This window comes from Jeotgalicoccus marinus DSM 19772 (genome assembly GCF_000425825.1).
Lineage (GTDB): Bacteria > Bacillota > Bacilli > Staphylococcales > Salinicoccaceae > Jeotgalicoccus > Jeotgalicoccus marinus.
The window spans coordinates 1-87128 of sequence record NZ_AUEE01000011.1 but is presented as its reverse complement, the minus strand read 5'-3'; the positions used below and the strand labels follow the sequence as shown (position 1 = coordinate 87128).

At 37.2% G+C, this 87128-nt stretch carries 83 protein-coding genes, 1 rRNA gene, 1 other RNA gene and 4 pseudogenes; 32 read left to right on the top strand and 57 right to left on the bottom strand.

What is annotated here, in order from left to right:
• The 8 genes from H624_RS0107650 to H624_RS0107620 form a co-directional block, all read right to left on the bottom strand.
• A 16S ribosomal RNA gene (locus H624_RS0107650) occupies positions 1-192 on the bottom strand; the annotation flags it as partial.
• A 361-nt stretch (positions 193-553) separates the two neighbouring features.
• Positions 554-1150: a recombination mediator RecR gene (recR, locus tag H624_RS0107645; protein ID WP_026867057.1), complete on the bottom strand. Its 597-nt coding sequence runs from the start codon at positions 1148-1150 to the stop codon at positions 554-556.
• Positions 1151-1474: a YbaB/EbfC family nucleoid-associated protein gene (locus H624_RS0107640; protein WP_026867056.1), complete on the bottom strand. Its 324-nt coding sequence runs from the start codon at positions 1472-1474 to the stop codon at positions 1151-1153.
• 67 nt (positions 1475-1541) lie between these two features.
• A complete protein-coding gene (dnaX, locus tag H624_RS0107635) occupies positions 1542-3176 on the bottom strand; it encodes a DNA polymerase III subunit gamma/tau (protein ID WP_026867055.1) in 1635 nt (544 codons plus the stop codon).
• A gap of 115 nt (positions 3177-3291) precedes the next feature.
• An RNA gene (gene ffs / locus H624_RS12385) (signal recognition particle sRNA large type) lies at positions 3292-3558 on the bottom strand.
• Between the two features lie 48 nt (positions 3559-3606).
• Positions 3607-4668: a carboxypeptidase-like regulatory domain-containing protein gene (locus tag H624_RS0107630; protein WP_026867054.1), complete on the bottom strand. Its 1062-nt coding sequence runs from the start codon at positions 4666-4668 to the stop codon at positions 3607-3609.
• The gene (locus tag H624_RS0107625) at positions 4658-5461 is read right to left on the bottom strand and encodes an ABC transporter ATP-binding protein (RefSeq protein WP_026867053.1); all 804 of its coding nucleotides are present in this window, start codon (positions 5459-5461) and stop codon (positions 4658-4660) included. The genes H624_RS0107630 and H624_RS0107625 overlap by 11 nt, the downstream gene beginning before the upstream one ends.
• A 142-nt stretch (positions 5462-5603) precedes the next feature.
• Positions 5604-6065, bottom strand: a complete 462-nt coding sequence (locus tag H624_RS0107620; RefSeq protein WP_026867052.1) for a YehR family lipoprotein — start codon at positions 6063-6065, stop codon at positions 5604-5606.
• A 117-nt stretch (positions 6066-6182) separates the two neighbouring features.
• Between H624_RS0107620 and H624_RS0107615 the strand changes: the two genes are divergently transcribed.
• The 3 genes from H624_RS0107615 (at position 6183) to H624_RS0107605 (ending at position 8591) form a co-directional block, all read left to right on the top strand.
• Positions 6183-6629, top strand: a complete 447-nt coding sequence (locus H624_RS0107615) for a DUF1801 domain-containing protein (RefSeq protein ID WP_026867051.1) — start codon at positions 6183-6185, stop codon at positions 6627-6629.
• 187 nt (positions 6630-6816) lie between these two features.
• Positions 6817-7221 carry a general stress protein gene (locus H624_RS0107610; RefSeq protein ID WP_026867050.1) on the top strand — a complete coding sequence of 135 codons (405 nt, stop codon included), beginning with the start codon at positions 6817-6819 and terminating at the stop codon, positions 7219-7221.
• Positions 7222-7304: 83 nt separating this feature from the next.
• Positions 7305-8591, top strand: a complete 1287-nt coding sequence (locus H624_RS0107605; protein ID WP_026867049.1) for a D-serine ammonia-lyase — start codon at positions 7305-7307, stop codon at positions 8589-8591.
• A gap of 215 nt (positions 8592-8806) precedes the next feature.
• On the opposite strand, the gene H624_RS0107600 is transcribed toward H624_RS0107605, so the two are convergent.
• From H624_RS0107600 to H624_RS11870, 8 genes are all read right to left on the bottom strand, one after another.
• Entirely contained in the window at positions 8807-10051 is a 1245-nt protein-coding gene (locus tag H624_RS0107600) for an MBL fold metallo-hydrolase (protein ID WP_026867048.1), read from the bottom strand.
• 17 nt (positions 10052-10068) lie between these two features.
• Positions 10069-11424: an ABC transporter substrate-binding protein gene (locus H624_RS0107595; protein WP_026867047.1), complete on the bottom strand. Its 1356-nt coding sequence runs from the start codon at positions 11422-11424 to the stop codon at positions 10069-10071.
• A gap of 6 nt (positions 11425-11430) precedes the next feature.
• Positions 11431-12252, bottom strand: coding sequence for a carbohydrate ABC transporter permease (locus H624_RS0107590; RefSeq protein ID WP_026867046.1), 822 nt, complete (start codon positions 12250-12252; stop codon positions 11431-11433).
• Positions 12253-12264: 12 nt separating this feature from the next.
• Entirely contained in the window at positions 12265-13158 is an 894-nt protein-coding gene (locus tag H624_RS0107585) for a carbohydrate ABC transporter permease (protein ID WP_026867045.1), read from the bottom strand.
• Positions 13148-14203 (bottom strand): ABC transporter ATP-binding protein, encoded by a 1056-nt coding sequence (locus H624_RS11875; protein WP_035856455.1) that lies wholly within the window; start codon positions 14201-14203, stop codon positions 13148-13150. Before H624_RS11875 ends, H624_RS0107585 begins: the two co-directional genes overlap by 11 nt.
• A 302-nt stretch (positions 14204-14505) precedes the next feature.
• Positions 14506-15297: a VLRF1 family aeRF1-type release factor gene (locus H624_RS0107575; RefSeq protein WP_026867044.1), complete on the bottom strand. Its 792-nt coding sequence runs from the start codon at positions 15295-15297 to the stop codon at positions 14506-14508.
• A gap of 96 nt (positions 15298-15393) precedes the next feature.
• Positions 15394-16575, bottom strand: coding sequence for an MFS transporter (locus H624_RS0107570; protein WP_035856450.1), 1182 nt, complete (start codon positions 16573-16575; stop codon positions 15394-15396).
• Between the two features lie 89 nt (positions 16576-16664).
• Positions 16665-18077 carry an FAD/NAD(P)-binding protein gene (locus H624_RS11870; RefSeq protein ID WP_051220533.1) on the bottom strand — a complete coding sequence of 471 codons (1413 nt, stop codon included), beginning with the start codon at positions 18075-18077 and terminating at the stop codon, positions 16665-16667.
• 92 nt (positions 18078-18169) lie between these two features.
• On the opposite strand from H624_RS11870, the gene H624_RS12245 reads away from it, so the two are divergent.
• Genes H624_RS12245 through H624_RS0107550 form a run of 3 tightly spaced genes read left to right on the top strand, consistent with a single transcriptional unit; the run spans position 18170 to position 20441 of the window.
• Positions 18170-18697 carry a pyridoxamine 5'-phosphate oxidase family protein gene (locus H624_RS12245; RefSeq protein WP_051220532.1) on the top strand — a complete coding sequence of 176 codons (528 nt, stop codon included), beginning with the start codon at positions 18170-18172 and terminating at the stop codon, positions 18695-18697.
• A 10-nt stretch (positions 18698-18707) separates the two neighbouring features.
• Positions 18708-19223: a GNAT family N-acetyltransferase gene (locus H624_RS0107555; protein ID WP_026867042.1), complete on the top strand. Its 516-nt coding sequence runs from the start codon at positions 18708-18710 to the stop codon at positions 19221-19223.
• A 21-nt stretch (positions 19224-19244) separates the two neighbouring features.
• On the top strand, positions 19245-20441 hold the full coding sequence (locus H624_RS0107550) for a CynX/NimT family MFS transporter (protein WP_035856440.1): 1197 nt from the start codon (positions 19245-19247) through the stop codon (positions 20439-20441).
• A 48-nt stretch (positions 20442-20489) separates the two neighbouring features.
• Here the strand turns inward: H624_RS0107550 and H624_RS0107545 are convergent, their stop codons facing one another.
• From H624_RS0107545 to H624_RS11855, 4 genes are all read right to left on the bottom strand, one after another.
• Positions 20490-21668 carry an Nramp family divalent metal transporter gene (locus tag H624_RS0107545; RefSeq protein WP_051220535.1) on the bottom strand — a complete coding sequence of 393 codons (1179 nt, stop codon included), beginning with the start codon at positions 21666-21668 and terminating at the stop codon, positions 20490-20492.
• 63 nt (positions 21669-21731) lie between these two features.
• Positions 21732-22673 (bottom strand): agmatinase family protein, encoded by a 942-nt coding sequence (locus tag H624_RS0107540; protein WP_026867039.1) that lies wholly within the window; start codon positions 22671-22673, stop codon positions 21732-21734.
• A 361-nt stretch (positions 22674-23034) separates the two neighbouring features.
• Positions 23035-25197 (bottom strand): DEAD/DEAH box helicase, encoded by a 2163-nt coding sequence (locus tag H624_RS11860; RefSeq protein ID WP_051220531.1) that lies wholly within the window; start codon positions 25195-25197, stop codon positions 23035-23037.
• 105 nt (positions 25198-25302) lie between these two features.
• Positions 25303-25800 (bottom strand): response regulator transcription factor, encoded by a 498-nt coding sequence (locus H624_RS11855; protein ID WP_245570580.1) that lies wholly within the window; start codon positions 25798-25800, stop codon positions 25303-25305.
• 193 nt (positions 25801-25993) lie between these two features.
• On the opposite strand from H624_RS11855, the gene H624_RS11850 reads away from it, so the two are divergent.
• Genes H624_RS11850 through H624_RS11840 form a run of 6 tightly spaced genes read left to right on the top strand, consistent with a single transcriptional unit; the run spans position 25994 to position 30883 of the window.
• Positions 25994-26617, top strand: coding sequence for a DUF2848 family protein (locus H624_RS11850; RefSeq protein ID WP_051220529.1), 624 nt, complete (start codon positions 25994-25996; stop codon positions 26615-26617).
• Between the two features lie 5 nt (positions 26618-26622).
• Positions 26623-27420, top strand: coding sequence for a carbon-nitrogen family hydrolase (locus tag H624_RS0107520; protein ID WP_026867038.1), 798 nt, complete (start codon positions 26623-26625; stop codon positions 27418-27420).
• Between the two features lie 23 nt (positions 27421-27443).
• Positions 27444-28430: a DctP family TRAP transporter solute-binding subunit gene (locus H624_RS0107515; protein ID WP_026867037.1), complete on the top strand. Its 987-nt coding sequence runs from the start codon at positions 27444-27446 to the stop codon at positions 28428-28430.
• Between the two features lie 15 nt (positions 28431-28445).
• Positions 28446-28919, top strand: coding sequence for a TRAP transporter small permease (locus H624_RS11845; RefSeq protein ID WP_051220528.1), 474 nt, complete (start codon positions 28446-28448; stop codon positions 28917-28919).
• Positions 28901-30187, top strand: a complete 1287-nt coding sequence (locus H624_RS0107505; RefSeq protein WP_026867036.1) for a TRAP transporter large permease — start codon at positions 28901-28903, stop codon at positions 30185-30187. The genes H624_RS11845 and H624_RS0107505 overlap by 19 nt, the downstream gene beginning before the upstream one ends.
• A gap of 24 nt (positions 30188-30211) precedes the next feature.
• Positions 30212-30883, top strand: a complete 672-nt coding sequence (locus tag H624_RS11840) for a GntR family transcriptional regulator (RefSeq protein ID WP_051220527.1) — start codon at positions 30212-30214, stop codon at positions 30881-30883.
• Positions 30884-30936: 53 nt separating this feature from the next.
• On the opposite strand, the gene H624_RS0107495 is transcribed toward H624_RS11840, so the two are convergent.
• The 13 genes and pseudogenes from H624_RS0107495 to H624_RS0107420 all read right to left on the bottom strand — a co-directional run bounded on the left by H624_RS0107495 (position 30937) and on the right by H624_RS0107420 (position 44304).
• Positions 30937-32253: a purine-cytosine permease family protein gene (locus H624_RS0107495; RefSeq protein WP_051220526.1), complete on the bottom strand. Its 1317-nt coding sequence runs from the start codon at positions 32251-32253 to the stop codon at positions 30937-30939.
• Between the two features lie 13 nt (positions 32254-32266).
• Positions 32267-32593 carry a cupin domain-containing protein gene (locus tag H624_RS12240; protein ID WP_051220525.1) on the bottom strand — a complete coding sequence of 109 codons (327 nt, stop codon included), beginning with the start codon at positions 32591-32593 and terminating at the stop codon, positions 32267-32269.
• A gap of 6 nt (positions 32594-32599) precedes the next feature.
• Positions 32600-34279, bottom strand: a complete 1680-nt coding sequence (locus H624_RS11830) for a hydantoinase B/oxoprolinase family protein (protein WP_035856420.1) — start codon at positions 34277-34279, stop codon at positions 32600-32602.
• Between the two features lies 1 nt (position 34280).
• On the bottom strand, positions 34281-36317 hold the full coding sequence (locus tag H624_RS0107480; RefSeq protein WP_026867034.1) for a hydantoinase/oxoprolinase family protein: 2037 nt from the start codon (positions 36315-36317) through the stop codon (positions 34281-34283).
• 18 nt (positions 36318-36335) lie between these two features.
• The gene (locus H624_RS0107475) at positions 36336-36875 is read right to left on the bottom strand and encodes a helix-turn-helix domain-containing protein (RefSeq protein WP_026867033.1); all 540 of its coding nucleotides are present in this window, start codon (positions 36873-36875) and stop codon (positions 36336-36338) included.
• A gap of 223 nt (positions 36876-37098) precedes the next feature.
• Positions 37099-38982 (bottom strand): annotated as a pseudogene (locus H624_RS11825) (endonuclease MutS2).
• 316 nt (positions 38983-39298) lie between these two features.
• A complete protein-coding gene (locus tag H624_RS0107450) occupies positions 39299-39625 on the bottom strand; it encodes a branched-chain amino acid transporter permease (RefSeq protein WP_026867028.1) in 327 nt (108 codons plus the stop codon).
• A gap of 138 nt (positions 39626-39763) precedes the next feature.
• Positions 39764-39883, bottom strand: a pseudogene (locus tag H624_RS12945) (branched-chain amino acid transporter AzlC); the annotation flags it as partial.
• Between the two features lie 16 nt (positions 39884-39899).
• The gene (locus tag H624_RS0107440; RefSeq protein ID WP_026867027.1) at positions 39900-40454 is read right to left on the bottom strand and encodes a helix-turn-helix domain-containing protein; all 555 of its coding nucleotides are present in this window, start codon (positions 40452-40454) and stop codon (positions 39900-39902) included.
• Between the two features lie 375 nt (positions 40455-40829).
• Positions 40830-41303 (bottom strand): nucleoside 2-deoxyribosyltransferase, encoded by a 474-nt coding sequence (locus tag H624_RS11820; protein ID WP_035856402.1) that lies wholly within the window; start codon positions 41301-41303, stop codon positions 40830-40832.
• A 51-nt stretch (positions 41304-41354) separates the two neighbouring features.
• Entirely contained in the window at positions 41355-42746 is a 1392-nt protein-coding gene (nhaC, locus tag H624_RS0107430) for a Na+/H+ antiporter NhaC (RefSeq protein WP_026867026.1), read from the bottom strand.
• Between the two features lie 26 nt (positions 42747-42772).
• The gene (locus tag H624_RS0107425) at positions 42773-43867 is read right to left on the bottom strand and encodes an NAD/NADP-dependent octopine/nopaline dehydrogenase family protein (RefSeq protein WP_026867025.1); all 1095 of its coding nucleotides are present in this window, start codon (positions 43865-43867) and stop codon (positions 42773-42775) included.
• A gap of 83 nt (positions 43868-43950) precedes the next feature.
• Positions 43951-44304, bottom strand: a complete 354-nt coding sequence (locus H624_RS0107420) for a DUF2200 domain-containing protein (RefSeq protein WP_026867024.1) — start codon at positions 44302-44304, stop codon at positions 43951-43953.
• A 70-nt stretch (positions 44305-44374) separates the two neighbouring features.
• Here H624_RS0107420 and H624_RS0107415 point away from each other — a divergent pair, with 70 nt between their 5' ends.
• From H624_RS0107415 to H624_RS0107400, 4 genes are all read left to right on the top strand, one after another.
• Positions 44375-45256 carry an SAP domain-containing protein gene (locus H624_RS0107415; protein WP_026867023.1) on the top strand — a complete coding sequence of 294 codons (882 nt, stop codon included), beginning with the start codon at positions 44375-44377 and terminating at the stop codon, positions 45254-45256.
• A 140-nt stretch (positions 45257-45396) separates the two neighbouring features.
• Entirely contained in the window at positions 45397-46575 is a 1179-nt protein-coding gene (locus H624_RS0107410; RefSeq protein ID WP_026867022.1) for a M20 family metallopeptidase, read from the top strand.
• A gap of 15 nt (positions 46576-46590) precedes the next feature.
• The gene (locus H624_RS0107405; protein ID WP_026867021.1) at positions 46591-47397 is read left to right on the top strand and encodes a DUF3100 domain-containing protein; all 807 of its coding nucleotides are present in this window, start codon (positions 46591-46593) and stop codon (positions 47395-47397) included.
• Between the two features lie 2 nt (positions 47398-47399).
• On the top strand, positions 47400-47855 hold the full coding sequence (locus H624_RS0107400) for a hypothetical protein (RefSeq protein WP_026867020.1): 456 nt from the start codon (positions 47400-47402) through the stop codon (positions 47853-47855).
• A 42-nt stretch (positions 47856-47897) separates the two neighbouring features.
• On the opposite strand, the gene H624_RS0107395 is transcribed toward H624_RS0107400, so the two are convergent.
• The 5 genes from H624_RS0107395 to H624_RS0107375 all read right to left on the bottom strand — a co-directional run bounded on the left by H624_RS0107395 (position 47898) and on the right by H624_RS0107375 (position 53191).
• A complete protein-coding gene (locus H624_RS0107395; protein ID WP_026867019.1) occupies positions 47898-48299 on the bottom strand; it encodes a hypothetical protein in 402 nt (133 codons plus the stop codon).
• 129 nt (positions 48300-48428) lie between these two features.
• Positions 48429-50081, bottom strand: a complete 1653-nt coding sequence (locus tag H624_RS0107390) for a BCCT family transporter (RefSeq protein ID WP_026867018.1) — start codon at positions 50079-50081, stop codon at positions 48429-48431.
• A gap of 325 nt (positions 50082-50406) precedes the next feature.
• Positions 50407-51288, bottom strand: a complete 882-nt coding sequence (locus H624_RS0107385) for an RluA family pseudouridine synthase (RefSeq protein WP_026867017.1) — start codon at positions 51286-51288, stop codon at positions 50407-50409.
• 23 nt (positions 51289-51311) lie between these two features.
• Positions 51312-51755, bottom strand: coding sequence for an SRPBCC family protein (locus H624_RS0107380; protein ID WP_026867016.1), 444 nt, complete (start codon positions 51753-51755; stop codon positions 51312-51314).
• Between the two features lie 32 nt (positions 51756-51787).
• Positions 51788-53191 (bottom strand): YfcC family protein, encoded by a 1404-nt coding sequence (locus H624_RS0107375; RefSeq protein WP_026867015.1) that lies wholly within the window; start codon positions 53189-53191, stop codon positions 51788-51790.
• A 356-nt stretch (positions 53192-53547) separates the two neighbouring features.
• Here H624_RS0107375 and codB point away from each other — a divergent pair, with 356 nt between their 5' ends.
• The 4 genes from codB (at position 53548) to H624_RS0107355 (ending at position 56969) form a co-directional block, all read left to right on the top strand.
• The gene (gene codB / locus H624_RS0107370) at positions 53548-54828 is read left to right on the top strand and encodes a cytosine permease (protein WP_026867014.1); all 1281 of its coding nucleotides are present in this window, start codon (positions 53548-53550) and stop codon (positions 54826-54828) included.
• Positions 54818-56080, top strand: a complete 1263-nt coding sequence (locus tag H624_RS0107365; RefSeq protein WP_026867013.1) for a cytosine deaminase — start codon at positions 54818-54820, stop codon at positions 56078-56080. Before codB ends, H624_RS0107365 begins: the two co-directional genes overlap by 11 nt.
• A 104-nt stretch (positions 56081-56184) precedes the next feature.
• Positions 56185-56331, top strand: coding sequence for a hypothetical protein (locus tag H624_RS12600; RefSeq protein ID WP_156889163.1), 147 nt, complete (start codon positions 56185-56187; stop codon positions 56329-56331).
• On the top strand, positions 56331-56969 hold the full coding sequence (locus H624_RS0107355; protein WP_026867012.1) for a DsbA family oxidoreductase: 639 nt from the start codon (positions 56331-56333) through the stop codon (positions 56967-56969). Before H624_RS12600 ends, H624_RS0107355 begins: the two co-directional genes overlap by 1 nt.
• A 26-nt stretch (positions 56970-56995) precedes the next feature.
• Here H624_RS0107355 and H624_RS0107350 read toward each other — a convergent pair whose 3' ends face one another.
• A complete protein-coding gene (locus H624_RS0107350) occupies positions 56996-58135 on the bottom strand; it encodes a glycerate kinase (RefSeq protein ID WP_026867011.1) in 1140 nt (379 codons plus the stop codon).
• A 115-nt stretch (positions 58136-58250) separates the two neighbouring features.
• Here H624_RS0107350 and H624_RS0107345 point away from each other — a divergent pair, with 115 nt between their 5' ends.
• Positions 58251-59243 carry an acrylyl-CoA reductase family protein gene (locus H624_RS0107345; protein WP_026867010.1) on the top strand — a complete coding sequence of 331 codons (993 nt, stop codon included), beginning with the start codon at positions 58251-58253 and terminating at the stop codon, positions 59241-59243.
• A gap of 148 nt (positions 59244-59391) precedes the next feature.
• Here H624_RS0107345 and H624_RS0107340 read toward each other — a convergent pair whose 3' ends face one another.
• Positions 59392-60990: a M20/M25/M40 family metallo-hydrolase gene (locus H624_RS0107340; RefSeq protein WP_035856385.1), complete on the bottom strand. Its 1599-nt coding sequence runs from the start codon at positions 60988-60990 to the stop codon at positions 59392-59394.
• Between the two features lie 197 nt (positions 60991-61187).
• Here H624_RS0107340 and H624_RS12760 point away from each other — a divergent pair, with 197 nt between their 5' ends.
• Entirely contained in the window at positions 61188-62120 is a 933-nt protein-coding gene (locus H624_RS12760; protein ID WP_051220524.1) for an Ltp family lipoprotein, read from the top strand.
• Between the two features lie 130 nt (positions 62121-62250).
• Here the strand turns inward: H624_RS12760 and H624_RS0107330 are convergent, their stop codons facing one another.
• Positions 62251-62748, bottom strand: a complete 498-nt coding sequence (locus H624_RS0107330) for an SRPBCC family protein (protein WP_026867008.1) — start codon at positions 62746-62748, stop codon at positions 62251-62253.
• A gap of 103 nt (positions 62749-62851) precedes the next feature.
• On the opposite strand from H624_RS0107330, the gene H624_RS0107325 reads away from it, so the two are divergent.
• On the top strand, positions 62852-63532 hold the full coding sequence (locus H624_RS0107325; protein WP_026867007.1) for a DUF554 domain-containing protein: 681 nt from the start codon (positions 62852-62854) through the stop codon (positions 63530-63532).
• Between the two features lie 253 nt (positions 63533-63785).
• On the opposite strand, the gene H624_RS0107320 is transcribed toward H624_RS0107325, so the two are convergent.
• The 5 genes from H624_RS0107320 to H624_RS0107300 form a co-directional block, all read right to left on the bottom strand.
• Entirely contained in the window at positions 63786-64175 is a 390-nt protein-coding gene (locus H624_RS0107320; protein WP_026867006.1) for a hypothetical protein, read from the bottom strand.
• Positions 64176-64243: 68 nt separating this feature from the next.
• Positions 64244-64747 (bottom strand): sugar O-acetyltransferase, encoded by a 504-nt coding sequence (locus H624_RS11810; RefSeq protein WP_156889162.1) that lies wholly within the window; start codon positions 64745-64747, stop codon positions 64244-64246.
• Between the two features lie 85 nt (positions 64748-64832).
• Positions 64833-65861 (bottom strand): M42 family metallopeptidase, encoded by a 1029-nt coding sequence (locus H624_RS0107310; RefSeq protein WP_026867005.1) that lies wholly within the window; start codon positions 65859-65861, stop codon positions 64833-64835.
• Positions 65862-65971: 110 nt separating this feature from the next.
• The gene (locus H624_RS0107305) at positions 65972-67726 is read right to left on the bottom strand and encodes a GMC family oxidoreductase (RefSeq protein ID WP_026867004.1); all 1755 of its coding nucleotides are present in this window, start codon (positions 67724-67726) and stop codon (positions 65972-65974) included.
• Positions 67726-68520, bottom strand: coding sequence for a gluconate 2-dehydrogenase subunit 3 family protein (locus H624_RS0107300; RefSeq protein WP_026867003.1), 795 nt, complete (start codon positions 68518-68520; stop codon positions 67726-67728). Before H624_RS0107300 ends, H624_RS0107305 begins: the two co-directional genes overlap by 1 nt.
• Before the next feature lie 288 nt (positions 68521-68808).
• Between H624_RS0107300 and H624_RS12230 the strand changes: the two genes are divergently transcribed.
• The 3 genes and pseudogenes from H624_RS12230 to H624_RS0107285 all read left to right on the top strand — a co-directional run bounded on the left by H624_RS12230 (position 68809) and on the right by H624_RS0107285 (position 72546).
• Positions 68809-69543 (top strand): hypothetical protein, encoded by a 735-nt coding sequence (locus H624_RS12230; protein WP_051220523.1) that lies wholly within the window; start codon positions 68809-68811, stop codon positions 69541-69543.
• A gap of 99 nt (positions 69544-69642) precedes the next feature.
• Positions 69643-70377 (top strand): annotated as a pseudogene (locus H624_RS11800) (class I SAM-dependent methyltransferase).
• A gap of 24 nt (positions 70378-70401) precedes the next feature.
• Complete coding sequence (locus H624_RS0107285; RefSeq protein ID WP_026867002.1) at positions 70402-72546, top strand: DNA topoisomerase III; 2145 nt, start codon at positions 70402-70404, stop codon at positions 72544-72546.
• A 131-nt stretch (positions 72547-72677) separates the two neighbouring features.
• Here the strand turns inward: H624_RS0107285 and H624_RS0107280 are convergent, their stop codons facing one another.
• The 3 genes from H624_RS0107280 to H624_RS0107270 all read right to left on the bottom strand — a co-directional run bounded on the left by H624_RS0107280 (position 72678) and on the right by H624_RS0107270 (position 74509).
• Positions 72678-72974 carry a HesB/YadR/YfhF family protein gene (locus H624_RS0107280; protein ID WP_026867001.1) on the bottom strand — a complete coding sequence of 99 codons (297 nt, stop codon included), beginning with the start codon at positions 72972-72974 and terminating at the stop codon, positions 72678-72680.
• An 81-nt stretch (positions 72975-73055) separates the two neighbouring features.
• Positions 73056-73742 carry a phosphoribosylaminoimidazolesuccinocarboxamide synthase gene (locus H624_RS0107275; protein WP_026867000.1) on the bottom strand — a complete coding sequence of 229 codons (687 nt, stop codon included), beginning with the start codon at positions 73740-73742 and terminating at the stop codon, positions 73056-73058.
• Between the two features lie 173 nt (positions 73743-73915).
• Positions 73916-74509 carry a TetR/AcrR family transcriptional regulator gene (locus H624_RS0107270; RefSeq protein ID WP_026866999.1) on the bottom strand — a complete coding sequence of 198 codons (594 nt, stop codon included), beginning with the start codon at positions 74507-74509 and terminating at the stop codon, positions 73916-73918.
• Positions 74510-74656: 147 nt separating this feature from the next.
• On the opposite strand from H624_RS0107270, the gene H624_RS0107265 reads away from it, so the two are divergent.
• The gene (locus H624_RS0107265; RefSeq protein WP_026866998.1) at positions 74657-75859 is read left to right on the top strand and encodes an ABC transporter permease; all 1203 of its coding nucleotides are present in this window, start codon (positions 74657-74659) and stop codon (positions 75857-75859) included.
• A gap of 27 nt (positions 75860-75886) precedes the next feature.
• Here H624_RS0107265 and H624_RS0107260 read toward each other — a convergent pair whose 3' ends face one another.
• Entirely contained in the window at positions 75887-76804 is a 918-nt protein-coding gene (locus H624_RS0107260) for a DMT family transporter (RefSeq protein WP_026866997.1), read from the bottom strand.
• 157 nt (positions 76805-76961) lie between these two features.
• Here H624_RS0107260 and H624_RS0107255 point away from each other — a divergent pair, with 157 nt between their 5' ends.
• Entirely contained in the window at positions 76962-77474 is a 513-nt protein-coding gene (locus H624_RS0107255; protein WP_051220522.1) for a CHAP domain-containing protein, read from the top strand.
• Positions 77475-77594: 120 nt separating this feature from the next.
• Positions 77595-78269, top strand: coding sequence for a hypothetical protein (locus tag H624_RS12225; protein WP_051220521.1), 675 nt, complete (start codon positions 77595-77597; stop codon positions 78267-78269).
• Positions 78270-78326: 57 nt separating this feature from the next.
• On the opposite strand, the gene H624_RS0107240 is transcribed toward H624_RS12225, so the two are convergent.
• The 5 genes from H624_RS0107240 to H624_RS0107220 all read right to left on the bottom strand — a co-directional run bounded on the left by H624_RS0107240 (position 78327) and on the right by H624_RS0107220 (position 83872).
• Positions 78327-79499: a hypothetical protein gene (locus H624_RS0107240; RefSeq protein WP_026866995.1), complete on the bottom strand. Its 1173-nt coding sequence runs from the start codon at positions 79497-79499 to the stop codon at positions 78327-78329.
• Between the two features lie 16 nt (positions 79500-79515).
• Complete coding sequence (locus H624_RS0107235; RefSeq protein ID WP_026866994.1) at positions 79516-79869, bottom strand: DoxX family protein; 354 nt, start codon at positions 79867-79869, stop codon at positions 79516-79518.
• 117 nt (positions 79870-79986) lie between these two features.
• Positions 79987-81057 carry an ABC transporter ATP-binding protein gene (locus H624_RS0107230; RefSeq protein WP_026866993.1) on the bottom strand — a complete coding sequence of 357 codons (1071 nt, stop codon included), beginning with the start codon at positions 81055-81057 and terminating at the stop codon, positions 79987-79989.
• Positions 81032-82783: an ABC transporter permease gene (locus H624_RS11790; RefSeq protein ID WP_035856381.1), complete on the bottom strand. Its 1752-nt coding sequence runs from the start codon at positions 82781-82783 to the stop codon at positions 81032-81034. The genes H624_RS0107230 and H624_RS11790 overlap by 26 nt, the downstream gene beginning before the upstream one ends.
• A 12-nt stretch (positions 82784-82795) precedes the next feature.
• On the bottom strand, positions 82796-83872 hold the full coding sequence (locus H624_RS0107220) for an ABC transporter substrate-binding protein (RefSeq protein ID WP_026866992.1): 1077 nt from the start codon (positions 83870-83872) through the stop codon (positions 82796-82798).
• A gap of 160 nt (positions 83873-84032) precedes the next feature.
• Here H624_RS0107220 and H624_RS0107215 point away from each other — a divergent pair, with 160 nt between their 5' ends.
• Both H624_RS0107215 and H624_RS0107210 read left to right on the top strand, forming a co-directional pair.
• Entirely contained in the window at positions 84033-84920 is an 888-nt protein-coding gene (locus H624_RS0107215; protein WP_026866991.1) for a LysR family transcriptional regulator, read from the top strand.
• Between the two features lie 43 nt (positions 84921-84963).
• Positions 84964-85851: an acetamidase/formamidase family protein gene (locus tag H624_RS0107210; protein WP_026866990.1), complete on the top strand. Its 888-nt coding sequence runs from the start codon at positions 84964-84966 to the stop codon at positions 85849-85851.
• A 64-nt stretch (positions 85852-85915) separates the two neighbouring features.
• Here H624_RS0107210 and H624_RS0107205 read toward each other — a convergent pair whose 3' ends face one another.
• Together H624_RS0107205 and H624_RS0107200 are read right to left on the bottom strand one after the other, a co-directional pair.
• Positions 85916-86368 carry a CNNM domain-containing protein gene (locus H624_RS0107205; protein ID WP_026866989.1) on the bottom strand — a complete coding sequence of 151 codons (453 nt, stop codon included), beginning with the start codon at positions 86366-86368 and terminating at the stop codon, positions 85916-85918.
• Between the two features lie 207 nt (positions 86369-86575).
• Complete coding sequence (locus tag H624_RS0107200; RefSeq protein WP_026866988.1) at positions 86576-86830, bottom strand: hypothetical protein; 255 nt, start codon at positions 86828-86830, stop codon at positions 86576-86578.
• A 15-nt stretch (positions 86831-86845) separates the two neighbouring features.
• On the opposite strand from H624_RS0107200, the pseudogene H624_RS0107195 reads away from it, so the two are divergent.
• Positions 86846-87128 (top strand): annotated as a pseudogene (locus tag H624_RS0107195) (IS6-like element IS257 family transposase); the annotation flags it as partial.

Below are 87128 nucleotides of genomic sequence, written 5' to 3'. Positions count from 1 at the left end.
TGTAATCCAACTTATCCGGTATTAGCTACCGTTTCCGGTAGTTATCCCAGTCTAAAGGGTAGGTTGCCCACGTGTTACTCACCCGTCCGCCGCTCGATTGTAAGGAGCAAGCTCCTTACGCTCGCGCTCGACTTGCATGTATTAGGCACGCCGCCAGCGTTCATCCTGAGCCAGGATCAAACTCTCCATGATTGGAAAGCTTTTACTAAGCTCACTCGATACTGCTGACAGTATCTACTTGCGTTTGTATTGTTCGCCTCAATCTGTGCTCCTATCTTAATAGAAGACTTTTTATTCGGAATTAAACGTTGACATATTGTCATTCAGTTTTCAATGTTCTCGTTTGTAAAGTTTGTGTAAATTTCTTGTTGACTGTTTTTAATTATAACACGTTGTCGACTCGAACGCAAGCATTAATTTTGTTAACTCTTATGTTGTGTTTTGTTGTGTTCGTGTTTGTCGCTCAACAAGATATAACTATACAGGACACTAAGAATTAATGCAACCCTTTATTTAAAAATTTATTTAAAAAATTATAAGGGCATGCACGCCCTTATAATTCAGTCCTATATTCTATTGCCTTAGATAGGGTGACTTCGTCCGCATATTCTAGATCGCCACCAATAGGTAAGCCATGTGCCAGGCGAGTTGTCTTGATACCAATCGGTTTGATGAGCCGAGTTAAATACATTGCAGTCGACTCCCCTTCAATATTCGGGTTAGTTGCTAGTATGAGTTCATTTACTTCTTCATCTTTTAATCTTTCTAATAATGATGGAATGTTAATATCCTCAGGTCCAATTCCGTCCATAGGGCTAATTGCACCATGGAGAACGTGGTACAGACCTTTATACTCACGCATTTTCTCCATAGCAATGACGTCCTTAGTATCCTGAACTACACAAATCGTCGAACGATCCCTATTCTTATCTTGGCAAATATAACACGGGTCTATATCTGTAATATGCCCACATACACTGCAAAAAGTTAACTCTCTTTTAACTTGCATGAGGCTTTTAGAAAAGTCTACTACGTCGTCTTCTTTCATATTAAGTACATAAAATGCCAGGCGCTGAGCTGTTTTCGGCCCAATACCTGGCAATTTCATGAAGCTGTCAATGAGCTTAGATATCGGTTCTGGGTAATGCATTTACATCATCCCTGGAATATTTAAGCCTTTTGTGTGCTTACCAAGACGTTCACTTGTTAGTTCATCAGCTTTGTTCATTGCTTCATTAGTTGCCGCGACAATGAGATCTTGTAACATATCGATATCATCTGGGTCTACAACATCTTCTTTGATTACAACGTCAATGACTTCTTTATGTCCAGAAACAACAACGGTCACCATACCGCCACCTGCAGTACCTTCAACTTGTTCTTCTTTCAGCTTCGCTTGTTCTTCTTCCATTTTCTTTTGCATTTTCTGCATCTGCTTCATCATGCCTTGCATGTTATTCATACCACCGCGCATGTTTTCATCCTCCGATACATTTTTATTTCTTCCATATTATATATGATTATGACTTTTTTACAAAGTATCAATCATTCACCTCAACGATATCTCCAAACATTTTCTTTGCGATATCTGAGGATTTCTCTTCAGTAGACTGTTTTTGCTGAATGTCACTTCTGTGTTGATCAATATAATTTTGTCTGACTTGCTTCCAACTCGAATCTGGGACCCCAACAACTTGTACTTTCTTACCTATAATTTCCAGTATTAACTTTTCAAGCTCTTCTTTTTTGCTGGCATTCTGATTGATAAGTTCACAGTGCACATCATTATCAAACTTGATTAAGACATGCGTATCGCTTGCAGCAACCGGTACAGAATCTTTGATTAGAGCTCGTAAAGATTGAAGACCTTTATCTTCAATGTATTTATAGACCCCTGGCCAACCATCTTTAAGTTTAACTAAATCCTCTTTATTCGCATTTTTCAATACACGTTCTATCTTCTCAATTGAGAACCCTTGCTTACTTCTTGCAACAGTTTTCTTCGGTTTTTCTTTCACTTCAATGCCTTGTTCTATCTTCTCTTGTAGAGCATTAATTTGAGCCTTAAGTTCTACAATCTCATTAGACGAAGCTTCATTGATGTTCGCAGAAGGATGTACTGATTCAAGTACACGAATCAGTTTAACAATGACAATTTCCAAGTGCACACTCGTATTTACTGAAAATCTCATGCTGACCATTGCATCATTTAACACATCAACCATCTTGTACAAAATTTCATTTTCTGTATGAACAAAGGCTGTACCCTCAGTAATCTTATTAGAGTGCTTCATCAATATAACATCTCTTATAAAGAATACAAGCTCATGGACTAGACGTGTCGGGTCCTTACCTTCATCTATAAATTGCTGATATTTATGAAATGCCGCTTCTGTGTTTTTATCCTCTATTGTTTTTAACCAGTCATTTAATTCATCTTGTTCAATACCGCCTGTAATCATTACCGCGTCTTCCATAGTCACTTCATCACTTGAAAAGGCAATGACCTGATCCATAATTGACAATGCGTCACGCATTCCGCCTTCTGCAATTCTCGCAATATAGCGTAGTGCATTTGGATCGTACTTAGTACCTTCTTGGTCCGCAACAAATTCAAGTCGCTCAGTTATTTCATTAAGATCAAGTGATTTAAAATCAAATCTCTGTGTTCTAGAAATAATCGTCGCGGGAATCTTATGGGGTTCTGTAGTTGCTAAGATAAATATAGCATGTGCTGGTGGTTCCTCTAGGGTTTTTAACAGCGCATTAAAAGCACCTGTCGTTAACATATGAACCTCATCTATAATGTAGACTTTGAACTTCGTTTCCGCTGGTGCATACTTCACCTTATCACGAATATTACGAATTTCATCTACACCATTATTACTTGCAGCATCAATTTCAATCACATCGTTCGCACTACCGTCAGTAATAGATTGGCAAATTTCACATTCATTACACGGTTCACCATCCTGTTCGTTCGGACAGTTTAAAGCTTTAGCAAAGACCTTAGCGATACTTGTCTTACCAGTACCTCTTGGTCCACTAAATAAATAGGCATGTGATTCCTTACCGCGTTGAATGGCATTTTGTAAGGTTTTAGTTACGTGACGCTGGCCAACAACATCACTAAATTTCTGAGGCCGAAAAGCTCTATATAACGCCTGATATTCCATCAAAAGGCACCTCATCTTTTCATTATTTCTAGCTGTAATTATAACATATGGTGTGCTTTAGACCCTTATATTTAGGCATAAAAAAAGACTTCATTCTTATGAAGTCAAAAAAGTACCGTGCACCGCTTTGTCGTGTCTGATGAACAAGCGTTACTCGTAAGTTCAACTCAATCACGGCAACCCTACGGCACATAGAATTGGCCACTTAATGCTGCTTCCTTCCGGACCTGACATGGTTCATGACGTTCTATTGCATAGGACCGCAATATCAACATTGAAGCTTACGAGGCAGTCCTCACACTCCAAACCCTCAAAAGCGGGATTCAGCCTTGCTAGAGCGGATTGCAAGTACAGGGCACCGCTACCTCCCCGCTTAGCACGGTAAGTTATATAATATCAAATTACTTTTCTTCATGCAAGAAATCTTTGCTTATCTAACAAAACGTCGGTAGACGATAACTCCAATTGTTGACAGTAGTAGTAAGACGCCGACTGAAATTAAAGTAATTTCTAACCCGGATATACTGTCCGAAATTGATTCTTCAGACTTTTCATCTGTTTCTGTTTCTTCTACAGGTGCTTCATCGGCTTCAGACGTTTCTTTTTCTTCTTCGCTGTCTTCTTCAACAGGTTCTTCACTTTCAATTTCTTGAACCTCAATAGAATAACCTAGCTTATCTCTATTGCCGACCTCAACATCAATAGGTTCTGTTGTGGTTTGGTAAGAATCGTTTTCTTTCATATTTAATGTATATGTACCTGGAGCCACATCTTCAAAAAGAAATTCTCCATTGGCATCAGATTGAGATTCAACAGAATCTTCTCCATCCGTTAATACGAGCGTAATACCTTCCACACTCGCTTCACTGACATCAATAACAGAGCCACTAACTGTATAACCTTCTCCCTCAAGCGCTTGAATCGAAATACCTTCTTCATTCTTAGGTTCTTCAGCTACCTCTTCTTCCACAACTGGTTCTGTCTCTTCCACTATAGGCTCTTCATATGTTTGAACAGGCTCTTGATATTCCGTTTCATTGGCTTGATCACTATAACCGTCATCTTGAGTCTCTCTTTGATTGCCTTCTACCCATACACCATTGGAATCATAATAACCTTCTGTATTATCGCCCTCTATCCACACACCGTTGGCATCGTAATAACCCTCTGAGTTATTACCATCATTCCAATTATTATCATTATAGTTGTTCGTGTTACTTTGACCACCTTCTACCCAGTTACCATTCGTATCATAATATCCTTCAGACGTCGAACCATCATTCCACGTTTCATTATTAGCATTCGGTTCTTGATAACTATCATTTGTCACACCATTTTGACCTTCATTATATGTATCTGTTTGATTATTATTTTGCCAAGGATCTTGATATTCGTTGTTATATTGATTATTATCTCCCTCAACTGCCTGAACATTTAAAGGACTAAATACAATTAAAAATGCGATAAAGATTAAGATGTATTTATTTTTCATCCTTAGCCTCCGTCTCTTTAATGATTAAACTCGGTCTGTCATTATCAAACCTAACAGCCACCGGTGTCTTATACGCTTCACTTAAATTATAATCTGTTAACACTTCTTTTTTTGGTCCTGCCTTTAACACTTCCCCATCTTTAATAAGTAAAACATGGGTAATCGGTTGAATTAATTCTTCTATATGATGCGTCACATAGAGTAAATGTCGGTCTTCATCACTTATTCTTTTTACAATGTTTAAGACATCTTCTCTCGCTCTCACATCAAGTCCACTACATGGTTCATCTAAGATCAACAGCTCAGGCCCTCCCATTAGCGCACGTCCAATCAATATCCTTCTTCTCTCACCTTGTGAGAAAGTATCATATGTACGGTCGCGCAAATGACTAAGATTCAACATATGGAGTATTGAATCCCCAAGATCGATTGTTTCAGGATCTAGATCTTCGTAAATACCAAATGAAGCAAATTTACCACTGATGATAATGTTAATTGCTGTCTCTCTATTCAATGTTTGATGAAATTTATCGAGACTGGAGCTGACATAACCAATCTTCTTTCGCATCTCAGGTAAGCTTGCCTTACCAAATTCAGTACCAATAACCGTAGCTTTGCCACTTGTAGGATAATTATAACCGAGCACAATATCTAAAATAGATGTCTTACCCGCACCATTTAAACCAAGAATTGCCCACTGTTCACCACTATTAACTGTCCAAGAAACATCTTTCAAAATTTCCTTTTTGCCGCGGCGCCACGTAATATTTTTTAATGAAATAATCTCTCCCACGGTTGTCACTCCTAAAACTTCACTTTTAACTCCATTATAACTGTAATACCACCAGTTCAACATAGCTAGAAGATAAAAAAGGATGAGAAGTCTCAAATTCAAGATTTCTCATCCAAAGCTTATATATTATCATTTTGTATTTCTATTCTTCTGAATCTTCACCGACTTCTGTATAACCTTGAGATTCTAACATTTCAGCAGACCTTTCCATGCTGACACCTTCTTCTGGATCACCTTCAAGATCAATACCTGTCACATTTTGTGCTTCATCATAATCTAGTTCTTCATAATTCACTGTTAACTGTTCTACAGCCTCGTCATCACCAAATTCAATACTGTAGTCAACACCTTGTAGACCTTCATATTCTTCAGAGACAGGTCCTAGAATTTCTTCCGCTTCTTCTTTAGTGATACCTAGTTCTTCATAGTTAACGATATTCTCAGCATCTTGACTGATTACTTCATCCCCATTGTAAGTATAGACTAAGGTACTGTCGATACCGCCTTCATTCATTTCAAATGTCCGCGTCTCTTCACTGCTTCCACAAGCCGTCAGTACAAGCATTACAGCAATAAATAAAAATAATGCCCAAGCCTTCTTCATATACATACCCCCATTTGTTTATATTCTATAAATTACCCTAATAACTTACAATAAACATTTTTTATGTACTGCCTTTATATATTTTTATAATAAAATTGGATAAAAGGAGGTTAAAGTATGACTTTTGATGAGTATGTAGCATCCATAGATGATAAATGGAAAGATGCATTTCTAAAGACATGGGAAACATTTGAAACACACTTACCACCAGGTTTTGAAGTTAATATTTCTCATGGCATGCCTGGCTTTGACGTGCCATTATCTACCTTCCCTGAAGGCTACCATGTTGACAACTCCCCCTTACCATTCATCGGTATAGCAGCTCAAAAAAGACACCTTGCTGTTTACCATATGGGGATGTACAGAGAGCCTGAAGTCCTTGATTGGTTTACTGAAGAATATCCAAAACACATGACAACAAAGTTAAATATGGGTAAAAGTTGTCTACGATTCTCTAACCCTAAAAAAATTCCTTATGAACTACTAGCAGAATTAGCAGAGAAATTTACTGTTGAGGAGTGGATAGAACTCTATAAGTCAAGACCCACAGGACCAGATGCATAAATTAAAACACCTCTATGCCAGAGTATGAACTCGAAGCCTATATTCAAGCAAATAAAAATTACTTTGAAGATCAGCTGTATAAAACTTTCAAACAAGAATATATCAGATAATTAAACGATTAATATTGTTTTAACTCATCTCTCCAGGGTAGATATCTAGTAAATGTTAATCCTCAGGAGGGATGAAAATGTCTAGAGTTGAAACTTTCGTCAACGAGAAAGATTTATTGAATCGAATTCACGAATTGAAAAATGAGTTGAACGTCGACAGAAGAAAATTAACAGTGTATTCAAATGATTCTTTTGAAAGCTTGGAATTAAATGAGGATGTGCAATCGAAGACGATTGATGGTAATGCTAGTGATAAATTAATCACTTATTTCTCTGCAGGTGAGCCTGAAGACAGACGTATCGAAAACATGAAATTAAACCACGAACAAGAAGAAGCTTACAGATTTGCTTTAGAACATCACCAATCCGTGTTGTTTATCGATAGTCCAGATTTTGAAGGTGCGCATAAGACTGAGTTAAAAGATATGGACTATGATGCTGGTACAGTTGTTATCGATATGAACAAGCTTGATGACAAATAGTAAGAAAGGTTCCCCAGCAAGGAACCTTTTTTATTTTGCCTAAATTTAATACACTAAATGAAAAGGGTTAAGGAGTTGATTTTGTGATTGCAGATAAATCTAAAAAAGAATGGATACGCGAATATCCTAAAATACAAGATTTGATCGATTATAAGGAGACCATCTGGTTAAATGACAATATTAAATCAATGGATACTGTGACAGATGATTTAGCACTTACAGAAGATGATATTCTAGATGCTGAGGCTCGTTTAAAACGTTTTGCACCCTATATTGCACACGTATTTCCAGAAACTACAGACCAAGCTGGCATTATTGACTCTACTTTAACAGAACTCACTCATATGCCTAAAGCCTTAGAGTCTTTGTTTAATCAAAAAGTTGATGGTCCACTATATTTAAAACAGGACAATCTCCTTCCTATTTCAGGTTCTGTAAAAGCGCGTGGTGGTATTTATGAAGTTTTATGGTTTGCTGAAAAAATCGCTTTGAATGCGGGATTAATCAGCACTGAAGATAATTATATAAAATTTGATAGTGATGACTTTAAAACATTATTTTCACACCACGAGCTAGTTTGTGGTTCGACTGGAAATCTTGGTTTAAGTATCGGAATAATAGGTGCTAAATTAGGATTTAAAGTAACAATCCACATGTCACTAGACGCACGTCAATGGAAGAAGGATCTTCTTAGAGAAAAAGGCGTAAACGTGGTTGAACATGAAGATGACTATTCCAAAGCAGTCTTACAAGGCAGACAGGATAGTTTAAATGATCCAAATAGCTATTTCATTGATGACGAAAACTCAAAGACCCTATTTTTAGGTTACGCTGTTGCAGCCATTCGTCTAAAAGCTCAACTTCAAGATCAAAATATTAAAGTCGATAAAAACCAGCCCTTGAATGTCTACCTCCCATGTGGTGTTGGTGGCGGCCCAGGCGGCATAGCATTTGGCTTAAAAACTGTTTTCAGAGATTCTGTAAATTGTTACTTTGTCGAACCCACACACTCACCTTGCATGTTACTCGGTATGATGACAGATTATCATGATCGATTATCAATCCAAGACTTCGGTTTGGATAATTTAACTGCTGCTGACGGCCTTGCAGTTGGACGACCATCAGGCTTTGTCGGTGACTTGTTAAAAAACCTTATTTCAGGAATCAGCACTGTGAGTGATACACATCTATTTGAAATGTTAACTGCAATCTACGATACTGAATCCATAAAACTAGAACCATCTGCATTAGCGGGTATCTACGGCGCGATTCAAATGGATAAGAGCGGCACACATATTGCCTGGAGTACAGGTGGAGATATGGTTCCCGATGATGTTTGGCAGGATTATTATGAAATGAGTAAGAATTAAGCGGGTTGTTTAATGTTGGATGGGCACAAGGATTTCTCATCACTGTTCTAGGTGGGTTGGATGGGCACGAAGATTTCTCATCACTGCTCTAGTTGAGTTGGACGGGGATGAGTATTCCATGTCACCACCCGAATATCCTTAACCTAGAATGCAAATACCAGCTCACCCCACAAAAAGGAACGGCAAAAATATGCCGCCTTCTTCCCTTCAGCTCATTATTCAGCTGCTTCATCGCTCAAAATTTCCTCTAATTTATATGCTTTAGCCGCTTTTGGTAAAAAGGTCCTGACACCATTTTCGTTCAAAGCTGCTGCTTGTGCCTGAGGTTCAAAAGTATGCCAAGGCACCGTCACATCGGGATCGATATCCTTTACAATATCGATAATGTCTTTTCTAGATGCATGACCTGAGACACTATAATCTACAAAATCAAAACCGACTTCTTCTAAGGTTTTCATCAATACTTCGTATCGTGGATCATAGTCACCCAGTGGTTCTCCGTTCATATGAACATAGACACCTGCTTCTAGTTCACTAATTTTATCGATATCATCAAAATGAGTCTGCACGACTTGATGATTGTAATCACTTAATTTTTTCCATGTACAAACTGCTTCTGTTGTATAGTGTCTTAATAAATCAGAAAATCGTTTATCCCAATATATTGGACGACCTATTCTATGTCCTAAACGATTCAATTCTACCAATCGTTCGACGTTTCTCGGATAGGGATTAATCACTATCGTTCGATTTTCATCGAGTAAGAGTTGTGTAAAGTCATCTATTAAATCTTTCTCACTTCTATAATCTTTATCATCCTCATCCGGAAAACTAAACGACGTACCTTCTATCATGAGTAGATCTACAGATTTAACATGACTAGTTAAATCCTTAATATTTCCCGGGTGATATCCATGTTTTCTAACATCACCACTGTGCAGAATTTTTTTACCATCTACTTCGATTAAGATACTGGATGTACCTACAATATCATGGTCATTAGGGACAAAAGTCACTGTGTAATGTCCGATTTTCACAGGTCTGTTATAGCCAACAGCATGTAGCTCTGCTTTTACTTCTACTTCGAGATCACTCGATAGTAAAGCATCGTATAAGGCTTTCGTTTCTTCTGACATATATACTGCCGTATTTTCTGGCAAGTATTTTAAGCCTGCATTATGGTCTAGATGAAGATGACTGATAAACACTGCTTGGTTTTCATATGGACGATTGGACACACCTGCTAAATCAGATTTAAAACCCTCAGTGTTAAATAGATGTGGAATTGCCGGTAACTTACCCGCTTCAATTAATGCTTCTGTCACAGATAAGTTACCTCCGTCTTCATACATTTCATTCGGCATGCCAAAATCCATAATTAGACGATCCTTACCATTGTCTAATGAAAATATATTGGAGCCTATGGACTGTAGTCCATTCCAAAATATAATACGTTCCATTTTTACGCTCCTAATACCTAATTGTTTTCTTCAATAATTGTCGTCACTTCTTCTTGTAATCCTTGCATTGTTTCTGTTACATCAGCACCATCAATTAGAATTGCATCTTGTGCTTCTAACATCGCATTACGGTACTCACCTGAACCTGCAAACATTGGTGATGCAATCGCATATTCTGTTTCCGCTGCTGCAGCTTCTGCATTCGGGTTTTCTTCTAAATAAGTCTGATATGACTCATGTTCAATTCCAGCTTCTGTAACTGGCACATACCCCGACGCAATTGCCCATTCTGCAGTGTTTTCAGGCTGTAGTAAGAAGTTCATAAATGCCGCTGCACCTTGTTGTTCTTCTTCAGATGCTGAGGCAAAGACTGTAAGATCGTTACCTGCTAATAATGTCAGTGGTTCTCCTTCGTTGTACACTGGTAATTCAGCAGTTGACCAGTTAATACCACTTTCCTCCGCACCAGGTTCAACATGTGATAATCCTGCAGATGAACCAAGGTAAACTGCGATGTCACCACGGCTAAATGGACCTGACATATATCCATCTTCCCCAGCAGTTCTTGCCCATCCTGCGTCAATTCCATCTACTATATACTGCATCGGTTCTGTCGCATTTTCTTCACCGATATCGACTGTTGAAAGGTCATCTGAAATCCAGTCAGCCCCATTTTGTCTCGCCATTGTTTCAAGTTCCATTTCAACACCTGCTTCAAGACCTAAAGCAAAACGCTCATCTCCAGCTTCTTGCATCTCTTCACCTAATGCTTGTACATCTTCAAATGTTGTTGGTAATTCTGCGTCATACTCTTCTAAAATATCTTCATTTACATACATGATTCTTACTGATTTAGAAAAAGGTAAAGCCATCGTTTGATCTTCATATGAAACACCTTCTAAAAATCCTGGAATAATGCTGTCATAAGTCTCTTGATCAAAATTTTCTCCTGACAATAAGTCATCTAATGGGATGATTAAATCATTTGATGACCAGTCAGGAATATTCGAAGCAGTCGCCTGTGAAATTGTCGGTAAATCATCAGATACCCCTGAAGCCATAATACTTTGGTTTAGAGTTTCATAGTCACCTTGATTTTGTTCAACCACTTCATACTCATCTTGTGATTCATTAAATTTGTTTGTTAGTTCCGTGATCGCTTCTTGGTGTGGACCATTCATTGCATGCCAAAAAGTAATTTGTGTCGTGTCACCTGAAGTTTCTTCTGCCGATTCTTCAGAAGTTTCACTACTTTCTGTTGATGTTTCATCTCCTGAAGCTTCTTCTGTCGTACCCTCTTCTCCTCCACCACAAGCTGCAAGTACAAAAATCATCATTGTTAACATTAATCCCATCAATAATTTCTTGTTCATGGTAAATTATCCTTTCGTTCCGGTATTTGCAATACCTTTAATAATATATTTTTGGAAAATCATGTAGAACACTATCATTGGTACAATCACAAATGTCGATGCTGCCATAAGTAGTTCAAAACGCGTACCAGCCTCTGTCGTGAAGGCTTGAAGTCCAACAGGTAAAGTTCTCATCTCAGTGTCATTCGTTACAAGTAACGGCCATAAGAAAGCATTCCATGAGCCAATTACTTTTAAAACAACCATCGTAATAATAGACGAACGACTTAAGGGCACAAGCACTTGCCATAGAAATCTAAAGTCCGAACAGCCATCTATCTTCGCTGCGTAATAGAGGTTATCTGATATCGACTCAAACCTCTGTTTAACGATAAACACTGATAGCACACTGGCTAACCACGGCACAATCAGTGCCATGTATGTATTTATCCAGTCTAAGTTGGCTAAGGTTACAAAGTTCGGAATGATCAATAATTCTCCAGGTACCATCATCGTCGCAAGCAGTAAGGCAAATAGTACATCTTTTCCGTAAAAATTTAATCGCGCAAAGGCAAAGGCTGCAAGAATTGCCGTTAAGACCTCTCCTAAAGTACTCAGTGCTGTAACAATCACACTATTGACGAGGTACCGTACAAAAGGTGCGACTTGAAAAGCTTCAACGTAATTACTAAACACCATCGATACTGGCCACCAGATGGGTGGCATTGCAGTTGCTTCTCCAGCTGTTTTTAACGATGTTGCAATCATCCAGTAAAAAGGAATTATCATTGTTAATGCACCGATGCCAAGTAATACATAGATGATTATTTTCTTTGAAACACTCGCCATGAAATTCCTCCTCTATCTGTAATGTACAAATCGCTTGTTCATCCAAAGTTGGATGAGTGTAATAACGAAAATAATTAGAAACAATACAATTCCTGATGCTGATGCAACACCGTAGTCAAATTCTGTATAGAATTTTTTGTATAAGTAATACACAACGGTAATTGTTGAGTTCGACGGTCCAGGTTGACCATTAAATAAGGCATATATTTCATCGAACACCTTAAAATTATTAATTATTGAAAGAATTGAAACTAAAAATATTGTTGGTCCAAGTAACGGCACAGTCACATTGGTAAATCTTTGCCATGCATTCGCTCCGTCAATTCTCGCAGCATCATAATAGGTTTTACTGATGTTGTTTAAGCCAACTAAGAACAACAAAATATTAAATCCTAAACTCTTCCATATCGCCATAATAATTGCCGCAGGCATAGCCCAATCCGGGTTTGTTAACCAGTTGATACTGTCAATTCCAAATATGCCCAACAAGTAGTTAATTAATCCGTAATTTGAATGGTAGAGCCATCGCCAAACGATGGAAATAGCTACTGTGCTCGTGACAAATGGGAGAAAGTAAATAGATTGAAATAATGGTTTTAAGAAATTGACATTATTTAACAATATTGATATCGCTAAGGAAATCACAATAGAAAGTGGTGTGACAAAGAGTACATAAACAAAAGTGTTCATCAAGGATTCAGCAAATTCTTGATCACTAAACAATGTTTCAAAACTCGTTAAACCATAACCGCTTGTCTCACCTGTAAAGATGTTGTAGTCGTTGTAAAATGCCATCGCAAAAGATTTTATTATCGGGTAAATGTTAAAGACACCAATGATGATAAACAAAGGTAATATGTACCAGAATGCTTGAAAAGTCGTTTTCCAAGTTTTTCTATTCTGCATCTTTAATCACCACTCGATTTCCATATCCATCAAAGAAATGCATAGCATCAAAGTTCGTTGTGAAAGAAACTTTATCACCTTCAGTGAAGTTGATATCAACATCTGTAATGTCGACAATTTGTTCATTATCTAGCTTCAATCGAACTGTACGTTCCTTACCTACGATTTCTATGCGGTCTACCACACCCGTTATAAGACCTGACTCACCATCAACTTGGGTAAATGATTCTGGTCGTATACCGATGAGCTTAACGTCTTTACTCTGTAATCTGTCTCGAAGACTTGAGTCAAAACCTGCTTTTAAATCATCAAAGTCAAAGGTACTAATCTCCGGACTTCCAAGAAACTGAGCGACAAAAATATTATCCGGTCGGTCATAGAGCGCTTGCGGTCCACTATGTTGTTGTATTAACCCTTCATTCAACACCATCACTTTGTCTGAAATACTTAAGGCTTCTTCTTGATCGTGAGTAACAAAAACCGTTGTCACACCCGTCTCCTTTTGAATTCTTCGTATTTCTTCACGCATACCCTTCCTCAATTTTGCATCGAGATTAGATAATGGTTCATCCATCAACAAAATTGACGGTTCCTTACTGAGGGCTCTCGCAATGGCGACGCGCTGTTGCTGTCCGCCTGACAATTGTCCAGGCTTCTTGTTCAAGTGCTCTGAAATTTGTACAAGTTCTGCTAGTTCTAAGGCTCTTTCCTTACGTTTCTTTTTGTTTACTCCAGCCATTTTTAAAGGAAACATAATATTATCGATAACGGATAGATGGGGGTATAAGGCATAATTTTGAAAGACCATACCCACTTTTCGTGCATTCGCATCTTTTTTCGTAACATCTGTATCACCGAAGAATATTTTTCCGTCCGTTGGCATGAGTAACCCTGATATAAGCATGAGAGTTGTGGACTTACCACACCCAGACGGACCTAGAATTGAAACCAAGGAATGATCTTGAATGTCAAAACTCATGTCGTCTAATATCGTCCTATCATTGCCATCATATTTCATTGATACATTTTCAAATCTTACTTTCATGTAAATCCTCCTTGATCCGTCTGTCTCTCTTACCAGGCGTCTTCAAGTTTAGCAATTCACCTTTAAATCCTTGTTAATTTATAGAAAAGTTATTGTTTCTTTTATCATTTTGAGCTAATCTAAAGTGCTACACTAATATAGATTTAGCTATAAGTAGTGAACAGAATGCCTCAAACATTAGCTTTCTCTGAATAAAGATTTACGATAAACAACCTTGAACCCCACACTTTGTGTTAAAAATTTGTAAAAATTCATAAAAAAAAGCACTTAACTAGGCTCACATAGTTAAGTGCTTTTAAATTTTAGACTAAGGTATCAAATACTTCTGCAACAATCTCATGATCTTGCTTAGATCCCAGATTTTTTGTAATTACACCAAGGACTTTTGTGCCATTTAAATGCGTTTCTACTTCTTGTACACTCTCTTGACTACCCACTAAGTAGACACCTTCAAGCTTACGCTTTTTGACATCCCTATCAATTTCTGCTGCGAGACTCTTATACCAGCGATGTTGGTTTTCTTCAAACCGTCGTTGGAACTCGTCTCTTCCACCGCCGCGTGTCTGTTGATGGACGACTTCATCATAATCCAACCAACTTTCACTTTCAACGTCCCATGAGAACTTTTTGGTATCTCTAATAATACCTAGTGATGTTTCGATAAAGGTCACATCAGCCTGTTGGACAGACACTATTGCCGTTTCTGGGAAGCGTTGTTCTAATTCTTCAATCTGCTGAGTTTCTGCAGTCTTACCCCAATGGAAAGATGTTGTTACTGGAACTTGTAAAACTCTTGCACGGTAGAGTTCACCATCTGACGAAGCAACGAGAATAAACCCTTTACGCATCTCTCTTTGATGCATGGTCACTTCCTTTTCTACCTTTTCTTGTAACTTCTTCAAAGCTTTTAACTCATCATCAGCGTTTCTGTCCTTCACTTCTTCTTTTAGGGTCTTAAAGCCATTTTTTAAATGAATTTTCCACTCACCATTATTACCGTTACCTGCGCTTGAGTCTGTATTCAAATGAATCGTAAGTATTCCTGTCTCGTCGCGTTTTTCTCTGATTTCTTCAATGATTTTGGCTAATGACATAGATGTATTCCTCCTCATATTAAAACAGATAATTCCAATACAGTACCCTGGTCACGTAAAAATAAACCAGGGTAGCATTTTTTATCTTTTTTAATTTTACTGAGAAATATATTTGTCCTTACGCCCATGTAAGAATAAGTATATCGGAATAATAGCTAAAACAAATATCGATAGAATAAAGTACAAGCCACTGTACCCAAAGGCTGCTACAATACTACCTAAAATAAATGGTCCAAAACCGAGACCGAAGTCTAAGGCAATAAAGTAAGTTGTATTGGCTAGACCCACACGTTCTGGTGGGGTCACCTTGATGGCGAGTGCTTGTGTGATGGACTGAGCATTCCCATATCCAAAACCAATAAATATTGCTGCCAGTAGGAATATTAATGTGTTTGATGCTGTTCCAATAATGAATAAACCGATGGCGAATGAGATTAGTGCTGGGTACATAATGATGTTGGCACCTTTACGGTCAAGTAGAGGTCCAGTAATCGGTCTAGATAAGAGGACCGTAATACCATATACCGTAAAGTATAAGCTACCAGCTTGAACTAAATTGATGCTATCTGCATAGGCTGTCACATAGGATAAAATCCCAGAACAAGCGAAAGCTAAGAAGAACATCACTATAGATATTGGTGCCGCTCGCTTCTCAAAGAAATCACCTAGACTTATGCCTTTACTCACAGGTTTCGACAACTTCATTTGCGGTGCACGAACTGTTAAACCAAGTCCGAGTGCAACGACTGCCATAATTGAAGAAAATACAAAAATACTAGTAAAGCCGTAAACATTGATAAGTGACACACCGATTAATGGACCCACTGCTGTTGCGAGAACGACCGACATACTAAAGTAGCCGATACCTTCACCATTTCGACTAGGTGGAATGACTTGGGCAATAATTGTACCTGTAGCTGTCATCGCAAAGCCCATAGCAATACCATGGAAAATACGTACACCAATCAATGGGTAAATACCCATCGGTATAAAGTAAGTTAACGCCGCTACTAAGACAAATATAGATGAAATGACAAGCATTCGCTTACTACCAACGCCAGCAATTGAACGCCCACCAAATAATCGACCGATCAGAGATCCAATAATAAACGAACTGGACACAAGTCCTGCTAATCCTATCGAAGCACCGTATTCATCAATTGCATACATTGTCATAGTTACCAACAATAGATATTGAGACATCATCAATGCAAAGTTAACGATCGAGGTATTGATGAAATCTTTGGTCCATAATTTTTCTTTAAATACTTCTGACAAAACAATTGCACTTCCTTAAAATTTAATTGACTCTACTATTCTCCGCCTAATTAATCTACTTGTCTACCACTTTGACCAAAACTTCCTTATTAATTACGTGTGAGAAAATGATTTACTAGATGGTAGGTCTCAGTTGCTAACATCGTCACCCCTTTATTTAAATAATCTGAACCGACAGTTAAGGCACCAATTGTATAAAAATTGTGCATCGTTCCATACCTCGGACTGATGACCCTATGGTATTTATCGATCAATAGTCCTCCAAATTCATCCGGTTCAACAAGCATCCTATTGTAGAGATTTTTAATCAGTAAGGTGTTATCTTTTCTAATATCAGACACCGGTCCTGTTGCATTGATGAGTACATCGAATGGTTCTTGGTTTTTATCTTCAAATCCAACTAAAAACTCATCATTAACTTCTACCGATTCCATATCATCTAAAAATTCGAGACGTCCTTTATCAATCCATTCAAGTATTTGTTTGGCACCCTGCGGTGGCATTGGCGAATGATTGCTTTGAATAAGTTCGTGATATTCTTCCATAAACCGAGTTTTGTCTTTTCTTGATAAATATTTATACAGTACTTTAAATGTATCTTCTAGACTAGAAATAAGATATTGTATCTTTCCGACTTCATCTGGATGTTCTAAATCAAACTTTAAATCAATCTCTGGCCGGTCAGTTTTTCTAGTTAATAATTCTTCTTGTATACCGTGCGCCCTAAGTTCTTTTCTAAATAAATCTACAATACGATCTAATGGGATTAGACCTTGATTTTTGTCGGACATCGCATGCTCAATAGAGAAGTATTCCCCACTGAGATCATAATAAGTGCCTCTAACAGAAGGTAATTCTCCACTTCTCGACAAAACAGTCACCTTAGAATGTCCATTTTTTAATAAATATCTAAAACAATCTATCGCAGACAAACCGCTTCCTATAATTCCAATTCGCCCTTTAACATTTTTCAAAACATCTTCAATTGGATACGGATTATATATGAAGTTCTTTTCACCTTTTAGCTCATAAGGATCACTATATGACATCTCACCATTTGTTAAGAAAATTGCATCATATTTCGAGACAGCACCATCTGTATAAACAGTATAAATATTTTCGTCATTCTCAAATGATATATCTTCAACAAAGCTTTCGACTGTATTTATATTTTGATGACGATGTACAAAATTCATCAGAGTAGAATGTATGTATTCTCCATATAAGCTTCTACTTGTGTAACTTTCAGCTTCATATTTATTACTTTCCAACCACTTAATATAGTCTCCTTGATCTGAAGTGAGTGACATCAGCTCCGCTGGGAGATTCACAATTAAGTTTTCATCATCATGCTGATAAGCATAACCACGTCCCATTGTCTTTTTACCATCATATAAATCAATTTCATAATTCTCGTTAAAACGTTCATCACTTACAAAAAATTTTACTAGAGACGTCCCAGCAACGCCTGTTCCAATAATAGCTATTCTTTTCTTAGCCACATCATCACTACCTTCTTAAGAAATGATTCTCTTTATCTAAAATATACCTATATATGATAAAATCCAACCATAATATAAATAGGAGTGTCACCATGAATATTAATGAAGTGCTTAGCCAATCACCAGTGATGTCTGGACCTTTCCCTAGTTTCGATGATCGTACTTTTAGTTCACCTTTATCTCATTTTCAAGAATGGTTTAAATGCGCTGTTGCAAAAGAAGTGCTGGAGCCAAGAAGTATGGTGCTGGCTACTTACGATCAAACTCACCTTGTAGATTCTAGAGTCCTGGTTATAAAAGCAATGGATGATGAAGGATTCTTTATTGAAAGTGGTAAGGGAAGAACAAAGGTCAAACAACTTGAAGAAAATAATCATGTAGCAATGAATTTTTACTGGCGAGAACAAGGTAGACAAATTCGCTTGCAAGGTAAAGCTGTAGAAGTAAGATCAGAAGATTTTAAACATGTCAGAGACTATCTCGATGCTAAGACACGAGACTTGGCAGTTTATAAAGTCATACCTGATAGAATGGAATTCTACCAAGCTCTCGAACAGGGCGGTTATGAGAGAATGCTGTATACTAAAGAGAATAATAAGTGGCTAACAAGCTGGCTATAGGAGTATTTATATGACAATACATATTAGAAAATGCAATTTAAATGATTTAGATCATCTTCTCGCGATTAGTTATCAAACATTCCATGAGACATTCATGGCACAAAATTCTGCAGAAAACATGAAGGCTTATTCTGATGAGGCATATACAAAGGAAAACTTTGCAGCTGAATTAAAAAATCCACATTCTCAATTTTTCTATATATTCTATGATGATGAATGCGCTGGTTTCTTGAAATTAAATATTTTAACAGCTCAGTCTGAACCGATGGGTGATGATGCACTCGAAGTCGAAAGAATATATATACTGAATAAATATCAGGGACTTGGGCTGGGTAAAGCATTGTTAAATTTAGCGCATGAAGAAGCTAAACGACTAGATAAGAAGTCGATTTGGTTAGGTGTTTGGGAATTTAACAATAAGGCAATTTCCTTTTATAAAAAGAAAGGTTTTAAAAAAGTGGGTTCACATTCATTTTTTATGGGTGATGATGAACAGACGGATTATATATTCCGAAAAGAATTATGATTGTAATGAGGTGGATAATCTTTGAACAATGAATTGGACCAAAATAATAACAAAAATTTATATATTTTCCTAATAATTGGGGTGATCTTGGTCGCAGCAAACTTGCGTGCACCACTGACATCTGCAGGTGCCTTAGTATCATTCATTAGGGATGACTTTGGCATCAGTAATGCTTTAGCAGGAAGCATTACAACCTTACCGCTTATTGCCTTCGCTTTACTATCTCCATTCGCACCAAAAATTGCGAGACGAATTGGCATGGAAACAACGATTGCACTATCTTTGGTCCTCCTGATTTTAGGAATGTTTATTCGTTCAGCAAGTGGTATTGGACTTCTGTTTACTGGTACATTAATGATTGGCTTAGCCATTGCGGTTGGTAATGTTTTAATGCCAGGTATCGTTAAGATGAATTTTCCGCATAAAATTGGCCTGATGACAGGCCTATATGCAATTGTAATGAATGTCTTTGGCGCCCTTGGATCTGGTTTGAGTATACCGATTGCGACCTCAGGAAATTTCAACTGGCGTAGTGCACTCTTAATCTGGGTGTCTTTATCAATCTTGGCACTGTTAGTTTGGCTCGTACAATTAAAAAATCGAAGCAAACCAAGGGGCAATATTAAAAACCAGCAGTTAGGGGGACTATTTAAGTCTCCACTCGCTTGGAAAATCACCATATTCATGGGTGCCCAGTCCTTAATTTTCTATACATTAATTACTTGGTTGCCAACGATTCTTACTGCCAATGGGTATGATATACATTTAGCCGGTTGGGGTGTATTCGCCTTCCAACTTGCCAGCATTCCTTTTACATTCATTATTCCTGTGGTTGCCGATAAGATGAAAGATCAAGTACTCATCGCTGCTCTGAGCGGGTTAATCATTCTAATCGGAATTGGAGGATTATTACTCGGTCACTCAGAACTATCGCTACTTTGGGTCATTTTACTCGGTGTCGGTAACGGTAGCGCATTTTCATTATCTATGATGTTCTACACACTAAGAACAAGAGATGGCTATCAAGCGGCTGAACTATCAGGTATGGCACAATCCTTGGGCTATTTATTAGCAGCCCTTGGACCCGTTTTAGTTGGTGGCTTACAAGATATTTCAGGATCTTGGTTCCTACCACTAAGTTTAATGCTCATTGTCTCACTCGTTATGGTACTTACCGGTATCGCTTCTGGTAAAAATAGAAATGTTACCGAGTCTTAAAAAAATGAAATACACGAACATCTCGTTATAAAGATGTTCGTGTATTTTTTATGCTAGAAATGAGATTACAGCATCAATTACACTGTAAATACCTAAAAACGATACAACAACGACAACTAGGAAGCCTATCACATTTAAAATAGGTCCATTCTTATATTGTCCCATCAATCCTTTTTTATTTATAATGACAAAAATTAGTATTGCAATTAACGGTAAGATGACACCATTTAAAGCCTGTGCTAATAGGATGACTTCTAACGGTTCAAAACCAATTGCAGATGTGACAACACCAATAAGTATTACTGTTCCAAACACGATTTTATACTTGGTGTTTTTCATGCCACCTTCCCACTTGAAGAAAGAACTGACTGTTGCGGCTGCCCCCATAGGAGAAGCCAGAGCAGATGAAAATCCTGCAGCAAACAAACCAACACTGATAAATATCGGTGCCCAAGTTTCACCTAACACTGGTACAAGTGGCCCTGCTAAGGCGATGACACTGTCAATTTCTTGACCAACAATTAATGCACCTGCAGAGATGAGGATAGCAGCAGATATAATCCCACCAATAGTAATAGAAATAATCGTATCCCAGCGTGCAAGCTTCAAGTCTTGCATACCGTTAAAACGTTCATGTACCGTCGTTGCATGAAGGAAGAAGTTGTAAGGCACAACTGTTGTTCCGATCAGAGCAATGACCATAATAATAGAGCCAGTAGGAATTGAAGGCATGAACATGCCTTGGAATACCTCTCCCCAATTGGGTTGAACCATGAACATCGTCGTAATAAAAGTACCACCCATGATGACCATCAGTCCTATAATAATTTTTTCAACTAGCTTATAACTACCCTGGATGCCAATCAGAAATATTATAATCCCAACAATCGGTGCGAGTATGTTAGTTGGAATGTTGAGCAAGTGACCTAAACCGAGTGATGTCCCTAGAAGATCACCACTCATGTACGCTGCACATCCGACTGCAACAGCAATCATAGAAATCCATACTGTTATAAACTTACCTATTTTATGATTGAACAAATCGTAAATCGCTTCACCTAATCCTCGACGCGTCACAAGTGCTAGTCTGATAATCATCTCTTGAAGGACGATCGTCGCAATAACAGAGAATACGACAGCCCATAAGAGACTATAACCGAAACCTGCACCCGCACGGGTCATGGCAGTCACAGTTCCAGGTCCAATAAATGAAGCAGTAATAATCATTCCTGGTCCGAGTGCCTTAACAATATCTAAAATCTTGCTAATAATCACCAACCCCTTTAAGGTTTATATCTTGCCTAAATACTTAACATGACCCGCTAAAACGTAAAGTACTGCATATGAGACAAAGTGAGCAGATTGTTGGTTTTGATCCATCATTGGATAGACTTCCACATAATCCATGCCGACTAAACCGAGTTTACCGAATTCATGAATTAAAGTGAGTAATTCGTAAGACGTTAAGCCATTACCATCAACTGGCCCACCAGGATTGTATGCGAAGTCCAGGACATCACTACAAATAGACAAGTAAACCACATCAACGTCTTTTGAAGCTTGCTCGTAAATCTCTTTAGCTAAAGTTCTTAGATCATTAGATTCTTTAATTTCATTAATGCCAATAGTTACAGCACCATTTTCCTTAGCATACTTCCCAGTCTCAGGCTTATTACGTGGCCCATGAATCCCCGTGTGAATAATCGATTCATTTCTCACACCTTCTGTTTCATATAACCTCATAAAAGGTGTGTTTCTTGCATATTTCTCACCTTCATAATCAGGCATGTTGTCATAATGTGCATCCAAGTGAATGATTCCAACAGTCTTCCCACTATCTGCCAGTGCTTTTAAAATTGGATACGTTACACCATGCTCACCACCAAAACCAACAAGAAACTTGCCCGTTTTCCATAGCTCAGCAGAAAAATCTTCAATGTTCTGATAAGATTGTTCATTATCATGCGCAACAAATGGCACATCACCCGCATCACCAAAAGTTAAATGTTCCTTCACATCAATATGATCTAACTCAGGTAAGTAACCACTATAACGCGCAGAAGACGAACGAATTTGTTTGGGACCGAGCTCCACACCAGTGTAGTCCCCCCACGTACTCTCTCCTTCGAATGGTGCACCATAAAAAATAACGTCTGTATCATATTCACCTTTTTGCACTAAATTCTCTGCCCCTAAAAAACATGGAATATTACCGTAAATATTATCTTTCACTTCAATAACCCCTTTATTTTTATAATAGTTAGATAATTCAATTTATATCATACTTCTATGTTTTTACAAGATAAATTTCTAGCTAATGGTGGAAGGTGGATTGTCTATTCGTTGCTGAATTATTCAGGACGAATAAACTTTTTAGCTTGTTTTTTCTATTGGAGTCTAGATTTTTGCCCTCTAATAGAATTTCTCGCCCGTTTTGTCTATTCGACATCCGATTTTTGCTCTTGAGTAGAAATCCTCTCCACATCACTACATTTATATGCGTAGTCGTTGTTCCATTAATCTGGCCATTTTACTAATACACAAAGCGCGATGATCAAACAAATTTGATTGTCGCGCTTCTTCATGTTTATACTTATCCTGCCTGTTTTTCTGCCAATCGTTTTTTCTCCATTTCCATGACTTGTTTGGTCATAGATGCTTCTGACTCTTCTTCTGATTTCAGCAATGCTTCAGCATTCATCTGTCTTTGTGCAATATCTGCAACTTCTGAGTCTCTGGCATACATATCAAATAACTTAGATTTTTCACCAAGTAATTCCAACATGCTAACGTCAATGCTATCTTCAGTCAACAGTCGATAAACGACAACACCCCGTGTTTGCCCCATTCTGTAAGCACGACCAATAGCCTGTTCTTCTGTAGAAGGCTTCCACTGTGGTTCACATAAAATAATAATATTGGCTGCTTGTATATTTAAACCTACCCCACCTGCGATAATCTGAGCGGTCATGACTGCACCAGCTTCTGCACTTGTAAATTCATCGATAATTTTTTGCCTCTCATCATTTGGAACATCACCGGTGATTGCAGGAAATTTTGCTTCTGTCACATGTTCTTGAACTGTCTCGATGACATCTCTAAAGAATGAGAAGACAAGAACCTTATGTCCATTTTCTTTTGCTGAATCACAAATATCAACGAGGGCATCAAGTTTAGGTGATGCTTCAGGTGTCCCACCTTTCCATGCTGCCCGTCTCATCGCCATCATCTGACCTTCAGACACTGCTTGATCGTATATCTCTTCTTCTTTTTCACCAAAGTTAGACCATTGTTCAATGATTTCAAGGTCTGGTAATTCTCCTAGTACATCTGCTCGATTTCTTCTTAGGTATACTGGGGAAATCTCTATTTTAAACTTCTGTGGATCTAAAAGATGAAGTTCTTTTGATATTTTATTAGCAATATCCGGCTGCAACACACCTAATAATTGTTTCATCTCAGCAAGTTTATTTTCTAAAGGTGTTCCGCTCATATAGAGAACATGGCTGGCGAGTTCTGATAAGGCATAGATACTTTTAGAACGTTTGGCCTCAGGATTCTTAACGAAGTGAGCCTCATCAACAACGAGCATATTCAACTCTTTAATGAGACTTTTATCGAAATTACGGGTATGTTCGAAGGTGGTAATCAAAATACCTTTCTTATCTAACCACTCTTGAAATACTTTTTCTCTACCATTGCCATGGTAAATAAAAGCATTGAGCTCAGTGAATTTTTCAGTCTCACGTTTCCAGTTGGCGACGACGCTAAGCGGGCAAACAACAATCGTATAAGGCTGATTATTCAAGTTTAGATGATTAATAACAGCTAGTGCTTGGACAGTTTTACCAAGGCCCATCTCATCACCGAGTAGAATCCGCTTATTATATAAAGCATACTTGACACCAAATTCCTGATAGTTCCTTAGTGTCAGATCTAGTCCATCAACATTTAGTTCCACATTATTGACTGCTTCAACTAATTCTGAAGGAATATCATCTGCCTGCTTTTGATTCGTATAGCCAGTAATATTTTCAATCGCTGTGTAATACTGAATACTATTGTCGATAAAATCTTGTTTTAACGTATCATCAGTCACTTCAAATTCCTTGATTGCAGAATAAGCTGATTTTATATCAGTAAATTTTTGTTCTACCCCTTTTTGATTTACCGCTTCAATTGCAGCATTAACTTCCTCCTTCTCCTGAGCATTTTGAAATAGTTTCATAAAGATATTTTTCTGTTTTTCTATCACAGAGAAGTCTTGTTTAAATTCTTGTTCAAATGCTTCAATCTGATTTTCTACTTTCTCAGCATCAACAACTAGTTTCCTTTTTAGGTAAATTGTACGAAGTAAGTCGAAATCTAATCGTTCAAGCTTATCTGGATCAATACGCCCTTTGGCACGAATATGCACCGACTGCTTTACCTTTTCAACCGCTTCTTTTAAAAGATATGCAGATTTCTCACCTACCCCTTTAATTTGGAGAAACTGCTCTGGGGTATAGTTTGAAATTACATATATATTCTTAAAGCCTGCATTTTCTAACTGACTAAGTGGCATCCCTTTTTCAAAATCTTTAATACTATCAATCGGCATCTTTTCTAATTGATGTTTGGCAGCACGTTCTTTTACATATTGCCAAAGCTCAATAATTTTTGGGTCATAGGCAGGCTCATTATAATTATGTAAATCTGTTTTTATATCTTCTAAGTCTTTTTGAATCTTTTTTATATCCTTCTTACTGCTAACCACAACTTCACCCTCTTTTATCAGATGTTTATACTATTACCCTAAAATTGATAAAAAATATATAAAAATAGAGATTCGAACCTTGTTATTCGAATCTCTACTGCTAAACTAATTAATTTTCTTAAATTTGTACCCCACGCCCCATACTGTTAGAATCCATTCTGGTTCAGCGGGATCACGCTCTATCTTTTCACGTAACTTTCTAACATGGACTGTCACTGTCGTATTGTCGCCTACAGCATCTAGTCCCCAAATTTTTTCAAACAATTCTTCCTTGGTAAACACCCGGTTAGGGTTTAGCGTTAAAAATAAAAGTAAATCAAATTCTTTAGCAGTTAGACTAACTGGGTGATTCCCGACCTCCACAGTTCGACCCTCAATATCGATGATCGTTTGGCCGAATACTATGAACTTCTTAGCATTATCACCCTTCATCCTGTCGTAACGTTCAATATGTGCCCTCACCCTAGCAACGAGCTCATTAGGGTTAAACGGTTTTACGATGTAATCAATCGCTCCATGACTAAAGCCTGTTAATTTTTCTAAGTCATCACCTTTAGCCGTTACCATAATAATCGGTACATCAGACACTTCATTAATCTGCAATGAGAGATATTTTGTATTAATTATGTAATTCTTAAATATTTCTTAAGTATAATTTTATAATTTCTACTTATCTTTATTTATATTTCTATAATTTTTACATATATAAGTATCAGAAATTTCTGCATGTAAGCCTTTACAAAATATTTTACTTTTATATAATGTATACATAATACATTAAAGGGGATGTTTTTAAATGGTTAAACTTTTTGCAATTGGTTATGCAGGCAGAGACAAAGATAAAACGTGGGAACATATTGAAGAATTAAAAGAGATTGGCGTTCCAGAGCCAGCGAGTGTGCCGGAACTCTATGCATTAAGCCCTTCTCTTATCGATCAATCAGATGAAATATCAGTGGTTGGTAACAAAACAAGTGGCGAAGCTGAAATAGTTTTAATCTTTGATGAAGATGGTGACGTAAAAGTTACAGTAGGTAGTGATCATACAGATCGTGACTTAGAAACCGTATCAATTCAGAAATCCAAACAAATATGCGATAAGCCTCTAGCTAACGAAACAATTGATTTAAATGATATTAAAGATGAATGGGACGACATTAAATTATTTTGTGATGTCCTAGTTGACGGTGAATGGAAAAAATACCAGGAAGGTACATTCGCTTCTATAATTCCATTAGATGAAATCTTAGAATTTCTAGATCAACATGACGTTCCTAAAAAAGATTCTATTGTTTACTCAGGTACTGTTCCTTTACTAAATGGTTTTATATATGGTGATGGTTATCGTTGCAGTATTCACTCAGAAAAATTAAACAAAACAATTAGCGTTGAGTATAAATTAGAGAAATTAAAGGAGTAACTGATATGAAAATCAAAGTTTTTCAATTTGCAGTCAAAGACGGTAATGTTCAAGAGAATCTCGATAAAGTAGCTTCACTATTCCACTCTAAAGACTTATCAAATACCGATGTCGTTGTACTACCAGAAATGTGGACATCAGGCTATGATTTACCAAACATTCATGATTATGCCGATAATAATTTGGAGCCGACTTTTAGTATTCTATCTGAACTTGCAAAGCAATATGAGGTGAACATTGTTGCAGGATCTGTACCAAATATTAAAAATGGCAATGGTGTTTATAACACTGCCTTCGTCGTAAATACACAAGGTGAACTGGTTCACGAATATTCCAAAATGCATCTAGTGCCAATGCTTAATGAGCCAGAATATCTGAAGGCAGGTAATGAATCTGTTGAGACATTTAAATTAAACGGCGAGAATGCAGGTCTAGCAATTTGCTATGATCTCCGCTTCCCTGAATTGTTCCGTGACCTTACCATGTCTGGAGCTAAAGTCATATTTGTGGTTGCGGAATGGCCAATAGAAAGAACTGATCACTGGCTTACACTGCTAAAAGCAAGAGCCATTGAGAGTCAGTGTTACTTAGTGGGTTCAAATATTATAGGAACTCAAAGTAATCAAACAACTTTTGCTGGTCATTCAATTATCATCAATCCCTTTGGGGAGGTACTTAACGAAGCTTCTAGTGATACAGAAAATGTCATTTCCGCAGAACTTGATTTAAATTACATCGATAAAATCCGCAAGGACATTCCGATTTTTGATAGTCGTCGTAAGGACCTTTACAAAAATCTATAGCCACAATAAGGGGGGATGGAACTATGAAGAAACTCTTTCTTATCTTGCTTTTAACAATTTTTATATCTGCTTGTAGTAACGATACAGCTGATGAAGACTCTGGTGAAAAAGCGATTAAACTAGCACACACAGGCTCTGAAACTCACCAATACCATGTAGCAGCTGAAAAGTTTAAAGAAGTTTTAGAAGCTGATGAATCCACCGATATATCCGTGGAAATACACTCAAACGGAGCTTTAGGGTCTGAAGGAGATGTCATTGAACAAGTAATAAACGGATCAATTGAAATGACTACAGTGGCGGCGGATAGTAACCTAGCCAACACTGTCCCAGAAATGAATTTATTTGGAATTCCTTTTCTCTTTGAAGATAAAGAGCATGTCTACAAAGCCTTAGATGGTGACCCCGGCAAAGAGATGTTGGAATATGTGGATCAAAAAGGAATGAAAGGTCTTGGCTATTGGGAGGTTGGGTTCAGACATTTAAGTAATAACACTAAGGAAATAGTAACACCTGAAGATGCAGAAAATCTAAGCATTAGAATCCAACCTGCATCAGTTTGGGCAATGTATTTTACAGCAATTGGTGCAAATCCTATTCCTGTTGATTTTAATGAATTATACTCTGCACTAGATCAAGGAGTAGTCGATGGACAGGAAAATCCACTCCCTACAGTAAATTCCATGAAATTTTATGAAGTTCAGCAATATATCTCTCTCACATCACATACCTACACACCTGCCGTCATCTTGATGAGTGATGAGTTTTATTCTTCCTTATCTAAAGAGGAAGTTACTGCAGTAGATAAGGCAATAAAAGAAGCAAGAGATTACCAACGTGAAGAACTGAGTAATCAAGAAGATGAGATTCTTACTATGTTAGATGAAGAAGGCATTACCATTACCGAACCAGATAGAAAAGCATTTGAGGAAGCGACGCTTTCTGTTCGAGATGAAATCTCTGACAAAGTTTCAAAAGATATCATACAAAGTTTCGTAGATGCAAAATAATAAGGATGTGATTAAATGTTTGAGAAAATCGATGATTCAATCACAAAATTCTTAGAATTCATCATGATCTTATGCTTATCACTGACAGTAATCGTAACCTTCTTACAAGTGTTATTTCGTTACTTCATTCAAATTAGCATACCATGGTCTCAAGAATTTTTGATGATTTGTTTTGTCTATAGTGTATTCTCTGGAGCCGCTGTACTTGTAAGTAAAAATGAACATCTTGTAGTAGATTTATTTGAAAAATTACCTAAAAAATACGATGTGCTCTTCAGAGTAATAGAATGTCTGGTCGCTCTGTTTGTACTCTCAATCCTTGTCATATATGGCAGTATTCTAGTCAATCAAAATCTAGTTTCAGGACAAACACTCGGTTTACTTCCCATACAAAGAGCGTACTTGTACATGGCTGTCCCATTATCATCACTGTTTATGATCTATTTCTATGTAAGGAGGCTATATAAAGTATGCTTTGGATATTCCTAATCATTTTACTTTTTGTTCTCATCATCTTGCGTGTTCCTATCGCATTTGCAATGGCGTTTATTTCACTACTAGGAATTATGGGAAGTGATATATCTTTACTCGCAAATGTTCCAAGAAATATATTTAGCGGTACGAATAGCTTTACGCTAGTCGCTATCCCTCTGTTTGTACTAGCAGGTGAAATCATGGCTAAAGGGGGTATTTCCGAACGTCTCGTTAACTTCTCTAAAATAATAGTAGGTCCAATTCCTGGGGGATTGGCTTTAGTTGTAATCATCAGTAGTATATTCTTTGCCGCCTTAACGGGTACTGCATTAGCTGCCGCTGCCGCAATTGGAGGAATGTTAATTCCAACCATGTTAAGAGAAGGTTACGACAAAGGATTTACAACTTCTTTAATAGCTTGCGCCTCAACAATTGGACCTATAGTGCCACCTAGTATTGTACTAATACTTTACGGAGTAATTGCAGGAGTTTCAATCAGTGATCTATTTATTGCTGGATTTATTCCCGGAATTCTTATGGCACTCGGTTTGATGGTCTATAGTATTTATGTTGGTAAGAAAAATAATTACGTCATTAAACAGGAAGAGAAAATCACTGTAGGTGTTTTTCTCAAGTATTTTAAAGATGCAATCCTCGCTTTAATGATGCCAGTCATTATCATAGGAGGAATTATTTCCGGACTATTTACAGCAACTGAATCAGGTGTAATTGCTGTTGTTTATGCCCTCATAATCTGTATATTTGTCTATAGAGAAATAACATTTAAAGACATAGTAGCTGTTTTAAAAAGTACAGCTTACACTTCGACAGGTATAATTTTCTTAATTGGTTCTGCAGCTATTTTTATCTGGTATATTAATTATGAAAATATCCCAAATCAATTGATGAATCTGCTTGGATTCGCTGCTGAGAATCCAATTTTACTATTGCTTATTATCAATATTATTCTACTATTAGCAGGAACATTTATAGATACAATCAGTGCCGTAACAATCTTTACACCACTGTTTGCACCAATGATTGTTGCAGCGGGAATTGACCCGGTACACTTTGGCATAATACTTGCAGTAAACCTAACAATTGGTATGGTCACTCCACCATTAGGTGTTTGCTTATTCGTAGTATCTTCAATTGCAAAACAGAAGATACCTGTAATGTTCAAGCACCTATTCCCGCAAGTTGGAATTTTAATTCTTGTACTACTTGCAGTCACTTATTTACCGAGCATCATTATGGCTCCAGTTAAATTCTTGAACGGTTAGATTATCTCAGAAGGAATGATATGTATGAATGATTTCAAAATTAAAGGCATCAAACACAAAACACTGAAAGATACGATTTACACAACCTTAAAAGACATTATTCTAAACGATGGATTTCCTTCTGATGATTATATAAATGAACAGAGCCTTGCCACACAGCTCGATGTATCCAGAACACCCTTAAGAGAGGCAATGTATGATTTAATAAATGAGGATTTAATTGAATTTCGACCAAGGAAAGGCTATCGCTTAAAACAACATACTCAAGAAGAAGTAAAACAGATTTTCCTCTTAAGAGCGACGATTGAAAAAGGTATCAAAGATCCTTTGTTTGATAATGTCGAGGACACAGACATTCAAAAATTGAAGAATATCATTGAGAAACAAAATAGAGCGATGGAAGAAAAAAATAGTTATCACTTTATGCAACTCGATAAAGAATTCCATCGAACAATGTTCATGATTGCCAAATACAATATCTTCTTAAAATCGTATGATGTGTTTCATAACCTCACCATACTTATTGGATCCAAAGCAATTACCAAACAAGGTCGTATGAAAGATGTTATTCAGGAACACATCGAGATTGTTGAAACAATAGAATCTAAAAACAAAGCTGATTTTGGTGAAAGAATAGATAAGCACTTGTCCATGACTTTAGAAGCACTAGACTCCGTAGATTATTTGTCAGAGTAATGAATGAAGAGCCGCCTTTCAAATGAAAGTCGGCTCTTCATTATTAGAAGTTATTATTTTTTCCTCCACTTACCTGGTGTAAATTCATCAGGTTTTATTTTAGCTTTTAAGAACATAAGTAAATAATATGAAATTAACGCGCCAAACAATGATTGGACTGCGGGTAAACCGATAGGATTCATATATTGAGTATAATATCCAATTGCTATACCAATAATTACTGCTACTGTGGCAACGTAGTTCCATTTTTTAATATTCTTCCATTCTCTTGATCTTAAAAAGAAGAAGTCTGCAAAAAGAATCCCGGCAATAGCTGGGTACACTAGTGCAGTAAGGTATAAGAAATCTTCAAAGTAATCTAATATCCCCATCAAAGCTACCGCTAGTGCGATTATGGTACCTAGTAATGTTAGGAACATTCTCCCTTTATTACTATTCACGTTGAGTAAATTCGAGAAGGCAAGACCCATACTATAATTGTTTACTAATTGAGAAGTCCAAGTCGCCAACCATAAAATCAAGAATCCCCATATAGGAAAACCTAAATTTAACATAACACTTACAATATCTGCATCACCGACACCAACAGACATGACTGCACCAACCATAAATAAAGGTACACCTACTCCAATAATTCCTAATGGAATTAAGAGGTTATCTTTCCATGTTGGCTTAGCGTATCTAGTGTAGTCTGCAGCAATCACCCACTGAGACACGTTAACACCTATTACTAAGCTAATTGCAGCTAAAATTGTCATTTCTCCACTAGGATTCCATTCCAATATTTCTGAGAAACCTGTATTTCTTAAAGCAAAATATATACCGCCAATCACAAGAATTAAGCCAGCAGGCACTGCTAAGTAATCTGTCCACTTCATTGAGTTATAGCCAATTATAGATGGTATGGCAAACAATAATCCTGAAACCACAGTAATCACTGCCCACTTGCCCCATTCTTCCTCATAATTTATTCCTAGCATAGCTGCAAGTGCATTTGCTGTTACTGCTGTTTGTAACGCCCACCAACCAAGTGAAGCTATAAAAATAGTTCCACCAGCTATAAGTCTGGCTTGAATATCTCCAAAACTATTTTTTGCTATTACTGAAGAGGGACGTCCTGTTTTTGCACCAATATATCCACTCAAAGCGTTACCAAACCATTGAATAAGTACCATTGCTGCCATGACAATCCAAAATATTTCGCTAATTCCGAAAGCACCTGCAAGTGTTGCACCAACCATTAAGACTGGAACTGTAAACTCCAAACCACCAAAGATTACAGCTGGTGTTAACCATTTTTCTCGACGATTTAAAGGTACACTTTCGAGCGGATTATCATTCCCCATCCCACTTGCTTCTTTATTAGACATCGCGTCACCCCTTTTAAATTAATAAACTTACAATTTTACAAATTTCATTTTGTCGATTGTATGTCCGGTGCTGGGTCCCCTTTTTAATATAGGTGTAGTCACCTGCACGAACGGTATACAATTTACCATCCACCTCTGAGTCTAATTCTCCTTCAAGAATGATTGAGAATTCGTCGTGTTCATGTACCGACCATCCGTCCTCAGGCAAGATTGAATTTCCGGAGATTTCGACATAGTTAAAAGTTCCATCTATATTCTTTTCCTTCAATACATCCTCAAATAGGCCATGCATATAAAGTACATCAGTCTGTTTATTTTCAGGTAAATTTCTTATCTCCATTTAAGATCACCCTTTATATCCATAAAATTCATAAGCTTGCTCAACAGTAATATATTCATTTAATATATCTCTTTCAATATCTTTCTTACTTCTTTCTTTAGGATCACCATAACCACCACCAGTAGCAGTTCTCAATATGACTTTATCGCCTTTATTTAACTTATATTGATTATATTTACCAAATGGTCCTTCAATTGTTCCATCAGCTTTTTCGAATAAGAATTCATTATTGGAGCCGTCCATGCCGCCATTCGCACCCCAAACATTTAATTTGTGATGACCATAGCTCGCCGTGAAGAATTGATTGTCAGTTAGAGCTCTATAACTTCTTATCACACCAGGACCACCTCGATGCTTTCCTGCACCTGCACCATCAGTTCTCATTGAATATTCATCAATAATTACACCGTAAGTCGTCTCAGCTATTTCTACAGGTACATTAAATGTTTCTCCATCTAAGATACAGAATTGTCCTGTATCTCCATCTTGATTATCTGCTGCTCCCCATCCACCTACAGATGGTTCAACGATAAGAAAATCTCCTTCTTTATCTGGATGCTTACCTCCCATTATGACTGTACAAACTGACATCAAGTGTCCTGCGGTTAGTTTTTCTGGCAAGTATGGGGCTAAGACTTTCCAAATCAATTCATTCCCGTACAACATTGACTCCCAGTACATTGAGGTAGGTGCAGGACTAGATGTATTAACAATTGAACCTTTTTCTGCAATGACTTTCAGTGGTCTAAAAGCACCATCATTTATGTCTTGTGCTGGATTGGTAATAGCCAAGAATATAGTCCTAACAGAAGATACTAATCCTGTATATGAACTGTTTATAGGTCCATTCACTTGTGGATCCGTTCCGGTGAAATCACATATAAATTCATCATCAGTAATCGTAATCTTTATTTGTATATTAATTTGGTCATCAGTAATACCATCATCGTCAATCAAATCACTAAGTTCGAAAGTACCTTTCGGCAAATTATTAATTTCTTTTAGAGATAAAGTCTCGCCCTGATCTAAAAATCTCTCAACACTTTCTAAAATAACTTCTTTATCGTACTTATCACATAATTCTTTAAGCCTTTTTTCACCTGTTCGTAAGGCTGCTACTTGCGCCCATAAATCACCAATAGATATCTTAGGATATCTTACGTTTGCTTCAATGAACTTGAGTAAAGGTTCGTTAACTTCATTTTTCGAAAATAGTTTTAAGCATGTAAACTGGAGTCCTTCTTGAAATATTTCTGTTGAGTTTGTAGACATCGATCCTGGATCTTTACCACCAACGTCAGTCCAGTGCGCCTTATTCGCAACAAATGAAATTAATTCACCTTCATAAAATACCGGCATTACTAAACCTACATCATTTAAATGCGATCCCCCTCCTTTATATGGGTCATTAATGATATAGATATCACCTTCTTCTATTGAATCACCGTGTTTCTCGATCGTATCTTTAACCATAAACGACAACATTCCAATAAATCCTGTTACACCATTTCCTTGAGTAACTAGTTCTCCCTTATTGTTAGTTAAACCACATGCATAATCCAACACTTCATAGACAATTGGACTCATTGAAGTTTTAGCTAGTGCTATGAACATTTCTTCGCCAGTCGCTATTAGTGCATCTTTTATAACTTCATAAGTAAACGGGTTTGTTTGATATGATTTCATATTAATTACCTCCTATAGTAATTACGAGGTTGCCATATTTGTCTTTTATCAATGTATCGCCATCATGTAAAATTACAGAAGATGACTTCTCTTCTATAATTGCCGGGCCATTCACCTTTTCGCCCGGGCTTAGTTTGTCTTTATCAAAAACAGATAGGTCAATCCAGCCACTCTCTTCAAAGTAAACTTTTCTTTCTGCTTTAAGAGGTTCCCCTTCTTCTACTTCAGCTTCAACTAATGTCGGTTTATCTAACTTACCTAAAGCTTGAATTTTGATATTTACAATTTCAACTCCGTTTTCCGGTAAAGTGTATGAGTATAATCGATTATGATTTTCGTGGAAATTCTCAATAACATCCTCGATATTTTGTTCATTAATCAAATCAAATGGTACGGGAATTTCAACAGTGTGTTCTTGCCCTTCGTATCTCATATCTAACCTTTTGGTTATCACAATATTTTCCGGTTGAACTCCTTCTGTGCCCAGTGTATCAGCAGCATTGTTAACCATTTCTCTATATGAACTATTTAATCCTGTATAGTCTAAACCTTCTACAGGCACAAGTAATGTTTGAGAATAATCATGACGAATATCGGACATTAGCATTCCCCATGATGCAAAAACAGCTGATGTCGATGGTATGATAACTTTCTTGATTCCTAACTCTCTTGCTAATGCTTGTGAATGCATTGGTCCTCCACCACCAATTGCAACAAGTGTGAAATCTCTAGGGTCATAACCTTTTCTTACAGAGATTAATTTTAATGCGTTTAACATATTGGAGTTTGCAATTTTTATGATACCCATTGCTAAATCAACTGGCTTTATGTTTAGTTCGTTCCCCAGAGACTCATCAAATTGCTTACGTATTTCATCCAATGAAATACTTGTGTCAAAATTCTCTAGAGATAGTCTGCCAAGCAACACGTTAGCATCTGTAGTAGTAGGATTCTCACCATTCCTTCCATATGCTATTGGTCCTGGATCAGCACCAGCAGACTTAGGACCTACTTTTACTGAACCACTGTCATCTATCCAAGCAATGGATCCTCCACCGTTACCAATTTCAATAATATCGACTACCGGTACTTTCAAAGGATACCCAGCAAATTGTTCCGTTTTCTCCATATGATAGTTAGTAGAAATATTCACTTCCCCATTTTCAACAAGTGAACATTTCGCTGTAGTGCCACCTATATCGAGCACAATGAGATTCTCCTCTCGAAGTAGACCTCCCAAAATGGATGCCCCAAAAATACCTGCAACAGGTCCAGATTCCACCATGTTAATCGGACTTTCTTTAGCAATTTCAAATGTACTTGTACCACCATTTGATTGCATAATATAATTCCGTTTACAATTGCTTTTTTCCATAAGATGCTTTTCCAAATTAGTTAGATATTCGTTTGCAATTGGTTTTACATATGCGTTAAAAACTGCTGTTGAAGTACGCTCGTACTCTCTCCACTCTTTACTTAATTCGCTAGATGCAGTCACACTAAACTCGGGATATTTTTCTTTTATGTAACTAACTACTTCTTTTTCATGTTTATCATTTTTATAACTGTGGAGCAATGACACTGCAATCGCTTCTACTTCACATTCTTTAAAGTATTCAATGATGTCATCAACTTCATTTAGTTTTAACTCAGATATTACTTCACCTTTATAATTTAATCTTTCAGATATTTCTTTTCTCAAATGTCTTTCTACAATAGATTGTGGCTTTTTATATTTCACATTGAATAAATCCGGTCTGTTCCCACGACCAATTTCCAATACATCTCTAAATCCTTTAGTAGTAATTAATCCGGTCTTTACACCTTTCTTTTCTGTTAAAGAGTTAATGACTACTGTTGTACCATGAAAAAATATCTCTATTTCTTTAAAATCAATACCTGCCTTTTCAATAACATTGAATATACCTTTCTCAAAATTACCTGGTGTTGTGTCGGATTTTCCGACTGTAATTTTCCCGTAATCATCAACTGCTACTAAATCTGTAAAAGTACCACCAATATCTGTAGCTACTCTCATAATATCTCCCCTTTTAAATTAAAATAGTGTAGGTGTTATCACGCATAGTATTTTTGCAACTTTATCTCCATTATTTTCGTAATGATGTGGTATATTAGACGGAAAATGTATCACATCATTTTTTTCTAACTCGTATTTTTTGTTGTTCACATATACTGTAAGATTTCCTTCAATCAAGTAATACATTTCCTCTCCCACATGTCGAACAGTCTCATTACTACTTCCTGACGGTATTTCTATCAAATAGTTTTCCAATGCTCTATTCTCAAAATCACTAGACATCCTATACATAGTCTGTTCTGAGTATTCAACACTAAGGGGTACAGAATCTTTATACGAAATCTTATAATCCTCTGTCATCAGTGGTGTAAAAAAATATGTGATATTAACGTCTAAGGCTTCAGCAATTCTATTTAGTGAAGTAATAGCTGGAGAACTCTCTCCCCTTTCAACTTGTGATAAAAAGCTGACTGATAGATCAGTTTTGTTGCTCAACTCCTTTAAAGTTAGCCGCCTTTCTAAACGTAATGTTTTTATCGAAGTCGGTATCGTCTTCATTAGTTAGCCTCCAAAATTCCAGTATTACTGTAATTCCCAAATATCTTATCATACTATTCAGATAATTAATAGCGAAAATATAGAATTGTCTGATAAATTATTGAGTGGTCAATTAATTGCTAACAAAAAACTGAGATATGAAAGGATTCATAACTCAGTTAAAAATTTAAATTTTTCGACTGTCTAAAATAGTTTGAACTAGTAACGAGCATAACATGCTGTTTTAATTATTCATTTCTTTCTTAATCTTCTTCAAAGCTTTCTTAGAGCCTCGCTCTATATCGTGATTCATCTTCCTATTTTTATAATCAGTGAATAAGGTATCCAAGTCATAGTCATTTGGATAAATTTCTTGTGCGTTCATTTCAATTTCAGGCGTTTTTGATTCACTACAAGCATCTCGCCTTTATAATACACTTGCACATTTGAGAATTTATCTTCTGTGGCATACACAATCCCATAGTCGTCATAGTCCAAAAGTCTCACCCGGTCGCCTTTGTCATAGATTGTAGTATCTACTGTGACTATTTCTTCTTTCTTCTCTTTACGCACCTTATTTTGATCTAAAATTTCTATACCATAGTCCTTATCGACTATATAATTCTCTGCCCGCTTCAGCACGTTTTCCGGCACTTTCATCTACCGAGAAATACACAGGGCGTTGCTGTCTCCTGACTTTCCAATCTGCAGTTTAAACAGTGGTTCCAGTGTTTCTTGATTAAACTGCATCGCTGCATTCATAAAATCTCCATGCATTTCTAAGTAGCGCTTAATTTCACCATAATGCGTTGTTGCGACAGTCATCGCACCTTTATGATAAAACTCTTCCAACAGTGAAATCGCTAAGGCTGCGCATTCATTCGGTTCTGTCCCACTACCGATTTCATCGAATAATAACAGCGTATTATTATTCACTTGCGGTAAAATATTCGAAAGGTTTTTCATATGTGATGAAAAAGTACTCAGGGCATTTTCTTTGCTTTTATTATCACCAATATCAACAAATATTTGGTCAAAAATCGCAATCTCAGTCTCTTTAGACGCTGAAATATGAAAACCCGACATCGTCGCTAGGGAACGAGACCAATTGTTTTAAGTACGATCGTTTTCCCACCTACGTTTGGACCGGTAATCACCAAACTCCGGTAGTCATCCCCAATCTCAAAATCTAGTGGCACAATATCACCTGACAATAAAGGGTGCTTACAACTGACCAACTTTATCTTGCCATGGTCATTGATTTTTGGCTCTAGCCCATCAATCGCCTTACAAAATCTCGCACGTACACTGATTATGTCGTACTGGGCAATCAACTCAATATTGATGTTGATGACCTGCATATTTTCATTAATCAAGCCTGTCAGTGTCGTGAGAATTTGATACTCTAACATGGCCTCTTCTGCCCTTAAACCGTCCAGTTCTTCACTTAGCTTTCTCACCACATCCGGTTCAACAAAGCCGTTGTTCCCTTCGAAGATAACTCCACAATTGTCCCGTTCACCTGATTCTTATAAGTCGCCTTAATTGGCACAGTAAAACGATCATTCTTCACACTAATAAATGCTTCCTACACATAATTCTTGTTGCTGCTTATAAACTTATTTAACTTATCCTTAATTTTCCCTTCTGTTGTGTCGATAAAAACCTGTACTCTTTTAAGTTCCTTGTATGCATGAGAGTCGACCTTATTGTTTTTAATGGACCCACTGATTTCTTCCTCGAGAGACCTCAGTTCTGTCATCGAATTCACATAAGACGATAGGGTTGGGACAATAAATTCTTTGGTCGACATAAACTCAATAATTCTTCTGCACCCTCTTAAAAAGTCGGTCAAATAGATGAGTTCTTCAGGCGTTAAAATTATGCCCTTTTCTATTTTTTCAATCAGAAAGTCAATATTAGACACATTCATAAAAGACATCTTTGTTCCAGTATCTAAGATATTTCTTGCTTCAGTCGTTTCCTTTAGTCGGTGTCTTACCACTTTTAAATTAGCGCTCGGAGCTTGTTTATCGAATAAGTCTTTTCCTAGGCTGGTGACACAGTAGGATTTCACTAGTGTTTTTAGGTCGTTATATTCTAGTTTTTCATAAGTCATTTCATTCATAATATTTCTCCTCAATGTAAGTTAAAAATAAAAAGCTACGGTTTCCACCGTAGCATTAAAAACAAGCATGAATATACCCATAGAAATTCTTTCTTAGAATAACCAATGAATTCAAGTGCCTGTGAGTAAAGTCGGTAGGAATATTTACACTAGGAAAATAGAGCGCATCAAATAAAGGGTGCAAAATCCGTACTATTTCTTCGCGCTTTTAAATTCCTAGTTCGTTCCTACGACACTCACAACATGTACTTCGTAATTTTATTTTCACTTATTGAAGTCGACTTTAGTACACGGGAAACGAACGCCCATGTAAATGTTAGAACACCGCTTGGACTAATATCATATAGAATATGGTCCCGCCTGCAATGGAAAGCAACATGTTTTCCTTCCAGTAATGCAGGATAATAATTAGACCAATCGCTAAGGCTTCAGGCACAAAACCACCCATTGACGTGACATCTACCTCTCTCAGTGCATAGACGACGAGTAACCCAAAAACTGCAGGCGGTAACATGTAGCCGAGATATTTTATATAGGCTGGTGTTTCTTTATCATTGTTAAATATAAGAAAAGGTAGGAATCTCGTCGTCATCGTACCTAAAACTACACAAGCAATGATGATAATTTCTTGGCTCAAAGACATTACGAGATCACCTCTCTTCTAGACATCATTTTTCTGATTGATGTTAAGGCAATGATGATAATAATCATAGCCGGTAGGATAAAGTTCTCACTACCAAAAACAATTAAGCTGAGTACCGATGCACCCACTCCCAGGGCCGAACCCGAGAGATTCCATATAGATTCCGTAAGCAAGTCCTATAAATGTAAAACCTGCCATAATAGGAATTGTTTTTGGGAAGACATATTTGATTGTTTTTATATGTTCATCAAATGTCATAATTAAACCTTCTTCTTTAATTTTTGTAGTACATAATCATCGTTAGTTTCACTAAATCATCAGTCGGATTAATATATGTATGCTTCTGACTGCCATCGAAGATGATCGCTTCACCTTCTTTTAAATCAGTCACTGTCCCATTCACATCCATTTGAAAACTACCTTGGTTAACAAAGATATGCTCTTCCACACCTGCAGTATGAGCCTCTGCGTGATGACGGCACCCTCGATCAATTTCTACTATATACAATTCAAATAGTTTCTCGGGTGAGAACGGTACGATATTATGAACCCTATAGGCTCCATCTTCTTCTGTAACAGTATGTACATCATCTTGACGAATGACTTTAATAGAATGTTGTTGCTGAGTAATCAGAGATGAGAACGAGACCTTTAAGCCCTTAGCTATTTTCCATAATGTAGTGACTGTAGGAGTAGACTCCCCTCTCTCAATTTGAGCGAGCATCGCCTTACTCACCTCAGTAAGCGCAGCTGTCTTATCTAGACTTAATCCACGTTCCTTACGTATACTTTGTAAGTTGTCTCCGATTAATGCTATATTTTCTTTCATCAACCATTCACCTCCACATCAATTTAAGTTACTATAACATATTTTTGTACGCTATAACATACAGAAAATTTAGAACTGCATGATTTTTAGTGTGATGAAGATAGGAGATCCGCCTCGTTTTTGTTTCGAGGCTTAGCTATCCTATTAGATCCGCTTCGTTTTTGTTTCGAGGCTTAGCTATCCTATTAGATCCGCCTCGTTTTTATTTCGGAGCTTAGCTATCCTATTAGATCCGCTTCGTTTTTGTTTCGAAGGATTTCTTTTGTAATTCCTATCCTTCGAAACAAAAACGAATATTACCATCTCTCAACAAATACAAAAAATCCCGTTAAACTACAAATATCTGTAGTTTAACGGGATGTATATTAAACACGCCTACGCCTCATCTTTCGCAACCGGAGCGTGAGTGTAATTTTCATAACGAATCGGTGTCTTTTCATTGAAATCATAAGTTGCTAGATCTTCAATGTTTTGGAGGTAAGCATCCAATGAATCAGTTAACATTAAGTTAACTGGCGCTTCTTTTATAGGATCTTTTTCTTGGTATAAAACAATGAATTTATCTAAAGCTTTACCATAACCAATTTCAAAAGCAGTACCTGGGTCGACATGTTCACCGACGTAATCATGAACTGCGACGACTGCATCGCACCACTCTACATGTTTGATATCGTTGTTGTAAATTGTTTCTCTCCATTCATCAGAACCATGTTCAAGGTGATCATCTTGTTGTAAACGTGGCGAAAACACTTCTTCTACAGTTGGGTTCTTTTCCAATGCCGCTTCAACACGCTTTACACGTTCAACTTGTTCTTTATCGAAAAATGGACTTGCTAAGTAAATCTTCATAAAATAACGCACCTCTTTTTTCTTTTAGGATATCGTAAAAATTTGCAACACCTAGGCAGCTTTTTTCTTCATTCCGATTCCTGTTACTGCATAAATCATGGCAAATACAATACAGAGGTAACATGGGACAGCCCACATCCAATAATCTCCTACCCCTACACCTAACACTTCCATGTAGTAAATAGCAGAAACACCCCATGGTACAAATCCTAAAATCATCGTTCCAGAGTCTTCTAATGTTCTAGATAGATTAAGCAAATTTAGGTTCTTCTTATTGTATGCGTCCTTCATTAGAACACCAACCATTATAATAGATATCGATGCAACGCCAGCTGTAAATACAATGATTATACTACCTAAAATTGTTGATCCAATAATTTGCCAAGTGGATTGAACCATTTTTGTAAATGATTCTAATATTCTATCTAAGCATCCTGCTGCTTCTACTATTCCAGCAAAGGCATATCCACAAAAGATTGTCACGACAATTGTTACCATTGAGAATATTCCACCGCGGTTAAGTAGTGAAAGGACTGTCTCTGAAAACTCTGCATTAGAGTTGACCATATCTACCGAAAAGCCATTGGCCATTGCTGTAAAGCCATCAACGAGAGAAAAACCATTGGATAATACCCCAATAATCACTGCAACAACTGAGGATAATAACATGATTGGAACAATCGGTTTTTTAAAGAAGGCGCCCCATAGAATTAATACAAAAGGTAGAAGCATAAATATATTCCAGTTAAATATTTGATCCAAATCTGTTGTTAAACCACTCACACTATTTCCAGAAGCGCTACTCGCATCGATTTGCATACCTGCAATATACCAGACGATTATACCAATTAAAGATGCAGGTAAGGTTGTCCATAACATATGTTTAATATGATCATAAAGGTCTACACCTACAACTAAAGGTGCTAAGTTAGTTGTATCCGATAAAGGCGATAATTTGTCACCAAAAATAGCACCAGAAATAATAGCGCCTGCTGTTATACCTAGGGGCATATTCATTTCTACTGCGATACCCATCAGTGCGACACCCGCTGTAGCAGATGAGCCCCAAGCTGTTCCTGTTGCTACTGAAACAATGGCTGAAATTACAAAGGCGGTTACTAAGAAATATTGAGGATCAATTATGAGTAATCCATAATAAATTAGCATGGGAACTGTTCCGGAATATATCCAAGTTCCAACTATTATCCCGACTGCAAAAATAATAAATATCGCTGGCATTGCTGTATTCAGGCGAGTAGAAATTCCTTTCTCCATGTCTTCCCAACTTAGCCCTACTCTGTATGCAATAAAAGCTGCATATGCTGCAGATAGTAATAATAATGGCTGGATCGGTATTTCAAAATATCCAAAGCCGATACCAATAACAACAGCTAGAAAAACAAAACAAGAAATAGACTCAAATAAAGTTGGTGCTCTCTTCATAACAATTTCCCCTTAGTTTAATTTTTTTACAAACGATTGATAATTTCGTTTACGCTCAAATTAGATAGTCCAACTTTCTCAAGCGTTAAGCCTTCTTTATGAAAGTCCCTATTTAGTATTGTTCCTCCAATTGTAATGACTGCGTCAATATTCGGAGTCGGAACATCTGCTTCTCTTCCAAGGTCTGACCAAAAAACCAAGCCGTCTGCAATATCCTCAGTGAAGTATCTAGAGTCCACAGCAGTTGGTCCTTTAATATTTCCATAAACCTTACTCTCATTGAACAAAGTCTGTATATCATATTCATTGTTCTCGAAATATCCTCTGTTATAGCGACTCGTAATTGCATCTTCTAACTCAAAGCCAAAGGCTCTCCCAATAGCAATTCGTTCACTTTCTATTCCGCGTAATAATCTAACTGTATGTTCTGTAATGCCCTCTTTGTATAAGTAAAATTCACCATTCGAATAATCAATTCGTCCTGCATTAAGTAAAGAAGGGCCAGGGTGAACTTCAGGATTTCCGTTTTCCATGGTCGAGTGTAATACATTTTTAGCTGGTACTAAGCAGTCATACAACGTTTTACACTTATCAATTAACTCACTCGTTTTACTAGCTGGGAAGGCTGAGAAAAATAGTTTTTTTACTCTTAACCCAAGCTCAACTTTTGCTTCCGCTGGAAATGCACGTGTCCCGTAGGTTAAAGAATTTGTTTCTCCAATCTTAAGTTCTTTGTCAAAACCGAGCGCTCTAACTTTGTTTGTGAATCTTATTGCCCCCATAGCACCTGCCCCATTTAGCATTATTACTTGTTCTTTTTGAACAAATGGGGCAAGAGCTTCTGCCATATTTTCTATAGCAAATCCAGGGATTGTTAACATAATCACTTCTGCACCTTCAATAGCTTCTTTTATATCTGTAGTGACCTTATAGACAGGAACAAACTTGTCATTTCCATTCTCATGAAAATGTATACCACCTAGTTCCCTTATTTTTTCTAAATTACTAGCAAAACTTTCATTTTCATAAAGTGTAATTTCAAAGCCTCTATCAGATAAGTCCGCTGCTGCTGTGATTCCACCGTTTCCCGCTCCAATAATTGCTACTTTTTCAACTTTCATTTCAATTCCCCCTTATAAAGATAAGTTACACTAATCTTTATGAAAATAAAATAATTCTACAGAATATTCTGCAGAGTTATTGGCTATCCTTCTCTTAAAATTTTCTCCATCTTTTTACCTTTAGCAAGTTCATCAATCAACTTATCTATATAGCGAATTTCCTGCATTAAAGGATCTTCAATTTCTTCAACTCTTACACCACAAATAACACCTTTGACTTCACGTCTATTTGGGTTCATATTCGGTGCTTGATCAAAGAATTCTTCAAAATTAACACCTTTTTCGAGTTGTTCATGAAGTGCTTCATTCGAATATCCTGTTAACCAAGTGATAATTTCATCCACTTCTTCTTTGGTTCTATCTTTTCTCTCTGCCTTTGTAACATAATGAGGGTAAACACTAGATACTGCCATCTTAAAAATTTTATGCTCTGCCATATTACTTCACCTCGTTTAATTTTTCATCTATAATTATATCAAACATACGTTCGTAAAGGATGTGATATTATTGACCTTAAATGCAACAGATCTTTTATTCCTTCATCAAATAAAGGATAAGCCAAAACATGTGTTACAACGTTACTATTTTTGGTCGACAGAAGCTCAGTCTATAGACCAACGCTTAGAACATTTACTGTCTGCTGGTCATTTACACGAATCCACACATCTAGCTACTAAATTATCACAATTCACGATTCCTGTAATTAAAGAACTTCTCAGAGCACATGATTTAAAAGTGTCTGGGAACAAGGACATCCTATTATCACGCTTAAATGAGTATGATGGTGTAATTGACTTAAGTCATTTACAAGTAGAGTCTGTTTATATCGTTGATGAAAGTTTACAGGAACTAATGGAACAAACAAGATTTCTTGTTTATATGAGTATGAATGGCCCTTTGACAATTGATGATGCATATTCATTTTACCTTGATCACCCCACACTCACCAATTCAGAAGTCATTATCAAACTCCACGAAAAGGTAATCGCATCTCATCAAAATACTTACCAAGTCATTAAGTGTCATCTCCTACTATCCGATTACTACGATAAGGTACACCATAAACAGAGTAAAAGCCTCAATCATTTAAATTCTTTCACTTTACTCATCGTATTAGAAGCTATGAGGCGCTATCTTGAAGTGACACACACACCTGGGGAAATATTTTTTGATATTGATAACAACACCGTTGAAAAATACCGTTCATTGTTACTCATGAAACAATGGACAGTAAGTGACCTATATCAAGGGCTTCTAAGGGCAGGAGAAAATCTACCGTACAGTGATAAGGCAATCACTTTAGCAAGTCAATTTATTATTCGCTATATCATTAATAGTAATAAGGCAGAACAAGAACTGATTTCCGGTATTAAGAGCGGTGACGATTAAACATTGTCACCACTCTTAATTTGTTTTCTCTATAATTCATTTCTATACCCTCTAATTATTTCAGATTATTTTGACTTAACAGAAATTTAAGCATATAATTTGGCAATATAATTACTATTATAAAAAGGGGATTGATAGGAATGGAAACACTTTTTGCTAGTCTAGATGAACTAAACGAAGAAATCATTTCAATACGTCGACATTTACATCAACATCCAGAATTATCATTCGAGGAAGTTGAAACACCTAAATACATAGCTGAGTTTCATGAAGTACTTGGCCACGAAGTAAGGACAGGTGTCGGTGGTAATGGTGTCGTCGCTTACTTAAAAGGGGAGCATGACGGACCTACGGTTGCCTTACGTGCCGATTTTGATGCATTGCCGATTGAAGAGGAAACCGAGCTCGACTTCAAATCTGTAAACGAAGGTGTAATGCACGCTTGTGGACACGACGGTCATACCGCTACTTTACTCGGTGTTGCTAAGGCATTAAATAAACACAAGAATGAACTTCACGGTAATGTTGTATTCATCCACCAACACGCTGAAGAATTACCACCGGGTGGTGCGAAACCTATGATTGAAGACGGCGCCCTTGAAGGTGTTGATGTCATCTTTGGCACTCACTTACAAGCACAACTTCCATTGAATGAAATTGCCTACCGCACTGATGCCCTTCAAGCGTCGCCTGATTCTTTTGAAGTGAAGATTCTTGGTAAAGGCGGGCATGGTGCCATGCCTCAAGATACAAAAGATAGCATTTTAATTGCGTCTCAGCTCGTAAATAATTTTCAACAAATAGTTAGTCGACGCGTCAACCCGCTTCAGTCTGCAGTCCTATCAGTCTGTTCTTTTGAGGCAATTGGTCCTTATAACATCATTGCAAATACAGCTAAAATCAAGGGCACTGTGAGAACTTTAAATGAGGAATCACGTGAATTGATGGAGCAAGAAATGGAAAGGGTTATCAAGGGAACATGTGAACTATCCGGTGCAGACTACGAATTTAACTATGAACGTGGGTATCCAGTACTCATTAACCACAAAGAAGAAACTGAATTTGTCGTAAAAGTTGCAGAAACCGTACCTGATGTCGCCACTGTAAAAGAAATTGAACCGATTATGGGTGGAGAAGATTATTCATATTACTTACAAGAAGTTAAAGGCACATACATTTTTACTGGTGCACAACCAGATAATACAGATGATCCATATCCACATCATCATCCTAAATTTGATATTAATGAAAAAGCCTTACTCACAGCAGCTAAAGTACTAGCTAAATCGACTGTTGAATACATGAACCAAAATAAATAACAGTGGGGATATGTCATGGAGAATACTACACTAAACTTATGGAAAGATTGGCGCTTGCATGCTGTTGTCTTTGCCATCGTCATCATAACTGAGTTAATCGGTACGCATCAATTTCAAATTGGTCCAGGTACTGTTTTACTACTGCCAATGCTCTATGCTGTTGTTATCGGTCTAGCAACTTTCTTTACACCATTAATTAGTAAAGTTCAATCAAGTAAAGCTGAATCCTTAGTCTTTATGTCTGTCACCTTATTGATTGCAAAATTCGGTGTTCAAGCAGGACCTGCTCTACCTGAGTTGATTCAGGCAGGTCCTGCACTAATCTTTCAAGAATTCGGTAATTTAGCGACAATATTGATTGCCTTACCAGTTGCTGTGTTTCTCGGGTTAAAAAGAGAAACTATTGGTATGACACACTCAATTGGTCGAGAATCCAACTTAGCACTAATATCAGAAAAATATGGAGTCTCTTCACCAGAAGGTCGTGGTGTTGTATCCATGTATATATTCGGTACATTATTCGGTGCAATATTTTTAGGGCTGACTTCTGGTTTCTTTGCATCCGTTTTTCCGATTAGTCCACTATCATTCGCCATGGCAACAGGAATCGGTAGCGGGAGTATGACAGCCGCTTCACTCGGTCCGCTCGTTGCCATGTATCCTGATCAAGCAGATCTCATCACTGCCTATTCTGGAGCAAGTAATTTACTTACATCCGTCACAGGTTTATATATGAGTATCTTTATAGGTTTACCTTTAACTGAAAAATATTTTTCTCTAATGTCGAGAATTAAAAATAAAAAAGCCAAGGAGAGTGAGTAATTATGATTGGAAAACTAATAGATTGGACACTCACTCTCAGTATTGTCTCCATCATGACGCTCGTTGGTAATTTCATCGGTTATGAGGTCATGCCTTTAACAGCTTTACCCGGAATCATTACTTTAATGGTTATTGTTCTAATAGGAATGGTCATTCATGAAGCTTTACCTTTTAAGAAGCTACCTGCCATTGCATATATCGGGATACTTGCCTTTGTAGTTACGATGCCATTTTTCCCAGGTTCGGGAAAAATCGTCGCTTGGACTTCAGAAGTAAATTTACTTGCTCTAACTACACCGATTCTTGCCTATGCAGGTATTTCCATAGGTAATTCTTGGGTAGACTTTGCTAAGATGGGATGGAAAACAATCATCGTTGGTATGCTCGTTTTATTAGGAACTTATCTTGGATCAGCCATTGTCGCTGAGATAATCTTAAGAATACAAGGTATTGTATAAATAATTACCCGGAGCAAGTCATTGATATGCTCCGGGTAATTTTTATTCTTGAAAGTGATCTTCGATAAAGGCCTTGTAGCCAATCACTTTTTGTGTGTCGTAAAACGTTTTAAATAACTCAACAACTTCTTCTAGTGTTAATGCTTCCTTATGATATATCTTCCCAAATTCCTCTGAGTCTTTTGCAGGGAGCGCTTCAAATGAGTAGTATTCCTCATCTTTAATACATTGAATTGTATCCACTTCTAGGTTGTAGTTAACAAAGGATAAGGTCGCAAAACTATCTTCTGAATCCACAACATCATGTACAGCACTTTCTACTTGTGTCCATGAAGGATTTTCATAATCATCTAAACCGGTGGACAGCTCAACGTAGGGCTCACCATTCTTTAGTTGTTCATCATCTATTTCATCTTCATTTTTTAGGAAGCCAAATATTCCCATAGAAAACACTCCTATATTCTTACTGTATTTAAACAGTCTTTATTTCTTATATATTCCCCTTTTTATTTAAGTTAATCATAAAAAAAACTGCTTGGCTTAATTAAGCCAAGCAGTGAAACAATAACTTTACTATTTATTTTCTTCTTCGCTACCATCATCTGCAAGGTGTGGCGCAATTTCATCTGGTAATGTTTCTTCGAAAGCTTCTCTTCTTTCTTCAAGTTCTTTCTCAGTTTTTACTCTATGAGAATCTTTATAAAGTAATTGTTGTCTTTCTAATTCGATAATTCCATATTCACTCCGCAAGGCTTTATATAGAGAAATACCGAGCATGGCAACAATGAACGTGAATGGGAAGGCTGCGATTAACATCGCCATTTCTATGGCTGATAAACCACCAGACCATAATAGTACGATAGCAGTGCCAGCTAAGATACCACCCCAGATTAATTTAACTTTAAGCGGTGGGTTTAATGAACCGCCAGTTGTTAGCATACTAATTACGAAAGTACCACTATCAGCAGAAGTAACAAAGAATGAAGCGATAAGTAGTATCGCAATACCCATAATCACTGGTGCTGCGGGGTAATTTTCTAAGAATGCAAATAGGGCAACTTCATTACCTTCTGTTTCAATTAAGCTATAAATTCCGCCACCTAAGATGTTATCTGATTCAATACCAGCAACACCGAAGATCGCAAACCAAATCGCACTAAAGACAACTGGTACACCCATCACACCAACGATGAACTCTCTAATTGTTCTACCGCGTGATACACGTGCGATGAAGCTACCAACAAAGGCAGCCCAACCGATCCACCATGCCCAGTAGAATAGTGTCCAGTCATTTAAGAATGAACGCTCGCCTGTAAATGAATTCATGTTAAATGTCATACTGACTATGTTATTAAGGTAGTTACCTAAGTTCGTCATAAATGCTTCTAGCATTTGTACAGATGAACCAAAGATAAATACGAATAACATTAAGGCTATCGCAATAATGACGTTACCAATACTCAAGTAACGGATACCTTTATTGACACCTGTAGATGCAGAAATCATAAAGGCTACAGTAATAATTAGGACGATAATTGTCTGCGTCCAAACATTGTTTTCAATGCCGTCAAAGCTGTAGCTAAGACCTGCTGTGATCTGAGTTGCACCAAGTCCAAGTGATGTTGCGATACCGAAAATTGTACCGAATACTGCTAGAGAGTCGATACCTGTACCTAACCACCCTTTAGATCGTTCACCAATTAAAGGTGATAAGGCTGAACTCATAAGTAGTGGTGCATTGTGTCTGAAGTTAAAGTAAGCTAGAGACAGACCCACTACTGCGTATACACCCCAAGGGTGAATTCCCCAGTGGAACAGTGTATGCATCATAGATTCTTCCTGAGCAGCAATAGAACCAGGCTCTGCCGATGGTGGGTTGTGGAAGTGAGTTACAGGTTCGTTAACACCGTAGAACACTAAACCAACACCCATACCTGCTGTGAATAAGAATGAGAACCAAGTAAAGTAACTGTACTGTGGTTTTTCATCCTGTCTACCTAAACGTATCTTACCGTATGGGCTGAAAACTAAATAAATCGCAAAAATAACAAAAGCTGTCATGCCCAGCATGTAAACCCAACCAAGTTGGTTAGAAATAAAATTGTTAATTACACCAAGAACTGAACCAACATTTTCTGGGAAAAATGCACCCCATAAAATGAAGACAGCTGCTAATGAAACAGAAACGTAAAAGACCGGTGTGAGTACCGATTTTTTTTCTTTCATAAAAAAGTATACCTCCTGTAAATATAGTTTCTGTGATTAAGACAAAACAAAAACGCCAGTCTTAAAAATGATAGTTTATCGTGCTGTATCGTGAAATTTGGGAACTGAAACTTCCCTAAAAAAAGAAAATAGAAATGTTACATGAAAAATCATGTCAAAAACTGCAGTGAGTGCATCTCACAGCTAAAAAGGATTTTACTTGACTTAAAATAAAGCCTTGGACAACTTGTAATGCTAACACAGTTATATCGAAATTAAAACAGTTCTGAAACAATTATTTATAATAATTACAAAAAGCCAAACCCCAATACGGTTTGGCTAGCTTCTATTTAAACCCTCTTGTAAAACTGCTAGGTGGCTTTGATTCAAACCTCAAAGACTTTCCACTAGTTGGGTGTTTAAACTCTATAACACTTGCATGAAGACCAAGGCGATTGATTGGTTTGGTTGTTGATCCATATTTTTTATCGCCTACTATTGGATGGCCAATCGTTTCCATATGCACACGGATCTGATTTTTTCGTCCCGTCTCTAAGTTGACTTTTAATAGAGAAAATCGACGATTTTTTCTCATCACTTGGTAATGAGTAATTGCTTTTTGCCCACCATTGTCTTTAGGACTTGAATGCATTTTAAAGGTCTTATCTTCTTTAAGCCAAGAAGTAATCGTCCCGTCTTCTTTAACTTGGCCCTCTACTAAGGCAATATAAGTTCTTTCACTTACGATGTCTTTCCAGTTATTTTGTAACTTTTGTTGTACTACACGTGATTTTGCAAATATCATCACACCTGAAGTATCTCTATCTAAACGATGTACTATAAATATGCGATTGTTTGGTCTGATACTCTGTACATAATCCATTAACATTCTAAAAGCTGTCGCTTTTTTCTCGAGTTTAGAGCCCATAGTTAAGAGTCCATGTGACTTTTCAATGGCAATAATATCATCGTCTTCATAGACAATCTCTATGCCTTTCATCTTAACATCAGGCGATGCGGCACGGTCTCTTAAGGTGACGACATCACCCTTTTTCAAGCATTCATCAAACTGTGTCGTCGGTTTACCATTAATAGTAACTTGGCCTCGTTTTAACATTCCTTTGACTGTACTTCTGCTCTTATTTGGCATCACTTCAAATAGGTATTCAAGTAGTTCGTTATTCTTTTCTACTGTCCATTCGGTATTACCTTTATTCTTATTCTTCATTTAATAATAATCCCTTTCATTGATCAGGCTGATTTATCTTCTAGATATTTAACTAATTTATTCATTTCTTTATTCATAACAGCCTTCACAATAGGTTTCACTGTCATTACAAACATTCTGACTCCCATTTTACTATCGATGCTAGAGCGTACAGTTAGCTCTGAATATTCTCCATTTGGAACGATATTAAATAACGTTGTAATAACGCCTTGTTTAAGCTTAGTTTTCATTGTAATACTACGATTCTCGCTGTATTCAACTATTTCATTTCTAAATCTGTATGTCTTATTTCTAACGCCTAGCGTTATTCTAAATTTTGTACCCTTAGCACGTTTTTCTTTCGTATTATACTCAACTTCCTTTAGGATGGTGAATATGTCTATTAATTGATTGTCATCATTAATTACACTAAAGATATCATCTGCAGATGCATTAACCTTTTCATTTCTATAGCTATAAATTTCCATCTAAGCCCTCACCTGTATCATCGTATTTAAATCTAAAATGGTCCTAGATTTATCAATGTTGCTACCACTAATAGTATCATAGCAATGACTGACCAGATAATAAATAACGGCAAGAACCACTTTGCCCATTTAATCCACGGTACACCCGCAACAGCTAAACTCGCCATTAGTGTGCCTGACGTTGGAAAAAGTGAGTTAGAGAAGCCATCGCCAAACTGGAATGCAAGTATTGCGACTTGACGGGTCACCCCTACCATATCAGAAAGTGGTGCTTGAATCGGAATCATAATTGCAGCCTGTCCACTGCCCGACGGAACAAAGAAGTTAAAGATTGAGTTCATGATGAACATACCTATTGCTGTTGCAACAGGAGGTAAGGCAGATAAAGGATCTGATAGCACACTAACTAATGTATCTAAAACCATGCCGTCTTCCATAATAATGAGTACTGCTCTTGCTAAACCAATGATTAAGGAACCGTATACGAGTCCTTTACAACCTTCCAAGAAAGTTAAGGTAATTTCATTATAGTTCATCTGAGCAATCATACCTGCAATAATTGCAACGATGATAAACAAGGCAGCCATATGATTGGTCGTCCATTGGAACTGGATCACTGCAAATATGAAGAAGATTAAGGCTAGAGCAGTCACAGCCAGTATCCATTTATGTCTTATAGTAAACTTTTCTGTGTTCTTAAATTCTTCTGCTGATGCTTCAACACCCATAATACTTTTTGTAGGGTCATTCAATATTTTTTTACAGTATCGCCATGTAAACCAAATCGTTACAGCAGTTAAAATCACAAAGGCAATCAATCTAAACAGCATTCCCGAAAAAGGTGGTAGTTCAGCTATATTGTGTGCAACACCCACTGTATATGGATTTAAGAATCCTGCTGAAAAACCAATAAAGGCCGCATTAAATGTAATTGCAACTGCTACAATGGCATCGAGTTTTAACGCTTTTGCTAACATTACCCCAATGACTACAAATGCGATGACCGAGTTACCTAATGCACCAACCGCACCGCCGATTGCAAAGAGAACAATAATCGATGAGATTAATAGAAATTCTCTCCCTTGCATCTTATCAATTGCAGAATATATTCCTGCCTGTATAGCACCTGAGCGATTAATGACTTCGAACATCCCACCTGCAAATAGAACTAGAAATATAATATCCGCACTCTCTATCATCCCAGTTTGAATCGCTAAAAAGACATCCATTAATCCTGCAGGTTCACTTTCAACCGTTTCATATGTATCGGGTACAATCGTCGTTACCCCGTCAATTTCCTCTCGTTCAAATGATCCTGCTGGCATTAAGTATGTGGCTAGAACCGCAAGCAACATTACTCCAAATACTATGACATATGTATCCGGAAACTCCCATCTTTTCTTCAATTTCTTGTTTTTTGATGAATTCACCGACATTCATTCACACTCCTTAGTTAAATGATTGTTTCTATATTACCATATGATGAATTTATAATTAAACTTTATTATGCATATTTAAACGTAAAATATTAAGTAGACAGTTCAACTTTTATATGTAATACTATTCATGAACTAAATACTGGTGCCTTTAACTCAGTCCAGAGAGACTGACAAGGACAGCGCTTATAATATCGATTCGGTTAAACATATCCTAATTCTGGGTGTTTAATCTTCTTTATTATAGAAATCAGCTTCTTGTCTTCTTTCGGGCAAGAAGCTTTCTTTTTGTCTGAATGAAACAAGTTGTGCCCTTTCGGCGCCAGTTTCTTAAATAAGAATCTGGAGGAATGAACATGTCTATTCAAGACAAAGAATTTTCACTTACAGCAGTACCTCAGTCTAGCCGTAAAGGATTTTGGAACATCTTAGTCGTTATGGTATCACTCAGCTTTTTCTCTGCCAGCATGTGGTCAGGTGGGACACTAGGAGAAGGTTTATCTCTTTTGAACTTCATTTGGATTGTCCTAGCTGGTAATTTAATTCTCGGTTTATACACCGGATCTCTCGCCTATATCTCAGCCAAAACTGGTCTCTCTACTCATCTACTCGCTCGCTATGCCTTCGGTAAAGAAGGTTCCTACATTACATCATTTTTACTTGCAGCCACGCAAGTGTGTTGGTTCGGTGTTGGACTTGCCATGTTTGCCGTCCCTGTCTCAATGGCAACAGGTGTCAATGTCTACATACTCATCGGTGTCTTTGGAACCTTGATGACTATTTCATCTATATTCGGTCTTAAAGCTCTTGCCATCCTCGGTTTCATCAGTGTCCCTACAATTGCAGTCTTCGGAATTTATTCAACATCAGATGCAGTTGCCTCAATGGGCGGCATGGAAGCACTTATGGCCTATGAGCCAAGTCAAACCATGAGTATCGCTCTCGCACTCACAATCTGTGTCGGTTCATTTATCAGTGCAGGTACTTTAACGCCTGACTTCACACGCTTTAGTAAAACTGCTAAATCAGCCGTATCATCTACAGTCATTGCTTTCTTTATCGGTAACTCATTAATGTTCTTATTTGGTGCCATCGGAGCAATGGCCTTTGGTATCGCTGATATTTCAGAAGTCATGATGTTACAAGGACTCATGATTCCAGCCATCATCGTCTTAGGATTAAACATCTGGACAACGAATGATAGCGCCCTTTACGCATCAGGACTTGGCTTTGCAAACATCTTTAAGCTACCTAAGAAGTATATTGTTGTCTTCAATGGTTTCTTAGGGACAATCGCAGCAATGTGGTTATACAACAACTTTGTGGGTTTCCTAACCTTGTTAGGTTCAGCCCTACCTTCAATCGGAGCCATTATCTTAACGGATTACTTCATCGTAAGAAAAAGACAATATGCTTCAATTGAAAGTGCTAACTTTAAAGCCTTAAACCCTGTCGCAATAATTGCTTGGATTGCCGGTGCTCTTCTAGCAAACTTCGTACCAGGCATTCCACCATTAAATGCTCTAATCGGCACAAGTGTCATCTATGCAGTCGGCATGAAATTAGCGGAGATGAAAGCACCAGTTACAGTTAAAGCACCGCTTAAAGGAAAGGATGAAATAGCACGTGAATATTAAGAACGCAACTTTAAGAGGACAAGAAGGTCTATGGAATATAGAAATTGAAGACGGAAAATTTAAAACGATCACTCAAGATCAGCTAGAAGAATCAGAGGATAGTATCGATGTGAAGGGTGCTTTAGTTTTACCCCCCTTCATAGAGCCGCACATTCATTTAGATACGACTTTAACTGCAGGAGAACCTGAGTGGAATATTAGTGGTACCTTGTTCGAAGGCATTCAGAGATGGTCTGAGAGAAAGGAATCACTGACTATAGAAGATGTTAAAAGTCGTGCGAAAAAAGCAATTAAATGGCAGATTGCTGGTGGCATTCAATACATTCGTACACATGTTGATGTCACTGACCCTGAACTGACTGCACTTAAAGCGATGATCGAAGTCAAAGAAGAGTTAAGTGACTTTGTAGATATTCAGCTCGTTGCTTTCCCGCAGGAAGGGATTTTATCGTATCCTAATGGGAAAGAAATTTTAGAAGAAGCAATAAAACTTGGCGCTGACGTTGTCGGTGCGATTCCTCACTTCGAATTCACTCGAGAGTATGGTGTAGAATCTTTAAAAATCGCCTTTGACCTAGCTGAAAAATACGATAAACTCATCGACGTTCACTGCGATGAAATTGATGACGAACAGTCGAGATTCGTTGAAGTCGTTGCGAATGAAGCTTACCAACGTGGTTTAGGTGAGAAAACAACTGCGAGTCACACAACAGCAATGGGCTCATATAATGATGCCTATACAGCGAAATTATTCCGCTTATTAAAGATGTCTAATATAAATTTCGTGTCTAATCCTTTAATCAATATTCACTTACAAGGTCGTTTTGACTCATATCCTAAACGCCGCGGCTTAACACGTGTCAAAGAACTTCAAGCTGCAGGCATGAACGTGTGCTTTGGTCATGATGATATTTTTGACCCTTGGTACCCACTTGGAACAGGTAATATGCTACAAGTCTTGCACATGGGAATCCATGTCGCACAGCTTATGGGCTACGAAGAAATCGTCAATTCCATCGATCTCATTACTAAAAATAGTTCCAAGACCTTACACATCAAAGATCAGTACGGTATTGAAGTCGGTAAACCCGCAAACTTTATCGTGTTGAATGCGGATAATGAGTACGATGTCATTCGTAAACAAGCAGTGGTGATGCACTCTTATAGAAATGGTAAACGCCTTGTGACAACTAAACCGAGTGAAACAACTATCGATCTAGGTGCTGAAGAACTGATAGATTTTGAAAGATAAGATACATCCTGTCTACTTAGTGTAGGCAGGATTTTCGTCTTTTTGGGTTCACCCTGTTAAACTATCCTTAGTATAGAGAATTACTTTATGAAAGGAGCATATCAATGACAAATAAAGAACAAGAAAGAAAAGTAGATAGTAAGATTCAAACCATAGAACCTATGGATCTTGGAAGTTCACAAGGCATGGTGTGTGACTTTGAAACGGGTGTATGTGGTTCAATTAATGAAGAGAAAGAGGAAAAGAAATAATGAAAATTACAATTTGGTCAGATTTCGTTTGTCCGTTCTGCTATATCGGGCAAGCTAACTTAGATAATGCTTTAAGTAAATTTGAACATAAAGATGATGTTGAGATTGAGTACAAGAGCTTCCTTCTTATGCCTGATGCAGAACATAAAGAAGGCGAAAGCTATGCTCAAACATTTTCCAAATTAAAAGGAATACCAATCGAACGCGCGGAAGGTATGCTAAACCAAGTAACAGAGACCGCTAAAAATGCAGGTGTTGAAATCAACTATGACATCGCTAAATTAGCAAGCACATTTAAAGCGCACCGTGTGTTCCAATACGCACGCTCTGAAGGTAAGGGCACACCATTCTTTAAAACTTTCTACAAAGCCCACTTCACTGAAGGTGAAAATCTAGATGACGATGATACAATCATTCGCTTATCAGAGTCTATTGGCCTAGATACTGATGGTATTAAAAATGTATTAGCTAGCGAAGACTACAGTCAAGATGTTAATGTCGATATCTCACAAGCATCACAACTTGGTGTTCAAGGTGTTCCTTTCTTCTTAATCAATGACAAATACTCAATCTCCGGTGCACAACCACCAGAACTATTTGAAGAAGCACTAAACAAAATCTATGCAGAAGAGCAGTAAAAAGTAGGTGTTAAACACCTACTTTTTTATTTGCCTATTTTTAAGAGTCTCATGATCTGACTCGTTGTTCTTGTAATATTCTTCTTAGTGACCTCACTATTCATAGCTTCTTCTAGTGTCATTGGCTGACTTTGGATTGAGAATATTGCGTCCATCCCTATAGCATTTAAGTCGTAAGCATCTGCCGATAAACTCCCGGCAAGTCCGATGAAGGGGACTTGTTTATCTTTGGCAATCTTTGCAATACCTACAGGCACTTTACCCATTTTTGTTTGGGCATCTAATTTACCTTCACCACTAATGACTAAATCAGCATCTTTTATTTCATCTTCAATATTCAACATATCTGAGATTAATGACACACCAGTTTCTAATTTCCCTTTGAGATAACTATGAAAAGCTGCACCTAAACCGCCTGCTGCACCACCACCTGGTATCTCGGATATATCTATATTCATTTCCTCTAATGTTTTATCTGCAAAATTTTTAAGTCCTTGATCTAGACTTGCTAAGTTATTTTCTTTAACACCTTTTTGTGGTCCAAATATATAAGTTGCACCTTGTTCACCGTACAAGGTGTTATTCACATCACAAGCAACTCTGAAGTTACAGATATCAAACTTAGCCGCTTCATGTGTTTTAATGATTTTATGGATTTGGCTTAAATATTTACCACCTCGTTTAATATCTTTACCACGCTCATCTAGAAAGCGGTAACCCATTGCTTGTAACATACCGACACCACCATCGTTCGTAGCACTGCCACCGAGTCCAATAATGAAATTTCTTGCCCCTAAGGCATGCGCATAATCAATCAACTCACCCAGCCCATATGAAGTGGCTTCATCAGGATTTAATTCATCTTGACTCAACAAGGTGAGTCCTGAAGTCGATGCCACTTCAATAATCGCAAGGTTTTTACTCGGCACTAACCCCAATAGCCCAGTTACTTCTTGGCCTATTGGTCCTGTTACTACTTTTTCAATTTTTTGCCCATGTAAGTTTTCTATTAGAATATCTGTCGTACCCTCTCCACCATCTGCCATTTCATAAGTTTTTACTCGAGCTTCACTCATTACAGATTCTATTCCTTGTACGACGGCTTCATTGGCCACTTTAGATGAAACACTACCTTTAAATGAGTCCATTGCTACAACTATTTTCACAATCACCACTCCTTTTCTATACCTTACCATTCATTTTCTTGTAGCTGAATCGATTAAATGCATTCTTCAACTTATATTAGTACACTAGATTTAAATCAGATAAAGGAGGTTGCTTATGAATTCGTATAAAGCTTTAGTGGTCAATCAAGCAAATGAAGGTACAGATATGAGCATACAGTCTATAGAGAGGAAAGTCTTAGGTCACGGTGAGGTTTTTATCGATGTGTATTATTCGAGTGTGAATTATAAGGACGGTATGGTAGCTGCTCTAGGTCAAATCGCAAAAAAATTCCCTCTCACACCCGGCATTGATTTAGCAGGTGTTGTGAAGGAATCCAATGATTCGCGTTTTAAAGTTGGTGATGAAGTCATTGCTACGAGCTATGACATTGGTACAAAAATCGATGGTGGGTATCAAGAATATGCAACAATTCCCGGTGAATATGTCTTACCACTTCTTGATGGTTTAACTTTAAAAGAAGCAATGATTCAAGGTACAGCAGGCCTGACTATCGGCATTGCTATCGATAAGTTAGAAAATGTTGGTGTTCACCCAGATCGTGGTGATGTACTCGTCGCCGGTGCTTCAGGCGGTTCAGGAAGCTTAGCTATTCAGATGTTACATCATTTAGGTTACTCTGTCGTTGCAAGTAGTGGCTCATCTTCACGTATCGAATATTTAAAATCGATTGGTGCTGAACGCGTCATCGACCGAGCTGAAGTAGAAAATGATCATAATCAACCCGTCAATCCACCACTGTACCAAGCAGCAATTGACCCTGTTGGTGGTAGTACGACAGAATATATTTTAAAAACGCTAAACCCAGAAGGTGCTGTCGTCACTTTTGGCCTTGTTGGTGGTACAGAAGTATCAACCAGTGTCCTACCATTCCTTGGGCGAGGTATTCATTGGCTTGGAGTAAACTCAGTACATTATCCTATGGAAAAAAGACAAGAGGTTTGGCAGCGACTCGCCACTGATTTAAAAATCGACCTAGAGCGTGATGACTTGGTTAATGAAGTCAGTCTTGATGAGCTACCTCAAGCACTCCACGATATTATTGACGGTAATTTACAAGGTCGCACCATCGTGAATTTGAAATCATGATGCAATTTTAGTTTAGCTGGAGTTATCACTGTGAGCTATGATGGTGATAACTCCGCTTAATTTTTTTCACTTATCACCGTTTCCATCCTTTTTGGTGATCACTCCTTATTTTTTATGGCACTTATCACCGATTCATCAACCAAGCCCTCTATTTAACAGACTGAATAACCGCTTTTAACACCACTGGCATCATTTCAAAGGCATTCTTTTTATTAAGACGCTCTGACATCTTATGTGCATCTTTACCAAATGGCCCAATATTCATAACTGGCGCATTCAAAATCTTCATCTCTTTAAATGGAATCTGATAAGACTCTCCCCAGAGCGGCGCGTTTTGCATAAATACTTCCCAGCCATTATCGTCGGCTCGATAGTTGACATAACTCAAATCGGAAATACCATTAAAATAATACTTATTCGTCACATCGTAATCAAAATTTTGTTTAAAGGTTGTCTTAGTGACCTCAATCAGATTCTGAACTAAAGCATCATCTGAGGAATTCACCGCTGGCATATAAGGTGGCGCAAACATTAAGATTGTTGCTGGTGCAAGCTCCTGACAGTATTCCATCAAGCGGTCAGCAATCAACAAGGTCATTTTTCTGAAATCACCTTGTTCTTTTTTAATGACAGAATCAATTAATGCATCCGCCTCTTCTTTACTATATTTATCGATAAAATACTCCAATACTTCTTGATATTCCATAACACGAATACATGTGAAAGGCTTGATTCCATTTGCCTCAGCAATTTTTAAGTAATCCGTTCGACACTGATTCATGGCATCTTCAGCAATTTCCTTAAAGGTACCCATAACATCTCTTGCCGTCTGTTCCATCGTGACCACATTATATAAGGAATAGGAATGATGGGAAGTTTGAACATCATAATTATCTTTAAGATCATTAGACTGTAAACAAATCGGTAGCGGTGTTGTCTCTCCGTCAAATGATTCCTGGAAACGATTAGTAAATTCCATCTCTTTGTTTAAATAAGCTGATAAGTAGTGAGCTGTAATACCATTTAAAGGTTCCCCTGCGTGAGTCGGAATTCCATAAAACAAAGCAGCTGGCATAATTTTTCCAATAGTTCCGGAGTATACATAATGATTATTATCTAGTGGTTGCTGAGTGAATGACGGTTCACCATTTAAGAACAGACGAATATTTAAGCCGTATTCCTCTTTCAATTGCACCAAGCCAGGCACTGCACAGAGCATACCCGCTGAACTGACTTCTTCGTCAGGTACCGTGACCAGGCAAATATTAATCTCCCATTCTTCTTTAATTGCCTGCTCTAAAATATGTATATGTAAGGCAAGCCCAGCTTTCATATCCATAATGCCACGACCAAAAACAAATTCTCCTGATTCTAAATCAGCTTTCGCTTCTTCAGTTAGCAACTCAGTTTGTTCCTTAAAGGTCGCCGTTAAATGTTCAGGATCAAATGCAAGTTTAGAAAGCTGCCCATATTCTTTTACCCCTACAGTATCAAAATGACTGATTAGTACGACCGTATCGACCGCGTCATCATTTTTATATAAGGCAGTTAAAGCATTGCGGCTATTTCCAGCATCGAATAAACGAATTTTATCTTCCGCTTTAGAGAAATAATCCAGTTCCTTTAACTTTTCTTTTAACTTATGTGGAAAGTCGATCTCACCCTGACTTCCAGATAAACTATCCCAAGAAATTAATTCATATAAGAGAGATTCTATATCCTCTGCTTTTTGCCATAAATATTCCAAATTAGACACCCCTTTAAAAACCATCTGTCATCTTTTTAATCTATCATACCTGTCTTTTTTAAAATATGCTTGTATTTCCTAGGGAATAACAACATATAAAGCATTTTTATTTCTAATTTAAAATATTTTGATATCATTTGTCATGTTATCATGATACAATTATTCCTGATATTGTAAATTAATTTGGAGGTAATGTTATGGCTAAAGAAAAAGTAAAAGTTCCCATTTATAAACGAGTTTGGTTTACTGTCCCTGCATTATTTATAGGTATGATTTTACTTGTTAATTTACTTACCATTTCCGAAGATGAGTCAAATGCATCAAAAGAAGAAAAAGATACTACTAATTATAGTAGCTCCACAAGTTCTTCAAAAACTAGTGAAGAAACACAAAAAGAAGTGGATGAAATCATTTCACAATTAGAAGAAACCTCTGAAGATCTCGATACAGATGTAGAGGCAGCAGAAAAAACTGATGAAGAAGATACCGAAATAGATTCTGAATATGAGAACACTCAAGTCGATGACTCTACTGAAATTGATTTTATTGCTGGAGTTTATATTGCTAGTATGCCATTCTCTAAATCTGGACTAGTAGATCAACTAGAGTTCGAAGGCTATTCTACTGAAGAAGCTATTGCGGCTACAGAAAAATTGGATGTTGATTGGTCAGAACAAGCGGTTCTTAAAGCAAATGACTATCTTGATTTCACTGCGTTTTCAAAAGAAGGTTTAATTGAACAATTAGAGTTTGAAGGGTTTACATTAGAAGAAGCTACTTATGCAGTTGATCAGGTTGAAGGTGAAACGAATGCTGCATCTTCTAGTACGGAATCTGGTGAAACAATGTCACAATCAAATGCAGTAAAACAAGCTGAAAATTACCTTAATTATTCTGCATTCTCTAAATCAGGCCTCATTGATCAATTAGTATTTGAAGGTTATCCTGAGGAAGATGCATCTTATGCTGTCGAACAAATTGAAGTCGACTGGATGGAGCAAGCTGAAAAATCTGCTAAACAGTATTTAGACTACAGTTCATTCTCAAGAAGTGGTCTGATTGACCAATTAGTATTTGAAGGTTTTAGTCTAGAAGAAGCAACCTACGGCGCTGATCAAGCCGGACTTTAGTTTCCAAATGTACTTGAAATTAATTATACTCAGTTAACTATTAAAGTAATTTAAAAATCCGGCCGTTAGTCACCATTTGATGTATCTATCAGCCGGGTATTTTTGTTCTGGACGTCTTCTCTTAATTCCCTTAACCTGTATAACTTACCTTCTCCGTTTCCACTAATTCTTTTAATCCCATAAACATATAATTATAGCCTTCCTCAGTACTATCTCTGTATGCTTTTTCTGCTTTTTGTATGTCGTCCTCTGTCAAATCAGGCTCATGAAGCACTGTAATATCATGACTAAATGTCATATTAGTACCTGTCGATGTTTCATCGAAAACAACGGATAGCGTATCTTCATATTCACTAAACTGAGGCATTTTAAAAGTAAAGACTAACTTTTCATTTTCTACGATTTCCTTATAGGTACCTATGGCTCTAAAATCTTGCCCCTGTCTATGGTCAACAACTTCCCATTCACCACCAATTTGTAAATCATTTTTCGCGACTTTATTAGTTGCTTGTAAGGTCATAAACCAGTTTCTAAATAAGTCAGGATTCGTCCAGGCTTCAAATAATTTTTCAGGTTCAACATTAAAATCTCTGTTCATCGTTAAGTTCACTACAGATTTTTCAGTCATTCTCGGCACCTCTCTTTAAGTTTTTATCGATTCACATACTACTTTATACTAAAATAGCGTAAGATAATAACTATCTTGTGTTTGCAGTAAGGAGAAATTTTTCATGATAGGTACAATTTTTAACGTTGTAATGATTATAATCGGTTCGACGATTGGGAGTTTATTTAAAAAGGGAATCAAAAAAGAATATCACGATGTGTTGATGACAGCCATGGGTCTCGTTGCCCTTGCGATTGGTGTTAACGCAATCGTTCAATATATGCCAGAAAGTAAGTTTCCGGTTTTATTTATTTTATCGTTAGCTTTAGGTGGCGTTATCGGACAAATGCTTAACCTAGAGGATAAATTTAATAATGCTGTGAGTAAGTTTTCAAAAGGCGACTTGGCACAAGGCCTATCTACAGCAATCTTACTCTATTGTATTGGCACACTTTCTATACTTGGACCAGTCGAAGCAGCAGTGAATCAGAACTATACATATTTAATTACTAATGGCATTTTAGATGGGATTACTTCTATTGTGCTTGCATCAACTTTTGGTTTTGGAATTGTATTATCAGCAGTTGCCGTGTTTCTTTGGCAAGGATCAATCTACTTATTCGCATTATTCATGGAAAATGCGATCAATGTTGATATCTTAAACGAAGTGAATATTATTGGCGGTATTTTAATTCTGATGGCGGGCTTAGGCATATTGAATATCAAAGCATTCAAAACAATGAACTATCTACCCGCCTTAGCTGTCGTCCCTGTGATGTATGTCATTTTCAACTTCTTTTCTTAAACTTGAGTTTAATTAGCGGCTTCTCATTGGCGCGTATTCCTGTTTGTGCGCCAACGGCGGACTCTCTTTGGCGCGTATTCCTGTTTGTGCGCCAACGGCGGACTCTCTTTGGCGCGTATTTCTGTTTGTGCGCCAATGGCGGACTCTCTTTGGCGCGTATTTCTGTTTGTGCGCCAATGGCGGACTCTCTTTGGCGCGTATGATAAACAAATTAAAACGGCATCTGCAAAGTGCAGATGCCATTCTTTTATAATTAACCTCTTATGTTGTCAGTTTTCTTTTTAAAATCAAATTCAATAACTATGGGTAAAATAATCAAACAAAGCCAAAATTCAAATCGTGAAATATCGAGGATGGGCAAACGTGGCTCACCCCAAAATAGATTTAGAGAAACTATCAAAATAATAATGAATAAGTATCGGTTCCGACCTTCTCTCTTATCTTCTTTTATTTCCTCTACCTCGTCAGATGGACGTCTTTCTAAAACAGCCATCAACAAGATAAAAACGATGACCGCTATAAGTGGCCCAAACTGCAGACCGAAAGTTACCCATTCGTGTTCATGCAAAAAATCAAGCACTATAAAATTCACAAGGACTGCTGGAAATAAAAATTTAAAGGTAAAATCCTCTAACTTACGCACATTAAAATCACCTTCTGAAACTGGTCTTACTTTTCATTACCCACATCACTAACTGAAAAACCATAATTTTATTGGATTTTATCCTCTATGTTTTTCATAAATTTTGCTGGATTACCTGCCACAATAGTGTTTGGTGCGACATCTTTTGTCACAACAGAACCTGCTGCAACAACTGAGTTTTCACCTATCGTAATACCTGGCAAGATGGTGACATTTGAGCCAATCCAAACATTTTTCTCTAAGTTAATCGGTTTAAGATGCATCGTTCCACGGTCAGTCGGATCATAGTCATGATTAATTGTCGCCATCACAACATTATGACCAATCAAGCTACCGTCTCCGATTGTTATACCGCCCTGATCTTGAAAACGACAGCCTGAATTGATAAATACATTCTTACCAATATTAATATGCTTTCCAAAGTCAGTCGTAAATGGTAGAAAGACTCTAAAACTTTCATCTAGTTTATAACCCACAATTTCAGACATTATCTCTCTTGCCTCATCGTCTGTATGAATACCATTGTTCAGTCTTTGACATAACAATCTGGTCTCAGCTGAGACACTTTGCATTTCCGCATTTTCTTTTGAACCTTATGGTAGTATTTGATTTTCTTTTAAAATCTTCAACAATTCTTGCAATTCCAATTTGGATCACCTAGTTCTCAATATATTTTTTAATAAGTTCAAATGTATTCTTCAAGGCATCTACATGCGTTCTTTCCATGCCGTGACTGCTAGAGACACCTGGTCCGATTAAGGCTGCTCTAATGTTTGCCCCTCCAGATAATGCTGCTGATGCATCACTACCGTACATCGGGTAAATATCCACTGCGTAATTCAAGTCCTCTAATTTAGCGTATTCAATCAGTTGAGACGTCAGTTCGTAATCATACGGTCCTGAAGAGTCCTTGGCACAAATGGACACTTCGTATTCTGTACATTCTAAATCTAAACCAATACAACCCATATCCACTGCTAGTAATTCCGTAATGTCTTCTGGAATCCATGCTGCGCCATGTCCGACTTCTTCATAGGTCGAGAAGATAAACTTCAGGTTCGTCTTCGGCTTCACCCCATTTTCTTTCAGCATTTTGAGAATGCTCACCAACAAGGCGACTGAGGCTTTATCGTCCAGGAAACGTGATTTAACAAAGCCAGATTCTGTCACGGTCACTTTCGGATCATAGGCCACAAAGTCACCGTTTTGAATCCCCAACTTCTGGACATCTTCCTTATTCTCCACACGCTCATCAATTTTGACCACGAGGTTATCGATATCTCTCTCTTTTTTAGAGGCGTCTTTGAAGACATGAATCGACGGTGATTTCGACAGAATTGTCCCCGTGTACACCTTGTCATCTCTCGTGATGATATCACAATACTCCCCGTCCAAGGTTGGCGTTAATGGACCACCCAATTTTGTTAACGATAAAGTCCCATCACTATTAATGGATCGCACCATTAAACCTAAAGTATCCACATGTGCACTTAGGCCTCTAGTGGCATTTGTATCTTCACCTTCAACACTTACAATTAAATTACCTTTTGGAGTAACCTCTGTTTCATAACCAATGTTCTCAACTGCAGATTTTAAAAAGCGGATGGCATTCGTTGCATAGCCGGTTGGGCTATTAATTGATAGCAATTCTTTTAAGAATGATACAGTTTCTTCTTGTTTAAACATAAAGATATCCCCTTTATTTTAAGTTAAGTCCAGTATACACTTTCAGATAAGCATCGAACAAAAAAGTGAAGCCTTAGAATAATCTAAAGCTTCACTAATTAAATCAATATTTATGCATTTGAACTTTCTGTTTGTGGTTCTACAAGTTGTTCTTCCTCTTCAAGGTATCGCTCAACACCTTCAGCTGCACGGTAAGCAAGTGCACCGATTGTTGGTGTTGGGTGGTGACCACCGAACTGAGGGAAGGCTGAACCGCCGACAACAAACAGATTGTCTACATCCCACATTTGAAGGTAGCTGTTGACTGCTGATGTTTCTGGGTCTGCACCCATCACGACACCACCTGTATAGTGTCCGCCTGCATATACATGGTCGAATTCATCTGGAAGTGGGTCTGCTTCTACAATATCTGCACCCATTGCTTCCATGATTTCAACACATTTATCTACTCCGAACTCTCCAATTGGACGTTCGTTTGAACCAAATTTATAAGTCGCACGTAGAAGTGGATCGCCGTACTCATCTTTATATGTTGGATCTAGGTCTAGATAGTTGTGCCAGTATGACATCGCAATACTTGTATACCAGATGTGCAATGCACTATAGGCATATTTAAGTGATTGTTTCTTATACTCAGCACCCCAGCTTGGTGTATCACTTGGGTAGTTATTACTACTAGAGATGGCACCAAAGCCATACTGTCTTAACTCAATCGCGCCTCCACCAATAAAGTCTAAATCAGTGTGGTCAAAGTTATCTGCTGCATAGTCATTAACTGCTGCACCTAGTGCACCAGCACCCATGTAAAGGTTCCACTTCTCATTTTCGAAGTAACCAATTGCACCATGGAAAGCAGAGTTATATTGACCGTTAAAGTTACGTCCAATAACACCTTCACGCGTTTCTGGATCGTACTGTTCACCAATATCAGACAACATAAGTAGACGGTTATTTGTAAATGCAAATGCAGCTAGTACAACAACGTCTGCAGGCTGTTCAAATTCTTCACCTGTTTGCTCATCTACATACATAACACCTGTCGCTCTTTGATCATCTTCGTTATAAAGGACACGGCGTACGTTTGCGCGTGTTCTTAATTCGAAGTTATCATGTCTAAGTGCAGTTGGTACTACTGTAGCAAGTGGATCTGATTTCGCATCAAAGTCACAACCTGCGCGAGTACAGAAAGAGCAGTACATACATGCATTGAGTTTTTCCCCGTCTGGGTTCTCATAGTTTTGAGACATGTTCCCTGCCGCGATTTGGAAAGGATGTAATCCGAGTTCCGCTGTCGCATCTTTAAATAACTTAAGTGATGGTGTTTCGTTTAAAGGCGGGTTTGGCCATTCCATCTTACGCTCTGGCGCAAGTGGATCCTGTTCACCAGAAATACCTGCAGTTTTTTCCCACTTTTCATAGTAGGGTTCCATTTCTTCATAAGTAATACCCCAGTCTTGCAAATTCATATCATCTGGGATCTTATCTTCACCGTAACGCTCGATTGTTTGGCTACGGATTTCAAATTCATATGGCCAGTAACGATAAGATGCACCTGCCCAGTGGACACTCGCCCCACCTACGTCAGCACCAAGTTGCATATCTTTCATTGTACGAATAGGTAAAGCTGTCTCATCAATTTCGTTTCTGGATGTAATTGTGTCACCTTTTAGTGACTGCATAATCTCAAATCTATTATCGAATCTAAGCTCATCTTTAACACCGATGTAGTCACTGCGTTTAGCGTTATGTCCTTTTTCAAGGCCGACTACACTTTTACCAGCTTTAGCCAGCTCTGCACTGACGATACCGCCAGACCAACCCATGCCGACTACAACAACGTCTACTTTATCTAATTCGGTCGCCATTACATTCCGCCTCCTTGATACGCTCTTAGAGATTCTGGTTCAATCTCTTGGAATTCTTCTGCTGTAATCTGATCCATCCAACCCATTCTTGGTCCTGGATATTGAATCATCTTCCAACCTTCCATATTACGGTTACCACCATATGTTGGATCTGCATAAACACCTTCAATTGTTGTGCTTCTTAGGAGTGAGAAGAAAGCAGCAGATTTCATACCATCAATTTCAACCTCATCAGCTTCAAAAGCTTGAAGGATCTCATCTTGTTGCTCTCCATCAAGGTTTACAAACTCATCATCATATTCTTCAACCGCATATTCCATCATACGTCTTATGCCCATTAAGAACATTTCACCACGGTCCATCTTTTCCTGACGACCGTGAGTGTCTGATGACATTGGTCGATAAGGTCCCATGCGATAGTCCGTTCCATTCGTACCCCACGTACCATAAAGCTGTCTATCGATAAAATAAGGCACACCAAGTTCAATTGCACCTGGACCATTATCATCTTCCGGATAAATTCTTTCCGTTGCCGCAGCAAGTGCAGCAAAGTCTTCTTGTCTACTAATGTATGTTCTAGCATCTGCTAAAGCTTGACCCGATTCACCTTCACCGCCTGCTGTTTCACCACCAGTATCCGTTTCTGCTGAATCTCCTTCAGATTGGTCTTCACCGAATTTAAATCCAGTAAATCCACCTAAAAGTGCACCACCAGCAATCCCACCGGCAGCAACGCCTGTTGTCTTCAGGAAATCCCGTCGTGAAAATACTTTTTCATCTTTCTCTCCAGCCATAATATCCCCTCTTTTCTATATTAAAGCGCATGTATGAAATCTAATCTCTTCTCCATTTTATAGTTGTTACAGAAATAAGTCAAAATCAAATTGAATTTCTAAAAATATCCTAATTATTGAAAATTTTTTGACAATTATATTAATCTTATATTCTTATATAAAGGAAGCAAATAGAATTTGTTGTAATTATCTCTCTGTAATATTTGTAACATATTTGAAATATAATATTACATATGCTACTTTAAGTGTAGAAATAAAGTTAGATATTCAGGAAGGAGATATCTTATAATGAAGAAAGTAACTTTATTTAGTACAGCTTTAATTGCAAGCGCTTTAGCTTTTAATGGATTAGGTGCAACAGCACAAGCGGACCAAGCTGAAGAACCCAGTGGTGCCAAAACAGTTTGGGGAGAGTATCTACCAAGTAGTACTGACCCAGATGGTGACGGATGGGCAAACACACACTTTGATGCGTCATGGATGCCACAAGAATCTCAAGACAAAATTAGCGACTTAAGCGTACAAAAAGACTCAGGTGAAATTACTCAAGTTGAATATAACGAAGCCGTTGCGGATATCTTTGCAAGTGAACAAAACAAAGGCATACCAGACGGATATGACGATCCAGCAAACGAACCAGTCAATGATAATAATGACGAAACACCAATTACTAAACCATGGACTGAAGAGAAACTTGCTGATCTAGCTCTAAACAATCCAGAAAAACTTAATGAGGCGCCGCTTCACGACATACCTTACAATTATCATTTCACTTATGACAATCGTGAATTCTTCTTTAGCTATGATGGTAACGAATGGTCATGGTCATATGAGGATAAGGTATTAACAGAACCGACAGATGAAGCCTACCTCGCTAAGTTAGCTCTACACAATCCAGAAGTTTTAGATGAAGCGCCGCTTCATAACGTGTCTTATGATTTCAACTTCAAGTATGGTAGTTTCGACTTCCACTTTGATTATGATGGCACGTACTGGAATTGGTCATACGAAGTAAGTAAATAATTAAGTTAAGATATTTTGGCATACTGGGGATTACCCTCAGTATGCTTTTTTCATGTTAAATTAGTATAATAAAACAGTCTTAGTCAGGGGTATGCTCCAATGAAAGAAAATAAGTATGATAATCCGAAATTCTTTAATGCCTATAGTCAGATGGCACGCTCAGTCAATAGACTAGAAGGTGCTGGGTAATGGGATATGTTCAAAACACTGTTACCGGATTTTAAAGATAAAAAAGTTCATGATTTAGGCTGTGGCTTAGGTTGGCATTGTCGCTATGTAAGCGAGCAAGGCGCACATTCAGTAATTGGAGTAGACATATCTGAGAAAATGATTGGAAAAGCCAAGGACATGACTGATGACCCTAATATTACCTATCTACAAAGCCCGATTGAAGATGTTAATTTTACAGATCAATGCTTTGATGTTGTCATCAGTTCTTTAGCCTTTCATTACATTGAATCCTTTGATACAGTTTGTCAAAGTGTATACAGATGTTTAAAGACTGGAGGTACTTTTGCATTTTCTGTTGAACACCCTATCTTTTCATCTCGTCCCGAACAAGATTGGATCTATGACGACGATAGTAATCCTTTATATTGGCCAATAGATTATTACAACATAGAGAGTAAGAGAGATACACAATTTCTAGAATCTACGGTAACAAAGTATCACCGTACCTTCTCAACTTACATCAACCAATTGATTCAAGCTGGTTTTACTGTAGAATCATTTAAAGAAACTCTACCACCCGATGAAATTATAGGACGACCTAAAATGAAAGATGAGGTCCGTCGACCGATGTTCCTCATGATTCTAGTTACAAAAAATAGTTAGAGTACGCATGAAAGGATGAATGTTTTGGCAAAAAGTCTTGTACTTGCTGAAAAACCATCAGTTGCACGTGATATCGCGCGTGTACTGAATTGTAAGCAGAAAGGAAATGGTTACTTAGAGGGTAACCAATACATTGTAACCTGGGCACTCGGTCATTTGGTGACCTTAAGAGATCCAGAAAAATACGATACTAAATATCAAAAATGGGATTTAAATGATTTACCTATGTTACCTACACCATTGAAACTGACTCATATACCTAAAACGACCAAGCAATTTAAAGCTGTTCAAAGTCAGCTTAATCGTAAGGATGTCAATGAAGTGATTATCGCGACAGATGCTGGTCGTGAAGGTGAGCTTGTTGCACGTTGGATCTTAGATTATGCAAGGGTCAATAAGCCTGTCAAACGTCTATGGATTTCATCTGTAACGGATAAGGCAATTCAAAATGGTTTTAAGAACTTACAGCCAGGTAATAAATATCTTAATCTCTACCATGCTGCCGTCGCTAGAAGTGAAGCGGATTGGTATGTCGGTCTCAATGCAACAAGAGCATTGACAACTAAACACTATGCCCAACTCAACTGTGGTCGTGTGCAGACACCAACACTTGCTATTATTCATGCACGTGAAGAAGCCATTAAGAACTTCAAACCGAGAATATATTATGGTATCGATGTACAAACACCTGTACTTAAATTCAAATGGCAAGATCCTTCCGGTAAAACAAGTATCTTTGATGAAAAGAAAGTCAAATCAGTAGAAGAAAAAATAAATGTTAAATCACTGACTATTAAAGATGTTCAGAAAAAACATAAAAAGCAACATGCCTCAGGACTTTACGATTTAACAGAACTCCAAAGAGATGCAAATAATATCTTTGGCATGTCAGCTAAAGAAACCTTACAGACAACTCAAAACTTATATGAGCGTCATAAAGTCTTAACCTACCCTCGTACAGATTCTAAGTTTTTATCGTCCGATATTGTAGAAACTTTAAAAGAGAGAGTACAAGCGAGCAGTAACGGAGAATTCAGCAAGCCGGCAGCAAAGATTTTACGTTCACCGATTAAAGCCCATGGCTCCTTCGTCAACGATCAAAAAGTAAGTGACCACCACGCCATTATTCCTACGGAAAGTCCGGTATTTTTTGCTGACTTTACCGAAAGGGAAAAACGTATTTATGAATTGGTTGTTAAACGTTTCTTAAGTGTCCTTCTGCCACCTTATGAATATGAAGAGACAACTGTTACTGCTGAGGTGAGTGGGGAAACACTTATCAGTAAGTTTAATCGTGTGATCGATCAAGGGTTCAAAATTTTATATAAAGAAGCAGCTTCAGATGTTGAACACAGCATAAAAGTTGGAGACACCCTTTCTATTAATAAGATTATTCAATCGACAGGTGAAACGAACCCACCATCAAGATTTACAGAGGCCTCTCTACTCCAAGCTATGGAAAATCCAGCTAAGTACTTTGATATGGCGGATCAGCATAAGAAAACATTATCCGCTTCAGGTGGCTTAGGTACTGTTGCAACACGTGCAGATATAATCGATAAGCTGTTTAATACGTTTTATCTGGAGAAAAATGGCCAGGCAATTAAGCTGACATCTAAAGGGAAGCAACTTCTAGAGCTAGCACCTGAGGTTTTAAAATCCCCTGTCACAACAGCTGAGTGGGAAAAACAACTGGAGCAAATTGAAAAAGGTCATTTGAAAAAGGATAAATTTATCGACTCCATGAAACAGCATACCAAAGAGATTGTCGCAGACATTAAAGCCAGTGAGAAAACCTTCAAACATGACAACCTGTCCGGTCGTGACTGCCCAGAGTGTGGTAAGCCATTACTTGAAGTCAAAGGCAAAAAAGGGAAGATGCTCGTCTGTCAGGACAGAGAATGTGGTTACAAGCGAAATGTCGCAAAAACTACCAATGCCCGCTGCCCTAACTGTAAGAAGAAAATGACCTTGAGCGGTTCAGGTGATGGACAAATCTTCACTTGTACATGTGGCCATAGAGAAAAATTATCTACCTTCCAGGCACGTCGTAAGAAACAGAATAAAGGTAAGGTCGATAAGCGCACGGTAAATAAATATGTGAATCAAAAAGAAGAGCCGATTAATAATGCACTCGCAGAACAATTAAAAGGTCTTAAATTTGATTAAAAACTAACAACAGGGTAGGAAATTGTTGGTTTCCTACCCTGTTTTTTGTTGATTTATTGATATATTCTTGTTTATGTGACGTCGTCATTCACACGATGGCACACAAATCCATCCGGTCCAGCATACCTGACCTACTGATCTATATACTCATACTTCACTTCATCTTTATCTTCATCAAAGGCGACTTTTAAATCATAACCATCAAAGAACCACACATCTTGTTCTTCAATGTAAAACTCTATACCTTCTTTTTCAACATGTACTGCTTTTTTAGAATCATCACTATCAATCTTAAATGCTAAAGAATAACCTTCTCGAATCGGACTTGTCCCATATATTTGGACGATGAATTGCACCTTATCTCCCGCTTCAAGTTCTACTTCATCTTTGTACCACTTTAAAGCGTCATCGGTAATCGTAATGTTCATCAAACATGCTCCTCCCCCCATTGGTTATCTTTATTGTACTTAAAATGTCTCAAATATAAAAAAGTAAACCCTCAAGTTATCTTATTCATTGAAGAGATAAGCATTTAATTTCAACGGTTCAATATACGCTCCGTCTCTATATACACGCATATTGCCACCGGAGATTTCATCGATCAGTAAAATTTCTCCTGTTTCCTCATCATAACCAAATTCTAACTTGATATCATATAAGTCTAAGTCTTTCTTGGCTAATTCTTCTTTTATAATCTCACTGATTTTCACAGTTAAGTCTGTAATTTCCTTATAAGATTCAGCGGATAAAATACCCAAAGCTTCAAGGGTCGCTTCACTGATAACAGGATCTTGGCGATCGTCGTCTTTTAAAGTCACTTCCACTAAAGCAGGTAAGTCAGCACCCTCTTCAACATAAGCACCATATCGTCTGTAAAAACTGCCGACTGCTTTAAAGCGACATACCACTTCTAATCCTTTACCGTAGACTGCCACTTTTCGAACTTTCATTAAGCGATTTTCAATGTCAGCACTGAGGAAGTGTGTTGGAATGCCACTTTCGTTTATTTTTCCAAAGAAATAACTCGTCAATTCTAATCCAGCCATACCTGAACCTTCAACTTGTAACCCTACTTGGTTTTCTCCTGGATCAAAGACGCCGTCTTTACCTGTCATATCATCTTTAAAATATAGTACAGTGTCACCATTCTGATCTTTGAAAACATCTTTCGTCTTACCCTGATAGATTAATTCCACTACAAACACACTCCTAAAGTCAGTATATATGACTAACATTTTACTGGTTAGGTGTGTAATTATCAAGTAAATGACGAATAAAAATTGGATTTTATGTTAAAATGTTCGTATTAAACTAGGAGGCAGACTAAAAATGATAATATTTACACATTAAAACGAACATTAACGAAAGTTTAAGACTCATAAAAGCCCATCACTTTTGCAGGACCCTGTAGGACGATTTTAAAGATATAGTCTGCAGTTTTTTCTATATCCAGCTCATCTTCTGAAGTATATGAATATTTAACTAAGCCGATGAAAATTGAAGTAAATACAACCACTAGAACTTCTTTCGGAATATCATAATGCATTCGTTGTAAATGTTCACTAAATTCACCTTCAACTATAAACAACATCTTATCTTGCAATTTCTTTTCAAAAGAGTTGATATAGTTAGATTGGAGAATAAGCTGCATCAATTTTTGATTCTCCTCATAGCATCGCAATACCTGAATTAAGGTGTCGTAACGAGATGGTAAAAACTCTTGCTTGAAGTCTTCAGTCGGTAAGTTTTTCCGAAAGACATCCTCTAATTTCTCAATCATTTCATTTTCAAACTGCTTCATCATGTCATACTTATCTTCAAAGTGTAGGTAAAAAGTCCCTCGATTAATATCTGCCTTTTCAGCAATATCATTAATAGTAATGTGATGTAAGTCTTTACTTTTCATTAAATCAAAACACGCATCGATAATTGCTTGTCTGGTCTTCTTTTGTCTTCGGTCCATAGTGTCCCTCTTTTCTTAATGAACATATTTAATTCAAATATTGAGTACTCAATAAAATGGCGGTTTTTGCTTATGGCAACTGATTTAAATGCAGAATACAATAAAGTCACAAGTTATTCAACAATATGTTCATTAAGGAGTGTTTAAATGGATAAACTAAAAAATTCAAACAAAATTTTTCTAGTCCCAATTTTATTTGTTATCGTCTTCACCTTAATCATGCTTCCAGCATTCTCACCAATAGTCAAGGTAGAACCGAATAATATGCCAATCGGTTTAGTCATTAATGATGAAGGTGAAATGGGACAAACGATCGAAAATCAAATCAGTGAAAACGCACCGGATATGGTGTCATTCACATCTTACGATTCTGTTGATGAAATGGAAGATGCAATGGATCAACGTGATATTTATGGCGCAATAGAACTACCAGCGGATTTTTCAGAGAATATTATGAGCTTACAATCTGCAGAAATGACAAAAGCAAATGTTAATATATATGTTAATGAAGGCGCTTCTGCTATGGCTGCGTCTCAAATCGAAACAGCTCTAAATAATATGGTCTCCATGATGAATCAGCAGATCAGCAAACAGATTGTTTCAGGTATTGAGACAAAAACAGAAGAAATGAAATCTCAACTGCAACCTGTCTTAGAAGCTCAAGGTTCAGATAGTCCACTTCAAGGATTATCTAATATGATTTCACCAATTTCACCAGATATGGTCGACGCTATATCTAATCCCATTGAATCTGAGGTAATTAAGGTCAATGAAGCAGGAAGTCTCGCAAACATTCCAATGGCATTCCTTGCGTTTACATGGATTATTTCTATTGTTGGTGCAGTCATGCTGTACTTCTCAGATAATGGCAAAAGGTTTAATAGTCTTGGACAAAAGTACAGCTTTAACTTAGTTCAATCTATAGCACCATTTGTTTATGCACTAACAGCAGGATACTTCGCAACTTGGTTTTCAACATTAATTATGGATATTCAGTATCAGTCATTTAATACAATGGCCTTGTACTTATCACTAGTAATTGCAGCCTTTATGTTGATGATTTTTGCAGTGCTCAAATGGCTGAAACTTCCGAGTATAGTACTATTTGTTCTCTTGATGTTCTTTAGTATGGCAGCAATTCAATTACCACCGGAAATGTTACCTGATTTCTATAGAGATTATATCTATCCTTGGGTACCTTTAAGAATATATGCAGATGGATTAAAAGAAATTCTTTTCTTCAGTAAAGAATTAAATAATGGTTACAGCATGATATTTGTGTGGATCATTATCACTTCTCTTATCTTCATCTGGCTGAAGAATTTTAACGAGAAAAAGAAAACAGCATAAAATAAGAGGCTAGAGAATCTGAAATCTCTAGCCTCTTTTCAATTTACGTTTCATCCATAGTCGCTCTAAATAACCCGTACCAAAGAGTACACCGGCGACAATAAACACAAAGCCAATCAATTGGGTGGCAGCTATTTGTTCTTTTAAGAAAATAACAGAGAATACGACACCAAAGAATGGGACAAAGTTATTAAATATTGCAGTTTTAGAAGCACCAATTTTTTGAATAGCTGAGTTAAAGACCATATGACCAATACCTGTCGCTACAACACCGGATAAGAGTAATATTCCGTATACACCAATTGTCGAATCAGTCATCTCAGACAATCCAGATGGTTCAGTAATCAAACTAATACCCAGTAGTCCAAATGATCCAGCAAGATTCATAATCGCTGTAACCTGTTTAGAATCCAAAGTCGCCGTCGCCTTTTTAATAAAGACAAAACTAATGGCTTGTGCAAACATTGATAAAAACAAGACAAATTCGCCTTGTGATAATTGTAACCCTGAAAATGAACCGCCTTGTATAAAGAAGACACCGATTAAAGCTAAAACAAATCCAACCGATCGCATCTTAGTTAGTCTTTCATTTAAAAATATCATGCCTAATATTGCTGTGGCTAATGGCACTAAAGATAATATGAGTGAACCTGTTGATGCTGGCGTCGTCATCAAACCTATCGCTAAAAACAGGTGGTGTATCATGACCCCAAAAATCATACCAAAAGCAGTAAACACCCACTCTTTTATAGTTAAAGCTCTCAATGACCTTCCAAAAATAACGATAAGCATAGCAGTTACACCAGCAATCATTATCCTAAATGCTGTCATGGTATGTGGAGGAAGGTTCTCTACTAATACCTTTAGAAATACAACGTTAAGTCCCCAAATTGCAGTAATTAGAAAAACAAGACCATAAGTAAATATAAGACTTTGCTGCTTCAAGATGCCACCCCGCAATCTGACTTTATTAATTTCATTTATTTTCTCATAAGTGGATAAAATAAACGATATTAAATGCTTGGGTCATCCTTTTATTTGACCTAGGACGTGTATTCTTTAAAATTATAACCAGAAAATATAATCATAATGAGTTGATAAATTGAAGCACATAATTAATACAAAGAATATTGTACTTGTTACTTTAATAATATTGTTAGGCCTATTCGGTTTCTATCTATATAATACCTATCATGCAGAAGATCCTCCAACTTGGATGGCAAATATTAAAGAAGATATAAGACAAATGAGAGATCCAATGCATCACAACACTTATGACAAAGGTGAATGTACCTATTATGTATTCGATAAAGTCAAAGCTGATGGCAACATGATTGAAAAATCATGGCGTGATGCTGAACACTGGGCGAATAAGGCTGAAGAAGATGGCTATATAGTAAATAACACACCAAAAGAAGGTGCGCTTTTACAGACTGACACAGGCCCAATTGGTCATGTGGCTTATATTGAGCATATAAATGATGATGATTCAGTCCATATATCTGAAATGAACTTACATGAAGCTTATGAGATTACAGAGCGAACAATCGATTCAGAGCAGTTGGAAGCTTATCAAGTCATACATCCTAAAGAAAATCCACATGCACCAAAATAGAGCGATAATAAAGTTGAAAGTGTAATTCATGTAATATTTTTGTAATATAATTGCAATATTTATTTTACCGTGTTATTTTGTCCGTATAGATAAAGTTAGATATTCAGGAAGGGGATTTCTATGAAGAAAGTAACTTTATTGAGTTCATTATTGGTCGCGGGTGCGTTAGCATTCACTGGCATCGGTAACAATGCAGAAGCGGATGAAATTGAATTTGACGCTGCGAAAACCGTTTGGGGTACCTTACAACCAGCAGAATCTGATATAGATGGTGATGGTTGGTCAGATGGTGGATATGATTTCGACTGGCTACCCAAAGCACAACAAGACAAAGTTGAACAACTTGCAGATCAACAAGAGGCAGGAGAAATTACTCAAGTAGAATACAATGAGGCAGTTTCTGATATATTTGACGAAGAACACGCCTTACTCAATGGTCCCTATGGTGGGTTTTTCACATCAGAAAATGAGAACCTTGCAAGCTACGCGTTTTATGCACCTAAAACATTAGATGCTGCGCCACTAAAAGATGGTGCTTATCACTATAACTTTATCTATGATGGTTATGAGTTTGACTTTAAGTCTAACGGTGAAGAATGGACTTGGTCATATGACGAAGCTCAAAATGAATATACGGATGAGGAACTAATTGATTTAGTGCATAACAACCCGGAAGTATTAGATGAAAAGCCAGTTAAATCTGGTGCATATGACTTTAAGATTGAAGATGACAAATACGTTTACCACTTTGCTTCTGATGGGGAACAGTGGACTTGGTCGTATGAGTCAAAATAATATAAGTTAACAGACGAACGCCCCAGAGCAAAGCTCTGGGGCGTTCGTTTTTGTATATCAATCATTCTCTGCTTCTTGTTCAATTTCTTTAGTTGTTTGTTGTCTTTGTTGCTGCCTATATCCATAGGTACTATTTAAAAGTACATCCTCATTATTAACGGAAGACCCTAGTGCACCAATAATTGTAGACAGACTCGTTGCAATCCATGTTGTATATGCATAGGAACTAATATTTACAGCACTCACTGTCATATTTTCTTCAGCCTGACTTGGTGGAATTAATAATGAGGTGAGAACCATAAACATTACAAATAACAGTACATAGTACATCACTACTGTTAACAATAATGTGAAAAACGTTGTTGCATTGTATAGTTTACCTAGAAAAGCATGTTCATCCTTTACTTTACTCTCCCATAAATTATTAGAGGTAATAATCCAAGCAACTAAGGATAATATCGCAACAAACATCAGTACGATTGCTCTAATTGTACTGAAATGTGTGCTTAAGCCCCAAATAGTGGGAAAGACTAAGGCATAAGCACCAGTTGTGAAAGCAATGATAACTATATTTAAAAAGGCTTTAAATAACTTCATTGGTCTGTTGGCATTAATCATACCTGAAATGATCCTAAGTAAGCCTTTTTTCTCTGATTGAACAGTAAATCTTGCATGTGTACTATTTTTTGTATTTGAAGTTTCACGTTCTAATGGAGAGAGTTTTTCAAAAAATCTCTGCCCAATTAAACTTTTTGAACTTTGATATTGAATATCATCATTCGATTTTTCGTTACATTCCTGAGTTTGCTCTGATTCTTTTCTCTCTCTTTCAGAACTACCATAATAGATTTCATTCATCATTTGAAGAATAGACTCCCTGACACGCTTTTTCATTGGGGCAAAGCCAAAACCAGGTAAGCTAATAAATGCGACATGCTCATCACTATGAACTTCAGCAATGATCGGTTTTTTACCATCAAATAAAGGAAGGTCTGTTAAAGTAATCGCGTAATCCCATCCCTTGTTCGACATCTCCGCTTTCGTCCATTCTATTGCCCTATCCGCCCGGTTCGTACCACCCGTCCAACTATCAACATGACACTCGATTTCCCATGTCACATCATTATTAACGTAATGTTTTAGGTGTCTAGGAAGGTCATCTATTAAATCATCGATAATCTCTTCAGCATAATCCGGCGCTGTAATTAAGCCCAGGGTTCTTTTCTGCATGGAATCCACCCTTTCTCTATATTCTCTTAACCATACCCATTAATACAAACTGTAGTGGTAATCTTAAGTAAAGGAGCCGCTTAGGTAGTTCGATCGTACCAAGTGGGAGTTTCTTTCTAGCCATATAAATATTTGCTGGAAAGACAGCAAGTAGGAAAGCATTGATTAAATTTTTAAGAGTCTTGCCCGGTCGTTTGAAGAAAAGTAACAATCCAAATACGATTTCAACCACTCCAGACGCATGAACAATGAAGCGTTTAAAAGGTAAATAATCTGGGACAACTTTTTCAAAACCCTCTTCTCTTTTGAAATGTAGAAAACCTGCAACACTAAATACTATTGCGAGTGAAAATCTATATATGTGGCGCATAAATCAGTCTCCTTTTTTAATTTACTTGGTTCAGTTTAACATAGTTGTTTATAAATATTGTTCGATAAATTAAGAAACATACCTACTACGTTAGTATTAGGTATATTTCTTAACAATTTATACTTTATAAAATTTTGTTCTCTCTTCATTGAACTTTATCTTTACGTAGGATTCTTCATCTAGTTGACTATTGTGAAGCAGCTCTACATTTATACCATTTTTTGTTTGTAATCTAATTCTCCAATGATGACCCTCATAAATACAGTGAGTTACTTTTACTTCCATGACATTGTTCTCTATTTCTGAACCATTATATAGCGATACTTCTTCTATTTGAGACATAATGATTATCTCATCATCCATCAATAAATCAGCTCTGCTATCACTGATAAATTGATATCCTTCGACTTCCACAATACACTTGTCGTGATCAATATAAGTTATTTTTCCTCTCATGGTATTTTGGAAACCTAATAATTCTGCGACAGCCTTTGTAGCCGGGTTATCGAATATTTGTTGAGGTGTATCAAATTGAGCAATTTTTCCATCATCTAAGACAATGATACGATCTGCTAGTGAAAATGCTTCTAAAATATCATGTGTGACATAGATTGTTGTGACTGATAATTCCTTTAATATCTTAGAAAGCTCTGCTCTCATTTCAGTTCTTAATTTAACATCCAAATTAGAAAGTGGTTCATCCATTAATAACACTTTAGGATTTGTTGCTAAAGCCCTTGCTATCCCTACTCTTTGTTGCTGTCCACCGGAAAGTTCAGATGGGGTTTGAGAAAGTAAACCGTTAAGCTGAAGCATTTTAATGTATTTCTCTATACGTTTTTCTCTGTCTAAAGCCTTCATTTTTTGTCTTTTCAATCCATACTCGATATTTTCTTTAGCTGTCATATGTGGCCAAAGTGCATAGTTTTGGAATACCATATTTAAATTTCTTTTCTCTGGTGACACGCTTTTTTTATCGTTAAAGATAGTTTCATTTTCTATAGTGAGTACTCCAGAATCTGATGAGAGGAGTCCTGAAATTATTTGTAATAGGGTAGATTTTCCACTACCTGAATGGCCCAATAGGCATACGCACTCTCCTTCATTTACGGAGAAAGAAATATTCTTAAGGACTTCTTTAGAATCAAAAGCCTTAGTGACATTATCCACGGTTAATATTTGATTCATAAAGCATTATCTTCCTTTTTTTATTATTTTCCATCAATCTACTCAAGATACTATTAATTATCTGAACCGCTATAATAATCAAAACAACTACAGCTGCTCCCAGTACTGAAGCTGCCGTCGCATAGCCATAATCGCCTACTTCAAATGCACGATCAATCACTATAGGCAGTAAGGTATAGTTAGGAGGCTGAAGCATTGATGCGATAGCTAAGTCAAATACACTAGAACCAAATGATGCTAATGTAGCAATGAGCAAGGTATTTCTCACAATCGGTAGCAATATTGTACTCATTCTCATTAGCACACTTGCACCTTGTACTGAAGCAGCCTGTAATAGTACTGGAGACACATTAGAAACCGCACCTAATTGTATCCTTACAGCATATGGAATCGCTCCTGCCACTGCAGCGATAACCAGTAGTGTCGGTGTTCCATATAAATTCAGTCCAAGCGGTTCTAACCATCTTTGATTCCAAATGAAGATATATCCTATACCTAATACAACTCCAGGTACTGCCAAAGAAATCACTGTAAATACTTGTAAAGGTCCTTTCATTTTTGATTCTGTAAAAACCAAAACAAAGGTTACAGTAAACGCTAATATCATACTAATTAATGCTGCAATTATTGCTAAAGAAATTGAATTCTTCAGTCCCTCAAATACAGAAGAAATCGCTGCATAACGATTATCTCCTCCTGCAAAAAGCGTTCGATAATTATCAAATGTCAGATTATCAAAAACCAATCCTCTAGAAAGACTATCCATGAATGATACAGAGACACTTGTAAATACAGGTATTCCTAAACAGATTAAGAGCAATACTAGAGTTATTAAATTAACAAGCCAAGCATTCTTAGGTTCTACTCTCACAGTTCTTGATGCAGTACTCCCTAAAAAGTCGACTTTAGATTTTTTTGTGGCAATAAACAAAATCAACATTGCAAATACTAATATCAATACTAAATAGAAAGATAAAACCCCTGCCATATCAAAACGTACCGGTGATTGGTTGATTGCAGTGTATATCGAGTAAGGCAAGGTTGGAAATCTATACAGTGTTGACAGTGCTGCCGGTAAACCAAAATCCCCAATTATATCAATGAAAACTAAAGTCCACCCTGCGACCACTGATGGCATTGCTAAAGGTAATTGTATAGTACGAAGCACTGTGAAAGGTTTAGCACCGTTCAGTTTAGCTGCATTGTCCAACTGAGAAACGTTCCATTCCATTGCCGCAACAATAGTGAGATAGGCAAGTGGAAATTTGGTCATACCCATAATAAAGATGAGTCCTACTGGTTGAAAAATAAAATCCGTTACCCATTCCCAACCAAAAACAGAACTTGCCATACCCGTTCTATTTGCAAATAATAACCATCCTTGTGCAATCATAAATGAAGGAATTATGAGAAGAATCCATGCAGATAGATCTAACCATTTTCCTAACAAAAATGACCATCTTGCTCTAAAATAAGCAAGTATAAATCCTACTAAAACACCAAGAAATGCACCACCAATTCCAAGAATTAAGGAATTTTTTAAAGATACGAGCCAAAGCTGTCTTTCAAAAACTTCAAATAATATCGTAAAACTATTAAAATCTAATTCACCGAAGAATAGTCCGGGTAATATCGCATTGAGTATTACTGCAAGTAGTGGCAGGAATACCATTACAAACAGTACTCCTGTCACTAAGTAAGCATAAAATTTCCCACTGAATTTCACTGATAAAACCCCTTACTGAACGTTCTGGTCTGCAAACCAAGTTTTAATTTCTTCTTCATATTCTGCAGCCCATTCAGCTTCTGGTAGCATCATTTCTGGATTTTCAGGTCGACCTTCTCTTACTTCCACACCCTCAGCCATAGGAGTGAAGAAACTTGCTGCATCTGAATCAATTGAAGTTAAGAATTCTTGTGTTTCAGCGTCCATTAAAAATTCTACAAATTGTTCTGCTTCTTCAATGTTGTCAGATTCCTTGTTAATTGCTACAACTCTTAAACTACCAGGTGCGCCTTCTTCCGGCCAAATAAGATCTACAGGTTCATCATCTAAAATAGCCTCATATGCATTATGCTCCTGAAGTGCTGCCAAGTGTATTTCTCCATTGATCAATCCAGTTGTTAACGGTCCATTTTTTGGATATATATTAATACCCTTTTCGAATCGCTCAGTATAAATCTCTTTACCTTCTTCAATACCCCATTCATTAAATATTCCAGAAACTAATGGGTAGGCTGGAGCAGCAACTGCAGGGTCCGCATGTCCTATTGGTCCGTCATATTCATAAAATTCTTCCCATGTTTTAGGAACTTCTTCTTCAGTTAGAATGTCCGTGTTGTATGCTATGACTCCTGCTGCATGCATACCGATTGGGAAATATGCATTGTCTTCAGGTATTAATTCTTCGTATTCATCTTTAACATTTGAAATATTTTCAGGTTCAAAATCTGTATGTAAAAATCCTCTGTCTGCTAGATTACGTATTGAACCGTGACCATCCATAAAAATGATATCCCAATTAGGATTTCCTTGTTCCGCTTCTATTTGCGCTAAAGCTTCACCACCACCAAAATGGACACCTTCTACAGAGATACCCGACTCTTCTTCAAACTTTGGTCCAATAACTTCAATAAAATCATTACCGTACAATACTAGCTCGCTGTCTTCTGTTGCTTCTTCAGTTTCTTCAGATGCACTCGCACTATCTACGTTTTCGTCCGCTGATTCTTCTCCAGTTTCATCAGACATACCGCAAGCAGAAAGTAATAAAATGGATGTCAAAAATAAGTAAACTAAGTATTTTTTATTCATAATTCTCCCTCTCTCATTTAATTTCTACTCTAAATATAAGGACTGAATATTAAAGTCATATATGTATAATGTAAATTGAAAGTAAAATATTATCTATGTTATTTATTTTTTAATAGATATTATCTATTATAGAGTTATTGGAAATTGCTGGAGGCTGATTATGAATATTCAACAACTTAAAGTTTTTGTTTACACTGTCAAATACGAAAAACTATACCTAGTTGCCAAAAAATTAAATATTAAGCAACCTACTGTTACTTTTCATCTGAACAAACTCCAAGACAGTCTTGGAGTTGATCTCTTAAAAACAAGATCTTTCCACTCCATAAAATTAACAAAGGCTGGTGAAGAATTTTATAAAACAGCACAGATTATTATCAACCAATATGATGAGCTAGACCTCTTGATGAGTGACTATAAAAATTTAAATAAAGGTTCACTCTCAATATGTAGCAATCACACACCTGCTACATATATGATTCTTCCATATATAAATGACATCACTAAAACACATGATAATTTATCTATTTCTGTACATGTATATGGAACCTCAAGCATAGTTAATAAGGTTAAGAACTTCGAATGTGATATAGGTATTATTAATTCCAATGATTTTAATGATGATGAGTTAATTGCCCATCACTTCAGTGATGATCCTTTAATTGTTGTCTTTACCCCCGATCATCCGCTAAATGAGTTAGACCAGATTACTGCATATGATTTAGAGAGACACTCTTTCATCAATCATGAAGAAGGGTCTACAACTCGTTCCTCTATAGATAATTGGACACGTGAAAACAATATAGATTTAAATGTTAAAATGGTTTCCTCAGGGTCTGAATCTGTTAAAGAGGCTGTAAAATTAGGTATGGGCTTTGCCATACTTTCTTCAACGCTTGTGTCAGCAGAAATTAAAAATGGTACTTTAAGTTTCCATCAAATCCCAAAATGGACCTTAAACAGGAAAGTGTATCTTATATACAGAAAAGGTCGCATTATTACACCTACGATGAAATTATTTATAGAAAGTTTAAAACACCAAGTTTAACCGAATGTTATAATGACAGTAATTTTAAGGGGTGAGTGAACTTATGAAAAAATTAGAATGTGATCAAACAATAAATTATTTCACACCTGATCTGGTGTCTGTGATGACTGTGGATTTAAATGAGCAGTTCAAGGTAGAGACTCATGACTGCTATGGGGGGCAAGTACAAGATGAACATACTTCTAGATGGGACATTGATCGTTCAATTATAAACCTAGCTACAGGTCCGATTTATATAAATGGTTTGAAAGCTGGTGATGTGGTTAAGCTTGATATTGATAATATTGAGCTCGGTTCTTCTGGTATTATGATGACAGCTAAGGGGCTCGGCGTCCTGGGTGATACCATACAAAATGAGTCGACGAAGATTTTATCGGTTGAAGATGGATTCGTGAAGTTTAGCGAACGTCTATGCCTCCCTGTTAAACCGATGATTGGTGTCATCGGACTGGCAACAAAAGAAGATAAAATCCATACTGCTTCACCAGGTTGTCATGGTGGCAATATGGATACGACTGACATTACTACAGGTAATTCTCTTTACCTTCCTGTTTTTCAAGATGGTGGCTTACTTGCTATGGGAGATCTTCATGCAACAATGGGTGATGGAGAACTCGATGGTACCGGGGTAGAAATTGATGGTGAAGTCACTTTAACAGCTTCTAAAGTAGAAGGCTTATCAATTTTAAACCCGATCGTCGAAAGTCCAGATGCTTTTTTCTTTATCGCATCAGCTAAAACATTAGATGAAGCCATTAAAATTGCATCACAAAATACGGTCGATCATCTAACGCTTGTACTTAAGGAAGACTATGAGATGGCCTATCGATTGTTGTCTGCCTGCTGTGACATTCGCATCAGTCAGGTCGTTAATCCTTTAGTCACCGTTAGAGTGAGAGTGCCTAAAACACTGCTCCCTAACTTAATATAAATTTAGTGATAATTTATTTTATTCCACATAAAAAGGTGCATCTGACAAAAGTCAGATGCACCTTTTAACCATTAATCGTAATTAACCAGCCAAAAATAGCTAAATATATGTTTGTAGAACGTGCCATACCAAGTGCTAAAGGTTCAGGGTTAGCAATCGCTAAGTTTTTAGGGTATAACTCACCAAAAATCATTTGGACAACTGTAGATAAGGCTAAAGCCAATACTGTCCCTAAGATTACAGCTAAACTATTACCTACTAAAGGTTCCGCAACAAAACCAATCAATAGTCCAGTTATAGTAATCCCTAATTGAGCACCTGAGAGCATGAACGAAGTTTTTCTCGTTACAGATAGTGCATTTTTAGCCGCACCATTCCCCTCTTCTGCAAGTGTACTTAAACGAGAACGATCGACAGACATATATGCAAATTCCTGAGCAACAAAATAACCATTCGCAGCAATAATCGCGAGAATGATTATGATACCTAAGAGTAATGTTAAAACGGCGCCTAACATTGTGCATCACCTACCCTCTTGAACTTTATGGGTCGACTCGCATCATCCGCTTCATCAGTACTCGTAGTTTCGTTCTTCGAGTATGAATCCAAAATCTCCTACTTCATTGTCATTGTATATTATCTCCTCCAAAAATATAGTTTATAAAAATATTACAGATACTTGCAATCTAAAACAAAAAATACGATTGCAAAAACCCTTCATGATTTAATTTGAAGATGTCGTTGCTGTGACAATAGTTTCAGCTGACTCCACTACTTCCTCCACCGTATCTAAAGCGACGATATTAATGTCCTTACTAAGTACTGCGCTTAAGTCGTCAGTAAATTTCTCTCCTTTACTTGGTGTTCTGTTATATAAATAAATATTTTCGATATCTGCCGCTTCAACTGCTGCAATTAACTGGTAAAATCCTTGTAAGGGTTCTGTTACAAAGTTGAATTTATAGTATAATTTTAACAAAAAGGAGTCTTCTGTATGAACTATTTCAGATATAAACAATTTAACAAGGATGTTATCACTGTAGCCGTTGGCTACTATCTAAGATATGCATTGAGTTATCGTGATATATCTGAAATATTAAGTGAACGTGGTGTAAACGTTCATCATTCAACGGTCTACCGTTGGGTTCAAGAATATGCCCCAATTTTGTATCAAATTTGGAAGAAAAAGCATAAAAAAGCTTATTACAAATGGCGTATTGATGAGACGTACATCAAAATAAAAGGAAAATGGAGCTATTTATATCGTGCCATTGATG

Excerpts from the sequence above, each read along its gene's own strand:
- recR (WP_026867057.1), bottom strand. The coding sequence starts at position 1,150 with ATGCATTACCCAGAACCGATATCTAAGCTCATTGACAGCTTCATGAAA.
- H624_RS0107640 (WP_026867056.1), bottom strand. The coding sequence starts at position 1,474 with ATGCGCGGTGGTATGAATAACATGCAAGGCATGATGAAGCAGATGCAG.
- dnaX (WP_026867055.1), bottom strand. The coding sequence starts at position 3,176 with ATGGAATATCAGGCGTTATATAGAGCTTTTCGGCCTCAGAAATTTAGT.
- H624_RS0107630 (WP_026867054.1), bottom strand. The coding sequence starts at position 4,668 with ATGAAAAATAAATACATCTTAATCTTTATCGCATTTTTAATTGTATTT.
- H624_RS0107620 (WP_026867052.1), bottom strand. The coding sequence starts at position 6,065 with ATGAAGAAGGCTTGGGCATTATTTTTATTTATTGCTGTAATGCTTGTA.
- H624_RS0107615 (WP_026867051.1), top strand. The coding sequence starts at position 6,183 with ATGACTTTTGATGAGTATGTAGCATCCATAGATGATAAATGGAAAGAT.
- H624_RS0107610 (WP_026867050.1), top strand. The coding sequence starts at position 6,817 with ATGTCTAGAGTTGAAACTTTCGTCAACGAGAAAGATTTATTGAATCGA.
- H624_RS0107600 (WP_026867048.1), bottom strand. The coding sequence starts at position 10,051 with ATGGAACGTATTATATTTTGGAATGGACTACAGTCCATAGGCTCCAAT.
- H624_RS0107595 (WP_026867047.1), bottom strand. The coding sequence starts at position 11,424 with ATGAACAAGAAATTATTGATGGGATTAATGTTAACAATGATGATTTTT.
- H624_RS0107590 (WP_026867046.1), bottom strand. The coding sequence starts at position 12,252 with ATGGCGAGTGTTTCAAAGAAAATAATCATCTATGTATTACTTGGCATC.
- H624_RS0107585 (WP_026867045.1), bottom strand. The coding sequence starts at position 13,158 with ATGCAGAATAGAAAAACTTGGAAAACGACTTTTCAAGCATTCTGGTAC.
- H624_RS11875 (WP_035856455.1), bottom strand. The coding sequence starts at position 14,203 with ATGAAAGTAAGATTTGAAAATGTATCAATGAAATATGATGGCAATGAT.
- H624_RS0107575 (WP_026867044.1), bottom strand. The coding sequence starts at position 15,297 with ATGTCATTAGCCAAAATCATTGAAGAAATCAGAGAAAAACGCGACGAG.
- H624_RS12245 (WP_051220532.1), top strand. The coding sequence starts at position 18,170 with ATGAATATTAATGAAGTGCTTAGCCAATCACCAGTGATGTCTGGACCT.
- H624_RS0107555 (WP_026867042.1), top strand. The coding sequence starts at position 18,708 with ATGACAATACATATTAGAAAATGCAATTTAAATGATTTAGATCATCTT.
- H624_RS0107545 (WP_051220535.1), bottom strand. The coding sequence starts at position 21,668 with ATGATTATTACTGCTTCATTTATTGGACCTGGAACTGTGACTGCCATG.
- H624_RS11850 (WP_051220529.1), top strand. The coding sequence starts at position 25,994 with ATGGTTAAACTTTTTGCAATTGGTTATGCAGGCAGAGACAAAGATAAA.
- H624_RS0107520 (WP_026867038.1), top strand. The coding sequence starts at position 26,623 with ATGAAAATCAAAGTTTTTCAATTTGCAGTCAAAGACGGTAATGTTCAA.
- H624_RS0107515 (WP_026867037.1), top strand. The coding sequence starts at position 27,444 with ATGAAGAAACTCTTTCTTATCTTGCTTTTAACAATTTTTATATCTGCT.
- H624_RS11845 (WP_051220528.1), top strand. The coding sequence starts at position 28,446 with ATGTTTGAGAAAATCGATGATTCAATCACAAAATTCTTAGAATTCATC.
- H624_RS0107505 (WP_026867036.1), top strand. The coding sequence starts at position 28,901 with ATGCTTTGGATATTCCTAATCATTTTACTTTTTGTTCTCATCATCTTG.
- H624_RS11840 (WP_051220527.1), top strand. The coding sequence starts at position 30,212 with ATGAATGATTTCAAAATTAAAGGCATCAAACACAAAACACTGAAAGAT.
- H624_RS0107495 (WP_051220526.1), bottom strand. The coding sequence starts at position 32,253 with ATGTCTAATAAAGAAGCAAGTGGGATGGGGAATGATAATCCGCTCGAA.
- H624_RS12240 (WP_051220525.1), bottom strand. The coding sequence starts at position 32,593 with ATGGAGATAAGAAATTTACCTGAAAATAAACAGACTGATGTACTTTAT.
- H624_RS11830 (WP_035856420.1), bottom strand. The coding sequence starts at position 34,279 with ATGAAATCATATCAAACAAACCCGTTTACTTATGAAGTTATAAAAGAT.
- H624_RS0107480 (WP_026867034.1), bottom strand. The coding sequence starts at position 36,317 with ATGAGAGTAGCTACAGATATTGGTGGTACTTTTACAGATTTAGTAGCA.
- H624_RS0107475 (WP_026867033.1), bottom strand. The coding sequence starts at position 36,875 with ATGAAGACGATACCGACTTCGATAAAAACATTACGTTTAGAAAGGCGG.
- H624_RS0107450 (WP_026867028.1), bottom strand. The coding sequence starts at position 39,625 with ATGTCTTTGAGCCAAGAAATTATCATCATTGCTTGTGTAGTTTTAGGT.
- H624_RS0107440 (WP_026867027.1), bottom strand. The coding sequence starts at position 40,454 with ATGAAAGAAAATATAGCATTAATCGGAGACAACTTACAAAGTATACGT.
- H624_RS11820 (WP_035856402.1), bottom strand. The coding sequence starts at position 41,303 with ATGAAGATTTACTTAGCAAGTCCATTTTTCGATAAAGAACAAGTTGAA.
- nhaC (WP_026867026.1), bottom strand. The coding sequence starts at position 42,746 with ATGAAGAGAGCACCAACTTTATTTGAGTCTATTTCTTGTTTTGTTTTT.
- H624_RS0107425 (WP_026867025.1), bottom strand. The coding sequence starts at position 43,867 with ATGAAAGTTGAAAAAGTAGCAATTATTGGAGCGGGAAACGGTGGAATC.
- H624_RS0107420 (WP_026867024.1), bottom strand. The coding sequence starts at position 44,304 with ATGGCAGAGCATAAAATTTTTAAGATGGCAGTATCTAGTGTTTACCCT.
- H624_RS0107410 (WP_026867022.1), top strand. The coding sequence starts at position 45,397 with ATGGAAACACTTTTTGCTAGTCTAGATGAACTAAACGAAGAAATCATT.
- H624_RS0107405 (WP_026867021.1), top strand. The coding sequence starts at position 46,591 with ATGGAGAATACTACACTAAACTTATGGAAAGATTGGCGCTTGCATGCT.
- H624_RS0107400 (WP_026867020.1), top strand. The coding sequence starts at position 47,400 with ATGATTGGAAAACTAATAGATTGGACACTCACTCTCAGTATTGTCTCC.
- H624_RS0107395 (WP_026867019.1), bottom strand. The coding sequence starts at position 48,299 with ATGGGAATATTTGGCTTCCTAAAAAATGAAGATGAAATAGATGATGAA.
- H624_RS0107390 (WP_026867018.1), bottom strand. The coding sequence starts at position 50,081 with ATGAAAGAAAAAAAATCGGTACTCACACCGGTCTTTTACGTTTCTGTT.
- H624_RS0107385 (WP_026867017.1), bottom strand. The coding sequence starts at position 51,288 with ATGAAGAATAAGAATAAAGGTAATACCGAATGGACAGTAGAAAAGAAT.
- H624_RS0107380 (WP_026867016.1), bottom strand. The coding sequence starts at position 51,755 with ATGGAAATTTATAGCTATAGAAATGAAAAGGTTAATGCATCTGCAGAT.
- H624_RS0107375 (WP_026867015.1), bottom strand. The coding sequence starts at position 53,191 with ATGTCGGTGAATTCATCAAAAAACAAGAAATTGAAGAAAAGATGGGAG.
- codB (WP_026867014.1), top strand. The coding sequence starts at position 53,548 with ATGTCTATTCAAGACAAAGAATTTTCACTTACAGCAGTACCTCAGTCT.
- H624_RS12600 (WP_156889163.1), top strand. The coding sequence starts at position 56,185 with ATGACAAATAAAGAACAAGAAAGAAAAGTAGATAGTAAGATTCAAACC.
- H624_RS0107355 (WP_026867012.1), top strand. The coding sequence starts at position 56,331 with ATGAAAATTACAATTTGGTCAGATTTCGTTTGTCCGTTCTGCTATATC.
- H624_RS0107345 (WP_026867010.1), top strand. The coding sequence starts at position 58,251 with ATGAATTCGTATAAAGCTTTAGTGGTCAATCAAGCAAATGAAGGTACA.
- H624_RS12760 (WP_051220524.1), top strand. The coding sequence starts at position 61,188 with ATGGCTAAAGAAAAAGTAAAAGTTCCCATTTATAAACGAGTTTGGTTT.
- H624_RS0107330 (WP_026867008.1), bottom strand. The coding sequence starts at position 62,748 with ATGACTGAAAAATCTGTAGTGAACTTAACGATGAACAGAGATTTTAAT.
- H624_RS0107325 (WP_026867007.1), top strand. The coding sequence starts at position 62,852 with ATGATAGGTACAATTTTTAACGTTGTAATGATTATAATCGGTTCGACG.
- H624_RS11810 (WP_156889162.1), bottom strand. The coding sequence starts at position 64,747 with ATGCAAAGTGTCTCAGCTGAGACCAGATTGTTATGTCAAAGACTGAAC.
- H624_RS0107310 (WP_026867005.1), bottom strand. The coding sequence starts at position 65,861 with ATGTTTAAACAAGAAGAAACTGTATCATTCTTAAAAGAATTGCTATCA.
- H624_RS0107305 (WP_026867004.1), bottom strand. The coding sequence starts at position 67,726 with ATGGCGACCGAATTAGATAAAGTAGACGTTGTTGTAGTCGGCATGGGT.
- H624_RS0107300 (WP_026867003.1), bottom strand. The coding sequence starts at position 68,520 with ATGGCTGGAGAGAAAGATGAAAAAGTATTTTCACGACGGGATTTCCTG.
- H624_RS12230 (WP_051220523.1), top strand. The coding sequence starts at position 68,809 with ATGAAGAAAGTAACTTTATTTAGTACAGCTTTAATTGCAAGCGCTTTA.
- H624_RS0107280 (WP_026867001.1), bottom strand. The coding sequence starts at position 72,974 with ATGAACATTACGATTACCGATGACGCTTTAAAGTGGTACAAAGATGAA.
- H624_RS0107270 (WP_026866999.1), bottom strand. The coding sequence starts at position 74,509 with ATGGACCGAAGACAAAAGAAGACCAGACAAGCAATTATCGATGCGTGT.
- H624_RS0107265 (WP_026866998.1), top strand. The coding sequence starts at position 74,657 with ATGGATAAACTAAAAAATTCAAACAAAATTTTTCTAGTCCCAATTTTA.
- H624_RS12225 (WP_051220521.1), top strand. The coding sequence starts at position 77,595 with ATGAAGAAAGTAACTTTATTGAGTTCATTATTGGTCGCGGGTGCGTTA.
- H624_RS0107240 (WP_026866995.1), bottom strand. The coding sequence starts at position 79,499 with ATGCAGAAAAGAACCCTGGGCTTAATTACAGCGCCGGATTATGCTGAA.
- H624_RS0107235 (WP_026866994.1), bottom strand. The coding sequence starts at position 79,869 with ATGCGCCACATATATAGATTTTCACTCGCAATAGTATTTAGTGTTGCA.
- H624_RS0107230 (WP_026866993.1), bottom strand. The coding sequence starts at position 81,057 with ATGAATCAAATATTAACCGTGGATAATGTCACTAAGGCTTTTGATTCT.
- H624_RS0107220 (WP_026866992.1), bottom strand. The coding sequence starts at position 83,872 with ATGAATAAAAAATACTTAGTTTACTTATTTTTGACATCCATTTTATTA.
- H624_RS0107215 (WP_026866991.1), top strand. The coding sequence starts at position 84,033 with ATGAATATTCAACAACTTAAAGTTTTTGTTTACACTGTCAAATACGAA.
- H624_RS0107210 (WP_026866990.1), top strand. The coding sequence starts at position 84,964 with ATGAAAAAATTAGAATGTGATCAAACAATAAATTATTTCACACCTGAT.
- H624_RS0107205 (WP_026866989.1), bottom strand. The coding sequence starts at position 86,368 with ATGTTAGGCGCCGTTTTAACATTACTCTTAGGTATCATAATCATTCTC.